Genomic DNA, 112,572 nt, shown 5'->3' on the forward strand with positions numbered 1-112,572 from the left:
CCGGTGAAATAGTCGAGATTGCCAAGCCGGAACGCGCCGTTGTGAAACCAGTCGTCGCCCATCCAGCCGTCGACCATCGGGCTTTCGGGTGCCGCGACCTTGAGCGCGGGATGCGGGTCGAGCAGTGCCATCGTCACCGTCCAGCCGTCATAGGACGATCCGATCATGCCGACACGGCCGTTCGACTGATCGACATTCTTCACCAGCCAGTCGATCGTGTCATAGGCGTCGGTGGTGTCGTCGGTCTTGGTCGGATTTAGCGGCCCGCGCGGCGGGCGCACCATCACATAATCGCCTTCCGAGCCGTATTTGCCGCGAATGTCCTGCCAGACGAGGATGTAGCTGCCATCGGCCCAGTCGGTGTCGCCCGACCACACCGCATCTTTCATGTGCGGGCTGTTGTTGGGCGCGAAACCGCTGGCATTGTAGGGCGTGCGCTCGAGCAGGATCGGCAGGTCGTGCGCGCCCTTCGGGATCATGATGACGGTATGCAGCTTCACCCCGTCGCGCATCGGGATCATCACGTCCTTCTTGACGTAATCGAAATTGTCCTCGGGCTGCTGCCAATCCGAAACGATGTCGTTGCCGGTCTGCACCATGTCGGGCGTGACCTGGCCGTGATCCTGCGGCGCCGGAGCAGCGGAGACGAGCGTGACGGCAATACCGGCAAGCAACGAAGAACGAATAAGATTTCCCACGATCACTTTCCTCAATTCGCAACGACCGGCAGGTCGATATAGCTTTCATTGTCGCCCGAGACGGTGACCTTCTGCGTCGCCTTCTGGAAGTCGTCGGGCCTGGCGAAGAAGATGTTCTTCACATATTTCTGCGGGTTGCGGTCGTAGAGCGGGAACCAGCTCGACTGGACCTGCACCATGATCCGGTGGCCCGGCCTGAACACATGGCTCGCCTGCGGCAGCGCGAAACTGTATTCCAGCGGCTTGTCAGGGGTGATCGGCTTGGGGTCGCTCAGCGACTCGCGATACCGGCCCCGGAAGATGTCCATCGCGATCGGGAATTGATAGCCGCCCATTTCCGGTTCGGTCCCGACCATGCTGGGATAGACATCGATCAGCTTGACGACCCAGTCGCTGTCGCTGCCCGATGTCGATGCGTTGAGATGCACCACCGGCCGTCCGGCGATGGTCACAGGCTTGGTCAGCACGTCGGAGGTGAAGGTCAGGACATCGGTCCGCGCCGCGGCGTGCCGCTGATCGGTGGTCAGCCAGGCCGTCCAGTGATCGTCGTCATAGCTCAGCACGCGGTCGGGCCGGGGTACATAGGGCACCGGATGCGCGGGATCGGAGATATAGTCCGCGGTCTGCTCGCCCCCGGTCGCACGATCGAACCCGGCCTTCATGCCGGGCTTCAGGTAAAGCTTCGTGTCGGACGGCGCCTGCGGCCAATGGCCCAGCCGCAGCCATTCGTTGGTGCCCGACCGGAACGCGGTGACCGGCGCGACGTCCATCGGCGCACCCTTCAGATAATGGGCGAGAAACGGCGCCAGCACGTGCATCCGCCACCATTTGGCGGTGTCCTGCCCCCATTGGATCGCACCGAGATGCGTGCCGTCGTCGATCTCCTGCCCATGATACCAGGGGCCGAGCGTCAGATAAACCTTGTCATTGTCCGTATCCTTTGGCTCAAGCGCGCGATAAACCGCGGTCGCGCCGTAGATATCCTCCTGATCCCAGAGCGAATCGACCAGCATCACCGGGACTTTCAGCGGCTGTTTCGCCAGCACCCGGTCCATCGCGACATCCTGCCAGAATTCGTCATAGGCAGGATGTTCGATCACCTTTTTCCAGAAACCGATCTGGTCGAGACCGTGCTTGCGCGCGACCTCCCCCGCCGCGCCTTCGGCGAGATACTGTTCATATTCGTCGTAATAATTGTTGGTCCACGGCAGCGAATTGTCCGGCTTCGCGATCTGTTCCCAGATATAGGACATGCCGTTCTGGCGGAACGCGCCGTTATGGAACCAGTCGTCGCCGCGCCAGCCATCGACCATCGGGTTCATCGGCACCGCGACCTTCAGCGCGGGATGCGGATCGATGAGCGGCATCAGCGAGGTAAAGCCGTCATAGGAAATGCCGAGGATGCCGACCTTCCCGTTCGACTGAGGCAGGTTCTTCACCAGCCAGTCGATCGTGTCATAGGTGTCGGTCGAATCGTCGGTCCTGGTCGGGTTCCACTTCGTATCGTGCGGCGGCGGGTTCATCATATAGATGCCTTCCGACCCGTATTTGCCGCGGACATCCTGAACCACGCGGATATAGCCGCCTTCGACAATGACATCGTCTGCATTGTCATATTCGTGGAGCGCGGTGGCGAGATCGCCGGTCTTGCCGCCCTCACCGGTCATGCTCTCCGCATCATAGGGGGTGCGGGTGAGCAGGATCGGCGCGTCCTTCGCGCCCTTGGGGATCAGGATGACGGTGTGCAGCTTCACCCCGTCGCGCATCGGGATATCGACGACGCGCCGGGTATAGTTCCAGCCATAGGTCGATTGCTGCAGCGTCGCGGGCCGCTCGTTTGCGTCCTGAGCGGTCTGCGCGGGCGCGGGTGCCTGCGCGCCCGTCAGCAGGACGGCGAGCCCCGCCAGCAGCGGCGCGCGGAGCAACTTGCCCATCTTAGCCCCGCTCACTTCGACACGACCGGCAGGTCGATATAGCTCTCGCCGTCTCCAGCGACGGTCACTTTCTGCGTCGCCTTCTGGAAATCGCCCGGCTTGGCGAAGAAGATGTTCTTCACATATTTCTGCGGGTTGCGGTCGTAGAGCGGGAACCAGCTCGACTGGACCTGCACCATGATCCGGTGGCCGGGCAGGAAGACGTGATCGGCATTGGGGAGCGCGAATGTATATTCGAGCGGCTTGTTCGGCGTGATCGGCTTCGGGTCACTGAGCGATTCCCGGTACCGCCCGCGGAAAATGTCCATCGCGATGGGGAATTCGTAACCGCCCATCTTGGGATCGTTCGGCACCTGATCGGGATAGACGTCGATCAGCTTCACCACCCAGTCGCTGTCGGTGCCGCTGGTCGACGCATTGAGATGCACCACCGGCTGACCGGCAATCGTCACCGGCTTGGTCAGCACCTCGCTGGTGAAGGTCAGGACGTCGGGACGCGAGGCGGCAAAGCGCTGATCGTCGGTCAGCCACTGGTGCCAGGTCGACCCCTCCGCATAGACCGGCGGGATCGGGCGTGGGCGATAAACGACCGGATGCGCCGGATCGGAAATGTAATCGGCCGTCTGCATCGGCCCCGCCGCCTTGTCGAAGCCGAGGCCGCCATCGGGTTTCAGATAAAGCGGATTGTTCGCCTGAGCCTTCGGCCAGTCCTGCAGCTCGTGCCATTCGTTGGTGCCCGACTGGAACACGGTGACGGGCGCGACATTCATCGGCGTGCCCTTCAGATAATGCGACAGGAACGGCGCGAGTACGTGCCAGCGCCACCATTTCGCCGTGTCCTGATCCCAGTTGATATTGCCGAGCGAGGAACCGTCGCGAACCTCCTGCCCGTGATACCATGGCCCCATGGTCATATAGACCATGTCGTTGTTCGTATCCTTGGGCTTCAGCGCGGCATAGACCGCAGGCGCACCGTAGATATCCTCCTGGTCCCACTGGCCGTCGACCAGCATCATCGGCACCTTCAGCGGATGCTTTGCGAGGATCTTGTCCATCGCCTGTTTCTGCCAGAATTCGTCATAGGCGGGATGCTCTGAAATCTTCTTCCAGAAGCCGATCTGGTTCAGATTATGCTGGTCCGCCGCCGCGCCCGCCGAACCGGCGCGCATGTAATAATCATAATCGTCATAGACGGTGGAGAACCACGGATTGGCATTCGACCGCGTCGCCTCCTGCTCCCAGATATAGGTCATGTTGGTTTCGCGAAGCGCGCCGTTATGAAACCAGTCGTCGCCGCGCCAGCCATCGACCATCGGGTTCATCGGCACCGCGACCTTCAGCGCCGGATGCGGATCGATCGTCGCGGTGAGCGAGAGATAGCCGTCATAGGAAATACCGAGAATGCCCACCTTGCGGTTCGATTCCGGCACGTTCTTCACCAGCCAGTCGATCGTGTCGTAGGTGTCGGTCGAATCGTCGGTATCGGTCGGATTGAGGTCGGTGCCGTGCGGCGGCGGGTTCATCATATAGATGCCCTCCGACCCGTATTTGCCGCGAACGTCCTGAATGACGCGGATATAGCCGCCCTTCAGGATCACATCCGCCGGCCCGTCGGAATGCTGGAGCACCTCGGCAAGGTTCGCGCTGTTGCCCGCGCCGCCCGTCATCCCCTCGGCATTATAGGGCGTGCGCGTCAGCAGTATCGGCGCGTCATGCGCGCCCTTGGGGATCAGGATGACGGTATGGAGCTTGACCCCGTCGCGCATCGGGATGTCGACGACGCGTTTTTCGTAATTCCAGCCCTGATGCGACAGATCGAGCTGGGCCGGGCGCTCGTCATACTGGCTGTTCGGATCGGGTTTGGCGGAAGCGGTCTGCGCGTAGGTCTGGGTGGCGGCAAGGGCCAGAAGAGCCGCGGTCGCGGCGAGAAGCGCAGTTCGCATCGTCGATTTTCCCCTTGGTTCGAACTCGGTCGGCGCGAAAACTGCTCCCTTCACCGCAATAAGTAAATGCCGCATGGGAAAAGGGGCCCGCACCATTCGGCGCGAGCCCCTTCGAAAGCGTCTGAAACTACGGAGCCCGAGCCCGTCAGCTCTGGCGCGTTCCCTGTAGCGGGAAGCTGCCGAACGCGCCTGCGGTGACGGTGCCCGACATCGTGTCGCCATCGACCGTGGCCTCGCAATCGAGCGTCATCGGCATCGGCACGGTGATCGAGACCTGCCAGGTCAGCTTGTCGCCATCGACCTTGCCGTTCTGGATCTCGGTCGAACCCATCTGGCCCGAATAGGTGCCGGTGAAGGTGTCACCCGAACTCGCCACGCTGAGCGTCGCCTTCTGATCGCCCATCGGGGACTTGGTTACCGTGTCCCAGGTACCGTCGACATTCGCCATGATCGTCTCTCCTTGATGCAGCCCGCGCAACGGGTCGCGGACGTGGATGCCACCCGCCACCTCGGCCACGTCCGCAGCGCCTGTCAAGCCAGTTGGCGAACGCAGTCGTACTCGCATGGCCTGTATCCCAGCATTACGCAGCGTCACGCAGGCCGATGAATTTTTTGGGATTACCGCGCCGGACGGGGCCCGATTTCCTCATCGGCATCGAGCGCGCCCGCTTCGGCCTCCGCCTCGGCATCGGGCGTGCCGGATCGCCGCTTGATCGAGGTCAGCAGGAAGAAGATCAGATTGCTCCCCTGCGTCAGCGCGCCGCCCGCAAGCAGCAGCCCCGCCATCGCCTCGCGGGGGCCTTCGATCACGTTGGACATTTCAAGACCGGCAGACAGGAACAGCAGGTCGCGGTTCGGAACGAAAGGCAGGCGCGATACGACCATCTGCGTGGTCAGAAAGATCAGCCACACGGTCCATGGTTCCTGCGGCAGCACGACCGCCCATTGCGTCGCCTGAAGCAGAACGACGAGGCAGATGCGCACGACATGGATGCCGAACACGGTGAGTGCGACGCGCGGCGCGATCGAGATGATCTGACGCCGGAGCCGGATCGCCACCGGGATCACGAAGGCGAGGATCAGTGCACCCGCGATCAGCCCGCCGGTCGCCGAATCGAGCCAGCGCGCGACGCTAGACGCGCGACCGGACAGCAGAAAGGCGACGAGCAGCGCGGAGGTGACCCCGGCCGAGGCCAGCGCAGACAGGATCGCATTGTCCTTGATGCCGAGCAGTATCTTCTTCGCCGGAACGCCGAGATGTTTCTGCGCCCAGAGGAAATAATAGACCTCTCCCGAATAGCCGAGCAGCGCCGAGTTGAAGACGCGCTTGCGGATGAAAACGGGAAATTCGCGCAATATCCTGCCGCCCAGAATGATGCGGAAAATAACCGTTTCGGAGGCCGGCAAGGCCAGAAACATGAACAGGAAGAGGATGTAGAACAGCGGATTGGTCGGCAGCGCGTCGAGCACCTGTCGCCAGCCGATCGCACGGACCTTGAGGACGAGCCATCCCAGAACCGCGACGAAGAACAGAATGCGGAACAGACGCGTCGCGAACCTGGCGGCAGGCGTTTCGAGCCATTCGCGAAGTTTCTCAATCCACTCGGTCACGCGAACAGGCCCGCCGCGCGCGAATCGGCAAGGAACATGGCAAATGCCTGCTGTTCAGCCGGGCCGAGGCGGAACCGGCTGTGGCGAAAGATGTCGCGGTTCACGTGACGGCGCCAGAAATATTCCAGCGCGCTCGACCAGTTGTTGCGAACGCGGCGCTGAAAATGTTCGGCTTCCCAGGTGTTGCTGCCGTGAAAGGCGCGGATGAACAGTTCGGGCGCCTCGATCACGCGAATGCGGTCCGCGGGCCAGTTGTCGAGAAACACCGTATCCTCCCCACGCCGGGTTTCGGGATAGCGCGCGGTCGGATTGGCGCGGTGGACGATGCTGCCGGGAACACCTGGTTTCAACGTGCCGACATAGGGGTGATCGAACCATATCGGCGCGTCGAGATGCATCAGCGTGCCGCGAAGCAGGCAGACATCGACGCTGTCGCAAAGCTCCGCGACCTGCCGCGAAAGCCTGTGCGGATGGTACCAGTCGTCATCATCCCACTGCGCCACGACCTGTCCCCGCGCGAGTTCCAGCGTCAGGTTCCGGAGCGCGCCGAGCGTGGTTTCGGGCCGCTTCTCGACCTTGCGATAGACCAATCGATCGGAAGGTATCGCTTCGAGCAACGGCGCATAGTCCTCGCTTCCGTCATCGACGATCACGAGTTCGCGGTTGCCGTGGGTCTGCGCCAGGAAACAGTCGACCGACCGGCGGGCAAGGCCCATTCGGTCGGCGGTCACCATCACACAGGAAACGAGGGGGCCGTCGTCGGACCAGTTCATTCGGGAAGCCTAGTCAGCCCTTGCGGCGCCTGATAGCGAAATTCTTGCCATGCGTATTATCTTCGTCCTGACCTATCCCAGCTATCACACGATCGCCGATCGGGCGGAATGGCTGCGCTGGGACAATCGCGATCGCCGCATGCCCGGGCTGTTAGCTGCGATGGGGGTCGATGTCGAGCTATGGGGCGTCGGACGCGAGGCGTTCGAGACGCAGTCCGACCTGCCCGGCCTGTCGCCCTACCCCATCCGCCTGTTCGAAGCATCGCGCGCCGGAGCGAAGAGCCGCGATCATGTCAGCGACGCAATGGCCGAAGCCGCGCGCGAAGATCCGGCGGACCTGTTCGTGTTGATCGGCACCAATGGCGGTGCGGGATATCATCTGTTCGACAAGGTGCTCCGCGCCGGTCGCCGACGCTTCGCGGTCATCATCGGCGGCGATTACTGGAGCCGGATCGTGCCGCACGCGACCTTCCTGTTCCCCGAATCGCAGATCCAGGTCGAAGCGCTGGCCGCCCCGCGCCGCCTGTTTCGAAAGCCCATCCCCCGCGACAGGATGGAACTGCTGCCCAAGACCATCGATACCGAGCGTTTTCGGCCGCTTGCCGACAGCCGCAAGGATTGGGACGTTGTTGCCGTGGCGCGGCTTGCGCGGTGGAAACGATTCGACGAAATCGGTGAGCTTTCGGCAACCTATCGCATCGCGGTGGCGGGCGGCGGGCCGCAGGCGAAGCAGCTTGCGAAGCGGTATCCGGCGATCGAATGGCTCGGCCATGTTGCGCATGGCGAGGTGCCCGGACTGCTCAACCGGTCGCGGTTGTATTTCCACGCCGGACGGCGCGAATATCATCCGCGTGCGATCCCCGAGGCGATGGCCTGCGGCTTGCCGGTCATCGCGTTCAACGATCATTTCGGCCCCGATGTCGTGCCGCGCTCGTGCGGTGCGCTGGTCGATATCCACAGCTATGAGGCCGCGGTTTCCGGTCTGCTCCACGACCCGAGGCGCCGCGCGCAGATGGGCGAGTCAGCCCGCGCGCATGTCGTCGCGACACACGGGCCGACCTCGTCCGAACATGCCTGCCGGACGCTGATGCGGATCGCTGCCGAATGACCGCGCCCCGCTGGACGTTCGTCATCGCCTATTACAACGAAGCGGACTATCTGGCCGATACGTTGAAATCGCTGGGCGACCAGACGCTCAAGCGCTTTCGCCTGATCCTGATCGACAATGGCTCGACCGACGGTTCGGGGGAAATCGCCCGGAATGTGGCAGCGACGCTCGACGGTGTCGAAGCGCGGCACCTGACCGAAGCCACGCCCGGCAAGATTCACGCGCTCGAAGCGGCGATGCCGCACATCGATACCGAGTTCGTCGCGTTCGGCGATGCCGACACCTTCTATCCGCCCGATTATCTCGGAGTGGCGCAGGCGACCTATGACAAGGGGCCGGACGACCTGGTCGCGGTGATGGCGGTCGACGTCCCCGCCCCGCCCGACGGTCGTGAGGCGCGGCGCAGGCGCTTCGTGCGGTCGGCGGTGGCGAGCCGGCTATGGCCGAAACAGACGCATACCGGCGGCTTCGGACAGACGTTCCGCACCGCCGCGCTGAAGGCGGCGGGCGGGTACAGCCACAAATACTGGCCCTATGTACTGATGGACCACGAGATCATGCAGCGCGTGCTGAAGCAGGGCCGCGCGGCCTATCCCTACGAGCTGTGGTGCATCCCCTCCCCGCGCCGCTCCGACCGCCGGCGCGTGCGGTGGACGATGGGCGAGCGGCTGCTCTACCATTTCACGCCGTTCGCGGCGAAGGACTGGTATTTCTACCGCTTCCTCGGGCCGAGGCTGGCGCAGAGGAAGCTGACGCACCTCAACCTGCGCGAGAAGCCGTGGGAGGGTGACGGGAAGGTTGGGTAACGGCCTCCTCATCGTCATCCTTAGCGAAAGCTGGGATGACGATTGGTGCGCAACGTTCGGGCACTACTTTGTTCACGGCCGGTATTCGCGCTCGATATGGCCCTTCAGTTCGTCGGCGGTGAAATAGACCGGCTTGAAGCGGTGCTCGGCGAACAGCTTCATCTGGTCGGTATAGTGCGGCGATTTCGGGCGCGTGGTCGCGGCGCCGAACGGCTGGATCGATTTCGACAGCACCTTCCCGTCGGGCCTCCAGGTGATGAACATGATGAAGCTGTCGCCGTGGAACACCGCGAGGCGACCATCGTCGTCGACGTCCCAGCGCGCCATCGCGCGGAGCACGTCGGGCCCGCCGTCGAGTGGCAGATCGACCTTGCCCTGCCGCAACCGCAGCACTTCGCCGAGCGGCGGATCGAGGCGACCGAAATATTTCTGCAGATGCGCCGCAGCCTTTTTCAGCGCGTCGCGCGGGCTGGTTTCCGGCTTGCGGAAATAGTGCCATTCGTTGCCCGTGCGGAGCAACATTGCCGCGAGCGCGTCGGCGGGGCCTTTGCCGTCATAATTCCAGTCCCACTTCGCCAGCACGTCATGCGCCTTTGCAAGCTGCGCATCGCCCTGCGGATCGACCGCGAGGATATCCTGGAACCAGCGATACGCCCAGCTCTGCCGGCTGATCGCGGTGTCGAACTTTATGCGCTCGAGATCCTGCTCGCTGATCGACTTGTCGGCCTCCATAAGCTCTACCGCGCGCACGGCGCGGTTGGTGGTGTCGTGCTCGATGCCGAGCAGCGGCGAATAGTCCTTCGGGTCGAGCTCCGCCCCCGCGCCCGCCGCGAGGAACGGAGTGTCGTTGGCGTTGATGACGAATCCCGAGGCGGGATCGATATTCTTCGGAACCGCCGACCACGGCACGGTGCCGGTCCACAGGTCGCGCGAGGTGTCGCCGGGGAGCACGCCCGAATAGTCGAAGCCGGGCTTTCGCGCCGGAAACATCGCATTGTAGATCATGGCGATGCGACCCGTATCGTCGGCATAGATGAAGTTGGTCGCGGGCACGCCCTGGATCGCCATCGCGCGGTTCCATTCGGCCCAGTTCCGCGCCTTGTTGAGCCGGTAATATTGCTCGACCATGCGCAGCTCGTCGATGCCGGCATAGCGGATCGCGAACGCGCCCCTGTCGTTCTCGATCACCGGTCCCTGCACCGCACGGTACACGGTCTTCGGGATCGGCAGCACGAACGGGCCGACCTTCACCCGCAGCCACACGCGCTCCTGTTCTAGCGGCATCATCTTGCCATCGAACCGGTAATGCTCGCCGCTGTCGTCGAGCGCGAGCTTGTACACGTCGATCAGGTCGGGACGGTTGACGGTGTTGGTCCAGCCCAGCGTCTTGTTGTGGCCGAGCAGTGGATAGGGCGCGCCGGGAAAAGTTGCGCCGGCAAAGTCCCAACCCTGCCCCGAATGGACGACGAGTTCGTACCAGGCGACACCCCCGCGCCAGGGCTGGTGCGAGTTGGAGACGAGCCGTGTCGCGCCGTCCGCCGAGCGTTTCGGCGCGACCGCGAAGGCGTTCGAACCCTTGGCGATTTCGGGCGGGCCGGCGGGCGTGACGTTCGGCGCCTGCTTCATCCGCCCCTTCGGCTCGCGAGGAATATGCTCGCCCTTGGTCAACGCCCCCAGGACGTTGTCGAGACCGAAGAAGAACGGCGAGCGCAGCACGAACCCGGCCGCCACGTCGCGGCCATTCACCGGAAACAGCTTGGCGAGCCGGATCTGGTCCTTATGCGTATCGGCATAATGGTTGAGCCCCGCGGCATAGCCGTCGAGCAGCGCACGGACATCGGCGGGCTGTTCGTCATAATGCCGCGCGACGGTGCCGCGGACGTCGAGCAGATGCATCACATAATCGGTCTTTGCGCCGTCGCTGCCGGTCATCGCGCCAAGGCGGCCGCGCGTCATCGCGAGTACTTCCTGCAGCGTCGAGAAATCGTCCTCCGCATGCGCATAGGCGATGCCATAGGCGACGTCGGGATCGGTCTTTCCGAAGATGTGCGGCACCCCATAATCGTCCCGCGCGATGCGAACGTCGTAATGGTGCGCGGGCGGCGGCGCGGCGCGCGTGACCGTCAGCGGTTCCCACACCGCCAGACCGATCGCCACCAGCACGAGAAGGACGAGCAGTCCTCCGCCGATCCGCCAAAACCATTTCATATCCGCATCATCCCCCGATTGCGCTCGGCCGTGCTAAGTCACACATTGCCGATAGCCAACCCCTTGTGTTGCATTTGTGCAACACTATCTTTTCGGGAACGATAGCAGGGAAAAAGCATGAATCTCGAAAAATTTACCGATCGCGCCAAGGGCTTCCTCCAGTCCGCGCAGACCGTCGCGATCCGCATGAGCCATCAGCAGATCACGCCCGAGCATCTTTTGAAGGCGCTGCTCGAAGACAATGAGGGCATGGCCGCCGGACTGATCCAGAAGGCGGGTGGCGATGCCAAGCGCGCCGCGAGCGAAGTCGATGCCGCGCTTGCCAAGGTGCCGAGCGTGTCGGGTTCGGGCGCGCAGCAAACGCCGGGGCTGACCAACGACGCGGTGCGCGTGCTCGACCAGGCCGAACAGGTCGCGCAGAAGGCGGGCGACAGCTATGTCACCGTCGAACGCCTGTTGCTCGCGCTCGTGCTCGCAAAGAACACTGCTGCGGGCAAGGCGCTCGCCGATGCAGGCGTAAAGGCGGAAGCGCTCAATTCCGCGATCAACGAGCTGCGCGGGGGGCGCACCGCCGACACCGCGAGCGCCGAGGACCGCTATGACGCGCTCAAGAAGTTCGCACGCGACCTGACCGAGGCGGCGCGCGACGGCAAGCTCGATCCCGTGATCGGCCGCGACGAGGAAATCCGCCGCACGATCCAGATCCTCGCCCGGCGCACCAAGAACAATCCCGTGCTGATCGGCGACCCCGGCGTCGGCAAAACCGCCATCGCCGAGGGCCTCGCGCTGCGTATCGCCAATGGCGACGTGCCCGACAATCTGAAGGATCGTCAGCTGATGGCGCTCGACATGGGGTCGCTGATCGCCGGCGCGAAATATCGCGGCGAGTTCGAGGAGCGGCTGAAAGGCGTACTCGACGAGGTGAAGGCGGGCGAAGGCCAGATCATCCTGTTCATCGACGAGATGCACACGCTGATCGGTGCGGGAAAGTCCGAAGGAGCGATGGACGCGGGCAACCTGCTGAAGCCCGCCCTCGCCCGCGGCGAGCTGCACTGCATCGGCGCGACGACGCTCGACGAATATCGCAAATATGTCGAGAAGGACGCGGCGCTCCAGCGGCGCTTCCAGCCCGTCTTCGTCGACGAGCCGACGGTCGAGGACACGATCTCGATCCTGCGCGGGTTGAAAGAGAAGTACGAACTCCACCACGGCGTGCGGATCACCGACGGCGCGATCGTCGCCGCCGCCGCGCTGTCGAACCGCTACATCACCGACCGCTTCCTGCCCGACAAGGCGATCGACCTGATGGACGAGGCGGCGTCGCGCATCCGCATGGAAGTCGAATCGAAGCCCGAGGAGATCGAGGCGCTCGACCGCCGCATCATCCAGCTCAAGATCGAACGCGAGGCGCTGCGCAAGGAAACCGACGAGGCTTCGCAGGACCGGTTGGCAAAGCTCGAGGACGAGCTGTCCGACCTTGAAAGCCAGTCGGCCGAGCTGACCGAGCGCTGGCAGGCGGAAAAGGTCAAGATCCAGTCCGAGGCGAAGCTGAAGGAACAGCTCGACGCCGCGCGGCTCGAGCTCGAACAGGCGCAGCGGGCGGGCGATCTCGCGCGCGCGGGCGAGCTGTCCTATGGCACCATCCCGCAGCTCGAAAAGCAGATGGCCGAGGCACAGGGCGCGACCGAGGGCGCGATGCTGCGCGAGGAAGTGACCGCCGACGACATCGCCTCGGTCGTCAGCCGCTGGACCGGTGTGCCGATCGACAAGATGCTCGAGGGCGAGCGCGAAAAGCTGCTCAACATGGAGGACGCGCTCGGCAAGCGGGTGATCGGCCAGGCCGATGCGGTAAAGGCGGTTTCGACCGCGGTGCGCCGCTCACGCGCCGGCTTGCAGGACCCGCATCGTCCGCTCGGCAGCTTCCTGTTCCTCGGCCCGACGGGCGTCGGCAAGACCGAGCTGACCAAGGCGCTTGCCGAATTCCTGTTCGACGATTCGAACGCAATGGTGCGTATCGACATGAGCGAGTTCATGGAAAAGCACGCGGTCGCGCGGCTGATCGGCGCGCCTCCGGGCTATGTCGGGTATGAGGAAGGCGGCGTCCTGACCGAGGCGGTGCGCCGCAGGCCGTATCAGGTCGTGCTGTTCGACGAGGTCGAGAAGGCGCATAACGACGTATTCAACGTGTTGTTGCAGGTACTCGACGACGGCCGGTTGACCGACGGTCAGGGACGCGTGGTCGATTTTTCGAACACGATCATCATCCTGACCTCGAACCTGGGGTCGAATTTCCTTACCAACCTGTCCGACGGGCAGAAGGTCGAGGATGTCGAGCCGCAGGTGATGGAGGTGGTGCGCAGCCATTTCCGGCCAGAGTTCCTCAACCGGCTCGACGAGATCATCCTTTTCCACCGGCTGGGCGCCGAGCATATGGCGCCGATCGTCGATATCCAGGTGAGCCGTGTCCAGAAACTGCTCGCCGATCGCAAGATCGAGATCGACATGACCGACGCCGCGCGCGACCGGCTGGGCCGTGTCGGTTACGACCCGGTCTATGGTGCCCGCCCGCTGAAACGGGCGGTGCAGAAATATTTGCAGGACCCGCTGGCCGACATGATCCTGTCGGGCAAGGTCAAGGACGGCGCGACGGTGAAGGTCGATGAAGGCGATGGGGGGGGGCTGACCTTATCGACTTGACTTAGGTCGAACACTCCGCCGATCGCGAATGTAGCCTGACCCTGTCGCGAAGCAACAGGGTCAGTTTCAGCCGCCGGAACCGGACTGAGTCTGCATTTGCATATGCTCCCGCTGAATCTGCCGTGCGCCGTCTGCTTCGCGTTTAGCGCGCTCGGCTTCGGCTTTGGCTTCAGCTGCGGTCCGACATACGACCTTCGGCATGATCGAACCTGTACTGGCCTCTCGATGGCAAACGCGCTTTTCGTGCTTGGTAGACTTTTCTGCCCCGCCTGCCGGAGGGTTCAAAGCAACCAATATTGCCGTGATTAGAAAAAAGCTCTTCATGAGCGTCATCCTACATAGAGAAACTGCAAGGTACGGCTAATCCAAAAAAAGGGGCGACCCTCCGAAGAAGACCGCCCCATAAATGGTACCTATTTCGTTCGTTTAGAAGTCAACCTTCGCGCCGAAGCGGAAGTAGCGACCCATGATGTTCGGTCCCGCCCAAGCCGGGTTGAACTGATAGATGCTGTATGCAGCGCTCGGATCGAACGGCGGAGCAATGTCGAAGACGTTCAGGACGTTGACGTAGAACGTGAAACGATCATTGACCTTGACGCTACCCGTCATGTCGACGTTCCACGTCGCTTTCGCCTTACACAGCACCGGGCTACCATCGCTGTAGGTAACAACCGACGCACCCACATTGTTGGCGCAATCACCCTTCACGCCGCCGTAGTCGGTCGAGGCCAGATCATAGCCACTGGTGTAGTACGCCGTGGCAGACAGCGAATACGGCCCGGTCTGCAAGGTGTTCTGCCAGTTAGCGCGCCATTTCGGGGCACCCGAGCATGACGTCACGTCACAGGGGCTGAGCGTACCATCATACCGCTGCACCGTGCCGTCGTCGAACACCTTCTCATACTTGATCAGATAAGATGCCGACGCGTTACTGATCAGTTTGAGGTTCGGCGTGAGATTGACATTGGCATTCATGCCAAGATCAATCCCCGATACGGTTTGGCTGTTTGCGTTTTGGAACGAATACTGAATAAATCCGAGCTGCGGCAAGGCATTCGGGAACTGAGGATCCGGAATGCCCGGAAGCACTGTCACACCCGGCACGTTCACCACGCCATTATTCGCATAATACTGGTCGGGGATCCCCGAATAGTTCACGCCGCCAATAAGGTCCTTGACCTTGATGTGCCAGTAATCAACCGTGAAGCTAACCTGCCGAACCGGCTGCACCACCACACCTGCAGTGTAGCTCGTCGACTTCTCCGGCTTCAGACTCGGATTACCCGTCGAGGTGAGGCCGTACGAGTAGTTTCCGGTCGCATACTGGTTCGCATCCGCCGGGTCACCGCTCGACGAGTGAGCCGCACAGTAATCGGGGAACTGCGAACAATCGACCTGGCTGGAGACGTATCCGGTCGTGGGAAGCCCATATGCTTCGTTGAAGCTCGGAATACGAAAGCCCTTCGAGAACGTGCCGCGAATGGCAAGCTGCTTGATGGGCGTGAACTTCGCGCCAACCTTCGGAGAGAAGTTCTTCTGACCCGACGAGTAATCATCGTATCGACCGGAAGCGTCGATCTCAAGTTGATCGAGGATCGGCGCGTTGATCTCGAAGAACGCAGATTTCACGTTACGGCTGCCGGCCGCACCTACCGAGTTTACGCCGTAATAGCGGTCATACGGATGGGCATCGTTGGCCGGGTTAGCACTCGGGTTGTCGATCGATTCATGCCGGTACGACACACCGACCGCCGCCTGCAGCGATCCCCCCGGAAGCTGCAGAAGCGCCTTACCCAACGTTCCCTGCACCTGCCAGAGATTCGACTCGGAAATGGTCGTGTTGTCCGGAGAGATATAATTCCGAACCTCCTCCGAATTCTGCGACTGGTCGATGAAGTTGTACGTACCATTCGCAATCACGTCCTGGATCCGCGAGGGGATCAGGTAGTTGCTCTGCCTGACGGTCAAACGGGTATTGGACGCGACCGCGGCGAACGAATAATTCCAGTCGTCGCCGAACGAACCGTCAATGCCAATCTGGCCGCGCAACGCACGCGACTTCGAATAAATCTGCCGCGGACGATCGTAACGGCCGATAAGGCGCGCGAGATTGCCCTGCGCCGCGTATGGGTTATTCGGGTTCAGCGTACCGTTAGTGGCGTTGCACCCATTGTCGACCGGGTTCGTCGGATCAGAGAACTGGCCTTCCGGACAGACATAAACCGGCAAGAACACCGGGCTATAGGTCACCGATCCCGGAGGAGTCGTCCGACCGGCCCAGGGGTAAGGCGACAGATTGGTCAGAGTCTTGACCTGATAGTAGTTGACGCTTGCATATGCCTGAGCATTATCACCGACATTGGCGGTAGCCCGACCAGAGAAGCCGAGGCGTTCCTGCTCCGGCTGGAGCTGGCTGTAGCGCTGACGGTAGTCGAGCTGACACTGCTTGCTAGCATATACCGGTCCGGTATACCCGTTCGTCGTCGAGCCTTGCTGAGCAGCGTTAAGCGTGACCGGATTGAGATACTGGCAGTCGTTATTCGCCACCTCATAGGGACCGAGTGCCGTCGAACCATCAGCGGTGTATGGCCGCAGTACAGAGATGGGCGTCGACGACAGACCGTTGAACGTTCCATCTGCACCAATCCCGTTGGCAACGTAGTTCGGCATACACGCGCCGCTATCGTTACAAATACGGCTCAGATCGTCGGTATTGAACGGATAGCCACGATCGCGCGCATAAAGCGGCTGGCTCTTCTGATACTCACCGGCGATGTAGACATTGAAGCCCTGATCATCGAGGCTGCCATAACCCGCCTCGCCCGAGATGCGGTATTCGCCCGCGTCGCCGCGCTGCGAAATGCCGCCCGAACCGTCCAGGTGAAAGCCCTGGATTTCCTTCTTGGTAATAACGTTGACCACGCCGGCAACCGCGTCCGCACCATAGGTGGACGAAGCACCGTCACGCAAAACTTCAATCCGGTCGATGATTCCTTCCGGAATGGTGTTCAGATCAACGAAATTGCGGTGTCCGTCATCGGCCAGCGGATAAGGCGCCATCCGCATCCCGTCGAAGATGGTCAGCGTCGACTGCACCGTCAGACCACGCAGCGAAACCGCATTCGCGCCCGTTGCGAAGTTATAACCAACGTTCCAGCCCGAGGTGATCGTACCAGCGCCATTCGAAGACAGCTTCTGCACGGCATCGGCGACCGTGTTAATGCCTCGCTGCTCCAAGGATTCGGAACTGAGGACGGTCACGGGCGACGGCGTTTCCAGGCTCGTACGCGGCAGAATCGAACCGGTAACGACAATCTCAGTCGACTGATCCTGCGACGCCGCCTGTCCTGCCGTACCTACAGCGGTCTGATCGGCCGCCTGCTGGTCCGAGGATGTCTGGTCGCTCTGAGCCGTTCCGTTGTCCGCGGTCTGCGCGGCGGCTGGCGCAGCCATCATCGCGGGCAAAGCCAATCCGGCCCCGATCAGCGCAAGCGTGCGCAACGCCGTGCTACCACGAAGCCCCTTCAATGATGATTGGTATTTACTTTTCACAAGCAGGTTCCCTCATTTAGTCCGCCGTGATCCGTTTGCACGGAGCGCAATCGGCGATTCCCTGACAGTATTCGCGCCGCCTTTTAAAAAGCGACATTCCCGCTTGATGAACAGGGTTGGTGCCGCTGTAAAGGAACCACGCAGCCAGCGGCACGGGTTTCGAGTGCAACTGTCACCATAATGTCACAACAAGATCTGCTGCGCGGGTTCAAATCCGCAATGCATCAGATTTTCGATTGGTTGAACTCATAAAGGTTGGCGGCGCACGCATGTCGTGTCAGGCTTGGCTCGACGAAGGGGCGGACAGACGACGCGGCTTTGCTGAAGCGCGAGTTTGAGCTGAGATGGTAGCGCCTGCCGGTGCGCTTCCGTGCCCCTTCCAAGGCTCCCGGTGGGGAATTCCAATGCCGGTATTCGGTAGGGGGGTGCCGAAACAGCAAGCCCGACGTTACGCGTGCGGGCTGGACGGCGTCTAGGCGTTGATCCTGGCGATGCGGAGTTCACACCGGGCTTGTCGAAAGCAACGCCCATCCTGCTTCAGCAAGCGCCTTTGCCGCTAGCGCAACCTGACCGAGCGGCTCTTCTCCAAGCTGACACACTTCCGCCGTGTCGCCACACGCTACCACAAGCTCGCCGCCAATTTCCTCGCCATGATACAGCTCGCATCAATGCGCCCGTTGCGCCGCGCTTATGAGGCTACGGGCTAGCTCGGGGCGGCGCAGTCCCTACGGCATAGGCCCGGTCATCAGTTCCGGGTCGATGCGGGCGTCGCGCCATTTCAGGCTCCAATGGACGTGCGGGCCCGTCGCGCGGCCGGTCGCGCCGGTTTCGGCGATCACCTGGCCTTTGCGGACATGGTCGCCGACCTTCACGTCGATCTTCGACAGGTGAAGGAATGCGCTGTTGAGCCCCATGCCGTGGTCGAGCATCAACAAATTTCCCTCCAGCGTGAAGGGATGATCGGCGGCGAGGATCACCACGCCGTCGGCGGGCGCGCGCAGCGGCGTGCCGGTCGGCACCGCGACATCGACGCCCGAGTGATAGGCGCCCTTTTCGCCGCCCTTGTAGATACGCTGCGACCCGAAGACGCTGGAGACGCGCCCCTCGACCGGCCAGATGAAATGCTCTCGCCAGCCATCGGCGCCTGTGCGCATCGCGCGGGCGGCGTGGATCTGCTCGAGCTCGGGCTTGCGCAGCGCGAGGAACTCCTTGGTCGGCTGCGACAGTCGCGGGAGGCTGTTCAGGCGCGAAATCTTCCATTGGCGCGGCGCGACGTTCAGCGTGTCGCGAACCGTGGTGCCGTCACCAAGCGTCGCGACCAGCGTTGCCGACGGGCCGTGGTCACGATCGAACGCGATCAGGAAACGCCCGTCATCGGCGACGGGAATTTCCTTGCCGTCGAAGGTGAGCGAGCGCGTGTCGCTGGGCGCGGTGCCGATGACCGCCCCGCCCTGCTCCATGGCGCCCTGATAGGTGAAGCCGGTCCGCTGAGGGGTTTGCGCCACACGCTGCACGGCGGCGGGAGCAGGTGTCGGCGTCGGCGCGGGCGCCGGTTGCACGCGCACCGTTTCCGCCCGCCGCGGCGTGGTATTGGCAGCCGGCGGCACGATCGCGCAGCCAGCCGTTAGCACCAGCGCAGCAATCCCTGCGCCCCAACGCTGTCCCGTCCGCATCAGGAGCGCAACGCCTGCGTCGCCAGCTCCGCGCTCGCATAGGCTTCCTGCCGCTCGGCGCTCCAATATTTGAGGTCGTCGAGCGGAATCGCCTCCCCACTCACGGCGCACAGCACATGATCGCCGGGCGACAGCACGCGAAAGCCATTCGGCAGGAAGCGCAGCTTTGCCGCGCGCGAGGTGTTGGACATCAGCATCTTCTTCAAACTCGAATACACCACATACTAGAGCAGCTTGGGCTGCTCGGCCTTGGCGGGGTCATAGGTCTTGCCGCCGCCGCGCTCAACCCGGGCATCGACCGCGCCGTCGCGGAAATGCAGCTTCAGGGCGCCCGCCGCGCGCGCAGCATCGGCCGTGGCTACCACCTGACCGCCGACCCTGTTCTCCACCCAGGCATAGCCGCGCTGGAGCGGCTTTTCGGGATGCGCCGCCTCAAGCAACCGCCCCGCCGCCGCGAGCCGGTCGCGCGCAGCCGTCAGTCGATGGGCGAGCATCGCCGGGCGCAACGCCCCCGACGCGCGGTCGAGATCGCGCCGCGCAACCGTCAGCCGTCGTTCGAGCGCGAGGCCCAGCGCGCGTGCGGCCTCGTCGGCGCGCTGACGTTGCGGCCCCAGCAACGCATCGCGCTTGGGCATCACGCGCACCAGCGCATCGAGCCGCTCGCGCCCCCGCTCATGATAGCGCCGTGCGCAGCGTTCGGTGCGCAGCGCCATGGTCGAGAGCAGGTTGCGCAACTCCGCCACCACCGGCACCGCAAGTTCGGCAGCGGCTGTCGGCGTCGGCGCGCGCAGATCGGCAGCATGATCGGACAGGCTGGTATCGGTTTCGTGGCCGACCGCCGAAATCACCGGGATCGAACAATCGGCGATGGCGCGGACGACCACCTCTTCGTTGAACGCCCACAGATCCTCGATCGAACCGCCACCGCGCGCGACGATCAGCAGGTCGGGCCGGCGCACGGGGCCGTCCACCGGCATCGCATCGAAGCCGCGCACCGCGCGCGCCACCTCTTCGGCGGCGCCATCGCCCTGCACCTTTACTGGCCAGACTACGACATGCGTCGGGCAGCGATCCTCCAGCCGGTGGAGGATGTCGCGGATTACCGCACCCGTCGGCGACGTGACGACACCGATGGTGCGCGGAAGGAAGGGCAGACGCTTCTTGCGCTCGGTCGCGAACAGCCCCTCGGCGCCGAGCTTTGCCTTGAGCTTTTCGAAGAGCGCCATCAGCGCGCCTTCGCCGGCAAGCTCCATCCGGTCGATGACGATCTGATATTTGGACCGGCCCGGATAGGTGGTCAGCTTGCCGGTCGCCACGACCTCCAGCCCGTCCTGCGGGGCAAATGGAACGGTGTTTGCGACGCCGCGCCACATGACCCCGTCGATGACCGCCTTTTCGTCCTTCAGGCACAGATAGACATGGCCGGACGCTGCCCGCTTGAACCCCGAAATCTCTCCGCGCAACTTCACATGGCCGAACTCGCCCTCGACCATCCGCTTCAGCCGCCCTGACAATTCGCTGACGGTGACAGCAGCGGCGTTGTCGCCGGGCAAGGTCTCGGCTACCAGTCGCGAATTGCCATTTTCAAAGAGGGGGTCGGGCATGAACGTCCTGCTGATAGGTTCGGGCGGGCGCGAACATGCACTTGCATGGAAGCTCGCGCAATCGCCGCTGCTCGATACGCTTTATGTCGCGCCGGGCAATCCCGGTATCGCGGCACTCGGGGAATGCGTCGACATCGCCGCGACCGACCATCGCGGCATCATCGATTTCTGCCTGCGCAACTCGATCGAGTTCGTCGTGGTGGGTCCCGAAGCGCCACTGGTCGCGGGACTTGCCGACAATCTGCGCACGATGGGCGTCGCGGTGTTCGGCCCGGACAAGGCGGCGGCGCAGCTTGAAGGGTCGAAGGGGTTCACCAAGGACCTGTGTTCGCGCGAGAAGATTCCGACCGCGGGTTACGCGCGCGCTACCTCGCTGGACGGCGCACGCGCGGCGCTCGATGATTTCGGACTGCCGGTGGTCATCAAGAACGACGGGCTTGCCGCGGGCAAGGGCGTAACGATCGCCTATTCGCGCGACGAGGCGGAGGCTGCGCTCGACGGCCTGTTCGACCGGTCGGGCGGCAATGTCGTGATCGAGGAGTTCCTCACCGGCGAGGAAGCCAGCCTGTTCGTGCTCACCGATGGCAAGACGGTGATGCCGTTCGGCTCCGCGCAGGACCATAAACGCGTCGGCGAAGGCGACACCGGGCCCAATACCGGCGGAATGGGCGCGTACAGCCCCGCGCCGGTACTGACCGCCAAGCTGGAACAGCAGGCGATCGACGAGATCATCCGTCCGACCGTCGAGGCGCTGGCGCGCGCGGGCACTCCCTATGCCGGAGTGCTCTATGCGGGGCTGATGCTGACCGAGGCGGGGCCGAAGCTGATCGAATATAATGTTCGCTTCGGCGATCCCGAGGCGCAGGTGCTGATGCCGCGCTTCGAAGGCGATCTGCTCGCACTGATGCTCGCCTGCGCGCAGGGAAAGCTTGCCGACCAACCCAGGCCGGTCTTTTCACCCCGCACCGCGCTGACCGTGGTGATGGCGGCGAAGGGCTATCCCGGCACGCCCGAAAAGGGCGGCGCGATTTCCGGAATCGACAAGGCGGAGGAAAACGGCGCGATCGTCTTTCACGCGGGCACGAGCATGGACGGCGAGACGCTGGTCGCCAGCGGTGGGCGCGTGCTCGGCGTGACCGCACTCGGCGCCAATGTGACCGAGGCGAAGGGCGCCGCCTACCGCGCCGTCGATCAGATCGATTTCGCCAGCGGCTTCTGCCGCCACGACATTGGCTGGCGAGAGGTCGAGCGCGAAGCGGGCTGAACGCTCGCGCATCGGTTGGCCCGGGCAGCAAGCGGCGCTATGCAGGCACAACAGTATCTGCGTAGCGCCGGAGAGCCGGAATGGATCAGTCGCTTCAATCGACGTCGCCACTGGGAGCAGCGGAAAGAATGTTGCCTGTCACGATCACCAACCTCGTCCTGATCGTAATCTTCGCGATCGTCGTGATCCTCGCCATCTGGTGGGGAGCGCATCTTCGCCGCAAGCGGCACGAGGCGGAGGCCGAGCTGGAAGCGCAGGACAAGGTCGAGCGCGTGTCGCATGATACGCCCGTTCCCGCACCGACGGCGCCGCCGCCGCCCGCGCCTGCCGCACCGGCAACACCGGCAACACCGGCAACACCGGCACCGACCGCTCCCAGCCCCGCACCAAGCGCTCCCAGTGTTCCGGTCAGTCCGCCACCGCCGCCGGCAACGAGCGGAGAAGCCGTCGCCACGCCGACGCCCAGTCCGGCTCCGGCTCCGGCTCCGGCTCCGGCTCCGGCTCCGGCTCCGGCTCCGGCTCCGGCTCCGGCAAGTGCCGAAGGCGATAATCTGTTGCTGCTCAAGGGGGTCGGACCGAAAGTTGCCGCGCGCCTCAACGAACTCGGCATCACCAAGTTCGAACAGATCGCCGCGCTTTCCGACGCCGAAGCGGGTGCGCTTGACGCGCAGCTCGGGAATTTCAAGGGCAGGATGGCGCGCGACCGCTGGATCGAGCAGGCCGAACTGCTCGCCAAGGGCGACCGCGAGGGGTACGAGGCGAAGTTCGGCAAGCTGGGCTGAGAGCCGCCCGTCGCTGCTGCGCAGGCAGGAGCGACGGGCGCGGGTGGCAAGCGTTCGGACCGCGCGCCGCCCGTGAGGGCTGGCCGCCGCCCGAGTGCAGCCGATCAGCCGGCCAGATTCTTCTGGAGTTGCTGATACACGCCGAGCCGGTCGACGATCTGCCAATGGCCGGTCAGCCGCCCCTGTGCATCGAAGCCGTACACAGTCGCGCCCGACATCCGGATTGTCTTGCCGGTGGCCGGAAAGCCGGGAATGTCGCCGGCATGCGTCGCTGCCCAGAACCACGTCATCGCAATGTCGCGGCCATTGGCGAACATGCCCTGGATATCGAATTTCTGATCGGGAAATGATGCGCGCGAGGTTCGGACCCTTTCCTTGAACCCGGCAAGGTCGAGCGTCATTCCGTGCCAGCGATCGCCCGGATCGTGATGGATGGTATAGGTTTCGGCGACGAACTCGTCGGCCGCATCTGCATCGCCTTCGTCCCAGATACGCCGGATGAAGTCTGCCAGCCGTTGCTTCAGCGCTTCCTCGTCCATCTTCGCCTCCCCCCTCTGCCTCGCGCCGCTGCGCGAAACTGCCTATTCGTCCGCCGGCGCTTCGCTGACCAGCAGCTTGTCGATCTTGCGCCCGTCCATATCGACGATCTCGAATCGCCAACCCTGTTCGACGAAATGCTCGCCCTCGTCGGGAAGATGCTTGAGCACCGACAGCGCCAGCCCGGCGACGGTCGCGTAATCGCGGTCTTCGGCAAGCTCTATGTCGAGCTTGTCGGCGAGCGAATCGGCGGCCATTTGCCCCGACACCAGCATCGACCCGTCATCGCGCTCGACCAGCGTCGGCGTTTCGCCCGGATCGGTGTCGGAGGCGAATTCGCCGGCGATCGCGATCAGCAGGTTTGCCGGCGTCACGATGCCTTCGAAATGGCCATATTCGTCATGGACGAAGCCCATCGGCACCTCGGCGGCGCGCAGCGCATCGAGCGCGTCCATCGCATCGACCTGATCGGGCAGCACCGGCGCGGGCCGCATCAGCGCGCGCAGGTCGAGCGCTTCGCCGCGGAAGATCGCGGCGACGATGTCGCGCGCCTGGACGACGCCAACCACCGAATCGGCCGACCCTTCGGCCACCGGCAGCCGCGTATGCGGCGTCTCGACCAGTTTTTCGCGAATCGCCGCCTCGTCGAGATCGGCGTCGATCCAGTCGACATCGGTGCGCGGCGTCATCACTTCGCGTACCGGACGGTCGGCGAGCCGCACGACCCCGGAGATGATCGAACGTTCATGCTCCTCGATCACGCCGTGGCGCGTCGCTTCCGACACGATGAGCTGCAATTCCTCCGCCGTCACCCGGTCTTCCGATTCGCGCCGCATGCCGAGCAGGCGAAAGATCAGCGCGCTCGTCCCGTCGAGAAGCCACACGATCGGCGCGGTGATCCGGGCGAGCCACAGCATCGGCACCGCGACGAGCGCAGCGATCGGTTCCGGCGAGCGCAGCGCGAACTGCTTCGGCACCAACTCGCCGATAATCAGGGAAACATAGGTCGTCACGCCGATCACGATCGCGAAGCCAAGCGTCTGCGCGGTATCGGGCGACATGCCCATCGCCTCCAGCCGGTCGGCGGTGGGATGGCCAAGGCTCGCGCCCGAATAGGCGCCCGCCAGGATACCGATCAGCGTTATCCCGATCTGCACGGTCGAAAGGAACTTGCCGGGATCGGCGGCAAGCTGCATCGCCGTTTCCGCGCCGGGCCGCCCGGTGCGCGCAAGCGCCTCCATCCGCGCCTTGCGCGCGGACACGATCGCCAGCTCCGACATGGCGAACAGGCCGTTCAGGGCGATCAGCGCAAGGATGATCACCACATCGAACCAGGGATAGGGAGAAGGCGCGTCCATCGGCGTGTTCCCTCCCATAGACATAAAATACCGCCCACGACAACATCGCGGACAGCAACCATTCAGACCGGATGCGGAACAACTGCCCGCGGCACGGCGTTTTCAACCGCACAATCGATGCCACAAACTGATTGAAAGGGGAGAATCCCGCAATGCGAACCGTACAGAAGTTGCTTGCCGCCGGCGCACTTTCTTCGCTGGTACTCACCGGCGCCTGCGTGACCGATCCGGTGACCGGCCAGCGCCACATTTCGAAGGCCGCGATCGGCGGCATTGGCGGCGCCGTCGGCGGCTATCTGCTCGGCGACCTTGTCGGCGGGCGCAACGACCGCACCGCAAAGATCGTCGGCGCTGGCATCGGCGGCCTCGCCGGCGCGGGCATCGGCGCATATATGGACAAGCAGGAGCGTGAGCTTCGCCAGCGCACGGCCGGCACCGACGTTCAGGTTGTCCGTCAGGGCGACGACCTGCTGCTGCGCATGCCGTCGGGGATCACCTTCGCCACCGACAGCTCTACCGTGCAGCCGCAGTTCAAGCCGACGCTCGATCAGGTCTCGCAGGTACTGGCGCAATATCCGAAGACCTATGTCGATGTGTACGGCCACACCGATTCGACGGGTAGCGAAGCCTATAACCAGGCGCTTTCCGAACGCCGCGCGCAATCCGTTGCCGATTATCTGTCGAGCCACGGGGTGAACCCGGCACGTATCGGCACGCGCGGTTATGGCGAGACGCAACCGATCGCGTCGAACGACACCGAGGAAGGCCGCGCCGCCAACCGCCGTGTCGAAATCAAGCTGGTGCCGATCACCAATAGCGACCTGCAACAATAACCGGCGACAACCGCTATCGTTTGAGGGCGAAGAAGTCGCGTAGCAGCGCGGCGGCTTCGCCCTCTCCGATTCCGGGAAAGATTTCGGGACGGTGATGGCACGTCGCCTGTTCGAAGAAGCGCGGCCCGTGTTCGACCGCTCCGCCCTTCGGGTCCGAGGCGCCGTAATAAAGCCGCGCGATACGGGCATGGGCGATTGCCCCGGCGCACATCGCGCATGGCTCGAGCGTCACCCACAGGTCGCAATCGATCAACCGGTCGCGGCCAAGCACCTTCGCCGCGTCGCGAATCGCCCGAATCTCGGCATGCGCTGTGGGATCGTTCAGCTTACGCGGTGCATTCGCCGCCGTGGCGACGATCCGTCCGTCACGCACCACCACCGCGCCGACGGGCACTTCACCCGTTTCGGACGCAGCGCGCGCCGCGTCGAGGGCAGCGCGCATCGGTTGCGGCAGAGGAAACATCGCCGCGCTTATGTCGCAAAGCCGAAGGCCAGGCCAGCGCGGCGAAGCCGTTAGTAGCTGTTGCCGACAAACGCCTGGTCGTTGCCTGGCTTTTCCACCTCCAGCTTGGGGACGCGAATCGTCTTGTTTTCGGTGCCCACGTCGATCTTCCCGACATCGGCCTGAAACTTGGGCGCCTGTGCCGGCTGCGTTTGCGTGATCTGAATCATGCCGAGCGAAATCAGAACGATCAGCACGACCAGCGCGAGCCCCAGCAGGACGAGTATCAGGCGCATTTCACTTTCCCCTTTCGAAACGATCGCGTAACTAACGTCTGCAATCATCAAGTGGTTGCACGGTTGTTTGGTGGCCAGCGGTTGACGCAGGATGCGAATGCCGCTATTCGCGCCACCTTTCCGGGCCAACCCGAATTCAGGATTTTAAGCGATGTCGCGCATTTGCGAGCTGACCGGCAAGGGCCGGCAGGTGGGTAACAACGTTTCCCACGCCAACAACAAGACCAAGCGGACCTTTCTGCCCAATCTGCAGAATGTGACGCTGATGTCCGAATCGCTCGAAAAGAGCATCAAGCTGCGTGTTTCGACGAGCGGCCTGCGCTCGGTCGAGCATGTCGGCGGTCTCGACAACTGGCTGATGAAGACCAGCGACGACAAGCTGTCGCTGCGTGCGCGTCGCCTGAAGCGCGATGTCGCCAAGAAGCTGAAAGGCGCCGAAGCGGCCTAATCGCCGCTCGGCTTTGCCGCTGCTTTCGCCGGCAAATCGAGCCTGAATTTCAGCAGCAGCGTTCGCTGGAAGATCGACTGATTGTCGTCCGACACCATCCATAAAATGGTGTCGGCGCCTTCGCGCGTTGCTGTTACCCCTTCGAAATTATCGTGGATAACCGGCGCGGCAAAGGTCGCGACGACCTTCCCCGATACCGTCGCGCCGGGCCGGATATCGGCCGGATCGATGATCGCCAGTTTCACACGAAATCCTTTGGCGACCGAAAAGGCGCGGTCGAGAACCGCGATGCGCCCATCGGGCAGCAACGTGGCGTCCGACGGCGAAAATCCACGCGGAACACGATAACCGAAGCGGAAGCCCTTGCGCGGCGCCTTCACCGGATCACCCGAAAAATAGAGCGCAGCGCGCGTATGCTTGCCCGGCCATTCGCCGTCTTCCGAAATGACGATATGGCCGCCACCCGGCATATGCACCACCGATTCGGCACCCAGATTGTCGGGCCAGTCGCGCATGGCCGGCGGGGAGGCATGGCCTAGCGCGCGCTTGAACCCGGCATCATAGCGCCACAGCGCATTGGCATTTTCGAATCCGACCAGAAAGCTGCCCGTCGCGGGATCGCGCGCCAGCGATTCGCTGTCCCGGTCGCGCTTTAGCCAGCCCGCGCCCGGTCCTGCCGGCAGCTCGGTCGCGCCGGGCTCGGCCACTTGGCCTGTTCGCGTCAACCGGAACCATATGACATAGCCGAGATCGCTGAGCAGCGTGAATTTGTCGCCCTGAACGTCGATCGCCGAAAAGCCGCCAAAGCCGTCGGTAGCGCTGCGCAGCTCGACGCCGCCCAGATAGGTCAGCGCCCCGAGGCGCCTGCGGGTGTGATCGCCCTCAACCAGCGAGACCGGCCGCGCCTCGATCGAGCGCAGATCGCCGATCATCGGGCGCAGCGGTTCGACCGAATAGCCGGGCACGAGCAACAGGACGAGAAGGACCGAAACCAGAATACGCACGGGTGCGCCTTAGGCGGCTTCGCCGCGGACCGGAACCCCATCACATGCTGAACAAAGGCTAACACGCGCATTCAGCACCGGCTCAACCGCCCTCCCCCATAACGCTGATTGTCGATCACGGTGATTCGCATCGCGACCGGCATGGATTTGAACAGCAAGAGGACGAGGAGACGGACGATGATGAAGAGGAAACTCACGCTCCTTGGCGCGGCCATGACGATGAGCGCCGCTGCACTGGTTCCCGCCACGCCGGCCGCCGCGCAAAGCTATCGCGGTCACCACTATAGCCGCCACTACGACCGCCGCGAATATCGCGACCATTACCGCGATCAGCGCCGGTACGAACGTCGCCACTATCGCCGCTATCAGCGCTGCAAGGACGGCGATGGCGGTACGGTAATCGGCGCTGTCGCAGGCGGCCTGGCGGGCCACGAGATTGTCGGCCGCCGCGGTGACAAGGTGCTCGGCACCGTTATCGGCGGCGTCGTAGGCGCCCTTGCCGGCCGAGCGATCGATCGCGCCGACCCGCCCGCTGGCTGCCGCCGCCGCTGACACAGGAAATTCCGGGATCCCTCGAGTGGCGTATCGAGGGTGGGGGTCGGTCCGAAAGGGCCGGCCCCCAACTTATTTTCGGGGCTACAGCGCGTGGGAGCAGACGTGTGCGCTTACCGCACAGGTATCGGCATCAATACATGTGCTGCCCGCCGTTGATCGACAGCGTCGATCCGGTGACGAACCCTGCGTCTTCCGAACATAGAAACGCAACGCCGCGCGCGATCTCGCTCGCCTGGCCGAGGCGGCCGACCGGAATCTTGGCGACGATCTTCTCGAGCACGTCTGCGGGCACCGCTGCGACCATGTCGGTGTCGATATAGCCCGGCGCGATCGCGTTCACGGTGATGCCGAACCGCGCGCCTTCCTGCGCCAGCGCCTTGGTGAAACCGTGAATACCCGACTTGGCGGCGGCATAGTTGACCTGGCCATATTGCCCGGCCTGTCCGTTGATCGAGCCGATATTGACCACACGGCCCCATTTACGCTCGCGCATCCCCGAAAAGGTTGCCTTCGCCATGTTGAAGCAGCCGCCGAGATTGGTGCGGATTACATCCTCCCACATCTCGTGTGTCATCTTCATCATCGTGCCGTCGCGCGTGATGCCGGCATTGTTGACGATGACGTCGACCGGGCCGAGGTCGCCTGCGACCTGTTCGACACCGGCATGGCAGGCGTCGTAATCGCCGACATCCCATTTATAAGCCGCGATGCCGGTCCGCTCCGTGAATGCCTTGGCGCGTTCGTCATTGCCGGCATAATTCGCCGCGACGGTCATCCCCATATCCTTGAGCGCAAGGCTGATCGCCTCGCCGATCCCACGGGTTCCTCCGGTTACGATCGCGACGCGTGCCATGCAGCTCTCCTGTAAAAAAATCGGTCCTGGGAAAGGCTAGGCGGGCGATACCCAGCCTGCAAGCTCACGGTACAAAATGCTGCGCAGCATTTCGATTCCCGGTTCGCTTGCATTGAGACAAGGCAGACAGGCGAAATCGGTTCCGCCCGCCGCGACGAAAGTCTCTCGCCCGCGGATCGCAATCTCTTCAAGCGTTTCGACGCAATCGGCGGAAAAACCGGGCGTCACGACCGCCACCTTGCGAACCCCCTCGCCCGGCAAGGCGGCGAGGACGGTATCCGTCGCCGGTTCGAGCCACTTGGCGCGACCGAAGCGCGACTGGAACGCGATACGGATTTCGCGCCCCATCGCATCCGAGAGCAGCCGCGCCGTCTTCTGGCAATGACAGTGATAGGGGTCGCCACGTTCGAGCGTGCGCTGGGGCATGCCGTGAAAGCTGGCCAGGATCAGTTCGGGGGCAAAATCGAGTTCGGCGAGCGAGGCCTCGATCGAACGCTTGAGCGCATCGATATAGGCGGCATCGTCGTAATAAGGCGGCAGCGTGCGGATCGCCGGTTGCCAGCGCATCGCGGCGAGCGCGGCGAACGCCTTGTCGTTGGCCGTCGCAGTCGTCGCCGCGCAATATTGCGGATAGAGCGGCGCGAGCAGGATACGCTCGCACCCGGCATCCTTCAGCGCGCCGAGACGGTCGGCGATCGACGGGCTACCATAGCGCATCGCCCAATCGACGATCACATCCTCGCCGAACGCCCCCTTCAGCTCACGCGCCTGCGCCTTTGTGATCGCGGCAAGCGGCGAACCGTCATCGCTCCACACCTGCGCATAGGCTTCCGCCGACTTTTTGGGGCGCGTGCGCAGGATGATGCCGCGCAGGATCGGCTGCCAGGCAATGGCGGGAAGCTCTATCACGCGCGGATCGGACAGAAACTCGGCGAGATAGCGCCGCACCGCACCCGGTTCGGGTGCGTCGGGCGTACCGAGATTCATCAGCAGCACGCCGATCCGCGACTGCGGGATCGTCGGGTGGTTTGCGGGCGTCATGCCTTGCTCTCCGGAACCAGTGGCAGGGTGCGCAGCCGGACGCCGGTCGACGACCAGATCGCGTTGGCGATTGCCGGGGCGACGGGCGGCACCGCGATTTCGCCTACCCCGCCGGGATCGGCCTCGCTCGCGATCAGTTCGACCGTGATTTCGGGGGCATCGGCAAGCGTGGGCAGGTCGAGATCGGCGAAACCCCGTGCGTCGGCGAGATTTTCGGTAAAGCCCGTGCTGCCGCCCAGTGCCGCTGCCATGCCGAATATCAGCCCGCCCTCTATCTGCTGACGCACGATATCGGGATTGACCTGGCGTCCACAATCGACCGCGGCGACGAGGCGATCGACCTTTATCCGCTGATCCTGCCCGACATGCGCCTCGGCCAGCACCGCGACATAGGAACCACGAAAGGAGTGGCAGGCAAGGCCCTGCCCGCTGCCGGGAATCCCGCCCTGCCAGCCGCCGAGCGACGCGACGGTCGACAGGCAGCGGGCGAGCCGCGCCTCGCCGCCCAGCATCGAGATTCGGAACGAAAACGCCTCGATCCCCGCGACATGCGCAAGTTCGTCGATAAAGCTTTCGGTGAAGAACGCGGTGTAGCTGTGCGCGCCAGAGCGCCATTCGCCAACGGGCACGCCGATTTTCGCCGGATGATGATCGACCGCCAGATTGGGGATGGCGTAGATCGGCATCGCACCGGCCACGGCAGACGCATCGCCCGAGGCACTGCCCGGCAGCGCCAGCGACAGCGCCACCGCGGTGTCGCCGCCCAACAGACGGTGCGCGAGTTCCCGGCCCACCGACGGCGCGGCGATCTTCGCCAGCCATCCCTGCACCTGCCCATTGGCGCCCAGCCTGGCGGTGAGCCGCCCCTTCGCCGCGGGACGATAGCGGTCGTGCAGGCAATCCTCACTGCGCGACCAGGTGAGTTGCACCGGCTTTCCGATCTTGCGGGCAAGAAGCGCAGCCTGTTCGGCAACCGCAAACTCCAGCTTCGCCCCGAACGATCCGCCGGCGAGCATCGGGTGGATAATGACGCGATCCTCCGCCACGCCCGCCGCCTTTGCCGCGGCGGCGCGGGCGAGGCCCGGCGCTTGGGTCGGCATCCACAGGCTCAGCTTGCCGTCGCGCAGCGCCGCGGTTGCCGTCATTGGCTCGAGCGGCGCGTGGAGCGCCAGCCCGACCTGATAATCGGCGGTGACGACACTGGCATCCTTGAACGCGGCGGAAAGATCGCCGACGCTTTCCATCCGCTGTCCGTCGCCGTCGAGCGCCGCCCCGAGTGCGGCGTCGATCGAATCGCTGTCGACGATCGCGCCCTTGGTCTCGAAACGCGGGGCAAGCGCATCGAGCGCGCGGTTCGCCGCCCACCAGTTTTCGCCGACAGCCGCCACCCATCGATCGGTCTGGACCACATGGCGCACGCCCGGCACCTTATCCGCCGCGTCGGTATCGACGCGGATCAGGCGCGTGTCGCCGACCGGTCCCTGGCGGACGGCGGCATAGACCATTTCGGGAAGCCGGATATCGGCGGCATAATTGGCCGATCCGTCAACCTTGGACGGCGCATCGAGCCGCGGCGCAGGGGCGCCGTAGAGGCGGTTTTCGTCGCCCGTGCGATAGGGAATGTCGCGCGGCAGCGACTCACCGGCCGCATCCTCCGCCAGTTCGCCGAAGCGCAGCCGATCCTCGCCGCGCACGACGAACCCTTCCGCCGTTCCGCACGATCGCCAGTCGGTCGACCAGCGCCGCGCCGCCGCCTTGCAGAGCAGAACGCGCGCTCCCGCGCCGGCACGGCGCAAGGGCTCCTCGAACGCACGGACAGAGGTCGATCCCCCCGTCAGCATCAGCGCGGTGCGATGCGCATGGCTGCGCTGGAAACTGTCGGGCAACTGGCCCAGCGCGTCGGTGAACAATATCCCCGCCGCCATGGGATTGGCGTAAAGCGCGTTGATCGGCGCCGCCTCCACCGCAACCGTGCGCCAGTCGGCGCCCAGCTCGTCGGCCAATATCTGCGGCAAGGCGGTATAGGCGCCCTGCCCCAGCTCGGCCTGCGGCACGACCACGGTAATTTCGCCGGTCTTCGCGATCTTCAGCCAGCCCGAAAACACGGTCTCACCGGGCGAAGCGGTCAGGTTGACCGAATATTGGCGCTGCCACAGCGCCCAGCCCACCACAAGCCCGATACCGGCACCGCCGCCGATCAGCAGGGTGCGCCGGTCGATCGTACGCCTGGGCTCGTCCTTGTCCGCCATCGCCGCCGCTCTATCGCGTCCTTTGGCGCAGCGCCAGATGGCCGCGGGCAAAACGTCTTGGGTTTGCCATGCGATGCTCCTATTGGTGCCTCGCCTATCGCTACGGAGCCCTGGCGTTGATCCTTTCCCAAGTCGCGGCCGCATCCGGCCATTACCTCCATTTCACCGATCTCGGGCTCAGCCCGGTGGCGCTGCCGATCCATCTGTTCGGCCATGAATTCGATCTGAAATGGTATTCGCTCGCCTATATCTCGGGCATCCTTGTCGGCTGGTGGTACCTGCTGAAGCTGCTCGATCAGCCGGGTGCGCCGATGGCGCGGCGCCACGCCGACGACCTCGTCTTCTATGCGACGCTGGGCATCATTCTGGGCGGGCGCATCGGCTATATCCTGTTCTACCATATCGACATGGTCACCCGCCCGCTGGAGATGTTCCGGCTGTGGGATGGCGGCATGTCGTTCCACGGCGGCGTCATCGGCACCAGCCTCGCGATCATCTATCTGGCGCGCAAGAACGGGCTCAACTGGCTGCGCATCCACGATTATGTCGCGGCCTGCGTACCGTTCGGGCTGTTCTTCGGCCGGCTCGCCAATTTCGTGAACGGCGAATTGTGGGGCAAGCCGACGACCGTGCCATGGGCAATCGTCTTTCCGCACACAGTCGCCGGCGGCATGGACCCGCCGCGTCACCCCAGCCAGCTTTACGAAGCGGGTCTGGAGGGCATCGTGCTGTTCGCTGTTCTGGCCTTCATGTTCTGGCGGACCGACGCGCGGTACCAGCCCGGCAAGCTCGTCGGCACCTTCCTGCTCGGTTACGGCCTTTCGCGCTTTTTCGTCGAATTCTTCCGCGAGGCGGATTCGCAGTTTCAGGGCACCTTCCTCTATACGACGATCCATATGGGCCAGATCCTGACGCTGCCGATGATTATCGGCGGCGTCTATCTGATCTGGACCGCCAAGGGCCGGCGCGAGCGCATCGAGCCGGTCGCCGGGACCGAGAGCGTCGCCTGAATCAGCGCGGGCGGGGTCGAACCGTGCGCCGCAACCCGGTAGAGGACGGCAGGTCATGACCGAATCGGAATCGACCTCCGCCGACCCCGCGCTTCCCGAACGGCTCGCGCGTGCCATCACGCTGGCCGGGCCGATCCCGCTGTCGCAGTTCATGGGCGCCGCGAACGCGCATTATTACGCGACGCGTGACCCGCTTGGCGCTCGCGGCGATTTCACCACCGCGCCCGAGGTCAGCCAGATGTTCGGCGAACTGATCGGGCTGGCGCTCACCGATCTGTGGCACCGCGCCGACCGACCCGATGCGCGCTATGTCGAATTCGGCCCCGGCCGGGGGACGCTCGCCGCCGATGCGCTGCGCGCGATGGGTACGGTCGGCCTCGATCCGTCGGTACATTTCATCGAAACGAGCCCGACGCTGCGCGAGAAGCAGGCCGAGGCGGTGCCCGATGCCGAATGGAATGTCGACCTTGTCGGCGTGCCCGAGGACGGCGCGCTGCTCGTCGTCGCCAACGAATTCTTCGATGCGCTGCCGATCCGCCAGTTGGTCAAGACCGGCGACGGCTGGCGCGAGCGGCTCGTCGCGTGCCAGGACACGCTGTTTCTGCCGATCGCCGGCGACCGCGGGTTCGACCAGGTGATCCCACCGCATCTGCGCGACGCACCGATTGGCTCGATCCTCGAAACCTCACCCGCCGCGGTCGCGGTGATGCGCGCACTCGCCAAGCGGATCGTCGCACAGGGCGGCGCCGCGATCATCGTCGATTACGGTTATGAAGGCCCGGCGATCGGCGACACGTTACAGGCCGTGCGCGGCCACGAATATGCCAATCCGTTCGAGAACCCGGGCGAGCAGGACCTGACCGCACATGTCGATTTCGCGACGCTCGCCGAAGCCGCGCGCGCCGAGGACGCAGTGGTGTACGGCCCCGTGACGCAAGGCGAACTGCTCGTCGCGCTCGGCATCGATGCGCGCACCGATGCCCTGTCCGCCGCTGCGCCCGAGCGCGCCGACATGATGCGCGCCGACCGCGACCGGCTGGTCGGTGCGCAGGCGATGGGTGAGCTGTTCAAGGCAATCGTGGTCACCGCGCCGGGCTGGCCCGTACCAGCGGGCTTTGCATGATCCAGTATCGCGACGCCTTGCCCGCCGACGGGCGCGAACTGGCTGAGATGGCTGCGCGCTGCTTCACCGAGACCTTCGGATCGCTCTACCGCGCGTCCGACCTGCGCGCGTTTCTCGACCAGGCGTTTGGCGACGAGGGACTGCCGTCGCAAATCACCGACCCCGCCTACCGCGTCCGCATCGCTACCGAAAATGAGCGCATCATCGGCTTCGCCAAGACCGGTCCGGTCGATTTCCCCGGCGACTGGGGCGATAACACAATCGAACTATACCAGCTCTATGTGCTCGGCGGCTGGCACGGCGAAGGCGTCGGGCCCGAGCTGATGGACTGGGTACTCGCCACGGCACGGACGGCAGGGTACGAACGCATCGTCCTGAGCGTCTATGTCGACAATCACCGCGCGCGCCGCTTCTACGAGCGTTACGGGTTCGAGGAAGTCGGCAGGTATGAATTCATGGTCGGCGAAAAGGTCGATGACGACCGCATCATGGCGCTGACGCTGTGAGCGAGGTCGAAGTCATCCAGGCCAAGGCGCTGGCGGGCGTTCGCCACGGCTTTCTCGGGCGGCGCGGCGGCGTGTCGGGCAGTGTGCATGCCGGGCTGAACGTCGGCCCGGGATCGGACGATGATGCCGAGGCCGTCGCCGAGAATCGCAGGCGCGCGACCGAGGCGGTGCTGCCGGGCGGGCAGCTCGTCACGCTCTATCAGGTCCATTCGGCCGATGCCGTCACCGTCATCACACGGTTCGAGGAGCGGCTGCGCCCGCGCGCCGATGCGCTCGTCACCGACCGGCCCGGTTTCGCGCTCGGCATCCTGACGGCCGATTGCGCGCCGGTGCTGCTCGCCGACCGACAGGCGGGAGTCATCGGCGCGGCCCATGCCGGGTGGAAGGGCGCGCTGGGCGGCGTTACCGACTCGACGATCCTCGCAATGGAAACGCTCGGTGCCGACCGCGACCGCATCGCCGCCGCGATCGGCCCATGCATCGCGCGCGCAAGCTATGAGGTCGACAGCGGCTTTGTCGAACGCTTCTGCGCCGACGATCCCGCCAATGAGCGCTTCTTCGTCGACGGCAAGCCCGGTCACGCGCAATTCGACCTGGAAGCCTATGTCGCGCACCGGCTCGCCACCGCCGGCATCCGCACGGTCGAGGCGCTGGGACTGGATACCTATGCCGATCCGGACCGTTTCTTCAGCTACAGGCGCGCGACGCATCGCGGCGAACCCGATTACGGGCGGCAGATTTCGATCATCGGCCTCTGACGCCGGGTGGGCCGCACTGGCGGCAACTGGTTTCATTTGATACCAAAGCGCCAATCGCCCACGCACGATGGGCAGAAACCATTGAACGAGCAGGAGCAGCATGACAGACGAAACCGAAGCCGACATGACCGGCATCAGCCCACGCCGCCGCCCGAAGCCCAATATCGAGGAAATCGGCGGTCGCAAGCTCAAGGCATCGACGCTGATGATGGGCCACGGATTCGATCCGTCGCTGTCCGAAGGGTCGCTGAAACAGCCGATCTTCGCCACCTCGACCTTCGTCTTTCCCAATGCCGCGGCGGGCAAGCGCCACTTCGAAGGCATCACCGGCAAGCGCCCGGGCGGGGCCGAAGGCCTCGTCTATTCGCGCTTCAACGGGCCGAACCAGGAAATCCTCGAAGACCGTCTCGGCGTCTGGGAAGAGGCGGAGGAGGCGCTGGCCTTCTCGTCCGGCATGTCGGCGATCGCGACGCTGTTCCTCGCCATGTGCAATCCCGGCGACACGATCATCCATTCGGGCCCGCTCTATGCCGCGACCGAGACGCTGATCGCGCGCATCCTCGGCAAGTTCGGCGTGAAGTTCCTCGACTTCCCCGCCGATGCCAGCCCCGAGGAGATCGAGAAGGTCATGGAGCAGGCCGGCGACAGCCGCGTCGCGCTGATCTATCTCGAGAGCCCGGCCAACCCGACCAACGCGCTCGTCGATATCGAGGCGGTGTCGAAGCTGCGTGACAAGGTCTTCGCCGACAAGGCAGAAAAGCCGCCGATCGCAATCGACAACACCTTCCTCGGCCCGTTGTGGCAGAAGCCGCTCCACCACGGCGCCGACATCGTCGTCTATTCGCTGACCAAATATGCCGGCGGCCATTCGGACCTCGTCGCGGGCGGTGTGCTCGGCACCAAGAAGGCGCTCGATCCGATCCGCGCGATGCGCAACACCATCGGCACGATCTGCGATCCCAATACCGCGTGGATGCTGTGCCGCAGCCTCGAAACGCTCGAACTGCGCATGAGCCGCGCGGGCGAGAATGCGGCGAAGGTCTGCGAATTCCTGAAGGACCATCCGAAGGTCGAAAAGGTCGGCTATCTCGGCTTCCTGAAAGACGATGCGCAGTACGACATCTTCAAGCGGCATTGTTCGGGCGCGGGTTCGACCTTCTCGCTCTATCTGAAGGGTGGCGAGCGCGAGAGCTTCGCCTTTCTCGACGAACTCAAGATCGCCAAGCTGGCAGTCAGCCTTGGCGGCACCGAGACGCTGGCGAGCTGCCCGGCGGCGATGACGCACATCTCGGTTCCCGACGAGCGCAAGAAGGCGCTTCGCATCACCGACAATCTGGTGCGGATCTCGATCGGCGTCGAGGATGCCGACGACCTGATCGCCGATTTCGACGCGGCGCTGAAGGCGATCTAAGCCGACATTTCGCGCGGGGCCGCAAGCCCCGCCTGAAATCAGACCGAATCGGAAAGGCCCCCGGAAGCGGTTCCGGGGGCCTTTTGCTTTACATGCCGTCGTCGAGGCTGAGCAGCGAGGCGTTACCGCCTGCGCTCGTCGTGTCGATCGACACCGCGCGTTCGGCGCAGAAGCGCGGCAGATAGTGCGGGCCGCCCGCCTTCGGTCCGGTACCCGACAGCCCCTCGCCGCCAAATGGCTGCGATCCGACAACCGCACCGATCATCGACCGGTTGACATAGGCATTGCCGACCCGCGCCTGCGACCGAAGGATATCTGCGTTGCGCGCGATACGGCTGTGGAGCCCCATCGTCAGGCCGAACCGCTTCGCGTTGATACGCGCGATCGTGTCTTCAAGTTGCCCGGCCTTCCACGTCGCGACATGGACGATCGGCCCGAACCATTCGGTATTGAGGTCCTCGATCTCGTCGATCGAGATCATCGTCGGCGGGACGAACAGGCCCTCATCCTCGGGCACCTCGACCGTTTTGATCCAGCGCGGGCGCATCGTCTCACGATACGCCATCAGCTTGTCATAGGCCGCGCGGTCGATGACCGGACCGACATCGGTCGCGGGATCGCCCGGATCGCCGATCTGGAGCATGTCCATCGCGCCCGAAAGCATGTGGATCATCTCGTCGGCATTGTCTTCCTGAAGCACGAGCAGACGCAGCGCCGAGCAGCGCTGACCCGCAGAACGGAACGCCGAGTTGAGAACATCGGTCGCGACCTGTTCGGGCAGCGCAGTCGAATCGACGATCATCGCGTTGACGCCGCCGGTTTCGGCGATGAACGGAATGATCGGGCGATCCTCACCGACGAGCAGCGTCTGCGCGATCTTTTTCGCCGTAGCGGTCGAACCGGTAAAGGCGACGCCGGCGATACGCTGATCCGACATCATCTCCGCACCGACATCGGCGCCGCCGGTGACGAGCGCCAGCGCGTCTTCGGGCACACCCGCCTGATGCGCGAGATCGACGACACGCCGCGCGATGGCAGGCGTCTGCGGCGCAGGCTTGGCGACGACGGTATTGCCGCAAACGAGCGCCGCGGCATTCTGGCCGGTGAAGATCGCCAGCGGGAAGTTCCACGGCGAAACGGTCGCCCAGGTGCCGCGCCCCTCCATCTTCAGCGCATTATATTCGCCGGTCGGACCGGGCAGTTCCTTCAGCGACAGGTCCTTGCGCGCGCGAACCGCATAATAGCGGCAGAAATCGGCCGCCTCGCGCACTTCGCTGAGCGCGTCGGGGATCGAGCGGAAGGCTTCCTTGACCACCAGCCCCATCAGCTCGATGCGGTTCTCCTCGAGCAGATCGGCCCAGCGTTCGAGGATGATCGCCCGCTCTTCGATCGAGCGCGAATCCCATTCGGGATAGGCGGCCTGTGCGCGCGTGACCGCGTCATGGACATCGGCATCGGGCGTGCGGCTCGCCTCGATGGCGGCACGGCTGCGGCCCGATGGATGATGCGGATCGGCATGGACCGCATCGCCGCCCTCGGGCGTGAACTCGATCGAATTCACGCCATGCGCGGTCTCGAGCAGGATCTTGCGATCGTTGAGGTCGATGCCCTGGCTGTTCTGCCATTCGCCGAAGATGTTCTGCGGCAGCGCAATCCCCGGCAGGCGCGTGCAGTTGACCGCTTCGACCTTCTCGACCGGGTCCTTGAGCAGATCGTCATCGTCATAAGCGTCGTTCGACAACTGGTTGACGAAGCTCGAATTCGCGCCGTTTTCGAGCAAGCGTCGCACCAGATAGGCAAGCAGTTCGCGGTGCCCGCCGACCGGCGCGTAGATGCGGCAATGATACCCCTCGTCGCGAACCAACCGTTCGTACAGGCCCTCGCCCATGCCGTGGAGGCGCTGAAACTCGAAATCGCGGCGGTCGCCCGCCCAGTCGAGGATCGTCGCAACGGTCAGCGCATTGTGCGTCGCAAACCCGCAACCGATATTTTCCGCCTTCAGCATGTCGCTGACACAGGCGAGATAGCAGACATCGGTCGCCGCCTTGCGAGTGAAGACTGGGAAATCCGACAGCCCCTCGACCTGCGCATGCTTGATCTCGGTATCCCAATAGGCGCCCTTCACCAGCCGGACGTTCATGTGCCGGTCGAGCGAATTGGCCCATTGGATCACCGCGCGGGCGCGCTTGCTGTACGCCTGAATGGCGAGGCCGAAGCGGTTCCAGTCCCTGAATTCGGGTCGTTTGGCGATATTGCCGATGATGTCGAGGCTCATCTCGAGCCGATCCGCTTCCTCGGCATCGACGGTTACCGCGACATTCTGGTGCATCGCCTCGGCGCAGAGTTGCGCCAGCCGGTCGGTGATCTCCGGCACGCAGCGTTCATATTGCGGCACTTCGTAGCGCGGATGGAGCGCCGACAGCTTGATCGAGATCGTGTGGTCGGTGCCTTCGTCGCGGCCGATCTTCTGGATCGCATCCCAATAGGAATCGTAGAAGGCGTCGGCATCGGCCTGGGTCTGCGCTGCCTCTCCCAACATGTCGAAGCTGGCGGTGAAGCCGCGGTGGACGGGCTTGCGCATCCGCTTCAGCGCTTCTTCGATGGTGCGACCCATGACGAAGACTTCGCCCATGACCTTCATCGCCGCGCCGACGGCCTGGCGAACAAAGGGTTCGCTGGTCCGCGCGAGCAGCCGCTTGAGCGGCGTGCCCGGCCCCTCGACGGTAAGCGCCCGACCGAGAACGAGGCCCCAGGTCGCCGAATTGACGATCCGCGATTTGGAACGCCCTTCATGCGTGCGCCATTTGCCGTCGCCCAGCTTGTCGGCGATCAGCCGGTCGGCGGTTCTGGCATCGGGGACGCGCAGATAGGCCTCGGCCAGGCTCATCAGCGCGATGCCTTCGGCCGAACTGAGCTGATATTCCTGCAGGAACTGGTTGATCCAGCTCTCCGACTCCGCGGTGCGGATATCCTCGATCAGGTCGCGCGCCATGCGCTCGATTCGCGGGCGCGATTCGGGAAGGATTCGCGCATCGTTCAACATCGGTTTTAGAACATCGGGTTCGGCCATCCGGTGAAGCCGGCGCATGGAATTTCGGGCCGCGGACGTTACGTCTGTGGTCATTTTCGTACCTTCGGTCGGGGCGAGGCTTGCGACAAGGCCGCAGCAAAGCCTATGAACTGCCGACGCTAAGCATAGATAGGTCGGCAAAGGAAACGTTTGTGGACGCGATCAGCATCACAGAATTGGCCCAACGCGCGGGAAGCGAGCGTGTTTCCGACTGGGTCGAAGTTACGCAAGAAATGATCGACAAATTCGCCGATGCGACCGGCGATCACCAGTTCATTCACGTCGATCCGGAACGCGCCAAGCAAACCCCGTTCGGCGGAACGATCGCGCACGGGTTTCTGACGCTGTCGCTGATGCCGCTGCTCGCATCGAAGACGGATCAACCGCCGATCAAAGACGTTAAGATGGGCGTGAACTATGGCGGAAACAAAGTCCGTTTCCTCCAGCCCGTCCGGTCCGGCAAGCGGGTTCGCGGGCGCTTCAAGCTGCTGTCGCTCGACGAAAAGCGGCCCGGCCAGTGGCAACAGGTGACCGAGTTCACCGTCGAGATCGAAGGCGAGGAAAAGCCTGCCATGATCGCCGAATGGATAAGCCAGATTTTCGTATAGATCCCCTTCCCGCAGGCGGAAGGGCAGAGCAAGAGAGGAAGCCCCAATGCGTTCAGCCGTAATCGTCTCCACCGCACGCACGCCGATCGGCCGCGCCTATCGCGGCGCGTTCAATGCGCTGCCCGCGCAGACACTTGCCAGCCACTCGATCAAGGCAGCGGTCGAACGCGCCGGGATCGACGGCGACGAAGTGCAGGACGTCGTGTTCGGCGCCGCGCTCCAGCAGGGTCATCAGGCCGGCAATATCGCGCGTCAGGCCCTGCTGCGCGCAGGGCTGCCGGTATCGGTCGCGGGCATGTCGGTCGATCGTCAATGTGCGAGCGGCCTGATGGCGATTGCGACCGCCGCCAAGGAAATCATGGTCGATAACATGGACGTCGCGATCGGTGGCGGCGTCGAATCGATCAGCCTGGTCCAGACCCCGCAGATGCGCGTCGCCCCCGACCCCGAGCTGCTGGCGATGCACAACGACATGTATATGCCGATGCTGCAGACCGCCGAGGTCGTCGCCAAGCGCTATGGCATTTCGCGCGAGCGGATGGACGAATATGCGCTCCAATCGCAGCAGCGCACGGCGGCCGCGCAGGAGGCTGGCAAGTTCGACGACGAGATCATCCCCGTCACCGCGACGATGAACGTGACCAACAAGGAGACCAAGGAGGTCAGCCAGAAGGAAGTCACGCTGTCGAAGGACGAAGGCAACCGTCCCGGCACCAACATCGAAGGTTTGCAGGCCCTGCAGCCCGTCGTCGGACCGGAGGGCACGATTACCGCGGGCAACGCCAGCCAGCTTTCCGACGGATCTTCGGCGAGCGTGCTGATGGAAGAAAAGGTCGCCGAGCAGAAGGGGCTGACGCCGCTCGGCCGCTATGTCGGCATGGCGGTCGCGGGGACCAAGCCCGACGAGATGGGCATCGGCCCGATCTACGCGATCCCCAAGCTGCTCGACCGGTTCAACCTGAAAATGGACGATATCGGCCTGTGGGAGCTGAACGAGGCGTTCGCGGTTCAGGTGCTTTACTGTCAGGACAAGCTGGGCATTCCCAACGAGCTGATGAACGTCAACGGCGGCGCGATCTCGGTCGGACATCCCTATGGCATGTCGGGCGCGCGCATGACCGGCCATGCGCTGATCGAGGGTAAGCGCCGCGGCGCGAAATATGTCGTCGTCACCATGTGCGTCGGCGGCGGCATGGGCGCTGCCGGCCTGTTCGAGGTGCTGTAACCAAGCTGCCCGAATCCCCGACCGGAGGTACGCTTTCGCACCGCCGGTCGGGATATTCGCACGAACTCGGTCGTTTCCTTTTCGAACCCCGATAAGGAGAGACGACATGACCGATGCCGCCGACATCCGCAAACATATGTGGAAGCACCTTGCCGACAGCCCGTTCCTGATGGTCGGACTGACCGGCAATGACGAGCATTCGGAACCGATGACGGCGCAGCTCGACAAGGATGCCGACAGCGCATTCTGGTTCTACACCAAGAAGGGCAACCGCATCGCCAAGGGCGGCAAGGCGATGGCCCAGTTCGCCGCCAAGGGGCACGATCTGTTCGCCTGCATCAAGGGAACATTGGTCGAGGAAATCGATCCGAAGGTCATCGACCGTTATTGGTCGAAAACGGTCGAAGCCTGGTATGAAGGCGGTCGAAACGATCCCGACCTTCTGATGATGCGGTTCGACCTCGACAATGCCGAAATCTGGGAGGCAGACGCTTCCGCCACGGGCATGTTCAAGATGATCACCGGCAAGACCATCAAGGCGGGCGAAGTCGGCGATCATACCGAGGTCGCCGTTTAAACCCGGTTTTTGGCGCTTGACCGGTCCCGTGCGCGCGGCGATGCGTGGCGCATGGGACCGTCGCTCGCACATCGCATCCGCGTCGAAGCGCATGCCGTCTGGCTGGCGGTGCGCGACCCGCGGACGCCGTTCGCAGCGCGGGTCGTCGGGCTGCTTGTCGCAGCCTATGCGTTGTCGCCGCTCGACCTCATCCCCGATTTCATCCCCGTTATCGGCCTGCTCGACGACGCGATACTGATTCCCGCCGGGATATGGTTGTTCGAGCGGCTGATTCCGCGTGCGCAGCTTGCCGAACACCGCGCCAGGGCCGAAGCCGCGTCGGAACAGCCCGTGTCGATGTTGGGAATCGTGATCGTCGTCGCGCTATGGGCGGCGATCGCCTGGTTCACATGGAGCGTGATCGCCACCTGGTGGGACTGACCCCGCCGACCGAAACGCGCGTCAGCCGCTGTGCGCGGTGATCCATTCTTCCATCACCGGTGCGATCTTCGTGCGCCACTTGGAGCCGTGGAAGATGCCGTAATGGCCGACGCCCTCGGCCATGTAATATTTCTTGAGCTTGACCGGCAGCTTGTTGGCCAGCGTCAGCGCGGCCCTGGTCTGACCGAGGCCCGAAATATCGTCGCGTTCCCCCTCGATCGCCAGCAGCGCGGTATCGGTGATGCCCTCCAGATCGACGAGCTTGCCGCGGTGGCGCATCTCGCCATTGGGAAGCGCGTGCGTCTGGAACACCAGCTCGACGGTCTGAAGATAGAATTCGGCGGTCATGTCGCAGACCGAGCGATATTCGTCGTAAAAGGCCTGGGTTGCGGCGGCACTTTCCTCATCGCCCTGCACGAGATGCTTGAACATCTCCCAATGGCTGACGAGGTGGTTGCCGAGGTTCATCGACATGAATCCGGCAAGCTGCAGAAAGCCCGGATACACCTTCCGTCCCGCGCCGGCATAGAGCATCGGCACGGTAGCGATTACGTTCTGTTCGAACCAGGCGAGCGGACGCTCGGTCGCGAGCGTGTTGACCGCGGTCGGCGCTTCGCGCGTGTCGATCGGCCCGCCCATCATGGTCAGCGTGCGCGGACGGTTCGGATGCTTTTCCGCGCCCATGATCGCAGCAGCGGCATAGCAGGGCACCGACGGCTGGCAGACCGCCAGAACATGCGGGCAGGGATCGCCCTCCTCGCCGATTTTCGCAAGAAATTCGATGACATAATCGATATAATCGTCGAGGTCGAAGCTGCCGTCGGCAAGCGGTACGAGCTTCGCATCGCGCCAGTCGGTGATGTACACATCGGCGAAAGGCAGCATCCGTTCCACCGTACCGCGCAGCAGTGTCGCGAAATGCCCCGACATCGGCGCCACGATCAGAAGCTTGGGGCCGCCCTCGACACCCTCGCGCACGAAATGCTTCAACTGGCCGAACGGCTTTCGCAGCACGATTTCCTCGTGCACCGCCACGGTTTTTCCGTCGATTTCGGTGCTGTCGAGCCCAAATGCCGGCTTGCCGCGCGGGGCGGAGGCATGGGCGAACACTTCAAGTGCCGACGCCATCACCGGCCCGCCGCCGAAATAGGCGAAGGGATTGGCCGGGTTCTGCAACAGACCCGCGCCGAAATTGGCGAGGGCGCTGGCCCCTGCCAGCATCGAGCGTTGCATTTCGTAAGCGTCGTACAGCATTGAATTTCCTTATCCGCCGCGCACGCAGGGTTCGCGGCCTGCGGAGCGGTATAGCGCGGTTATGGTGCAGTGCAATGATGGCATGAAACGGTTTACAATCGGACAAGCGGCACAGAGGTTCCGGCCGTAACACGCAAGCGGAGGTTTCCCCGCGCCGCAGATCGCGCTAACGGGACGGCATGGCCGAACCTGCCCCGACTTCCGAACCCGCCGCCCCCACCCAAGCACAACCGCAACAGCGAAAGCTCAGCAACCTGCTGATCGTCTGGCGCTTTACCTCGCGGTACAAGCTGCAGATCGCGGGCGCGCTGATTTCGCTCATCACCGCAGCGCTCGCGACACTCTGGATTCCGCACACCTTTCAGAAGGTTATCGATCACGGCTTTGTCGCCGGAGCAGGCACCGCGCATATCGCACCCTATTTCGAGGAGCTTTTCCTCGTCGTCGTCGTGCTCGCAATCTCGTCGGCTTCGCGCTTCTATTTCGTGTCGTGGCTGGGCGAGCGGACCGTTGCCGACATGCGCGTGGCGGTACAGCGCAACCTGCTGCGCCTCGCGCCGCGCTGGTTCGAGGAGAACCGCCCGTCCGAGATCGCGTCGCGGCTGACCGCCGATACTGCGGTGGTCGAGGTCGTCGTCGGCACCACGCTGTCGGTCGCGCTCCGCAACCTGCTGCTCGCGGTGCTGGGCGTCGGCTATCTGTTCAGCCTCGCACCGCGGCTTACGCTGTGGCTCATCATCGGCATTCCGCTGATCCTGCTGCCGATCATCGTGTTGGGACGCCGGGTGCGCCGCTATTCGCGCAGCAGCCAGGACCGGATCGCGGATATCGGCGCAATCGCCGTCGAAACACTTGGCGCGATGCGCATCGTCCAGGCATTCGGCCAGGAAAAGCGCGAGGCGGGACGCTTCGAAGGCGCGGTCCGCGCCGGGTTCGCCGCCGCACAACAGCGTTTCCGCGTTCGCGCGATCCTGACCGCGCTCGTCATCACGATCGTGTTCGGCGCGATCACACTCATCCTTTGGGATGCCGTGCACCTTGTCGCCAGCGGCGCGCTGTCGGGTGGCTCGCTGACTGCCTTCGTCTTCGTTGCCGCCATCGTCACCGGTGCATTCCAGGCGCTGAGCGACGTGTTCGGCGAACTGCTCCGCGGATCGGGCGCCGCGGCGCGCCTGTCCGAACTGCTCGCCGCCGAACCCGAGATCACGGCACCGGCGCAACCTGTCGCCCTGCCCGACCCCTTTCGCGGCGCGGTCCATTTCGACCATGTCACCTTCCACTATCCGACGCGGCCCGAATTTGCCGCGCTGCATGATTTCAGCCTCGACATCGCACCGGGCGAAACGGTGGCCGTGGTCGGTCCCTCGGGCGCTGGCAAATCGACGCTGTTCGCGCTGATCGAGCGTTTTTACGACGTGGGCAGCGGATCGGTTCGCATCGACGATGTGAACGTGCAGGACCTCGATCCCGCGGCACTCCGCGCAAAGATCGCGCTCGTACCGCAGGAAACGGTGATTTTCGGTGCATCGGCGCGCGACAATCTTCGCTACGGCAAGTGGGACGCGGGCGACGACGAGCTGTGGCGCGCAGCAGAGGCCGCCAACGCCGCCCAGTTCCTGCGCGAACTGCCTGACGGGCTCGACACCTTCCTCGGCGAAGGCGGCGCGCGGCTGTCGGGCGGCCAGCGGCAGCGCATCGCGATCGCCCGCGCGCTGCTGCGCGACTCGCCGATCCTGCTGCTCGACGAGGCCACCTCCGCGCTCGACGCCGAAAGCGAACGGCTGGTGCAGGAGGCACTCGAGGGGCTGATGGCGAACCGCACGACGCTCGTCATCGCGCACCGCCTCGCCACCGTTCGCGCCGCAAAGCGCATCGTGGTGATGGACGAAGGCCGGATCGTCGAAACCGGCACCCATGCCGAGCTGACCGCGCAGGGCGGGCTGTATGCCCGGCTCGCCAGCCTGCAATTCAACGAGGCCGCCTGAACCGCACGATCTACGATCTTTCCCGGCGCCGCGCTTTCGGGCACGCTTGGCATAACAGGCTGGTCAGGGAGACAGGATCATGGCGACACGCGATTTCGACATCATCGTTTATGGCGCAACCGGCTATACCGGGCGCCTCGTCGCCGAATATCTGGCGCAGAGCTATGCCGGCGGCGATGTTCGCTGGGCGATGGCGGGGCGATCGCTGTCGAAGCTGCAAGCGGTACGCGATGAAATCGGCGCCCCTGCCGATACGCCGCTGATTACCGCCAATGCCGACGATCCCGCATCGCTGAACGCGATGGCGAGCCGGACCAAGGTCGTGCTGACGACGGTCGGCCCCTATCAGCTATATGGTTCCGACCTCGTCGCGGCGTGCGTCGCGACAGGCACCGGCTATGTCGATCTTTGCGGCGAACCCAACTGGATGCGCGACATGATCGACCGGCATTCGGACGAGGCGAAGAACACCGGGGCGCGCATCGTGTTTTCGTGCGGGTTCGATTCGATCCCCTTCGACCTTGGCGTGTGGACGGTCGAGCAGGAAGCGATCCGGCGCTTCGGCAAGCCCGCCCCCCGCGTCAAAGGTCGGGTCAAGGCGATGAAGGGGACCTTTTCCGGCGGCACCGCGGCGAGCATGAAGGCGACGATGGCCGCCGCCGCCCGCCACCCGTCGCTCGTCAAGCTGCTGACCGATCCGTTCGCGCTGACCCCGGGATTCGAAGGGCCGTCCCAGCCCAAGGGCATGATGCCCGAATATGACCATGCGGTCGAAGCCTGGGTCGCGCCGTTCGTGATGGCGACCATCAACACCAAGAACGTCCACCGTTCGAACCTGCTGGCGGGACACCCCTATGGCGAGAATTTCGTCTATGACGAGATGATGATCGCACCGGGACTTGGCGACATGGGCAAGGCCGCTGCCGAGGCGCTGGCAAAGCTCAACCCGATCGGCGGCGATGGCGGACCGAAGCCCGGCGAAGGCCCGACGAAGGAAGAGCGCGAGAGCGGCTATTACGAACTGCTGTTCATCGGCGAGATGCCCGACGGCACGAGCATTACCGCCACCGTGACCGGCGACCGCGATCCGGGCTATGGTTCGACATCGAAGATGATCGCCGAAACCGCGATCTGCCTGGCGCGGGACGTGCCGGCGGACAAGGGCGGCATCTGGACCGCGGGCGGGCTGATGGCCGAGCCGCTGAAAAAGCGGCTGGAGGAAAAGGCTGGCCTCAGCTTTTCCGTCGCCTGAGCAACGCCGCCCCGCCGCCGATCGCCGCCAGCGCCACCGTGGCCAGCGCGCTGGTGCGAACACGCCAGCGGATGTCGGCGTCGCGCTGATAGGCCTTCATATCGACATAGAAGCCGCCGCGATTGTCCTGCTTTACGACTCCGCGCTCGCGCAGGTCCTCGAACAGCTTGCGGTCGGCCTCGTCCTCGGCCTCCCACGCGATCGCATCCGCGCGAGAGCTTGCGCCCTGCGACAGGAAATGCGCGATGATCTTGCGCCAGCGCTTGGTACGAATTGCCGGAAGTGTTGCCATATGCTCGCTCTTGGTTGGTGTTGCGAAATGTCGGTAATCCAACTGCGGGGCCGCTCAGGCGTTCCCGCGAACGCGATCGACACGCGTACCGATTACCGTTTCTTGCCCTGATGCCGGATATTCTTGGGCCGTCCGCGCCGCTTGATGACGCGCTTGGGTTTGCCCTTGTGCCTGAAACTGCCGCTCGACGCCGATCCCTTGCCATCGGGAAGCTCGAAGCGCAGCGCGCCCGACACCGGATTGGCCTCAACGAGCTTTAGCGGCAGGCGCTGGCCGAGATAGAATTCCTCGCCCGAATCCTCGCCGACCAGCTTCTGCGCCGCCTCGTCATAGCGGAAATATTCGGTTCCCAGATCACGCGCGGGCACCAAGCCATCGCCGCCGATCCCGTCGACCGTCGCGAAAAAGCCGAAATTGAGCACGCCGGTGATCCGCGTCTCCATCACCTGCCCGACCTTTTCGGACAGATAGGCGGCAACATAGCGGTCGGTCGTGTCGCGTTCGGCCTCCATCGCGCGGCGTTCGAGCTGGCTGATGCTTTCGCCGATCCGTTCCATGTTCGCGGCGTCCTCGCTCGTCAGGCCGCCGGGGCCGAGACCATATGCTTCGACCAGCGAACGGTGAACGACCAGATCGGCATAGCGGCGGATCGGCGAGGTGAAATGTGCGTAGCTGCCGAGCGACAGCCCGAAATGGCCGTGATTGGCAGGGCCGTAATAGGCCTGGGTCTGCGTGCGGAGAATCTGTTCCATCACCTGCGGCCGGAAATCGGCATCGCCGACACGGTCGAGGACGCGGTTGAACGTCGCCGGCTTGATGACCTGGCCGAGCGTGAAGCTGATGTCGAAGGTGTCGAGATAGTCCTTGAGCGCGACGAGCTTTTCGCGCCCCGGCGTCTCGTGGATGCGATACATGACCGGCGCCTTCTTGCGCTCGAGTGCCTTCGCCGCGGCGACATTGGCGGCGATCATGTAATCCTCGATCAGCTTGTGCGCGTCGAGCCGTTCGCGCGGGGCGACCGAGAGGATGCGGCCGAGCTCGTCGAGTTCGATGCGCCGTTCGGGCAGGTCGAGGTCGAGCGGCTCGCGCTTGCTGCGCGCCTTGCTCAATGCTTCCCAGCAACCCCAGAGCGGTTTGAGGACGGTGTTCGCCATCTCGGCGGAAACGTTGCCGTTCGTGTCCTCTCCGTCGATCGCCGCCTGCGCGTCCTCATAGGCGATATTGGCAGCGATCCGCACCACGGCGCGGGTGAAGTGCCACGATTTGAGCGTGCCGTCGCGGGCGATGCGCAGGTGGCAGACCATCGCCGCGCGGTCCTCGCCTTCCTTCAGCGAGCAGATATCGGCCGACAGCGTCTCGGGCAGCATCGGCACGACACGGTCAGGGAAATAGACAGAGTTGCCGCGCCGCCGCGCCTCGCGGTCGAGCGCCGAGCCCGGACGGACATAGAAGCTGACATCGGCGATGGCGACGATCGCCTTCCACCCGCCCTTGTTGTCGGGATCGTCATCGGGCGCAGCCCAGACGGCATCGTCGTGATCGCGCGCATCGGCGGGATCGATCGCCACGATCGGCACATCCCGCAGATCCTCGCGCTCGCCGAGCTTCTGCTTCGCGACGCGGTCGGCCTCGCCCAGCACCTCGTCGGAAAAGGTGTCGGGAATACCCAGCTTGTGAATCGCGATCAGCGAGAAGCTGCGCGGCGCGAACGGATCGCCCAGCCGCTGGACGATGCGCGCGGTCATGCGCGGCGGGCGGCCGGCCTTTTCGGCGAGCACGAGGTCGCCCGGTTGGGCATCGCCGACGTCAGAGACGCGGAATTCGCGGCGCTCCTTCTTCTCCACGCCTTTCAGGAACAGCGCGCCGTTTTCCTCGTGCAGCACGCCGAGCATCTGCTCCTCGGACGATTTGAGCTTCTTCATCGGGTGGGCGATCCAGCCCTTTCCCGCTTCCTCGGTCCGCGCGAGGATGCGGTCGCCGACGCCCAGTGCGGCGCGCTTCGAACGCTCCCGCACGCGCAGGCGCGGTTCGGGAACGCCCTCGGCATCCCAGCGCTCGGGTTGCGCCCAGACGGTCCCCGAATCGTCGACATCGACGATCCGCAGCACGGTGACCTTGGGAAGTCCGCCCATCTTGTGAAAGGCGCGGCCCGGCGCCGAATCGATCAGCCCCTCGTCGCCCATGTCGCGGAGCAGCTTCTTGAGACCGATCTTGTCCTGCCCCTTCAGCCCAAATGCGCGCGCGATCTCGCGCTTGCCGGCGGGTTGGTCGGAAGTTTCTATGAAATCGAGGATCTGCTCCCTGGTGGGGAGGCCCGGTTGCTGGTTCGGTTTTGTTTTAGCCATTGGCGGCAAAGATAGGGAGTTTGCGCGTGCACGCCAGCCAAGGGGCAAATTCCGGCTTCCGTCGAAGCGAGCGATAACGCTAAGGCTGTCCGGGTGACCTACGACCTCCTCATCATCGGCGGCGGGATCAATGGCTGCGCGATCGCGCGCGAGGCCGCGCTGAACGGCCTGAAGGTGCTGCTGGTCGAAAAGGACGACCTTGCCAGCCACACCTCATCGGCCTCGACCAAGCTGATCCATGGCGGGCTGCGCTATCTCGAATATTACGAGTTCAAGCTGGTGCGCGAGGCGCTGGCCGAGCGCGAACGGCTGCTGAAGGCGGCGCCGCATCTGATCCACCCGCTCGAATTCGTGCTGCCGCACGAAAATGCGGTGCGTCCCTGGTGGATGGTGCGGGCGGGACTGTGGCTATACGATCTGCTCGCGGGAAAATCGTCGCTGCCGCGGTCGCGTTCGCTGACGAAAAAGGATTCGTTCATCACGCGCGACCTGCGGACGGGCAACAAGGGCTTCGTCTATTGGGATGCATGGGTCGATGATGCGCGGCTGACGCTGCACAATGCGATCGACGCGGCCGAACACGGCGCGGAAATCGTCACCCGAACCGCGGTCGAATCGGCTGAACGCAGCGCGACGGGGTGGGCCGCCAAGCTGTCCGACAATCGCACGGTCGAAGCACGCGCCGTCGTCAACGCCACCGGCCCGTGGGTGGTCGAGACCCTGCAAATGCTGAACGTCGCGTCCGACAGCCGCGTGCGGCTGGTCAAAGGCAGCCATATCGTCGTGCCCCGGCTGATCGCGGGCAAGCAGGCCTATATCCTCCAGCAGCCCGATGGGCGCATCGTCTTCGCCATCAACTATCAGGGCGACCATACGATGATCGGCACCACCGACGTCCCCGTCGAGCGACCCGAGGATGCCGAGATAGAAGCCGGCGAGATCGAATATCTGTGCGATGCCGTGAGCCGGCATTTCCGCTTCACGCTGACGCCCGACAAGGTCGTCGACAATTGGTCGGGCGTGCGCCCGCTCTATGACGACGGCGCGGCGGATGCGAAGGCCGTCACGCGCGAATATGTCCTTGAACTCGACACCGACGCCGCACCGATCCTGTCGGTGTTCGGCGGCAAGATCACGACCGGGCGGGCGCTGGCCGAAGACGCGCTGGCGAAGCTTGGTCCTGTGCTTGATATCAAGGTTCACCACCCCACCCGCGGCCGCGTTCTGCCCGGCGGCGCGATTGCCGATTTCGACCATTTCGTCGAACAGGTTCGCGTGCGCTGGCCGTTTCTTGGCGACTCGCGCTCGCTGCGCATGGCCGAAGCCTATGGCACGCGGCTGGCGGAGATGCTGGACGGTGTCGACAGCGAAGCGGCGATGGGCAAGGAGCTTGGCGCCGGGCTGACCGAGATCGAGGCGCGCTGGATGCGGACGCGCGAATGGGCGAAGACACCGCGCGACATTCTCTTGCGACGCAGCAAGCTGGGTATGCACATGACCGATGAGCAGGTCAGCGCGTTCGTCAAATGGTGGACCGAGTTCGTCCACGCATCCGCGGCGGCGTGATACCGGTCTGGCGTTACCCTGAAATCGTTTCAGGCTCCACGCTTCAGCTTGCGCTATGGCACGTCCGGCTCGGCGGCTGCTGACACGAGTTCAGCATGACGGTCGGGTGCCACTCGCTCAATATGCGCGCGCCACCAGAATACGTTCGACCGCAGGCTCGCCCGTGAAGATGCACGTCCCATCGGCAGGCTTGGCGTCGCTGGGTACGTTGCGGAAGGTCAGCTTGTGCGCCTTCAGCCGCTCGACCACCTTGTCGAGTTCGGCGCCGGTCGGCCGCGACCACTGCACCTCGACCCAGCCGGGATATTTGCCGTTGCTGGCGAAATAATCGGCGAGCTTGTCGAAATCGGTGATCGAACGCGTGATGCTCGCTTCGAGCCGCTCCTTGGCGCGCAGGAACAAACGCTTCTGCACGCTTTCAAGGATCGCCTGCGCCGCGCCGAGGAGTTCGCCCTTGGCCATCACGACGCTGTCGAGCTTGCCGTCCTCGCGGTAGAGCTTGTCGCGCCGAATGACCGACACGTTGCCGCCGGCGACATCGCGTCCGCCGACCTCGATGACGATCGGGGCGCCCTTCTTGACCCAGCCCCAGCGCTTGGTGACGGGCTTGGTCTCACGCGTGTCGAGCCAGACGCGCATCGGCTCTCCGAACGCCGTCTGCTTGCGCAGCTCGTACCACAGCTCGTTGCAATAGCGCTTGATCTGCTCGTCCTCGGGCCCGCCGCGCAGCAACGGGACGATAACGATCTGGTGCGGTGCGATCCGCGGCGGCACGCGCAGCCCGTCATCGTCGCCATGGACCATGATCATGCCGCCGATCATCCGCGTCGACATGCCCCAGCTCGTCGTCCAGGCATGTTCGAACTCGCCTTCCGAATTCTGGAAGCGGACATTCTGCGCCTTGGCGAAGGTCGTGCCGAGAAAGTGCGAGGTACCGGCCTGAAGCGCCTTGCCGTCCTGCATCATCGCCTCGATCGACCAGGTCGCATCTGCGCCGGGGAAGCGCTCATTCTCCGGCTTCTCGCCCGCGATCACCGGCATCGCGACGCATTCCTCGGCAAAGCTCCGATAAACCTCGAGCATGCGCAGCGTCTCTTCGCGCGCTTCCTCTTCGGTGGCGTGCGCGGTGTGGCCCTCCTGCCAGAGGAATTCGCTGGTGCGCAGGAACATGCGCGTTCGCATTTCCCAGCGCACGACGTTCGCCCATTGATTGATGAGTACCGGCAGGTCGCGCCAGCTCTGGATCCACCGCGAAAAAGCGCCGCCGATGACGGTTTCCGAGGTCGGTCGGACGACAAGCGGTTCCTCAAGCTTCGATTCGGGATCGGGGACAAGCTTGCCGTCATCATTCTGGATCAGGCGGTGATGCGTGACGACCGCCATTTCCTTGGCGAAGCCATCGACATGCTCGGCCTCCTTCTCGAAATTGCCGAGTGGAATGAAAACCGGGAAATAGCAGTTCTCGTGGCCCGTATCCTTGATCCGGTCGTCGAGCAGCCGCTGGATGCGCTCCCAGATGCCATATCCCCAGGGCCGGATGACCATGCAGCCGCGCACGCCCGATTCCTCGGCCAGGTCGGCCTCGGAGATCACCTGCTGGTACCACTGTGCGAAATCTTCATCGCGGGTTACGGACAATGCGTGCTTCGGCATGACGGCTTTCGAAAAATTAGCGCTTCCAATCGGCTGTAACGCCAACCTAAAGCGGGTCAATGGCAAGGAACGAACCTACAGGGGACCGGGTCCTCAAGGGACTGGGCCTTCGCCTGTTCGCGATTCTGTGCCTTGCATCTATGGCAGCGCTTATCAAGCTCAGTGAAGCGCATGGCGCGCGACTTGGCGAGATCATGTTCTTCCGCCAGTTCTGCGCGATCCCGCTGGTGCTGACGTTCGTCGCGGCAACTGCCGGTCTGTCTTCGCTCAGAACCCAGCGTATCGGCGCGCATGCCACGCGCACGATCGTCGGGCTGATGGGCATGGTGTGCAATTTCGGGTCGCTGACACTCCTGCCGCTGGCAGAGGCGACGACGCTGCAGTTCACCGCACCGATCTTTGCCACGATCCTGAGCGCGATATTGCTGCACGAACGCACGGGCTGGCACCGCTGGGGCGCGGTCGCGGCGGGGTTCGTCGGCGTGCTGATCGTCGCGCAACCCGGCGGCGGCGACATTCCGCTGTTCGGCGCCATGGTCGGGCTGGGCGCGGCGTTCTTCGTCGCGCTGATCGCGATCCTGTTGCGCCAGATCGGCAAGACGGAAGGCGCCGGCACGACCGTGTTCTGGTTCTCGACGCTGTCGATACCGCCGCTGGGGGCGGTCTATGCCTTTCAGGCGCAGCCGCACGACCTGACGACATGGGCGATGCTGGTCGCCATCGGCATCGCCGGCGGAGCAGGCCAGATCAGCCTTACCGCCGCGCTGCGCTTCGCGCCCGTATCGGCGGCGGTCCCGATGGACTATTCGTCGCTTATCTGGGCAACCGTTTACGGCTTTCTGCTGTTCGGCGTGCTGCCGACGACCGCCACGCTGATCGGCGCGCCGATCATCATCGCCAGTGGTCTCTATATCGTCTGGCGCGAGCATCGGCTGGCCCGGAACCGCGCTGCGCGAGCGGCCTAGCGTCGGTAGATGACGGCGAGGTTGTTCGCCGGCATCTCGATTACCTCATCCAGCGCGAAACCCTGTTCGTTCGCGGCGGCTGTCACCGCCCCCAGGTCGCGCAGCCCCCAGCGCGGGTCGCGCGAGCGCAGCGATGCGTCGAACGCCTCGTTCGACGGCGCGGTTTCCACGCCTTCACGCCGATAGGGCCCATACAGGATCAGCGGCGCGCCCGGCGAAAGCACCTGCGCCGCGCCTTCCATAAGGCCCAGCGTCGCCTGCCACGGACTGATATGCACCATGTTGATGCACAGGACCGCATCGGCGCGATCGACCGGCCAGTCTTTCGAACTGGCGTCGAGTGCGAGCGGCTGCGCGACATTGGCGAGCCCTGCGCACCACGACGCGATCGAGATTCGCGCCGAGGGTTCGGGATCGCTTGGCTGCCAGTTCAACGCCGGGAAACGCTCGGCGAAGAACGCGCAATGCTCGCCGCTCCCGCTCGCGATTTCGAGCACGGTTCCGCGATCGGGCAAATGCGTGGTCAGGACGTCGGCGATCGCCTCGCGGTTGCGCAGGGTCGCCGGCGCGTGCTTGCGCGCCTCACCGCCTTGTTCGGCGGCGATCCAGGGTTTGGGCTCGCTCAGTCGTGAATCTCCCTGCTGACCTGTGCGTGGGCGAGAAAGGCGAACAGGCCCGTACCGCCGATCACATTGCCGATAAAGGCCGGCAGCAGGAACCCGCCAAGCACCCAGCCGATACTGGCGCTGCCGTCGAGGAGCAGCACCCACGCCTCGGCCGATCCGGCGATGACATGCGCAAAGCCGCCAAGCGCGATCAGCCATGTGATGAGCATGATGATCCAGATACGCTGCCCCGACGAACTCGGCATGATCCAGACGATGGTCGCGATCAGAAAGCCGCTTGGTATGCCGCCGAGCAACGTCGCCAACGGATCGTGTTTCAGCACCGCATGGCTGACCTCGACGATCGCACCGGTCAGCTCGTTCGATGCGAACCCGCCCAGCACGGCGTAAAGCGCGAAGGCGAAAGTGCCGACGAGATTTGCGCCCAGCACAATCGCCCACAACCGGGCGGTGCGCCAGAAACTCGGCCAACTCGGCTTCGTCGTGAGCGGCAGAACCGCGGTCACCGTACTTTCGGTAAAAAGCTGCAACCGGCCCATGATGACGATGAGGAATCCGACCGTATATCCGAACGAACTCAGCACCGGTTTCGCCGGACTTTCGGGAAGGCTGTGCCGCAGCACCGCTTCCGCCAGCACCGACATGCCCATCGCCATGCCCGCCACCACGCCCGACCACAGGAGCGAGGTCGCTGGACGTTCGAGTTCCTCGATTCCCTGTCGTCGGATCGCTTCGTGGACGATCTTCGCGGCGGGCGCGCGACGCTCCTCGACGTCGACCTCTTCCTCATGGCTGAGGTCGGCTGCCTTTTCCTCCTCTTCCTGCGACAGGGCCGCGTCGCGCTCCTCGCGCTCGCGGTTACTCATCACGGGATTTTCGTGTCGGCGTCATTTCGGCAAGACGCCGGGCGCGGGCGAAGGTTCCCTTATTCGGCCGCCTGAACCAGATTCGGATCTTCCCAGACCAGCACCGGCTTGCGCGCGGCCTGTGTCTCGTCGAGGCGGCGGCGCGGCGCGTACCAGGGCGCGCCCTTCAGCGTCTCATCGCCCGCCTTGGCGCGCTCGACCACCGATCGCACCGCGCCGATGAACTGGTCGAGCCCCGCCTTCGACTCGGTCTCGGTCGGTTCGATCAGCATCGCGCCGTGAACGACAAGCGGGAAATACATCGTCATCGGATGATAGCCCTCGTCAATCAGCGCCTTGGCGATGTCGAGCGTCGAGAAACCCTCGGCCAGTCCCTTGTCGGAAAACAGCGCCTCGTGCATGCACGGCCCGCTGTCGCCGAACGGCGCCTGCAGCACGTCGGAAAGGCTGCGCAGCACGTAGTTGGCGTTGAGGACCGCATCCTCGGCCACCTGCTTCAGCCCGTCGGCGCCGTGGCTCAGCATGTACGACAATGCGCGGGTGAACATCCCCATCTGGCCGTGAAACGCGACCATCCGGCCGAACGACCTGGCGTGATGCTCTTCGGCCGTTTCTTCCTCGACGAGCTGGAAACCGTCGGCGGTCTTTTCCACGAAGGGCAGCGGCGCATAGGGCGTCAGCGCCTGCGAAAACACCACCGGTCCCGACCCTGGACCACCACCGCCATGCGGGGTGGAGAAGGTCTTGTGCAGGTTGATGTGCATCGCATCGACGCCGAGATCGCCCGGGCGCACCCGGCCGACGATCGCGTTGAAATTGGCGCCGTCGCAATAGACGAAACCGCCCGCCGCATGCACCGCGTCGGAGATCGCCTTCATGTCGGGCTCGAACAGGCCGCACGTATTGGGGTTGGTGATCATCACCGCCGCCACATCGGGGCCGAGCCGCTGCTTGAGCGCCTCGAGATCGACGCGCCCCGCGCCGTTCGCGGGGATGCCTTCGACCTTGTAGCCGGCAAAGGCCGCGGTCGCGGGGTTCGTGCCGTGCGCACTTTCGGGAACGAGGATCACCTCGCGCGTGTCTCCGCGCGCCTCGAGCGCGGCGCGGATCGCGAGGATGCCGCACAACTCGCCGTGCGCGCCCGCCTTGGGGCTCATCGCCACCGAGTGCATGCCGGTCAGCGTCACCAGCCAGTTGCTGAGCTGGTGAATGACCTCGAGCGCACCCTGCACGGTGTCGACCGGCTGGAGCGGATGGATGTCGGCAAAGCCGGGCATCCGCGCGACGCGCTCGTTGAGCCGCGGATTGTGCTTCATCGTGCACGATCCCAGCGGGAAGATGCCGGTGTCGATCGCATAGTTCTGACGGCTGAGGCGCGTATAGTGCCGCACCGTCTCCGGCTCGGACAGGCCGGGCAGACCGATGTCGCGGTTGCGCGCAAGGCCGCCGAGGCGATCGCTCGCCGGCGCTTCGACCTCGCCGAAATCGACGCCGGTCGTGTCAGTCGAACCGATCTCGAAGATCAGCGCTTCGTCGCGCATCAATGCGCGCGCGCCGGTGAAGGTCTCGGTCGGACCCTGCTGATCGCCGCTCGTCATTTCGGGCTTCCAGCCGCTCTGGTTGATGGTCATGCCAGCACCTCCTTCAGCGCTGCCGCAAGCTGTTCGATATCGTCCTCGGTCGTGGTCTCGGTCACCGCCACGACCAGCCCGCCCGCCAGCGCATCCTCCGCCGGATAGAGCCGGCCGAGCGACACGCCCGCGAGCATGCCCTTGTCGGCGAGCGCGCGAACGACAGGGCGCGCTTCGGCAGGAAGCTTCACCGTGAATTCGTTGAAGAACGCGCCGTTGACCAGCTCGACGCCCGGTACCTGCGTCAGCCGGTCGGCAGCCTTGCAGGCGAGCGCATGGTTGATCTCAGCCAGTTGCCGCAGCCCCTTCTCGCCCAACAGCGTCATGTGAATCGAGAAGGCGAGCGCGCACAGCCCCGAATTGGTGCAGATGTTCGACGTCGCCTTTTCGCGGCGGATATGCTGCTCACGCGTCGACAGCGTCAGCACGTAACCGCGCTTGCCCTCGGCATCGACCGTCTCGCCGCACAGCCGCCCCGGCATCTGCCGCACGAGTTTCTGCGAACAGGCGAACAGCCCGACATAGGGTCCGCCGAACTGCAGCCCGACGCCCAGCGACTGGCCTTCGCCGACGACGATATCGGCACCCATCTCGCCCGGTGCCTTGATCGCGCCCAGCGCGACCGGCTCGGTGACGACCGCGATCAGCAGCGCCTTTTTCGCATGCGCCGCCTCGGCCAGTTTCGACAGGTCGCCGATACGGCCGAGAATGTCGGGATACTGGACCACGACGCACGATGTCTCATCGTCGATCTGGTCGATCAGCGCGTCGGTGTCCGGCTCGGCGGTCAGTTCGGGCGTGGCGGTGACCAGCGTGTCGCCGGTGAACTTCGCCATCGTGTTGGCGACCGAGACGTAATGCGGATGCAGCCCCGAAGAGAGCACCGCGCGGCTGCGCTTCGTCACGCGGCCGGCCATGGTGATCGCTTCCCAGCACGCGGTCGAACCGTCGTACATCGACGCGTTCGCGACATCGCAGCCGAACAGCCGCGCGACCTGCGTCTGAAATTCGAACAGCATCTGCAGCGTGCCCTGCGCAATCTCGGGCTGATAGGGCGTGTAGGCGGTCAGATACTCGCCGCGCTGGATGATGTGGTCGACCGTCGCCGGGACGTGATGCTTGTATGCGCCGCAGCCGAGGAAGAACGGGCCGTCGCCCGCGGTCAGGTTCCTGCGCGCAAGCTTCGCCATATGCCGTTCGACCGCCATCTCGCTGGCATGCGCGGGCAGATCGTGGATCGGGCCGTCGAGCCGTGCGAGTTCGGGCACGTCGGCGAACAGCTCGTCAACCGAGCCGGCACCGATCTTGGCAAGCATCGCCGTCCGGTCGTCCGGCGTAAGCGGCAGATAACGCATCAATATCTCCTAGCCCCCTGAGACAGGGACGGTTGGGATCAAAGCTTGTCGACGAACGCCTTGTACTTGGCCTCGTCCATCAGTCCTTCGAACTCGCCCGTGTCGGCGAGGTTGAGCTTGAAGAACCAACCCTCTCCCTCCGGGTCGTCGTTGACGAGCGCCGGATTGTCTTCCAGCTCGCCATTCGCCTCGGTCACCGTACCCGAAACGGGCGAATAGACGTCGGAAGCGGCCTTTACCGATTCGACGACCGCAGCCTCGTCGCCCTTCGAAAACTGCTTTCCGGTTTCGGGCGTCTCGACGAACACGATGTCGCCGAGCTGGCTCTGTGCATATTCGGTGATGCCGACGGTCGCGGTGTCGCCGTCCACATCGATCCATTCATGGTCTTCGGTGAAATAACGGGGCATCACTCAGGCTCCTGCACGAACGTAATTGTGGGGGACGAAGGGCATCGCGACGACCTCCGCCTGGTGGATCTTGCCGCGCTGCGACAGATGGATGACGGTGCCGGGCGTGGCGTTCGCCCAGGGCACATATGCCATGGCGATCGGCTTGCCGAGCGTCGGTGCGAAACCGCCCGAGGTAACACGGCCGACCATCGTGCCGTCGGCCTCGACGACATCGGCGCCTTCGCGCACCGGCTGGCGACCATCGACGATCAGCCCGACGCGCTTCTGGATCGCGCCGTCCTCGCGCTCCGTCAGAATGCGCTCGGCGCCGGGAAAGCCGCCCTCCTCGCGCCGGCGCTTCGACAACGCAAAGCCCAGATCGGCCGCGATCGGCGTCGTGTCGGGATCGAGGTCATGGCCATAGAGCGGCAATCCCGCCTCGAGCCGCAGCGAATCGCGCGCGCCGAGGCCGATCGGCTTGACCTCGGGCTCTGCGCAGATCGCATCGGCAAACGCCTCGACCGCGTCCGCCGGCAACGAAATCTCGAACCCGTCCTCGCCGGTATAGCCCGAGCGGCTGATCCACAGCGCATGACCCTGCCAGTCGAAAGCAGCGCCGCGCATGAAGACCAGCTCGGCAACACCCGTCACGAGCCGGTTCAGCGCATCGACCGCCTTCGGCCCCTGGAGCGCCAACAGCGCACGGTCCTCCATATGGTTGATCGTGATCGCATCGGGCAGATGCTCGCGCAGATGGCCGATATCCTCGAACTTCACCGCGCCGTTGACGACGATGTAGAATCCTTCGCTGCCGAACGGGTTCTCCGCCGGAAGCCGTGCCGCCATCAGGTCGTCAAGAATTCCGCCATTGTCGGCGAGCAGCAGCGAATAACGCATCCGGCCTTCGCGCAATATTTTGAAGTCACCTGGCATCAGCGCCTCGATCGCGGTATCGACATCGGCCCCGCTGACGACGAGCTGGCCCATATGGCTGACATCGAACAGCCCCGCCGATTCGCGCGTCCAGTTATGCTCGGCCATCACGCCTTCGTACTGAACGGGCATGTGATACCCGGCGAACGGCACCATCCGGCCACCGCGCGCGCGGTGCCATCCGTCGAGCGGCAGCGTTTTCAGCGTCTCGGTATCGTCGTTCGATTCCACGTCAGGCCTTTCCAGAGAGATCACGCGACAAAGCAAACGCCGAACTGCGCCGCTGCCTTGTCACCCCCTCTGTCATCGACCTGAGAGTTTCACGGGGCCGGCCATGACCGCCCGTTTACCCCTTCGGTGGGACGGGGCGGCTGCCCTGCCCGCTTTCCAGAGTGTCACAGCTCGCGCGGTCCCATAAGCCTGAGAGATTCCGGGGCGGTTGCTCCTTCGGCGGTCCGGAACGCAAATTCCGATACACTCTCCCGCGCGCGCCTATGCCGGTTGCCCGTCATCGACACGCGCAGCCTTGAACAAGCCGCGCGCCCGAGTCAATCGGCCTTGCGTACCGACGCGCCTCAGCGCGTCAGATTATATTTCAGCTGGTCGCTCGTAAGCTGGAAACCGACGAGCGTCTCGAACGTCGCGGCAGCCACCGCCTGGCGTACCGCCGGATCGCTGAGCGGATCGATCGCGGCGCTCTGTTCGCCCGCCTTGCGCTTCTTGGTGATGCGGTCGCGAACATCCTCGGGCAGCGTGGCCGCGGCATGGTTGATGACGCTCGTTCCCTGCGCGGAAACCTGCGCACGCGCCTGACCGGCGTCGAAATGCACCGTCGCCTGCTTGATGCGTTTCGCGATGACGGCCGTCCCGCCGCGGACCACGGTGATGAAATAGGGAAGCGTCACGTCGCGTGCCGCGCTGGTGTCGTTGCGCCGCGCCTCGATATCGAAATTGACCGTCGTGACGACATCGGTGCCGTTATCGCCGCAATCGGAACGGACATTGGTCACGGTCGCGACGACATCGATGGCGTTCGCGGTGCGCGCATCGGCCGGATTGAACAACGTTATGTCGCCCGTTCCTGCCGGCACCGCCACGGTCGGGCAGGTCGTGCGCACGGCGGTGATGCCGCCCGTCGGATCGATTTCTCCGCTCCGCTTGCAGCCAGCGAGTAGCGGGAGGGTCGCCAGGGCGACGACGATTCCGGTCTTGCGCAAATTCACGGTCAAACACACCTTTCAAAACGAACGGGCCGCGCTGGGAAAGCACCGGCCCGGGGCGGCGCGCACCATAGGAACCGGCTTTGCCCCACGCAAGCAATCGCGTACAGGCATCCACGACATGACCGACCAGAAACCCGTTATCGAACTCCTTATCGCCGCGCCGCGCGGATTCTGCGCCGGCGTGGACCGCGCGATCCGCATCGTCGAGGTCGCGCTCGAACGCTATGGCGCGCCAGTCTATGTCCGGCACGAGATCGTCCATAACCGGTTCGTCGTCGACTCGCTGCGCGAAAAGGGCGCGATCTTCGTCGACGAACTGGATGAGGTCCCCGACGACGCCCCTGTGGTCTTTTCCGCGCACGGCGTACCCAAGGCGGTCCCGAACAAGGCCGCCGAGCGCGGGCTGACCTATGTCGATGCGACCTGTCCGCTCGTGTCGAAGGTCCACCGCCAGGCCGAGCGTCTGGTGGGTGGCGGCTATCACATTTTCTTCATCGGCCATTCGGGCCACCCCGAGGTGATCGGCACCTTCGGGCAGGTGCCGCAAGGCAACATGACGCTGATCGAGACGGTCGAAGATGCCGAAAAGGTTGCCCCCGCCGATCCGGACAATGTCGCCTTCCTGACCCAGACGACGCTTTCGGTGGACGATACCGCGGCGACCGTTGCAGTCCTCAAGCGCCGCTTTCCCAAGATCATCGCGCCCAAGGCCGACGACATCTGCTACGCCACGTCCAACCGGCAAGCGGCGGTGAAGGCGATCGCATCCTCGTGCGACTTCGTGCTCATCATCGGCGCGCCCAATTCCTCCAATTCGCTGCGCCTTGTCGAAGTCGCCGAACGCGAAGGCAAGGATGCCAAGCTGATCCAGCGCGCCGACGATCTCGATTTCGAATGGCTGCGCGGTGTTGGTTCGCTAGGCCTTAGCGCGGGCGCATCGGCCCCGGAACTTCTCGTCCGCGAGGTTGTCGACCGGATCGCCACGCGCTTCGAGGTAATCGAACGCGAGGTCGAAACCGCGCGGGAGGACATCGCCTTCAAACTGCCGCGCGGCCTCGAAGCCGCCTGATCGCATGGCGGTTTATACGCAGGTGTCCGCCGAAGCGCTGGGCGACTTTCTGACCCGTTTCGATGTCGGCGAACTCGTGTCCTTCAAGGGGATCGCCGAGGGTGTCGAGAACAGCAACTATCTGGTCGAAACGACACGCGACCGCTTCATCCTGACACTGTATGAAAAGCGCGTCGCGGCCGCCGACCTGCCTTTCTTCATGGCGCTGCTCGACCATCTTGCCGAGCGCGGCCAGCCGGTTCCGCCCGCAATTGCCGACCGCGAGGGTCGCGAGATCCACGAACTTTGCGGGCGTCCGGCATGCCTTATCCGGTTTCTGCCCGGCGTATCGCTGAGCGAACCGACGGCGGAGCAGGCACGCGCGGCGGGCACGGCGATGGGCAAGATGCACGCGGCGTTGACCGATTTCGACCTTGCCCGCGAGAACACGATGGGCGTCGAGCACTGGCAGCCGCTGTTCGACAAATGCGGCAAGAGCCTGAACGAGATTTCGCAGGGGCTATATGACGATCTGGGCTTTCAACTGGACGAGGTGCTGAGCGCTTGGCCAGCCGAAACCCAAATGCCTCGTTCGGTTATTCATGCGGACCTGTTTCCGGACAATGTCCTGATGCTTGGCGACGACGTAACGGGGCTGATCGACTTCTATTTCGCCTGCACCGATTTTCGTGCCTACGACATTGCGGTGATGCACAGCGCATGGTCGTTCGACAACGAAGGTCGTCGCTTTGACCGCGAAATCGGTAATGCTCTGCTCGACGGCTATCAGAAAATCGTTCCCTTCGAGGCCGCCGAGCGGGCGGCGCTGGTCGATCTGGCGCGCGGGGCGTGCATCCGGTTTCTTCTGTCCCGCGCCTGGGACTGGCTGAACACCCCCGCTGACGCGATGGTCACGCGCAAGGACCCGATGGCCTATTGGCGGCGGCTGGAGACCTATGACGCCATGGACGGTCTGTTCGCATGACCGACCTCCCTCATGTCGAGATCGCGACCGACGGCGCGTGCAAGGGCAATCCCGGCCCCGGCGGTTGGGGCGTATTGCTGCGTTCGGGCGACACCGAAAAGGAACTGTCGGGCGGAGAGGCGAACACCACCAATAACCGCATGGAACTGACCGCGGCGATCGAAGGGCTGCGCGCGCTGAAGCGCCCGTGCCGCGTCACGCTATCGACCGACAGCCGCTACGTCATGGACGGCCTGACCAAATGGATTCACGGCTGGCGCCGCAACGGCTGGAAGACCGCGGCCAAGAAACCGGTCAAGAATGCCGAGCTATGGCAGGAACTGCTCGCCGCCGCCAAGCCGCACGAGGTCGAGTGGGTCTGGGTAAAGGGCCATGCCGGGCATCCCGACAACGAGCGCGCAGACAAGCTGGCGAGCGACGCCGCGCTCGCCAGCTAGCAGGGTTCAGCGCTCCGGAAGGTCGGTCACTTCCGACGATATCTTCCACTTGTCGATATCGCCTTCGCGCGCATGTTCGTCGATCGCGCGCAGTTCCTCGTCGCTGAAATCGAGGCTCTTCACCGCGTCGAGCGAGTCGTCGAGCTGTTCGACCGTCCGCGCGCCGATCAGCGCAGAGGTGACGCGCGGATCGCGCAGCACCCATGCAATCGCCATCTGGGCCAGCGTCTGGCCGCGCTTTTCGGCTATCGCGTTCAGCTTGCGCAGCCGTTCGATATTGTCGTCGCTGAGCATGCCGCGGTCGAGCGAGCCTTCTTTCGCCGCGCGCGAATCCTTCGGCACCCCGTTCAGATATTTGTCGGTCAGCATGCCCTGCGCCAGCGCGGAAAAGGCAATGCAGCCGATGCCGAGATCGTCGAGCGTATCCAGCAGTTCGTCCTCGATCCAGCGGTTGAGCATCGAATAGCTCGGCTGATGGATCAGCACCGGCACCTTGTATTCGGCGAGGATAGCCGAGGCCTTGCGCGTCAGTTCGGGCGAATAGCTGGAAATGCCGACATACAGCGCCTTGCCTTGCTGGTGGATGGTCGCGAGCGCGCCCATCGTTTCCTCAAGCGGCGTCTTCGGATCGACGCGGTGCGAATAGAAGATGTCGACATAGTCGAGTCCCATCCGCTTCAGGCTCTGGTCGCAGCTCGCGATCAGATATTTGCGGCTGCCGCCGATATCGCCATACGGCCCCGGCCACATGTCCCAGCCGGCCTTGGTCGAGATAATCAGCTCGTCGCGATGCGAAGCAAAATCCGACGCCATGACGCGACCGAAATTCTCCTCGGCCGACCCGTAGGGCGGGCCGTAATTGTTCGCGAGGTCGAAATGCGTGACACCGCGGTCGAACGCGCGGCGCAGCATCGCGCGGCCGGTCTCGAACACATCCTCTCCGCCGAAATTCTGCCACAGGCCGAGCGTGATCGCCGGCAGATCAAGTCCCGACCGCCCACAGCGGCGATAGGGCATGCGGCCGTCATAGCGGTTGGAGTCTGCAACATAGGGCTGTGGAAAGGACATTGGTTCTCCTCGATCGATGGAAACGAACTCTAGCGACGAAAGCGCGAGGGCGAATAACGATCCATGTCGATCGCAGCCACCATCGCCGCGGGCTCCTGTCCCAGCAGCAGCGCCGCACCGATCTCGGCCGCCGCCGGCGCTGTCTGGATGCCGAAGCCACCCTGACCCGCGAACCAGAAAAAGCCCGGCGTATCGGGCGCGAAGCCGTACACCGGCAGCCGGTCTGGCGCGAAGCTGCGCAGCCCCGCCCATTTGCGTTCGACCGCCTCGATCCGCCAATCGACTGCCGATTGCAGCCGCTCGATGGCGAGCGCGACATCGATTTCGTCGGGCGCTGCGTCGCATGGGTCGCTTGGGATTTCGTCGTGCGGGGACAGCCACAAGCGCCCGCCCGGTTCGGGCTTGAAATAGAATTCGCCGCGAATGTCGCTGACCAGCGGCAGGTCGGCGGGCGCGGGCGGATCGATGCGGAGCTGGACCATCGTGCGGCGATAGGGCTGGATGCCGAGCGGCGCTGCGCCCGCCAGCCTGGCAACCGAATCGGCCCAGGCCCCGGCCGCATCGACCACCACCGCCGTTTGCAGTGTCGTGCCGTCGGCAAGCGTCAGCGACCAGCCGTCATCCTCGCGCTTCGCCGCGACAAGCCCTGCGCGGGTCCTGAGCTCGACACCGTGGCGGCGCGCGTCGGACAGATATGCCGCGTGCAGGCGCGCAACATCGATATCGGTGCAGCTCGGCCCCCACAGCGCGGCGTCCCAGCCCGCCTTCATTCCGGTCACGAAGCGGTGCGCCGAGGTCGCTTCGATGGACACGCCACTACCGGCAAAGTCCGCCTGAAAACGGTCGAGCAGCGGCTCGTCGCCCGGTCTCGCGATCAGCAGTTCGCCGCGGCGGGTCAGGAATCCTTCTCCGCCATGGCTGGCGGGCGGATTGCGCAGAAATTCGCCCGAAGCGGTGGTGAGCGGCTGGACCCCGGGACCACCATAGGTTTCCGACCAGAAAGCCGCCGACCGCCCGGTTGCGTGATAGCCCGGCAGGTCCTCGGCCTCGAGCAGGACGACGCGCGCGCGGCCGCGAATTGCGGACGCCAGACTCGCTCCGGCCATGCCGGCGCCGACAATGGCAATATCGGTACGCATCAGAGCGGCGGTGCCCGTTCCGTCAGAAATGCATCGATCGCGGCGATGGCGCGGTCGCGAACCGGATCGACCTCGCGCAGGATCTCATGCGCCGATTCGTCGCCGAATCGCACGGTCCGGGCATTGGGCAATTTGCCGACGATCGCAGCGGCAGCCTTCGGATCGACCAGTCGGTCGGCATCGGCGATCACCGCGAGCAGCGGCACCTTCATCAACGGCAGCGCGGGATTTTCGCGCAAGCCCCGTGTCGACCGGAACGCCTCGATCAACCAGCGCCAGCTCGGCGGACCGAGCAGGAGCTCGGGCTTTTCGGTCTGCCAGTAAATTTCGTCGAGATAGCGTTCATGGTCATGCGTCAAAAGCGCTTCGCGGGTAGCCGTGGTGTGCGGCTTTTCGTTCGCCTTCCACGCGAGCCGCGTCGGCTTTCCGATGCTTCCCATCAGCCGCGCAAGCCATTCGCCGAACCCCGCGTTGATCGGCGCCTTCAGCCCCAGCATCGGCGCGATCAGGACCGCTGCGTCGGGTGAAATCGCGCCCTCGACCAGACCGCGCAGGATCAGGTGCCCGCCCATCGAATGGCCCATCACCACCTTCGGGCCCGTCGCCGATTCGGCCCAGTCGCGCCAAAAGGCGCGCAGGTCGCCGATATAATCGGCGAAATCCTCGATATCGCCGCAATGCGGATTGTCGGTGATTCGACCCGATCCGCCCTGCCCGCGCCAATCGAACCAGGTCAGCGACCAGCCCTGGGCGTGCCAATGGTGAAATGTTTCGAAATATTTTTCGACGATATCGCCGCGCCCGCCCTGGAAGAGAATGCTTCCGCGCTGCGCGCCCGCTTCGGCAGGCCAGTCGAATCGCCGCAGCGGCCAGCCATCGGGCGCGCGCCATTCGCTGATCCGAGCACCGGAGGGAATCGTTCGGCGAAGGGAGGAAGGCGTAGTCATCGGCGTCATGGTTACGTTTTGGAAAGCCATCGCGTCTAGGGATTTGGTGCGATGGTGGGGGAATATCTCTTTGCAGCGACGCTCGGCGCGCTCGTGCTCCTGCTGGTTTCGGCCGGCATCGAGGACGCACGCACGCGCGAAATCGCCAATTGGAAGAACCTGGCCATTGCGGTGCTCGCGCCGGCCTGGTGGGTTGCGAACGGCCTCGATCCATGGCCCGACATGGCGCTTCAGCTCTCACTTGGCGCCGGTGTCCTGGCGCTGTTCGCCTGCGCTTTTGCGCTCGGCCAGATGGGCGGCGGCGATGTGAAGCTGCTCGCGGCGCTGGCGCTCTGGCTGCCCTTCCAGCCGCTCATATGGATGCTGGTGCTGATGTCGGTGCTCGGCGGCGTGCTGACGCTGCTGATGCTGATCGACAAATGGGTGCGCCGTTCGCGCGCCGTTCCAGAGATTCCCTACGGCGTCGCGATCGCGATCGCGACGCTGCTCGTTTTTCGTGAACCGATATTTAACCAGTTCGGGTGAAATTAACGCCGGAGCAACCGGACCATTTTCCGAAAGGCCTCGTACGTCATGGATGGAAAGAAGATCATCCTTCTGGTTGGCGCCCTTGTCGTGGCAGCCCTCACCGCCTTCATGGCGCGCAGCCTGATGGTCGGCACGCCCGCACCGACGGCGACCGCCGAACAGAAGGTCCGCACCGTTCCCGGCAAGGAAGTGCTGGTGGCGACGAAGGCGCTGCCCGTCGGCACCATCCTCGATCCTTCGGCGATGAAATTTCAGCCCTGGCCCGAAGAACTCGTCACCGACGCCTATTATCTGCGCGACAAGACCGACCTGAAGTCGCTTCAGGGAACGGTCGTGCGTTTCCCCATCCCCGCCGGCCAGCCGCTCACGCAAGGCTCGCTCGTCAAGCCGGGTGACCGGGGCTTCCTGGCGGCCGCTCTGACGCCCGGCATGCGCGCGGTGACGGTACCGGTTTCGTCGCAAAGCGCGGTTGCGGGCTTCGTCTTTCCGGGCGACCGGGTCGACCTCGTCCTGACCCAGTCGGTCGAAGGCGGCGGCGACGGTCCGCCGCTCAAGGTTTCCGAAACGGTGCTGCGCAACCTGCGCGTGCTGGCCACCGACCAGCGTACATCGAACGCGGTCGATGATGAGGGCAAGCCCGTCGTCGATCCCTATTCGACGATCACGGTCGAGGCGACGCCCAAGATCGCGGAACAGATCGCGGTTGCGCAAACGCTCGGTTCGCTTTCGCTGTCGCTGCGTCCGCTGGCGGACAGCTCGACCGATCTCGAACAGGCGATCGCCTCTGGCAAGGTGACCGTGCCCGACGGCGACGATCCTGCCGCCGAGGACAAGATGATCGAAACCGCCGATGCGCGCCCGGTAACGGGCGGCGGTTATCAGACCGGCGCGGACGTTTCCCGGTTCCAGCGCCGCACTGTGCCCGGCAAGGCGCAGCAAAGCTCCGGTTTCAACGGGCCTGCAGCACCGTCTGCCGGTGCGCCGTTCCCGGGTTCGAATTCAGCAAATGTGACGGGACCCAGCGTCCGTGTTGCGCGAGGCAACAGCGTGACCGTGGTTCCGGTCGGGGGGAAGAACTAGGATGCGTATCAAGGGCAATCTGCTGAGCGTTCCGATGGCAGCCGCCGTCGCGATCGCCACCGCGACGACGCCTTCCGCGCCGACTAGCGCGCAGACCGTGCGTCCCGAACCGACGAGCGTCGTTCAGCTCGACATCGGTCGTGGCCGGCTGGTTACGCTGTCGGCTCCGATGTCCGACCTCTTCGTCGCCGACGACAAGGTCGCCGATGTTCAGGTCCGCTCGCCCACCCAGCTCTATATCTTTGCCAAGGGCGCGGGCGAAACCAACGTCTACGCCACGTCCAAATCGGGCGCGGTCGTATATGCGACCACGGTTCGCGTCGGCCAGAATTTCAACTCGCTGCAATCGATGCTGTCGCTCGCGATGCCCGATGCGAAGATCGCAACGCACACGATGAACGGCGTCATTCTCCTGACCGGCACCGTCGCCAACCCCGACGATGCCGCCGAGGCGGAACAGCTCGTCCAGGCGTTTGTGGGCGACAAGACCAAGGTCATCACCCGGCTGAAGACCGCAGTGCCGCTCCAGGTCAATCTGCAGGTCAAATTTGCCGAGGTCAGCCGCAGCTTTGCCAAGACCATCGGCAATAACCTCCAGACTCGCGACACCACCGGCGGCTTCCAGTTCGGCGTTGCTTCGGGCCGCTCGGTCGGAACGATCGGGTCGGTCGACACCTCGTCGCTGCCGCAGCTCGACGCATCGTCGCGCTTCGGTTTTCCGGCAGGCACCATCTCGCTGCCCTATGATCCGAAGATCGGCGACTTCGTCTATCCGAACACGGGCACGAAGTTCGACTTCTCGAACCTTGGCAAGGGTGGCACGCGGACGGCGCTCGGCTATGCCGGCAAGCTTCTGGGTCTCGATATCCTCGGCGCACTCGACCTTGGCGAGAAGCTCGGTCAGGTGACGACGCTCAACACGACGAACCTGTCGGCGCTGTCGGGTGAGACGGGCTCGTTCCTCGCCGGCGGCGAAATTCCGATCCCGATCAGCCAGGGGCTGGGTGCGGTATCGGTGCAGTACAAGCAATATGGCGTCAGCCTTTCCTACACGCCGACGGTGCTTTCGGACGGCCGCATCTCGCTGCGTGTCCGCCCGGAGGTTTCGCAGCTTTCGGCAGCGGGCGCGGTGACGCTGCAGAACGGCGTCCAGATCCCAGCGCTGACGACACGCCGCGCCGAAACGACGATCGAGGTCGGATCGGGGCAGAGCTTCATGATCGCCGGACTGTTGTCGAACAACCATCAGAACTCGATCGACAAGACGCCGGGCATCGGCGACATGCCGATCCTCGGCGCGCTGTTCCGCTCGAACGAGTTCCAGCGCAACGAAACCGAGCTGATGATCGTCATCACGCCGTATCTGGTGAAGCCGGTCAATCCGGATCAGATCGTCCTGCCGACCGACGGCTACAAGGCGCCGACCGATCTGGAGCGTGTGTTCCTCGGCAAGATGGAAAGCGGCAAATCGGGCACCAAACGGCCGATGCCGACCATGGCGCCGCAGGGCGATCCGGCACCGTCGCTGGGCGCCTCGACGCCGCTGCCGACGGGGCCCAAGCTGCCTGAAAAGAACGACAAGCCCGCAGCGGTCGCACCGCGCAAGATGGCCGGAGACGACGGCCACAGCCCCGCCCCCGGCTTCAGCAACCAGTAACCCGAAGGTCCAGGAGATCATCATGGTTTCGCGTCTATCGATCCTCGCACCGGTCGCCTCGGCGCTGTTGCTCGCGGGCTGTTCGGGTAACGGCTATCGCGGTCTCGAATCGCAGCATCAGCCGGTCGTCAGCCGCAGCGAATATGCCATCGATCTGGCAACGCAGGGCAACAGCCTTGCGCCGGGCGAGGCACAGCGCCTTGCCGGCTGGATGGGTTCGATGCGGCTTGGCTACGGCGACCGCGTCTATGTCGATGATCCCACCGGCTATGCCCCGGCGGCGCGCGACGTGGTCGCGACCGAGGCATCGCGCTACGGCCTGCTGCTCAGCGATACCGCGCCGGTGACGCCCGGCCCGATCGCCGACGGCACGGTGCGCGTCGTTGTCACGCGCATGCGCGCAAGCGTGCCCGACTGCCCGAAATATGACGGCGCCGAAGAATTCAACTTCAACGGCCATACCAGCGCCAATTACGGCTGCGCGACCAATTCCAATCTCGCGGCAATGGTCGCGCGGCCGGAGGATCTGGTCCGCGGCCAGGCCGGCGCGGACACCAGCGACACCGATTCGGCTATCAAGGCGATCACCACCTATCGCGAGGCCAAGCCGACCGGGGCCGATGGCCTGAAGACCGAAAGCACGCAGAGCGGAGGCAGCAACTGATGAATGCTCCCTGGACAGCGGGCCGCGCAACGCAGCGTGATCCCTTCGTCGCCTTTGCATGCGACGAAACCACCGCCGAGGCGCTCCGCCCGATCGCGGTCGAACAGGGCTGGTCGCCCGAAAAGGTGCACAAGGGCGGACTGCGCAATGCCGTGCAGACGCTTTCGGTATCGGCGAGTCCCAATATCCTGTTCGTCGATCTTTCCGAATCCGGCGATCCGCTGAACGACATCAATGCGCTGGCAGAGGTGTGCGAACCGGGAACGATCGTGATCGCCGCGGGGCAGGTTAACGATGTCCGGCTGTACCGCGATCTCGTTGCGAGCGGCATTCAGGACTATCTCCTCAAACCGCTCAACCCCGACGTGGTTCGCGAAGCCTTTGTCCAGGCGCAGGCGGCGCTGACCGCGCCGAAGCTTGCCGAAGAGACCGTCGACCGGCCGCACTGCGCGATGGCGGTGATCGGCACGCGCGGCGGCGTCGGCGCTTCGACGATCGCGACGTCGCTCGCATGGTTGCTCAGCAACAAGGGCGGGCGCACGACCGGTTTCCTCGACCTCGACGTCCATTTCGGCACCGGGGCACTCGCGCTCGACCTCGAACCAGGCCGCGGCCTGACCGACGCGATCGAGAATCCCAGCCGTATCGACGGCCTGTTCATCGAACGCGCGATGGTCCGCGCGTCGGACAAGCTGGCGGTGCTGTCGGCCGAGGCGCCGATCAACTCGCCGGTGATGACCGACGGTTCGGCATTCTTCCAGTTGCAGGAAGAGCTGCGTCACGCGTTCGAATGCACGGTGATCGACCTGCCGCGCGCGATGCTGGTGCAACATCCCGCGCTCATCAGCGACGTGCAGACCGCCGTGATCGTCACCGAATTCACGCTGGCCGCAGCACGCGACGCGATCCGCATTCTGTCATGGTTCAAATCGAACGCGCCGCAAACCCGGCTGTTCATCGTCGCCAATCGCGTCCATCCGGCCAGCCAGCTGGAGATTTCGCGCAAGGACTTTGAAGGGTCGATCGAGCGCAAGGTCGATTTCGTCGTACCCTTCGACCAGAAGCTGACCGCGCAGGCCGCCAAACTCGGCAAGCCCGTCGCAGAGGCCGGCAAGAATTCGAAAACTGTCGCCCCGCTCATCCAGCTCGCCGAAAGCGTCGTCGAGGTAAGCGAGACCGGCGACGCCGGCGCCGGCAAGAATGACAGGAAGGGCAAGGGCGGATCGCTGCTCGGCAAGCTGACCGCGCTGCGGCCCAAGCCCGAAAAGGCGGCGAAGAAGAAGTAACCGACGCCCGCGCGGCGTCGCGGGCAGCGTGCAAGTGGAGGCAGGATCGGCGTGAACATATTGCCGCTCATGATGATGAGCATCGGCGCGTTCGTCGTACTCGCCATGCTGGTATTCGCCTTTTCAGGCCCGTCGGCATCGCGCGCGAGCGCGCGCCGGCTGACATCGCTGCGCACGCGCCATGCCGAAACCGCGTCGGCGAAGATGGAAGCGCAGATGCGCCGCATCACCGCCAGCCGCGCGACCAAATGGGATGTCGCAACGGCGCGCTTCCTGCCCAACCCCGCGCTCCTCAAACAACGCCTCGGCATGACGGGCAAGACGTGGACGGTCGGCCAGTACGGCATGGCGACCGTCGGCATCGTCGCCGTTTCGGCGATCATGCTCTGGACACAGGGGGCGCCCTTCCTGCTCGCGTTGCTGCTCGGGATGTTCCTTGGCATCGGCCTGCCGCATTTCGCGGTCGGCTTTCTCATCAAGCGCCGGGTGACCAAGTTCACGATCAAGTTTCCCGATGCGATCGAACTGCTCGTCCGCGGGCTTCGCTCCGGTCTTCCGATCACCGAGACGATGGGCGTCGTCGGTGCCGAAATCGAAGGTCCGGTGGGCGAGGAATTTCGCGCCATCGCGGACAAGATGAAGATCGGACGGACGCTCGATGTGGCGCTTCAGGAAACTGCGGACCGGCTCGGCACGCCCGAATTCCAGTTCTTCGTCATCACCATCGCCATCCAGCGCGAAACGGGCGGCAACCTGGCCGAAACGCTGGCGAACCTTGCCGATGTGCTGCGCAAGCGCATGCAGATGAAACTGAAGATCAAGGCGATGTCGTCCGAATCCAAGGCGTCGGCCTATATCGTCGGATCGCTGCCGTTCATCGTGTTCGGCCTGATCTGGATGATCAACAATTCGTACATGCAGAATTTCTTCGTCGACGAGCGATTGATGGTCGCCGGCATCGGCGGGCTGGTGTGGATGGGCATCGGTGCATTCATCATGGCCAAGATGGTCAATTTCGAGATCTGAGGGAGGCGCGGAGATGACTGTCGAAACTGCCGGCCCGACGATCCTTGGCGTCGATGTCCTCTGGGTGGCGACGATGCTGTCGGGCATCGCGACGTTCATGGTGCTCGTCGCGATCTATACCGTCACCACAGCACGCGACCCGATGGCGAAGCGCGTCAAGGCGCTCAACGATCGCCGCGAGCAACTGAAGGCGGGCATTACCGCCTCGACCTCCAAGCGCCGCGCGAAACTGGTCAAGAAGAACGACACGACCGATTCGATCCGCAAGCTCCTCCAGTCGATGAAGGTGCTGCAGGACGAGCAGGTCCAGGCGGCCCAGATCAAGCTGCTGCAGGCCGGTATCCGGTCGAAGGAATATGCGGTCGCAGTCATTTTCGGCCGCATGGTGACGCCGATCGTGCTCGGCGGACTGGTCGCCTATCTGGTCTATGGTACCGAGATGTTCGCCGACTGGAGCGCGATCAAGGCCTATGGTCTGGTCGCCGGCACGCTGGTGCTCAGTTACAAGGCGCCGGACATCTATCTGAAGAACAGGATCACCAAGCGCAGCCATGCTATCCGCAAGGGGCTGCCCGATGCGCTCGATCTGCTCGTGATCTGTGCCGAGGCCGGCCTGACGGTCGATGCGGCCTTCCACCGCGTCGCGAAGGAACTGGGCCGTGCCTATCCCGAACTGGGCGACGAATTTTCGCTGACCGCGATCGAGCTGGGCTTTCTGACCGACCGCCGCCAGGCATTCGAAAACCTGGCGATGCGTATCGACCTCGATGCGGTAAAGGGCGTCGTCACGACGATGATCCAGACCGAGAAATACGGCACTCCGCTGGCGTCCGCGCTGCGTGTCCTGTCGGCCGAATTTCGTAACGAACGGATGATGCGCGCCGAGGAAAAGGCCGCCCGCCTGCCCGCGATCATGACGGTGCCGCTGATCCTGTTCATCCTGCCGACGCTGTTCGTCGTCATCCTTGGCCCGGCGGCCTGCTCGATCAACGACGCGCTGCTCAAATAAGGCTGTCGAGGGTCGCCGCCAGGCGGCGGGAACGCTCTTTCCTCCCCGGTCGTTAATCCCCCGTAACATCGGAGGAGTGCGACATGCTGTTCACGACCACCGCGCAGTTCGTGGTGCTGGGCCTGGCCCTTGTTGCAGGCTGGTTTTTCGGGCTGGCGAGCCATCCCGGCGGCCGGAAATGGAAGGAGCGCTATCGCACGCTCGAAGCCGAGCACAAGGCGTATCGCGAAGAGCAGGAGCGTGCGCTGAAGGAACGCGACGAGCGTATCCGGGAGGTCGAGGCCGAGCGCGATCGTATTGCCAAGGCTTCCCCTGTCGCCGCCAATGCGGTAACGGGCAACACCGTGACCGAAGACCGGCCATCGGGCCATCGTGGATGGTTCGGCTGGGGGCGCGACAATCTGTCGCGGATTCGCGGTATCGACGAACGGATGGAGGCACACCTCAACGCGGAAGGGGTCAAGACCTATGCCGCGATAGAGGGACTGTCCGCCGAAGAGGAAACCGCGCTGGAGGACAAGCTCGACATGGAGCGCGGCCGGATCGCACGAGAAAACTGGCGCGAGCAGGCCACCATGCTGCGCGAGGGAAAAGAAGAGGAGCACTCACGAGATTATGCCTGATAAAGCCACCTGGTCGCTCGACGCGGTCGTCCACAAATCGGAAGGCTCAGCGTTCGGCGCCGCATTCCCGCAGATCAAATCGACTTCGGTCATGGTGGCGGCCGACACGCTCGAGGATTGCCGCGAGCGTATGGCGATCATGCTGCGCAACATCTTTTCCGCCGACAGTGAACCCGTCGTCGGAAAGTCGCTGCTGGGCGACAATGCCGCCAGCGACTTTTACGGCATCATCCCTTGCACCGTAACGCGCGATGCCGATGGCGGCGTCGACGTGGAAATCGGCGAGCTCAAGACCGGCTGATAACGGCACGGCGCGGCCTCGGTGCTCCTGCATCACAGGAGCACCGGCGCGTCTTATCGTTCATCCCGCAACGCCGCCTGCGCCGCCGCCAGCCGGGCGATCGGCACGCGGTAGGGTGACGCGGAGACGTAATCGAGCCCGACCTTTTCGCAGAAGGCGATCGAGGCCGGATCGCCGCCATGTTCGCCGCAGATGCCGAGCTTTATGTCGGGCCGCGTCGCCCTGCCGCGCTCGGCGGCGATTTCGATCAGTTCGCCCACGCCCTCGATATCGAGGCTGACGAACGGATCGCGGGCATAGATGCCCTTGTCGACATAGGTGCCGAGGAAACGTCCCGCATCGTCGCGGCTGACGCCCAGCGTCGTCTGCGTCAGGTCATTGGTGCCAAAGCTGAAGAATTCGCCGCATTCGGCGATCTCGCCCGCCTTGAGCGCCGCACGCGGCAGCTCGATCATCGTGCCGATCAGATAGCTGAGCGTGCGCCCCTTTTCCTCGAACACGGTCTTGGCGGTCTTCTCGACCACCGCGCGCATCAGCTCGAGTTCCTTGCGGGTGGCCACAAGCGGGATCATCACTTCGGGGGTCGGTGCATCGCCCGATTTCTCGGCAACGTCGCACGCCGCCTCGAAGATCGCGCGCGCCTGCATCTCGTAGATTTCGGGATAGGTCACACCCAGCCGGCAACCGCGATGGCCGAGCATCGGGTTGAATTCGTGGAGCTCGGCCGCGCGGCGCTTGAGCTTTTCGACATCCATGCCGATCGCGTCGGCAACCTCCTGAAATTCCTCTTCCTCGTGCGGCAGGAATTCGTGAAGCGGCGGGTCAAGCAGGCGGATCGTGCACGGAAGCCCAGCCATCACCTCGAAAATCTCGGTGAAGTCCTTGCGCTGGTGCGGAAGCAGCTTGTCGAGCGCAGCGCGCCGTCCCTTCTCGTCCGAAGCGAGGATCATCTCGCGCACCGCGTTGATGCGACCGGAATCGAAGAACATGTGCTCGGTACGGCAAAGGCCGATGCCTTCGGCGCCGAATTCGCGTGCGGTGCGGCAGTCGTTGGGTGTTTCGGCGTTGGTACGCACCGTCAGGCGCCGCCCCTTGTCCGCCCATTCCATCAGCGTGGCGAAGTCGCCGGCAAGTTCTGGCTTTACCGTCGGCACCTCGCCCACCATCACCTCGCCGGTCGCGCCGTCGATGGTGATGATATCGCCTTCCTTCACCTCGCGGCTGCCGACGCGCATCACGCCTTCCTTGGCCTTTACCGACAGCGTGCCCGCGCCCGAGACGCAGGGGCGGCCCATGCCGCGCGCGACCACGGCGGCGTGGCTGGTCATGCCGCCGCGCGCGGTCAGGATGCCCTTCGCCGCGTGCATGCCGTGAATGTCCTCGGGGCTGGTTTCGACGCGCACGAGGATGACGTCTTCGCCGCCATTGGCCTTTTTCTCGGCGCTGTCGGCGTCGAACACGACCTTTCCGCTCGCGGCGCCCGGCGAGGCGGGCAGCCCCTTGGTCAGCACGTCGCGCTCCGCCTCGGGATCGAGCGTCGGGTGGAGAAGCTGGTCGAGCGCCGCCGGATCGACGCGGATGACAGCTTCGTCCTGCGAAATCAGCCCCTCGCCCGCCATCTCGACCGCAATCTTGAGCGCGGCCTTGGCGGTGCGCTTGCCGGTGCGCGTCTGGAGCATCCACAGCTTGCCGCGTTCGACGGTGAACTCGATGTCCTGCATGTCGCGATAATGGTTTTCGAGGCGTTCGAAGACCTCGACCAGTTCGGCATAGGTGTCGGGCAGCGCCTCTTCGAGGCTGAGCGGCTTGGCTCCCGCATTTTCTCGCGCGCGTTTCGTCAGATATTGCGGCGTGCGGATGCCAGCGACGACGTCCTCGCCCTGCGCGTTGATCAGAAATTCGCCGTAATAGGCCTTTTCGCCCGTCGAGGGATCGCGGGTGAAGGCGACGCCGGTGGCCGAGGTGTCGCCCATATTGCCGAACACCATCGCCTGGACATTGACCGCGGTGCCCCATTCGGACGGGATCGAGTGGAGCCGGCGATAGACCTTCGCGCGCTCGACATTCCACGATCCGAACACCGCGCCGATCGCGGTCCATAGCTGATCGTTCACGTCCTGCGGGAAGGGCTTGTCCCACATTTCCCTGACCAGCGCCTTGTACTCGTCGACCAGCGCGCGCCAGTCCTTCGCCGTCATCTCGGTATCGAGATTGTAGCCGCGATCTTCCTTGGCGATCTCCAGCGCTTCCTCGAACCGGCCATGATCGAGGCCCAGGACGACGTCGCAATACATCTGCATGAAGCGGCGATAGCTGTCCCAGGCGAAACGCTCGTCATCGGCCTTTTTCGCCAGCCCCTCGACCGTCTCGTCGTTCAGCCCCAGGTTGAGGACCGTGTCCATCATTCCCGGCATCGAGACGCGCGCGCCCGAGCGGACCGAAACGAGCAGCGGGTCGGACGCGTCGCCGAATTTCTTGCCCGTAATTCCTTCGATATGCGCGATGCCGTTCGCCACTTCCTCGCGCAGCGAATCGGGGAAGGCCTCACCCTCCTCGTAATAGCGCGTGCACATCTCGGTCGAGATCGTGAAGCCCGGGGGCACCGGCAGGCCGATCGACGCCATTTCCGCCAGGTTCGCGCCCTTGCCGCCAAGGAGGTTCTTGTCCCCCTGGCCGCCGTCCGAAATCCCGCCGCCGAAGCGGTACACATAATGCGTCATCGTGTTCGTCCTGCCCTTTCCTTTGGCCAACCATTCCTGGGGAAGAAACACGCCGGCTGTGGCTTAGGTTCACACTATTCCCGCTGATCGGGACAGAAAATATCCCTTTCGGGTTCGATCGTTACCCCTCGATCTTCGAGAAGTCGGCGACGCGGTGCACCGCATCGCGCATCCGCGCGAGCAGGTCGAGCCGCGCGGCGCGCTTGTCCGCATCGGTGTCGTTCACCGTCACCGTGTCAAAGAACGCATCGATCGGCGCGCGCAGGCTGGCAAGCGCCGCCATTGCGCCTTCGAAATCCTCGTCCTCGATCGCGGCCGCCGCCTTGGGTTCGGCCGCATCGAGCGCGCGGATAAGGGCATCTTCGGCAGGTTCGGGCGTGTAGGAAAGCGTTTTCTTGTTGCTCCCCTCGTCATGCCGGTCGGAAGCGGTATCGCCCCAGCCTTCCTTCTTGAGGATATTTGCCGCGCGCTTGTAGCCGGCGAGCAGGTTCGCGCCGTCCTGCGATCCGACGAACGCCTGAAGCGCCTTCACCCGCGCGAGCAGGCGGACGAGATCGTCCTCGCCGCCGAGCGCGAACACCGCGTCGATCAAGTCGTGCCGGACACCCGCCTCGCGTTGCTGGACCTTGAGGCGGTCGGCGAAGAAATTCAAAACTTCGCTTTGAAAAAGCTCGTAATTATTCAGCGTGTCTTTTTGCCAATTTTCGGCGTCGGCCCCTTGAATCCCGGACCTTGCGAGAAACGCTTCTATAAAATCAAATACGCCCCCGCCTTGCTTTGCAATCGCAGTCGCCCAGTCAGCTTCAACGCGGCTAATTTCATTGGACCAGACAAACATCGTTGATCTTGCTGCCAACCAAGCACGATCAAGCGGTTCAGTCACGGCAATACGAAGCGCGTTGGCCATCGTGATTGCCAAAACGCCGAACGCTGCTCTTCGCACCGCGAATGGATCTTTTGAGCCAGTCGGGGGCTCCTTTGCCGCGAAGAATGCCGCCACAGTATCCAGCTTATCCGCCAAACTCACCGCAACCGTCACCGGCGCGGTGGGAACGTCGTCGCCCTGCCCAACCGGCTTGTAGTGGTCGCGGATCGCTTCCGCCACGCGCGGGTCTTCGCCCTGCGCGGCGGCATAATAGCCGCCCATCAGGCCCTGCAGCTCGGGGAATTCGCCGACCATGCCGGTGACGAGATCGGCCTTTGCCAGCCGCGCCGCGCGTTCGGCCATGTCGGCCAATTCTCCCCTCCCGCCTGCGGGAGGGGTCGGGGGAGGGCTTGCCGGAGAGGCGGCGGTCGCGGCTGACACGCCCTCCCCTAGCCCCTCCCGCGACCGGGAGGAGGAATCGACCACGATGCCCTCTTCGACCAGCCATCTGGCCAGCTTGGCGACGCGGTCGACCTTGTCGGCGACGGTGCCGAGCTTTTCGTGGAAGACGATCTTTTCGAGCCGCGGTGTCAGATCCTCGAGCTTCGTCTTGAGGTCGGTCTCGTAGAAGAAGCGCGCGTCGGACAGGCGGGCGGCGAGGACCTTTTCGTTGCCAGCGACGATCCGGTCACCGCCATCGGCCGCGTCGATATTGGCGACGCAGACGAAGGCGTTGGTGAGCTTGCCATCCTGCTCGCACACGAAATATTTCTGGTTCACGCGCGCGGTGAGCTGGATCACCTCGGGCGGCACGTCGAGGAACGCCTCGTCGAAGCGGCCGAGCAGCGGCACCGGCCATTCGGTGAGCCCGGCATTTTCGAACAGCAGCCCGTCATCCTCGACGAGCGACAGATTGGCCTGGTTCGCCGCCATCTTCGCGCCGAGCGCGATGATGCCGCGGCGTTCGGCGCCGTCGACGATGACGTGGCACGCGCGCAGCTTTTCGACATAGTCGGCGGCCGAGCCGATGGTGATTTCGCCGGGATGGTGGAAGCGATGGCCGAGCGTGGTCGCGCCCGACCGGATGCCGGCGAATTCGAAATCGACCACATCGTCACCGAACAGCGCGACGATGCCGTGGAGCGGGCGCACCCAGCGCAGGCTCTCGGTCGAGGTCGAGGCGTCGCCCCAGCGCATCGACTTGGGCCAGGGAAAGGCGCGGATGACGGCGGGGATCGCCTCGGCAATGACCGCCGCAGTCTCGCGTCCCGGCGTGTCGATGACGGCGAAGTATGTGGCGCGTCCCTTGACCTCACGCACCTCGAGCTGGTCGCGCGTCAGACCGGCCTTGCGGCAGAAACCCTCGACCGCCTGATCGGGCGCGCCTTGCGGAGGCCCCTTCAGTTCCTCGGACACCGCCTCGGTCGCCTGCGGCAGCCCCTTCGCGATCAGCGCGAGGCGGCGCGGCGTGGCGTAGGTGGTGATGGCGTCCGCCTTCAGCCCCGCCTTGCCGAGCTCGGCGACGAACAGCTTTTCGAGGTCGGCGCGCGCCCGCTCCTGCATGCGCGCAGGGATTTCCTCGGAGCGGAGTTCGAGCAGGAAATCGGTCATTAGTTATTCCTCCCCTGCAAGGGGAGGTGGCGACCCGCAGGGTCGACGGAGGGGGGCGTGCGATCCGGCGACGCCCTTCCACCATGCTGCGCGCGGCCCCTTTCCCCGTTCCAGGTAGGATGTTGTGCGGCTACGATCATTTCCATTTTGGATCGCCATCACAGCACCCACCCCGGAAAGTTCGCTTCCCATTCGGGCGTCTTCTTGTCGATCCATGCCTGGCAGCTGCCCTTCGCGAGATCGCGGACGCGGCCCATATAGGCCTGGCGCTCGGCGACCGAGATCACCCCGCGCGCCTGCAGCAGGTTGAAGGTGTGGCTGGCCTTGATCGCCTGTTCATAGGCCGGGATCGGCAGCTTCGCGTCGATGCAGCGTTCGCATTCGGCGGTCGCCTTTTTGAACAGGTCGAACAGCGACTCCGTGTCGGCGACCTCGAAATTCCAGGTCGACATCTGCTTTTCGTTTTCGAGGAACACGTCGCCATAGCTGACGCCCGCGTCGTTGAATTTCAGGTCGTACACGCTGTCGACATTCTGGATGTACATGGCGAGGCGTTCGAGCCCGTAGGTCAGCTCGCCCGCGACGGGCTTGCAGTCGAATCCGCCCATCTGCTGGAAATAGGTGAACTGCGTCACCTCCATCCCGTCGCACCAGACTTCCCAGCCAAGCCCCCAGGCGCCGAGCGTCGGGCTTTCCCAGTCGTCCTCGACGAAGCGGATATCGTGCTGCGTGAAGTCGATGCCGATCGCCGCAAGGCTGCCGAGATAGAGGTCCTGCAGGTCCGCCGGGCTGGGCTTCAGGATCACCTGATACTGGTAATAATGCTGCAGCCGGTTGGGATTTTCGCCGTAGCGGCCATCGGTCGGGCGACGGCACGGCTGGACGAAGGCGGCGTTCCACGACTCCGGCCCCAGCGCCTTCAGCGTGGTGGCGGTGTGAAAGGTGCCCGCGCCCATTTCCATGTCATAGGGCTGCAGGATCAGGCAGCCGCGATCGCTCCAGTAATCGTGGAGCGTCAGGATCATGCGCTGAAAACTTAAGGGTTCGGTCACGAGGGCCCCTTGTGGCGGTGCAATATGGCGATGGCGGTGCCTTGCCGGATCGCCAGCGGGGAATCAAGCAAGCCGGTATTTGTCAGGATATAGCGACCTTTTGTCAGGTCTTGTTGACATCGTCGCGACTCGCTGACATAAAGTCAGGGAAACCTGACAACGATTCGGGAGCAAGCGAATGAAAAGACGGGCAAGGGTCCGATGCTGGCGGACATGAAGAACCGATTGAAGGTGCTGCGCGCCGAACGCGACTGGAGCCAGGCCGAACTGGCCGGGCGGCTCGATGTGTCGCGACAGGCTGTAAACGCGATCGAAACGGGGAAATATGATCCTTCCCTGCCGCTCGCATTCAAGATCGCGCGGCTGTTCGAACAGCCGATCGAGGAGATTTTCGATGACGGAGTTGATGATGAACGCTGAACGGTCGGGAGCCGAACGCCTGAAGGCGCGCGAGCGGCGGCGGTGGATGATCGGGCTTGCGGCACTGGTAGTGCTGGCGCTCGACGCGATCTTCCTGTGGCGCCAGGGCGGCGCGTCGTTCGACCTTGGCGACATGTCGCCCGATCTGGCGAACGGCATCGCCACGGGCATCCTGGTCGGCTGCCTTGTCTTCATCCCGCTGGCGCGCAGAATGAAGCATTGCGACGAACACGAGCTTCGCGCGCGCCGCCTCGCATCGCAGGCGGGGTTCTTCACCTTCCTGATCGCGCTGCCGGTCTGGGCGCTGTTCGCCGCGGGGAACACGCTGCCGCCGGTCAACGCGATCGCGGTCTGCCTGGCCGCGCTGGCGGTCTATCTCGCGGTGTTCGCGTGGAACAAATACCGCTGAAAAGCGGCCACAACCCTCTTTCAAGTCAAAGGATATTGCATGATCAGGAAATTTGCAGCGCCGCTGCTGAGTATCGCGCTGTTCGCCTCACCGGCGCTCGCTCAGGATACGGCGCCCGCCGCATCCGCGGCCGCCACCGCCTCGACCACGGTCGATGCCGATCCCGCCTTGTGGGTGGTGAAGGACGATGACACGACCATCTATCTGTTCGGGACCTTCCACGCGCTGCGACCCAATATCGACTGGTTCGACGATGCGGTGAAGACCGCCTTCGACAAGTCGGACAAGGTCGTGTTCGAAACCGATATCAGCAACCCGGCCAAGATTCAGGCGGGACTGATGAAGCTGGGCGTATCGACCGACGGCAAGCCCTTCACCGACAAGATGACCGCCGATCAGAAGGCACGCTATGTCGGCCTGTTGAAGGATTACGGCATGCCGGCCACGTCGCTCGACATGTTCAAGCCCTGGGCCGCGGGCATGGTGCTGTCGGTGGTCGGTATCCAGAAGGCCGGGTTCGACCCGAACAAGGGTGCCGAACGCACGTTGCTGGCGGCAGCGCAAGAAGCGGGCAAGACGCTCGGCAAGTTCGAGACGGTGGAAGAACAGCTCGGTTTTTTCGCATCGCTGCCCGAGGACCAGCAGCTCGAGTTCCTCAACTCGGTGACCGAGGATCAGGAAGCGGGCGTCAAGATGCTCAACGAGATGCTGAAGGACTGGTCGGCCGGCGATCCCGACGCGCTCGGCAAGCTGATGAACGATTCGATGACCGAAACGCCCGAGCTCGCCAACATCCTGCTCTATAATCGCAACGAGCGCTGGGCGACCAAGATCAAGACGATGCTCGACACGCCGGGCACGGTGTTCATCGCGGTCGGCAGCGGGCACCTTGCCGGGCCGAAAAGCGTCCAGGCCGATCTCGCCAAGCTGGGCGTGAAGACGGTGCGCATCAATTACGAATAGGCTAAGCGCGCATGCGATGCGCATGCTTATCCAACTGATCGCAGCGCTGGCGATCGCCCTTGCCGCAACCGGCTGTCAGCAGCAGGAAACGGCGAAGGCGACCCCGGCGCTGTGGCGTGTTTCGGACGGCGACACGGTGGTGTGGCTGTTCGGATCGATCCACCTGCTGCCGCCCGAGCTGCGGTGGCGGACACCCGCGCTGGCCCGCGCGATCGACCGCGCCGACCTGCTGGTGCTGGAAATCCCGCCCGGCGACCCGGCGCGGCAATCGGCCACGTTCCTGCGAATGGCGCGGGCGGACGACCTGCCGCCCATCGCCGAGCGCCTGCCCGAGGCGCAGCGCCCGCTGCTCGCAAAGGCGGCGCACCAGGCGGGCGTCGATACCGCCACGCTCGACGGGCTGAAAAGCTGGGGCGCGGCGCTGATGCTCGCATCCGGTGCGGGGCGCGAGGACGGCGCGACCCGCGATGCCGGCGTCGAAGCGGCACTGACGCGCGATTTTTCGGACAAGGGCAAGCATATCGCCGCATTCGAAACGCTGACCGGACAGCTCGGCCTGTTCGATGCGCTGGACGAGCGCGCGCAGCGCCATCTGCTCGCCCGCGCCGTCGCCGACGCCGCCTCGCCCGGCGGCGGCTATGCCGAAACGCTGGCGGCGTGGCGCGCGGGCGATGCAAAGCGGCTGGAGGCGAGCTTCAATCCGCTGTTCGCGGGAGAGCCGGCGCTGGAGACGGCGTTGCTGACCGGGCGCAATGCACGCTGGAGCGACTGGATCGCCCGGCGGATGCGCAATCCCGGCCGCGTCCTCGTCGCCGTCGGCGCGGGGCATCTGGTCGGCCCGAAATCGGTCGTGGCGATGCTGCGCAAGCGCGGCTTCACCGTCGAGCGCGTCGAATAATCACCCCTCGCCCACCGGCAGCGCCGCGGTCGAATAAGACGACACGGTCTCCCAACCCAGCGCCGTGTAGAGCGCATGGCCGTCGGGGCTGGCGACCAGCACCGGCAACGCGTCCGCACTGCGCCGTTCCGCGCCGAGCATGGCCATGACCGCGCGCCCAAGCCCGCGCCTCCGGTGCGCAGCGTCGGTCACGATCCGGTCATAGGCGAACACGCCCGCCGCTTCCGCCGCATATCCGCTCGCGGCGAGCGACCCGTCGGCCGCCAGGATGCGGACATGGCTGACCGGGCCATCGCTCGACAGCCCGGCGGAATATCCCGCGCGCAGCGATGCCGCGCCCACACCCGCCCCTGCCCCGGTCATGAAGAACCCCGTGGCGGTCACGTCCCAGCGATCGGGCAGAAGCGCCGCGAGCGTATCGCGGCCGGCGCACAGCTTCAGGAAAATCCGCGGCCGGTCGATCATCGTACCCAGTGCCTCCAGCCCCGGCTCGGGCGCGGCGAAGAGATAGCGGCAGATTTCGGCATCGCTCGCCGTGTCCACGCGCCAGCCGCCATGATCGGCAACCGGCGCCGGCACCTTGCGGGCGAGCGAACGCGCGGCGATCCATGCGTGAAACAGCTCGCGTTCGACGCCGTCCGTTGCGATTCGACGATTCATGGCGCCTCCCTTATGACGCGCTGTGGCGCGCGACAATCGGCACGCTTGCGCGCCGCTGCCAGCCGCTTGCCTTTCGCGCGCGGCGCGCCTATACGCGCGCACTTCCGGCCATGGTCATCCCTGGAGGCGTGGCCGGTGTACCATATATCCAGCGCTTAAAAAGGAAACTGGCATGAGCGATCAGCTTAAGCTTATGGCCGAGACGCGCGACCGGGTTGGCAAGGGAGCCTCCCGTGCGCTTCGTCGCGAAGGCCGCGTCCCCGCCGTTCTCTACGGCAACAAGAAAGACCCCCTTGGCATCCATGTCGAGGAACGCGAACTGATGAAGATGCTCAACACCGGGCACTTCATGAACTCGATCATCATGATCGACACCAATGACGGCAAGCCGGTTCGCACGCTGCCGAAGGACGTGGCGCTTGACCCGGTCACCGATCGCCCCGTGCACGTCGATTTCCTGCGCATCGACGAACATGCCAAGGTCCATGTGAACATCCCCGTCGTCTTCACCGACGAAGAGGAATCGCCGGGCGTGAAGCGCGGCGGCGTGCTCAACATCGTTCGCCACGAGCTTGAGCTGGTGGTCGATGCGGCGAGCATCCCCGACGAGATCGCCATTTCGCTCAAGGGCCTCGACATCGGCGATTCGATCCATATCAGCCATGTCGATCTGCCCAAGGGCGCCGAATCGGCCGTGACCGATCGCGACTTCACCATCGCCACCGTCGTCGCACCGTCGGCGCTCAAGTCGAGCGAAGACGAGGCCGCCGCCGAGGAAGGCGAGGAAGCAGAGACCGAGGTTACCGAGCAGGAAGCCGACACGGTCATGGGCGAGGACGAGGGCGACAAGGAGGCGTAAGATCGCCTCTTCCACCCTCTCCTATCGTATGCGCAGCGGCATGGCGGCGCTGGCCATGGCGGGGCTCATCGCCCTGCCCGCCGGCTCCGCCGCCCGCGCCGACGTTCCGGCACAGGCCGGCAAGGTGGACCATGATGCGGTCTGCTTTGCCGGCCTGAGCTATGTAAACACCGTGTTCGCGCGGCGCGGCGACAAGCTGAAGCCCGCCCAGCGGCAGCAGATGGCGCTGTTCCGCTATGCCATCCCCTTCTACGCAGCCCGGCTGACGGCGAGCTTTGATGACGATCAGCTTGCGGCGCAGATGGCCGCGGGACAGGCCGCATTCGCCGCGATCCACGACAAGGGCGCGGCCACGGTCGCCTGTTACGGCATCTACAAGGACGCGATGAAACGCGTCACCGCCGCGTTGGAAGCGGCCCCAGCGCCCGAAGCCGACGCCAAGCAGGACGAGGACGCCGCGACCGACGACAAGGCGGCCGCCCCGGCGAGCGACGAACCTTCCGAGGAGCAGGCCGTTTCCGAAGGCGAGAGCAACGCCGCCGCCGACGCACCGTCCGACGACGAAACCGGCGAGCGCTGATCCGATGCAGATCTGGGCAGGTCTCGGCAATCCCGGTCCGCGCTATGCGATGCATCGGCACAATGTCGGCTTCATGGCGATCGACGCGATCGCCGAAGTCTATGGCTTTGCCGCGCCGAAGAAACAGTTTCAGGGCTGGGTCCAGGAAGGCCGCGTCGGCAACGAAAAGATCGTGCTGCTGAAGCCCGGAACCTTCATGAACGAAAGCGGCCGTTCGATCCGCGCGGCGATGGACTTTTATAAACTGTCGCCCGGCGATGTGACGGTCTTTCACGACGAGCTGGATCTCGAACCGTTTCGCGTGAAGGTAAAGACCGGCGGCGGAAATGCGGGGCATAACGGCTTGCGTTCGACCGATGCGCATATCGGCGCCGATTTCCGCCGCGTGCGGCTGGGCATCGGCCATCCCGGCCACAGGGACCGCGTGACCGGATATGTTCTCGGCAACTATGCCAAGAACGAGATCGAGGACCTGACCGACATGCTGGGCGCGGTTGCCGCCGAAGCCGAATGGCTGGCCGCAGGCGACGACGCGCGCTTCATGAACGAGGTCGCGATGCGGATGCAGCCGCAAGCATAGGACGACCGACGGGCCGCCCGCTCGATCCCGCCGGTTTTCAGCCAGTTGCGAGCAAGCGCGGTACGTAGAATTCCGACGCCCGTCCTTACGAAGGTTTAAGCAGGGCGTACTATCCTGCCGTTTCTGATTCTGGTGACATCCGAACCAGGTCAACCGTCTCGATCATTCTATGCGGAATACAGCGATGAATTCTGTTCCCGGCACATCGGCTGATGCACATGCGATATCGGTCATGGGCTCGGTGGGACTCGATGGAAACGATCTGGTGATCGCTCTGCTCGAGCAGAGCGACGATTGCATCAAGATATTGAGCATCGACGGCCACCTGGATTTCATGAACTGCAATGGCCTGAAAGCCATGGAAATCGATTTTCCCGAACTGGTACTCGGCAAGCTGTGGTGGAAACTCTGGCCGAGCCAGTCGCAGGATTTCGTGAAACAATGTTTCCTGAAAGCGGCCCGGGGCGAAGAGGCAAGATTTGAAGCCGATTGCCCTACGGCAAAAGGCACGCCCCATCGATGGAATGTGCATCTGAAGCCGCTTACCGCCCGAGAGGGAACAGTGGTGTCGGTTCTGTCAACTTCCCGCATGGTGACAGGTGCGTCCGACACGAAGGGAAATGAACTCGTTCCCGAACGAGCCTAGTCCCCGCCAGATCTGCTGGCGGAGCAGCTCTCCCCTCGCAGTCGATTGACACCTTCGCCGCTTTCCTCAATCGTCTGGGCAAAGGCGTCGCGCCGTCCGGCGGGGCGTTCCGAACGGGGAAAATCAAGGGGGCATCATGAAGGCGGGAAGGATCAGGCCGCGCACGGCACTGGCGCGGATCGTGACGGGGGCCGCGGTCGCACTGTCGCTCGTCGCGTGCAGCAGCAACGGCGACAGCCATCCGCAAACCGCGTCGTCGCAACAGGCACCGCAAAGCTATAGCCGCGATCCGTATCCATCGACCTATCATGCCTATCCGGGCGTGCCGACGCTCGTCACCAACGTCACCATCTTCGACGGTGAGGGCGGACGGATCGACGGCGGATCGGTGCTGTTCGCGGGCGGCAAGATCGTCGCGGTCGGCCAGTCGGTCGATGCGCCGGCCGGCGCCACGGTGATCGACGGCAGCGGCAAGGTGCTGACGCCGGGCATTATCGATGTCCACAGCCATCTGGGCGACTATCCCTCACCCTCTGTCCAGGCCCTGTCGGACGGAAACGAGGCGACCGATCCGGTCACCCCCGATGTCTGGGCCGAACACAGCGTCTGGCCGCAGGACCCCGGCTTCAGCCGCGCGCTCGCCAATGGCGGCGTGACGACGCTCCAGATCCTGCCCGGCTCTGCCAATCTGTTCGGCGGGCGATCGGTCGTGGTGAAGAATGTCTATGCCCGCACGGTACAGGGCATGAAATTTCCCGGCGCGCCCTACGGCCTGAAAATGGCCTGCGGCGAGAACCCCAAGCGCGTATATGGCAGCCAGCACCGCAAACCTTCGACGCGGATGGGCAATATTGCGGTCGATCGCCAGACCTGGGCGAAGGCGCAGGCCTATGACCGCAAATGGACGAAGTACGAACAGGACGGCGGCGACATGCCCGACCGCGACATCGCGATGGATACGCTGCGCGGCGTTCTGCACGGCGACATCCTGGTCCAGAACCATTGCTACCGCGCCGACGAGATGGCGGTCGTCATGGATATGGCGAAGGAGTTCGGATACCATGTCACGGCGTTCCACCACGCGGTCGAGGCGTACAAGATCGCCGACCTGCTGAAGGCCAACGACACCTGCGCGGTGGTGTGGGCCGACTGGTACGGCTTCAAGATGGAAGCCTATGACGCGATCGAGGAAAACCTCCCGCTTCTCGAAAAGAACGGCGCCTGCGCGTCGATCCATTCGGACGATGAGAACGGCATCCAGCGCCTGAACCAGGAAGTCGCCAAGACACTTGCCGCCGGGCGGCGCGCAGGCATCGACATTTCGGATGCGACCGCATGGAAATGGCTGACCTACAATCCCGCGAAGATTCTGGGAATTGCCGACAGGACCGGCAGCCTGAGGCCGGGCAAGATGGCTGATGTCGTATTGTGGAACGGCGATCCGTTCAGCGTCTATACGCGGCCCGAAAAGGTCTGGATCGACGGCGCGCTAATGTACGACATGGACGACCCGTCTCGCCGACCGGTTTCCGATTTCGAACTTGGCCAGCCCGGTGCGGGAGACGTGAAATGAAGCGCATTGCCCTGACCCTCGCCGCGCTGCCCGCCATGGCGCTCGCGGCGGCCGCGCCCGCTGCTGCGCAGAATGTCGCGATCACCAATGCAAGGCTCGTCATCGGCGACGGCTCGGCACCGATCGAGGGCGGAACCGTCGTCGTGCGGGGCGGCCGCGTCGTCGCCGCCGGCAAGAGCGTTGCCGTACCCGCCGGCGTCCATACTATCGATGCCAAGGGACGCTGGGTGACGCCGGGTATCGTGGCGGGCTTCACCCGCCTCGGCGTGGTCGAAATCGACGGCGTGTCGCAGACCAACGACGCGGGCGCCGGCGACAGCCCGTTCCACGCGGCGATCGACGTGGCACCTGCGGTCAACCCGCTGGCGATGCCGGTCGCGATCAACCGCGCGGCGGGGATCACCCGCGCCATCGTCGCGCCCGAAAGCGAAGGGTCGATCTTCGCCGGTCAGGGCGCGGTCATAGACCTTGGTCGCGACCACGATCCGATCACCAGGCGCCGTGCCTTCCAGTTCATGGAATATGGCGAGGACGGCGCCCGCGAAGCCGGTGGCAGCCGCCCCGCCGCCTTTGCGATGTTTCGCAACGCGCTGATGCTCGCGCGCGATTATGCGCGCGATCCCGGCAGCCATCCCGATCAGGGCAAGGACGCGCTTCTCAACCGCTATGATGCACAGGCGCTGATGCCCGTCGCGAAGGGCGAGGTGCCGCTGCTCGTCCATGTCGAGCGCGCGTCCGACATTCTGACGCTGCTCGACCTGAAGCGCGAGATGCCGGCGCTGAAGCTCGTGCTGGTCGGTGCGTCCGAAGGCTGGACGGTGGCGAAGGATATCGCGGCGGCCGGGGTTCCGGTGATCGCCAGCGCGCTCAACGACCTGCCCTCGGGCTTCGACCGGCTCGCCGCCACCCAGTCGAACGTCGGGCGGATGATCGCCGCGGGGGTTACCGTCGGGCTGGGTACGATCAACGACAACGACGCGCGTCAGGCACGACACGAAAAACAATATGCCGGCAATCTGGTCGCGCTGACGAAGGTGCCCGGAGCCACGGGGCTGAGCTGGGACCAGGCATTCGCCGCCATCACCTCGGGCGCGGCGAAGGCGGTCGGCATGGACGGCGAGATCGGATCGCTGAAACCGGGCCGTCACGGCGACGTGGTGATCTGGAGCGGCGACCCGCTCGAACTTTCGACCACGGCCGAAAAGGTGTTCGTCGACGGTGTCGATCAACCGCTACAGACGCGGCAGGACCTTTTGCGCGAACGCTATATGAACCCGGCAGAGGGCAATCTTCCGGGCGCATACCGGCGCTGAAGCCAATCGGGGTATTGGCGGCGAAAGCGTCTTCAGCCGCCGCCGATGCCTTCGGTCACCTTGCCGCTGCCGCCGCATTCGGGACAGGTCTTTCCATCGATCCTGCCGCTGCCGTTGCAGCGCGGGCAGATGTCTTCGCCGGTTCCCAGTGTGCCGGGTTCGGCCTCGTCGCCGGGATTGGTCGCCTGGGTCATGGTCGTTCCTCCTTGTCGAAAGAGCCAACGGACCGCGCCGCAATCTGCTCCGTGAACGGAGCGGCATGAGTGGACAGGCGCGTCGCCGCGCGGCATGGGCGACCGCATGAATCCGCGTTTCGAATTTTCCATCCAGGCAACCGACGGCGCCGCGCGCACCGGTACGATCGCGATGCGCCGCGGCGAAATCCGCACGCCGGCCTTCATGCCCGTCGGCACCGCCGCGACGGTGAAGGCGGTGAAGCCCGCGGATGTTCGCGCAGCGGGCGCCGACATCATCCTTGGCAACACCTATCACCTGATGCTGCGCCCCAGCGCCGAGCGCGTCGCCCGACTGGGCGGGCTGCACGGATTCATGGGCTGGGAACGGCCGATCCTGACCGATTCGGGCGGGTATCAGGTGATGAGCCTGTCCGACCTGACCAAGGTCACCGAAGAGGGCGTGGCGTTCAAAAGCCATCTCGACGGGTCACGCCACATGCTCAGCCCCGAACGTTCGATGGAGATTCAACGGCTGCTCGGCTCCGACATCGTGATGGCGTTCGACGAACTGGTGCCCGCCACCTCGACACGCGACGTGCAGGCGGCGGCGATGGAGCGGTCGATGCGCTGGGCCAGACGGTCGCGCGACGGCTTCGACGCGGGCGGCGACCATGCCGAAGGCGCCGCATTGTTCGGCATTCAGCAGGGCGCGCTCGACGAGGGGCTTCGCAAGGCGTCGGCCGACGCGCTGACGGATATCGGCTTCGACGGATATGCGATCGGCGGGCTGGCCGTGGGCGAAGGGCAGGAAGCGATGTTCGGCGTGCTCGATTACGCCCCCGGCCAGTTGCCGGCGGATCGCCCGCGCTATCTGATGGGCGTGGGTAAGCCCGACGATATCGTCGGCGCGGTCGAACGCGGCGTCGACATGTTCGATTGCGTGCTGCCCACGCGGTCCGGCCGCACGGGACAGGCGTTCACGCGGACCGGGCCGATCAACATCCGCAACGCGAAGTTCGCAGAGGATAGCGGGCCGATCGACCCGACCTGTCCCTGCCCCACCTGTTCGGGCTGGAGCCGCGCCTATATCCATCACCTCGTCCGTTCGGGCGAAATTCTGGGCGCGATGCTGATGACCGAGCATAATCTGTGGTTCTATCAGGGGCTGATGGCCGATCTGCGCACCGCGATCGCCGATGGCAGGCTGCGCGACTTCGCCGAGGCGTTCCGCCGCGATTATTATCGGCCCAAGGACTAGAAACACGCGCCGCATCCATTTTGCGGGTTGCAAGTTGGTACCGGAAATGGTCGGCCTAAGCAGTTGTGCCTGCCGGGAACCGGAGAAGATTGGTGAGCGACGAGAACGAGATCACGACCGCCGTGCGCGAGAGCAACACGACGCGCGATAACGCATCGCGTACCGAGGATCCGGGCAAGCGCCGCCGCTGGCCCATCGCATCGATCGGACTGGGCGTCGGCTCGGCAGCGCTCGCCGCCGCCGCCATCTATGCGAGCAAGCAGCGCCGCGAAAACTGACCGGCGCGCGGTACGGCCTCGTCCGGCGATGAAAGCCCATCGCGCTGTATCGCCGCGTTGACACACCCGCGCTTGCGAGCGCATGGTTGCAATTCCTGATTGATTTCCCGGAGTTGCAACGAATGCGCCTCACCCGTGCCGCCCTCATGCTGGGCGCCGCCCTGCTGCCGCTGACCGCCGCCGCGCGTACCCTGACCGCCGAACCGGCCGCAGCAACGGCACAGGCCGGCGCGGACGCGGTGAAGCCGCTGAATTTCACCGAGCGCACGCTGGCGAACGGCATGCAGGTCTATGCGATCCGCGACACCTCCACCTCCAACGTGTCGGTGCAGGTCTGGTACAAGGTCGGGTCGGTCAACGATCCCAAGGGCCGTTCCGGCTTTGCCCACATGTTCGAACATCTGATGTTCAAGGGCACGCGCAATCTGGCGCCCGAACAGATGGACCGGCTGACCGAGGATGTCGGTGGTTTCAACAACGCATCGACCAATGACGACTACACCAATTATTACGAGGTCGTCCCCGCAAACCATCTCCAGCGGCTGCTGTTCGCCGAAGCCGACCGCATGTCGGGGCTGGTCGTCGATCAGAAGAATTTCGATTCAGAGCGCCATGTCGTCGAAGAGGAACTGCGCAGCCGCGTGCTCGCGCAGCCCTATGGCAAGCTCTTCTATCTCTATTTCCCCGAAATGTCGTTCCGGACCTCGCCCTATGGCCGGCCGGGGATCGGCAGCATCGAGGACCTCGATTCGGCGACGCTGACCGATCTGCGCGCCTTCCACGCGACCTATTACCGCCCCGACAATGCGATCCTCGTCGTGTCGGGCAATTTCGATCCCGCGCAGCTCAACAAATGGGTCGATAAATATTTCGGCGACCTGAAGAATCCCGACCGGCCGATTCCCGGCGTGAACCTGCAAGAGCCCGAGCGGACCAAGCCGGTCGATTACACCGTATATGAACCCAACACGCCGCTGCCCGCGGTCGCGATCAGCTATCCGCTGCCGCCCGACAACAGTCCAGACATGCCCGCGCTGGAAGTGCTCGACGCGATCCTGTCGGGCGGTCACCATTCGCGGCTCTACGACAATGTCGTTTACAAGGATCAGCTCGCCGCGCAGGCGAACACCTATCTCGATACCAAGCGCGGTCCGGGCGCGCTTGCCGTCTATGCGATCATGGCGGGCGGCAAGACCGCCGATCAGGGCGTGGCGGCGCTGCGCCAGCAGATCGCGGCGCTGCGCGATGCACCGGTAACGCCCGAAGAGCTTTCCGAGGCCAAGAACGAGATCGTGACCAATGCGCTGCACGGCCGAGAAACCGCGCAGGGCAAGGCTTCGACGCTGGCGCAGTCGGTCATTATCGACGGCGACCCGCACGCCGCCGACAAGCAGCTCGCCGAAATCCAGAAGGTGACCGCCGCCGATGTGCAGCGCGTGGCGCGCAAATATCTGGCGGAAGATCGTTCGGCGACGCTGCGCTATCTGCCCGAAAGCGCCAAGCCCGCCGATGCCAAGAGCGACACGCTGGGGGTATCCGACACGATCGCGGTCAAGCCGCTGACCCCGCCCGCGAACATTCCCGTAGTGACCGCGGCGACCGGCGCCGACCGCATACCGCTGCCCAAGCCCGGCGCCCCGGTAAAGGCGAACATCCCGACGCCGCATGTCTCCACGCTGCCCAATGGCGTGAAACTGGTGGTGGTCGAACGCCACGACCTGCCGCTCGTCAGCGCGCTGGTAAGCGTGAACGGCGGATCGGTGCTCGACCCCAAGGGCAAGGCCGGCCTTGCTTCGATCACCGACGAATTGCTCACCAAGGGCACCGCGACCCGCTCGGCGACCGAAATCGCCGAACAGATCGAATCGCTGGGCGGCTCGATCGGCAGCGGCTCCAGCTGGGACAGCGGCACCGCGAGCGTCGATGTCCGCTCGAACGAGATCGAACCGGCGATGCGTATCCTCGCCGATGTCGCGCAGAACCCCGCTTTCGCGCAGGGCGAGATCGACCGCGAGCGCAAGCAGACGATCGACGGCATCAACGTTCAGCTGAAAAATCCGGCCGCGCTCGCCGCGATGGCCGCCAATCGCGCGGTGTTCGGCGATGCTCCCTATGGCCATCTCGATTCGGGAACGCCGAAGTCGCTGGGCGCGATCGGGCGCGACGATATCGCCGCCGCCTATGACGCCACCTGGCGGCCCGACCGCGCCACCATCGTCATGGTCGGCGACGTGACGCAGGCACAGGCGCAGCAGCTTGCGACCCGGTATTTCGGTAGCTGGAAAGCACCCGCCGGTGCCGCCGCGGCCCCGGTTCCCGCGACCACATCCTATCCGGCGCCGCGCGTGATCGTGGTCGACATGCCCGATGCCGGCCAGGCCGGCGTCGTGGTTGCGCGCCCCGGCATCGCGCGCAACAATCCCGAATATTATGCCGGTCAGGTCGCCAATTCGGTGCTTGGCGGCGGATATTCCTCGCGGTTGAACGAAGAGGTTCGCGTCAAGCGCGGGCTTGCTTACGGCGCCGGCAGCTCGCTCGACGCCCGTCGCCGCGGCGGTGTCGTTTCGGCGCGGACCCAGACCAAGAACCCGTCGGCGGCAGAGGTCGTCTCGATCATGGTCGACCAGATGAAGAAGATGGGCACCGAGCCGGTTAAGAGCGACGAGCTCGAACCGCGCAAGGCGACGCTGATCGGCGGATTCGGCCGTGCGGCGGAAACCAACTCCTCCGTCGCGAGCATCCTTGCCAGCTATGTCAGCGAAGACGTGCCGGTGAGCGAGATCGACAAGTTCATCCCCGAGGTGCAGGGCGTCAATGCCGCACAGGTACAGAGTGCGGCCGCCAGGCTGCTCGACCCGTCAAAGGCGAGCATCGTCGTGGTCGGCGACGCCAAGCAGTTTGTCGGCGATCTGCGCAAGACCTATCCGGACCTCGAGGTGATCGAGGCCAAGGATCTCGACCTCGACAGCGCGACGCTGAAATAAGGCGCGAAAGGCACGGTGCGTCCGGGCGCGCCGTGCCGCTATCGACGTGCGCGCCGGGCTAGGCTTGCTTGTCCTCGCGGCCCGACAGTCGTGCGTCGAGCGTTGCCATGCGCGTTCCGAGCCGGTCGAGGATAGCCTGCCGCTCGGCATCGCCGACTGCGGACCAGCGCGCGATTTCGTCGCCGGTGCGTCCGCAACCGAGGCACCAGCCGGTTTCGGTATCGAGCGTGCAGACAAGGACGCAGGGACTCATCACCTGCGCGGGGGCAACGCTTTCGATGAAGTCGTCGTCCATGCGCCTCAGGCGCCGAGCTTGACGTCCAGAAAGGCCGGGACCGGACCGTTCCAGTCCAGTTCGCCTTCGCCCTGCGCCGGCTGTTCGACCTCGGGCTCTGCCTTTGTCGCAGCGCGCTTGCGCTTCGGCGCTTCCTTCGGCGCGGAAGACGGCGCAGGCGCGGATACAGGTTCCGCTTCTGCCGATTTCTTGCGGCCACCGCGCGAACGCTTTTTCGGCTTTTCCTCGGCCTTGGCCTCTTCGCCGCCGGTCTTGTCGACCGCTTCGTCGGCGCTGCCCAGCCGTTCGATCTTCTGACCGATCAGCTTTTCGATATTCTCGATATTCTCGACATCTTCGCCGGTGACGAAGGTGTAGGCGACACCGCTTGCTCCCGCCCGGCCCGTCCGGCCGATGCGGTGGACATAATCGTCGGGGTGCCACGGCGCGTCGAAGTTGAAGACGTGGCTGACGCCCTTGATATCGAGCCCGCGCGCCGCGACGTCGGATGCGGCGAGGATGTTGACCTCACCCTTTTTGAACAGGTCGAGTTCGGCGAGCCGCGCCGACTGGTCCATGTCGCCGTGAATCTCGCCCGACTTGAACCCGCTGCGCTTCAGGCTCTTGTTGAGCTCGCGCACCGTCGTCTTGCGATTGGCGAAGATGATCGCGGTACGGACATCGTCCTGACGCAGCAGCGTGCGCAGCGTCGCGCGCTTCTTGTCGCTGCGCACCGGCACGAGATACTGCTTGATATTGGTCGCCGTCGTTGCCGGGCGCGCAACCTCTATCGTCTTGGGATTTTCGAGGAACTTGTCGGCCAGCTTCTTGATCGGCGGCGGCATCGTCGCCGAGAACAACAGCGTCTGCCGCTGCTTGGGAAGTTTGGTGCAGATATTTTCGATATCGGGGATGAAGCCCATATCGAGCATGCGGTCGGCCTCATCGATCACCAGCAGCGAACAGCCGGTGAGCAGGATGTTCCCGCGCTCGAACAGGTCCATCAGCCGGCCCGGCGTCGCGATCAGCACATCGACGCCCTTTTCCAGCGCCTTTACCTGATCGCCCATCGACACGCCGCCGATCAGCAGCGCCATCTCCAGATTGTGGTGCTTGCCATATTTCTCGAAATTCTCGGCAACCTGCGCGGCGAGTTCGCGCGTCGGTTCGAGAATCAGCGAACGCGGCATCCGCGCCCGCCTGCGGCCATGCGCGAGGATGTCGATCATCGGCAGCACGAACGAGGCGGTCTTGCCGGTGCCCGTCTGCGCGACACCGATGACATCCTTCATCATCAGAACGGACGGAATCGCGTTCGCCTGGATCGGAGTCGGCTCGGTATAGCCGGCCTCCGAAACCGCGTGCAAAAGTTCGTCTGAGAGGCCGAGATCGGCGAAATTCATACCATGTCCGGAAAAGGGGCGCGCAATGCGCAGAACAGCAGCGCTGCGCTCGCGGATTTGGCCCGTGATGTCAAGTTTTACGGCGCGTCAGCGGCTCGCGACCAGGCGCTTGAAGGCAGCGATCTGGCATTGGCCGCCCGCGCGAGAGCGAACCGAGTCGCGATTCGCACAAATCTTTCCGTCTTTGCCGGGGCGCACATAGACCATCGAATAATAGTCGAGCGCGGGACACGCATCCTCCAGCTTCGCGCGCAGCCGCTGGCCATCGCGGGTCAGGAAATCGATGCTGCGCTCGCTGCTGATACCGGCGCCGACGAAGCGCCCGGGATCGACGCAATCGTCGCTGTCTTCCTCGTGCCAGGTGACGGAGCGCGAGCGCGAATAGCCGCGCGCGGCGGCACGATCGTCGCTGACGCGCGGCACGCGGATGATGATGCGTTCGTGGAAGGTGAAGGTCTGCGTCTGCACCATGCCCCCGCCGAACACGCCCGCAACGGGCGCGGCTCCGCCAAGCAGGGCGAGCAGAGGAAGGGCGAACACGGAAGCTTGCACGACCGCGAGTTGATAGCGCCGAACGTTTGAACAGTCGATGAATTGGCGCAAATCATCGACCGGTGATAGCAGCACTCGCATGACCACGACCGCGCAGAACCAGCTGATCGCCTTCGTCCGCGACCGTTTCGGCGACAAGGCGGTGACGACCGATACGCGCGACATCGCGCCATGGACGACCGATTGGCGCGACCGTTTTCACGGCAGCGCGCCGGCGATCCTGTCGCCGGCAAGCACCGGGGAAGCAGCCGCCATCGTCGCAAAGGCGCGCGAGCTGGGCGTTCCCATCGTGCCGCAGGGGGGCAACACCTCGATGGTCGGTGGCGCCACACCGCCCGCCGATGGCAGCGCGCTGATCCTGTCGCTGAGGCGCATGAACCGCATCCGGTCGCTTTCGGCCGATGACAATCTGGCGGTCGCGGAAGCGGGCGTGGTGCTGGAAGTGCTGCACAATGCCGCGATCGAGGCCGGACGGCGCTTTCCGCTGACCTTGGGCGCGAAGGGCAGCGCGACGGTCGGCGGGCTGGTGTCGACCAATGCCGGCGGCACGCAGGTCTTGCGCCATGGCACGATGCGCGCGCTGGTTGCGGGGGTCGAGGCGGTGCTGCCCGACGGATCGGTGCATGACGGACTGTCGGCGCTGAAAAAAGATAATCGCGGCTATGACCTCAACCAGCTCCTGATCGGCGCGGAGGGCACGATCGGCGTGGTGACGGCGGCGAGCCTGAAGCTGGTGCCGGCAGTCGCGAGACATGCCGTGGCCTGGGTCGGGCTCGACGACCCGCAGGCGGCGCTCGGGCTGCTGCGCACGCTGCAGGGCGCGAGCGATTCGATCGAAAGTTTCGAGATCATTCCCGGCGATTCGCTGGCGCTGGTCCTCGAACATATTCCCGACACCCGGTCGCCACTGGCGGGCACGCATCGCTGGCACGCGCTGATCGAAGCGGTGACGACCGATGCCGATGCGCCAGCACCGCAGGACCTGCTCGAAACCCGGATCGCCGAAGCAATCGAAAGCGGTACCGTGGCAGACGCCGTCATCGCCGCGAGCGAGGCACAGGCAGAGGCGTTCTGGCGCATCCGCCACTCGCTGTCCGAGGCGGAGCGCGCCGCCGGTCCCGCCGTGCAGCACGACATATCGGTGCCGGTCGCCGATATGCCGCGCTTCATGGTCGAAGCGGCGGCTGCCGCGGAGAAACGCTATCCCGGTACGCACGCGACGGCGTTCGGCCACCTTGGCGACGGCAACGTCCATTTCCATGTCCGCGCACCGGCCGATGCCGATCCCGATCGCTGGTACGAGAAAGAAGCGCCGGGCGTCTCTCGTTTCGTCAACGATCTTGTTGTCGCGGCGGGCGGATCGATCTCGGCCGAGCACGGCATCGGCCAGATGAAACTGCACGAACTCGAACGGCTCGCATCACCCGCGCGGCTCGCGGCGCTGCGCGCGATCAAGCACGCGCTCGACCCCGCGGGAATTTGCAACCCCGGCAAGCTCGTGGCGCTTGCACCGAACGGCAACGCGCCATAGACCCCCGCAAAACGATTCCTCAGGAGATTTTTTAATGGCCAGTGCGCCGCAGACTCAGTCGCTTCCGCTTTTCTACAAGGAACTGATCCCGCTTTCGCGGCAGGACCACGCCAAGTACAAGATGCGTCCGCCCGAAACCGCGCCCTTCCTGGCCAATGTTCATGCGGTTCCCGTCACCGTCGAGGAATTCCCGATGGTGCAGCGGCGCATGCCGATCGTCTTCTCGGTCGGCGACGACGCGGTTCCGCTGGCGCTGATGGGGCTGAACGAAGGCGTCAACCTGTTCGTCGATGACGAGGGCAAGCTGACCGACAACACGGTCTATCTGCCGGCCTATATCCGCCGCTATCCGTTCCTGCTCGCGCGGCTTCAGCCCGAGAGCGAAGAGCTGTCGCTGTGCTTCGACCCCAGCGTCGACTGGATCGGCGAATTCGACGATGGCGAAGCGCTGTTCACCGACGGCGAGCCGAGCGAATTCACCAAGCAGATCATGCAGTTCAACGAACAGTTCGAACAGGCCGGACAGCGCACCGCGCAGTTCGTCAAGGACCTGCGCGAAATGGACCTGCTGATGGACGGCGAGGTTTCGATCCAGCCCGAAGGCGCGCCGCAGCCCTTCATCTATCGCGGTTTCCAGATGATCAACGAAGACAAGCTGCGCGAAATGCGCGGCGATCAGCTTCGCAAGATCGTCCAGAACGGCATGCTGCCGCTGATCTATGCGCACCTCATGTCGCTCAGCCTGATGCGGGACCTGTTCGGCGAGCAGATGCGTTCGGGCAAGATGCCGCAACCCGACGCAGGAGTATAAGATATATGAGCAGCGCGACCGACCGCACCGACCGCTACAATCGCGGAGCCATCGCCTTCCACTGGACGATCGCGCTGCTCGTTATCGTCAACATCATCATCGGCCTGTTCCACGAATCGCTGTTCGATCCGCGACAGGTGATGCCACTCCACAAGTCGATCGGAATGCTCGTCCTGGTGCTGAGCGTGGGGCGCCTTGTCTGGCGGCTGATCCATCCGGCGCCGCCGCTGCCCAGCCATGTGTCCAAGTGGGAAGGAAAAACCTCCCGGACCGTCCAGGTGATCTTTTACGTCCTGATGATCGGCATGCCGCTCAGCGGATGGTTCATGGCGAGCGGTGCGCGCAATCCTCAGCCGATCAACTGGTTCGGACTGTTCGACATCCCGCTGCTGCCGGTCGGCAAGAGCATCGCGGGTGCGTCGCACGAGTTTCACGAGCTGGCTGGCTACCTATTCGCCGCGCTGGTGGTTCTCCACATTGCGGGCGCGCTCCGGCACCATTTCATCCTGCGCGACAGGGTTCTCGACCGGATGCTGGGACGCACCGCTACCGGCAACTGATCGCCGTCCGGGCACGTCTCCTCCGAATTGCCGCAAGGCGTCTTGAAGCGGCGCGGACAGCGGCCTATATAATTTCTGTACGGTCGCGTGTTCCCCCTTTCGCGGGACCGTATGGCACGCAACTGCGCGTGTCTCCTCCCTGAACCTTGGCCACCTCGTGCCCCGTGCGCGAGGTGGTTTTTTTATGCTTATTCGGCAGCCAGCGGCGCCGGCACGGCTTCCTCGCAAAGCGCGTCGATCAGCGCACGGAGCATCGCCGCCGCCCTGCCCAACCCCGGTCCGGGAACGAGCAACCGGTCATCGAGATAGAGCGACCGGTCGAACTCGATCTGGATCGCATGGATATGGTCCTTGGGCGCCCCATGGCGGTCGAGCACATATCCCCCCGCATAGGGGCTGTTGAGCGCGGTACGGAACCCCCACGCATTCGCGACCGCATCGGCGCGCGACACCAGCCGCGCTCCCGCCGATTTGCCGAACCGGTCGCCGAGAACGATCCGCGGCGTATCCTGCGCCGAACCAAGCGGCGGCATCGAGTGGATATCGAGCAGCACCGCGACCCCGAACCGCTCGCGCGCCGCAGCCAGCGCCTGACCGACCGCCTGGTGATAGGGCCGATGATCCGCCTCGATCCGCTGCCGGATCTCTGCATCCGAAAGCATGCGCCGCCAGATGTCCCCGCGAGCACCGGCACGCCGCGGTACCAGCCCGAGACCGCTGCGCAGCTTGAGCGACAGCGGTTCGTCGTGGCCCCGGCTGGGTGCGCCGCGGTCGATCAGCGGGTCGCGCGCATCCTCTGCGCGGTTGAGGTCGATCCACGCCCGCGCGCGCCGCGCGACGATCGTCGTTTCGAAGCGGCGCGCCGCCATCGCAACGGCATCGACATGGCGGTCCTCGAGCTGGATCAGCCCCGATACCGGCAGCGCCAGCGCCTCGCGCATCGCATCCGGATATTCGCGGCCGGCATGCGGCACCGACAACAAGACCGGGCTGACCGGGTTCAGCGGTCCATGAACCTCGAACGACGGGGTGATAGCGAGCGTCACCCGCCGGAATCTATGCCGCGAACCGAAGGCTGACAACGCGCAACGCTGGAAATTGTTAACGGGTTGGCGCATATAGGGATGACGTCGAACTGGGGTGGTGATGTTCAGGATTCTACTGGCCGAAGACGATCGCGTGATGCGTGAATATCTGACGCGCGCGCTGGAACGTTCGGGCTATCTGGTGACCGCCGTCGACCGCGGAACGGCTGCATTGCCCCTGCTCGAACAGGAACCGTTCGACCTGCTGCTGACCGACATCGTCATGCCTGAAATGGACGGCATCGAGCTTGCCCAGCGCGCAGGCGATATCAGCCCCGATATCCGAATCATGTTCATCACGGGATTCGCCGCCGTCACGCTGAAGGCCGGGAAGGAAGTCCCCAAGGCGAGCATCCTGTCGAAGCCGTTCCATCTGCGCGAGCTGGTGATCGAAATCGACCGGCTTTTCGAGCGCGAATTCGTGCCCAATCGCAACGAACCCTGACCGACGAATAAAAAAGCGCGAAAGGCGGCTTGCCAGAACGGCAAAGCCCGGCTAGAGCGCGCCACCTCGGGCGTGTAGCTCAGTGGTAGAGCACTGTGTTGACATCGCAGGGGTCGCAAGTTCAATCCTTGCCACGCCCACCATCTTTAAAAGGCCCGCCTTCCTTTGGACGGCGGGCCTTTTTGCGTCCGGCAGCGGGCGAAATCGCGCGAATGGGAACCGCAGACGCGAATCCTCGGTTGGGGTCGTATCGTATTCACAACGAACGGCGGGCCGATGGACACGCTCAACATCCTTCTGAAACAGCTCCAGTCGATGTGGGTCGGGCTCGTTTCCGCGCTGCCCAATTTCGTGATCGCGCTCGTCGTTCTGCTGATTACGTGGATCGTCGCGAAATTCGCGCGCAACATCGCCGACCGGCTTACCAGCCATACCGGCATGCGCCCCAGCCTGCAGGGGCTGATCGAAACGCTGATCGGAATCGCGATCTGGGTGCTCGGCATCCTGATAGCGGCGACGATCATCCTGCCGGGGCTGACGCCGGCCAGCCTGGTCGCCGGGCTGGGCATCGGCACCGTCGCGATCGGCTTTGCCTTTCAGGATATTTTCGAGAATTTCCTCGCCGGCATCCTCATCATGCTGCGCAAGAAGATGCGCATCGGCGACATGATTTCGTGCGAGGGGATAGAGGGCCGCGTCGAACATATCGCGCTGCGCGAAACCTATGTCCGCAAGCTGTCGAACGAATTGTCGGTCGTGCCCAATTCGGTGCTGTTCAAGAACCCGGTCGAAATCATCACCGACGAGGATGAGCGGCGGCACGAGATCGTCGCCGGCGTCTCTTACGACACCGATCTGGAGGTTGCGCGCGATGTGATCCGCAAGGCTGTCGGAACCGCGGAGGGCGTCAATACCGACAAACGCATCGACGTGTTCGCACGCGAGTTCAATTCGAGCTCGATCGATTTCACCGTGCGCTGGTGGGCGGGATCGAAACCGCTCGCCATGCACCAGACGCGCGACACGGTGATCCGCAACATCAACCGCATGCTGAACGAGGCGGGGATCGAAATTCCGTTCCCCTATGTCACCAACACGTTCAAGGAACCGCTGCGGCTAGTGCGCGACGACGAACCCGAAGGCGCACGGCAGAGCTGACGAAAAAGGCCCCGGCCGATTACCGGACGGGGCCTTTTCCCTGCGTCGGCGAGCGCGCCTCAGCCGCCGATATTGTCGGTGCGGCCGATGAACGAAGCGACATCGTCATGGAGCTTCTTCAGGTCTTCCTCGCGCGCATAAACCATGTGGCCCGACGGGTAGTAATGATAGCTGATATTGTTCTGCAGGCTGTCGGGGATCGGCAGGTGGTGCATTTCGTACCAGCCTTCGTAGAAGGGCGTTGCGAGGTCGTAATAGCCGCCGGCGAGCATGATCTTGAGATTGGGATTGTATTTCATCGCCATGGCGAGATCGGGCATCACATTGGTGGCGCCGCGGATCGCGAACGGCATCCCCGGCTGCTTGTGCGAGAAATCCCAGTCGCGGAACACGTTGATGCCCGGCTTGTAAACCTGATGCTGGCCGTAGTTCAGGTCCTTGCGAACATAGTTGTTGAATGCCGCGATATAGGCCGAACTGATCGACGCCGATTGCGGATCATAGTCCGAATCCTTGCTGAGCGGGTCCATCGCGGGGCCCGAAAAGCGGCTGTCGAGACGGCCGGTGGTCAGGTCCGAATTGATCTGGAGTTGCTTGGCGAACTGCCCACCGCTCAAGCGCAGGTCCGATTTGTAGATATAGCTTGCCGGGATACCGATGTATTTCGAGAGCTGTTCGGCGACCTGCCGCTTGCGCGCCGGGTCGAGTTCGGAACCCTGCTGCAACGCCGCTGCGTAATCGGTGGTCGCGAAATGCTCTACCTGCTTCAGGAACGGCTCGAGCTCGGCCGGGCGCCCGCCGGGCAGCTTGTTGTGGTACCACGCGGTCGCGGCATAGGTCGGCAGGCCGACGATATAGGCCTGATCGCTGCCCGGATTGAACTGCGGCGTATCGATCGAGAGGTCGAAGTTGAGGATCTGCGAGAGCAGGATCACGCCGTTGAAATCGATATCGTCGCTGGTCTCGAGTTCGTTGACGACGACCGCCGAGCGCGGCGTGCCATAGCTTTCGCCGAACAGATATTTGGGCGAGTTCCAGCGGCCATATTTGGACAGGAACCCCTTGATGAACTGGGCAAAGGCATGCGCATCGGCATCGACGCCGAAAAACGCCTTTTCCTTGTCCTTGCCGGCGACGCGGCTGAACCCCGTGCCCGGCGCGTCGATGAAGACGAGATCGGACGCGTCGAGCAGGCTGTAGGCGTTGTTGACGACCTTATACGGCGCGGCGGCCATGTGCTTGTCACCCGGCGTCAGCACGCGGCGCGGGCCGAACGCGCCCATGTGCAGCCACACCGTCGCCGATCCCGGCCCGCCATTGTAGAGAAAGGTGATCGGACGATCGGCCGACGGCACGCCCTTCTTGAAATAGGCCGTGTAGAACATCGAGGCTTCGGCCTTGGGCTCGCCCTTCTTGTCGCCCAGGTCGCTATGCGCCTGTTCACGCCAGGCGGCATCGTCCCATCCTTCGGGATGCACGATCAGCGTACCCGCCACCGCCTTGTAATCGACGCGGCGCCCTTCGACCGAAACCGACCCGTCGGTGGTCGAGCTTTGCGGCTGGAACAGCACGCCGAATTCGGGCGAGCTGTTTTCGGGGCCGGGCTTGTTCGCGGATCGGGACGATTGCGGGCTATCTGTTTCCTGCGCCGACGCTGCCGTCATCGCAACCATGGCGCAGCCCAGCGCCGTTCCCATGAGGATCCGCTTCAACATTCCGACTCCCTTTTTGCTGTCGTTACCGACGCTTTGTGCACCGCGGCACAGCGGCGCGCAAGGAAGGGAGCCGGATTCCGTACCGTCAATCGCAGCTGTTGCCCTCACCCGCGTCGAGGTCGAGGCAGCGGCCATCGACATCGCCGGGCTTCAGCGGCAGCTTCACCAGCGCGGCGAGGCTGGGCATGATATCGACGGTTTCGACCGACAGCGGCTGTTCAAAGCCCGCCATGCCCTTGCGCCAGAACAGGATCGGCACGCGCCGGTCATAATCCCAGAAACTGCCATGCGTGGCGACATAGCCCCTGGTCGGATCGGGAATCGGCGTGATCCGCGGCTTCAGCGCCACGACCAGATCGCCCGACCGCGCAGGGTAGTAGGATGCCCGGGCACGCTCGAGCAGCGTCCACGTCTCGGGCGGGGTGTGGACGACCGGCGTCGCCATGATCTGATCGCGGGTGAACGCGCCCGCGACCTGCGGATTGGCGCGGTAACGCGCCGCCGCCTCGGCCAGAACGGCGTCGTGCTGCGCCTTGCCGAGCTTCGGGTCGATCCAGATGTCGCCCACCCCGCTGCCATGGAGCGGGTTTTCGGACAGGCCGAGCTTCTTGGCGATCGCGTCACCGACCAGCTTCGCCGAAATCGACGGATCAACGCGCTTGGCGCCGGGGATCGCATGCATATTCTCGCGCTCGGGCAGGTCGTTGCCGCCATGATCGGCGGTCAGCGCGACGACATAATCGACGCCGGTCGCATCGAGCACCTTGAAGAACTGGCCGAGGTCACGGTCGAGCGACAGCAGTTGCAGGCACATCTCGCTGCCTTCGGTGCCGTAGCTGTGGCCGACATAGTCGGTCGCCGACGCGCCGATATCGATGATGTCGGTCGCCGGCCCCTGCCCCAGCTTCATGTCCTGAATCATCGCCGCGGCGAGCGCGAGCGTGGCGCCATCGAATTCGGGCGACGCGCGAAACGCCTTGTAGTCGCCGGCGGCGCGGGCGAAGCGCCCGGTACCGACGCTCTTGCCATCGCCGATCGGGATAGCGCGGTAATGCGCCTGACAGACGGGCGGCATTTTAAGCGGCGGCTGCGCCTGTTCGATCTCCGCGGTCACCGCCTTGTTGGTGCGGGTGACCGCGGCGGGTTCGGTGCGGCCGGCATAGCTGCGATATTTCTTGCCGTCCCACCACCACAGCTCGTCAACGTCGTGGCCGCCCATCATTACCGCCGCGCGGTCCTTCCCCGCGACCGAGACGACGCGCGTGCGCGGATCGGCGGCCTTCATCCGCTCGCCGAGCGTCGGCACCTTCAGATGCTTGTCGGAAACGGTGTAATCGTCCGAATTGCTGCCCGGCACGCTCTCGTCCTCGGCACAATAGACCGTCTTGTCCGCGCGCGGCGTATTGAGGTCGATCCAGTCATTGGCGATGATGCCGGTGCGCGACGGGTGGTCGCCGGTCAGGATCGTCGAATGGCCCGGGCACGTCTCGGTGGCGGCATGGCTCTGATAGCCCGAGGGAAACACCGCGCCTTGCAGCAGCCGCGCGAACCCGCCCGAGAAATAGGTGCGGTATTCGGCGAACAGATCGGCGGAAAACTGATCGACCGAAATCACGACGACCAACTTGGGCTTCGCTTCCGGCGAAGGAGCAGGCGTCGCTTGCGCCGGGGCAGCCGCCGGAACACCGGCAGGGTTCGCCATCGCCGCCGAACCGGCGAGAAGTGCGGAAAGGACAATCGCTGAACGGGCGAAACGCATGGCAAGCTGCTCCGGTGACGGCTAGGAATGATCGTGGTTGGTATGGGCGATCGTCCCCCACGGCAAGGATGGTGATGCAGACGCTTCGTTTCGCAATTGTGACGCTGCTGGCGACAGTGTTCGTTACCTTCGCCGCGCCGGTTTCCGCCCAGGCGGTCGGCAAGAGCAACCATATCGCCATGCGCATGGTCGCCGAAACCGACACGCCCGCCCCCGGCAGCACGGTGACGCTGGGAATCGCGGCCGATCCCGAACCGGGCTGGCACGGCTATTGGGTCAATCCGGGCGGCGCCGGCATTCCCATGCGCGCCGACTGGACCTTGCCCGACGGCGCGCGCGCGGGCGATTTCCGCTGGCCGGTCCCGCAGACGCTGAAGATCGGCGGGATTATGAACTATGTCTATGAGGGGCCGTACACGCCGCTCGTTGACCTGACCGTCCCGGCGAACGCAACGCCGGGTACGAAGCTTCCGGTGGCGGTAAAGCTCGACTATCTCGTCTGCACGCGCGAAATCTGCGTTCCCGAAAGCAAGCAGCTTTCGACGAGCCTGACGGTCGGCGACGGCGCCGTACCGCCCGAACGCCGCGCCGAGTTCGACCGCTGGCGGCGCGCACTGCCCAGGCCGCTTGGATCGCCGGCACGCTATCAGATCGCGAACGGCAAATTTCGCGTCGCGATACCCTTTCCCGCGAGCGCCGATGCCGCCGGTGCCTATTTCTTTCCGCTGACCGACGGCGCGGTCGATTACGACGCGCCGCAATCCGTGGCCCGCGACGGCGACCGGCTGGTCGTCGAGACGGCGGCGGCCGGCTCCTTCGCCAAGCCGGTCGAGGGCGTGCTGAAAATCGCCGGCGGGCAGGGCTTCATGGTTTCGGCAACACCGGGAACGGTACCGCCTGCCATCAAGACCGGGAACCCGGACGGCGACTCCATTTGGACGAAGGTCGCATTCGCCTTTGCCGCTGCGGTCCTCGGTGGGCTGATCCTCAACATCATGCCGTGCGTCTTTCCGATCCTGAGCCTGAAGGCGCTGAGCCTTGCGCGCGCGAACGAGACCGAAAGCGATGCAAGGGGCGAAGCGCTTGCCTACACCGCCGGCGTGGTGATCGTGTGCGTGGCGCTGGGGGCCACGCTGCTGGCACTGCGCGCGGCGGGATCGAGCGTGGGCTGGGCATTCCAGCTACAGGACCCGCGCGTGATCCTGTTCCTGCTGCTGCTCGTCACGGGAATCGCGCTCAACCTTGCCGGGCTGTTCGAGCTGGCAGCGCCGGGCTTCGTGAACCGTTCCGCCGCGAAAGGGCCGAGCGGAGCGTTCGCCACCGGCGCGCTCGCCGCGTTCGTGGCGACCCCCTGCACCGGGCCGTTCATGGGCGTCGCGCTCGGCGCGGCGCTGGTGCTGCCGACTGCCGCCGCGCTCGCGATATTCGCCGGGCTGGGGCTTGGCCTTGCGCTGCCGTTCCTGCTGATCGGATTCGTCCCTGGACTGCGCGCGATGCTGCCAAGGCCGGGGCCGTGGATGGCGACGCTGCGCCACATATTGTCGGTACCGATGTTCCTGACCGCGCTGGCGCTCGCGTGGGTGCTGGGGCGGCAGTCGGGCGTCGGCGGTATGACGCTGGGCCTTGGCGCGGCGCTGCTGCTCGCGCTCGGCCTGTGGTGGACGGGCGCGCGCCAGCGGCGGTCGAGCGGCCTGCAATGGGCGCCGGCGGTCGTGGCGGGCGTGATCGCGCTCAGCGCGCTCGCCATCGTCACCCGCACGCCCGTACAAGCCGCGACCGAGCAGGCCGGCCTGCTGAACGCGCAACCGTTCAGCGAGCAGCGGCTCGCCGATCTGCGCGCCGAAGGACGTCCGGTCTTTGCCTATTTCACCGCCGACTGGTGCCTGACCTGCAAGGTCAACGAAAAGGCCGCGATAGAGACCGATGCGGTGGCCAAGGCGTTCAAGGACGCCGATGTCGCGGTTCTGGTCGGCGACTGGACCGATGGCGACCCGGCGCTGGGCCGCTTCATCGAGCGACATAATCGTGCGGGCGTGCCGCTCTATCTGTGGTATGCTGCGGGCAGCGACGCGCCCGACGTGCTGCCGCAGATACTGACCAAACAGCAATTGACCGCGTTGCCGGGGGGCTGAACAGCCACGGAGACGACGTGATGAGAGAATATCTTTTCGCCGCCGGAGCCGCGATCGCGGCGGTCGCGGCCATGCCCATCGCCGCGCAGCAGGTGACCGGCCAGCAGGCGCAGGATTTCGCGCTCACCGACATGTATGGAAAGACCGTCAAGCTGTCCGATTATCGCGGCAAGACGGTGGTGCTCGAATGGAACAACCCGGGCTGCCCCTTCGTGCAGAAACATTACACTAGCGGCAACATGCAGAAAACGCAGGCTGCGGCGCGCGCCGACGGCGCGGTCTGGCTGACGATCAATTCGGGCGCGCCCGGCAAGCAGGGGCATATGACCGGCACCGAGGCGCAGAGCTTCGTCAGGAAAACGGATGCGAAGCCGACCGACTATCTGCTCGATCCCAGGGGCGTGGTCGGAAAGGCCTATGACGCGCGCACCACGCCGCACATGTATATCGTCGATGCGAGCGGAACGCTCGTCTATCAGGGCGGGATCGACGACAGGCCGACCGCCGATGTCGCCGACATCAAGGGTGCGCGCAACCATGTGCTCGCAGCCCTCGACGAACTGAAGGCGGGTAAGGCGGTCTCGGTCGCCGAGACGCGGCCCTATGGTTGCTCGGTGAAATACGCGAGCTGATCGCTCAGGCGGCGGCGTACCACCAGACGCCGTCGCGTACCGTCCTGATCGCCCGGCCCTCGACCTCGAGCCGGCGGAGATGCGCCAGCGTCTCGCCGGTGGCAAGCCCGATCACATCCTCACCGATCGTGCGGCGGAACATCCGCCCGAAACAGTCGACCGCACGGCGCGGTTCACTCAGATGCGCCTCGAGCATGTCGAGCCGCTTGCGATGTTCGTCGCGCAGCGCGTCGAGGCGCTTGTGGAGGCCGTGGAACGGACTGCCATGGCCGGGACAGACGAGGATATCGGGCGGCAGCGCGCGCAGCTTCTCGATCGAGGCGAGCCATTCACCGAGCGGGTCGGATTCGGGTTCGGTGACGCCCAGCGAGACGTTCGAGCTGATCCGCGGGAGTACCTGATCGCCCGCCAGCAGCACACCTTCGGCCGGGTCGTAGAGGCAGGCATGTTCGGGGCTGTGGCCGCTCCCGACGATCACCTGCCAGGTGCGCGATCCGATCGCGATCGTCTCTCCGTCGCCGATACGGCGATAGCCGAGCGGCAGCGGCGTGATGATCTGCGCGATGCGGCCCCAGCCCTTTGCTGCGGCGGTCTCGATCTGTTCGTCCGTCCAGCCCGCGCCTTGCCAGAAGGCGATCATCTCGGCCGGGGTTTCGTCGCGCGCATCGGCGGCAAGCATCCGGATCGTCAGCCATTCGCCGCGCGTCATCCATAGCCGGCAGTCGAACCGTTCGCACAACCAGCCCGCTAGCCCGACATGATCGGGGTGCATGTGCGTGCCGATCACGCGCAGCACTTCGCGCCCCGCGAGCGGGCCGTCGAAGATGGCCTTCCAGTGCTTCTTGCAGCGGCCGAGATTCATACCGCTATCGACCAGCGTCACCGCATCGCCGCCCGCACCGTCGTCGAGCGCATAGACGTTGACATGCCCCAGCGACCCGCGCAGCGGAAGCCGGCCCCAGCCGATGCCGGGTGCAACCGGGATCAGGTCGCCAAGCTCGGGCGCGCGATCGCCGAACGGATAGGTCAGTCCGCGATGGCTGGTCGCGACGAAATTGTCGTCGCGCGTATCGTCGGACGAACGGTCGGGGACTGTCGTGGCCATGCCACGTTCCTATCGCCCTGCGTCCGACAATGTCGAGGAACTACTGTCGATCGTCATGCCGGACGTGATCCGGCATCCATCGAACCTCGCAGCAACGAACCTTCGCGGCAGATGTCGCAGCATGAACCCCGGATCAAGTCCGGGGTGACGCGGTGGAATCAGCGCTTGAACGGATCCTCGAACGCAGGCTTTTCCTCGCCCTCGTTCAGTTCCGCGGCGGCGGCTTGCTCGGCGTCGCGCGCGGCCTGTTCACGCTCGGCGCGCAGCTCGCTGATCAGCGCTTCGCGGTCGCCCTCGAGCCGCGTATCGACCGGCGCCTCGATGCCCGCAGCCTTGGCCGACTTGGCGACCACCGCGTCGAGTTCGCGCTGCGAACACAGGCCCAGCGTCACCGGGTCCTTGGGAACGATATTGGCAATGTTCCAGTGGCTGCGCTCGCGGATCGCCTGGATCGTCGTGCGCGTCGTGCCGATCAGCTTGCCGATCTGCGCGTCGGAGATTTCGGGGTGGTTGCGGATGATCCACGCAATGCCGTCGGGCTTGTCCTGCCGCTTGGAAACCGGCGTGTAACGCGGCCCCTTGGTCCGGCGAACCTGCTCGGGCCCCTTCGACATCTTGAGACGGTAATCGGGATCGTCCTGACCCTTTTCGATCTCGTCCATCGTCAGTTCGTGCGCGCGCACCGGATCGCGCCCGGTCAGCTTGGTCGCGGCGGTATCGTCGGCGATCGCCTGCACCTCGAGAATGTGCAGGCCGCAAAAGTCGGCGATCTGCTCGAACGAAAGCGCGGTATTGTCGACCAGCCAGGAAGCGGTCGCGTGCGGCATCAGCGGCTGGGCCACGATAACATCTCCGTAAACAAAACGGGCCGCCCCTCGCGGAGCGGCCGGTATAGTGCCGCCTACTTAGTCGCGACGGCGCCGGAGGGCAAGGGAGCGCTGATCTTCGCAGGACAGGAAGAACACGCTATCAGTCATGCATATCGAAAAGGGGAGGAAAGACGATGCAAACCGAGGACGTCGCACCGCAAGACCCGGCGCTGAAAAATTCCGACAAAGCTGCTCAAAAGGACGAAGGCGTCGCCAAGGCGGCGATGTCGGGCGCCATCTGCTATTGGAACGACAAGAAATATTCCGATGGCGCGACCGTGTGCGACAACAAGCGCCGCTACGAATGCTGGAACGGCAAATGGGTCGATATCGGCGACTGCTGAGCGTTTACGACAGCATCACGCCGCAGCGCGTGCTGCTTCGACCGGCACCAGCGCGTCGAGGAACTGGGCTGCGCTCGCTTCCCAAGTGAATGTCCGGCCATGCGCGGCGCACGCCGCGCGGTCCCTGGTCAGCGCTTCGGCGATCGCATCGTCGAGCAGTTCCGCCGTCGCGCCGGTTTCAGGCGTCAACACGTCGACCGGCCCTGTGACGGGATAGCCCGCGACGGGCGTACCGCAGGCCAGCGCCTCGATCATCACCAGGCCGAACGTGTCGGTACGGCTGGGAAAGACGAACACATCGGCGGCGGCATAGATGCTCGCCAGTTCGTCGCCGAAACGCGCGCCCATGAAGATTGCTTCCGGGTGCGCAGCCTCCAGCGCGGCGCGGGCGGGTCCGTCACCGACGACGATCCTGGTGCCGGGATGGCGCGAGCCGAGAAACGCATCGATATTCTTTTCGACCGCGACCCGCCCGACATAGAGCTGGATCGGGCGCGGCAGATGGGCGAGCGCCGGATACGACTTCACATCGGCGCGGAAATTGGAAAGATCGACGCCGCGCCCCCAGTGCCGGACATGGTGCAGGCCGTGGTCGACCAACGTGCGCCGGATCGACGGCGTCGATGCCAGGATCGCTTGCGACGGCCCGTGAAACCAGCGGATATAGCGCCAGATCCATTCGGCGGGCACGCCCGAGCGCGCCGATACATAGTCGGGAAACTGCGTGTGATAGGCGGTCGTGAACGGAAAGCGGCGCCGGCGGCACCAGCGCCGCGCGGCAACGCAGACCGGGCCTTCGGTCGCCAGATGAACCGCATCGGGCGCGAACGCTTCGAGAAGCGCACCGACCATGCCCGTGCTCGCCATCGCCAGCCGAATTTCGGGATAGGTCGGGCACGGCACCGAATAGAAGCGCTCGGGCGAGACCACGAAGATTTCGTGGCCCTGCAGCTCAAGCAGCGCGCGAACCGCCTGCAACGTGCGCACGACGCCGTTGACCTGCGGTTCCCACGCATCGGTGACGATCGCGATACGCATGGATCAGGCCGCCCGCCGTTCGGACGCATCGGCCGGCGTCTCCTCGTCGCGCGCGGCGATTTCGTCGGCCCAGTGGAGGATTTCCATCCGCCCGTCGAAATGCTCGACCAGCGCGGTGCAGCCTTCGACCCAGTCGCCGTCGTTATAATAGTCGATGCCGTCGATCCTGCGATAATCGGCGGTATGGATATGCCCGGCAAC

104 protein-coding genes, 1 tRNA gene, 1 pseudogene and 1 riboswitch (2 of these 107 running past the window's edge) are annotated in these 112,572 nt (G+C 64.5%); of the genes and pseudogenes, 56 read left to right on the forward strand and 50 right to left on the reverse strand.

Going from position 1 to position 112,572, the window contains the following annotated elements; all coding sequences use genetic code 11:
- From J7S20_RS07315 to J7S20_RS07340, 6 genes are all read right to left on the reverse strand, one after another.
- Positions 1–698, reverse strand: the start of a protein-coding gene (locus J7S20_RS07315) for a CocE/NonD family hydrolase (RefSeq protein ID WP_284053591.1). 1,222 nt of this gene lie to the left of the window's left edge; only the first 698 of its 1,920 coding nucleotides appear in the window; its start codon is at positions 696–698; the stop codon falls past the left edge of the window.
- A gap of 11 nt (positions 699–709) precedes the next feature.
- Positions 710–2,632, reverse strand: coding sequence for a CocE/NonD family hydrolase (locus tag J7S20_RS07320; RefSeq protein ID WP_284053592.1), 1,923 nt, complete (start codon positions 2,630–2,632; stop codon positions 710–712).
- 11 nt (positions 2,633–2,643) lie between these two features.
- Entirely contained in the window at positions 2,644–4,575 is a 1,932-nt protein-coding gene (locus tag J7S20_RS07325) for a CocE/NonD family hydrolase (RefSeq protein ID WP_284053593.1), read from the reverse strand.
- 145 nt (positions 4,576–4,720) lie between these two features.
- Positions 4,721–5,023, reverse strand: coding sequence for a hypothetical protein (locus tag J7S20_RS07330; protein ID WP_284054033.1), 303 nt, complete (start codon positions 5,021–5,023; stop codon positions 4,721–4,723).
- Positions 5,024–5,193: 170 nt separating this feature from the next.
- On the reverse strand, positions 5,194–6,186 hold the full coding sequence (locus J7S20_RS07335; RefSeq protein ID WP_284053594.1) for a hypothetical protein: 993 nt from the start codon (positions 6,184–6,186) through the stop codon (positions 5,194–5,196).
- A complete protein-coding gene (locus J7S20_RS07340) occupies positions 6,183–6,959 on the reverse strand; it encodes a glycosyltransferase family A protein (protein WP_284053595.1) in 777 nt (258 codons plus the stop codon). The genes J7S20_RS07335 and J7S20_RS07340 overlap by 4 nt, the downstream gene beginning before the upstream one ends.
- A 49-nt stretch (positions 6,960–7,008) precedes the next feature.
- Here J7S20_RS07340 and J7S20_RS07345 point away from each other — a divergent pair, with 49 nt between their 5' ends.
- Both J7S20_RS07345 and J7S20_RS07350 read left to right on the forward strand, forming a co-directional pair.
- Positions 7,009–8,067: a glycosyltransferase gene (locus J7S20_RS07345; RefSeq protein WP_284053596.1), complete on the forward strand. Its 1,059-nt coding sequence runs from the start codon at positions 7,009–7,011 to the stop codon at positions 8,065–8,067.
- The gene (locus tag J7S20_RS07350) at positions 8,064–8,873 is read left to right on the forward strand and encodes a glycosyltransferase family 2 protein (RefSeq protein ID WP_284053597.1); all 810 of its coding nucleotides are present in this window, start codon (positions 8,064–8,066) and stop codon (positions 8,871–8,873) included. The genes J7S20_RS07345 and J7S20_RS07350 overlap by 4 nt, the downstream gene beginning before the upstream one ends.
- A 72-nt stretch (positions 8,874–8,945) precedes the next feature.
- Here the strand turns inward: J7S20_RS07350 and J7S20_RS07355 are convergent, their stop codons facing one another.
- Entirely contained in the window at positions 8,946–11,081 is a 2,136-nt protein-coding gene (locus tag J7S20_RS07355; RefSeq protein ID WP_284053598.1) for a penicillin acylase family protein, read from the reverse strand.
- A 117-nt stretch (positions 11,082–11,198) separates the two neighbouring features.
- Between J7S20_RS07355 and clpB the strand changes: the two genes are divergently transcribed.
- Positions 11,199–13,778 carry an ATP-dependent chaperone ClpB gene (gene clpB / locus J7S20_RS07360; protein WP_284053599.1) on the forward strand — a complete coding sequence of 860 codons (2,580 nt, stop codon included), beginning with the start codon at positions 11,199–11,201 and terminating at the stop codon, positions 13,776–13,778.
- A 66-nt stretch (positions 13,779–13,844) separates the two neighbouring features.
- Here clpB and J7S20_RS07365 read toward each other — a convergent pair whose 3' ends face one another.
- Positions 13,845–14,111, reverse strand: coding sequence for a hypothetical protein (locus J7S20_RS07365; RefSeq protein ID WP_284053600.1), 267 nt, complete (start codon positions 14,109–14,111; stop codon positions 13,845–13,847).
- 93 nt (positions 14,112–14,204) lie between these two features.
- Positions 14,205–17,330: a TonB-dependent receptor plug domain-containing protein gene (locus tag J7S20_RS07370; RefSeq protein ID WP_284053601.1), complete on the reverse strand. Its 3,126-nt coding sequence runs from the start codon at positions 17,328–17,330 to the stop codon at positions 14,205–14,207.
- Between the two features lie 560 nt (positions 17,331–17,890).
- Here J7S20_RS07370 and J7S20_RS07375 point away from each other — a divergent pair.
- A pseudogene (locus tag J7S20_RS07375) lies at positions 17,891–18,037 on the forward strand (IS5/IS1182 family transposase); the annotation flags it as partial.
- Positions 18,038–18,055: 18 nt separating this feature from the next.
- Here J7S20_RS07375 and J7S20_RS07380 read toward each other — a convergent pair.
- The 3 genes from J7S20_RS07380 to xseA are packed head-to-tail and all read right to left on the reverse strand — an operon-like array spanning position 18,056 to position 20,607.
- Complete coding sequence (locus J7S20_RS07380) at positions 18,056–19,003, reverse strand: M23 family metallopeptidase (RefSeq protein WP_430980916.1); 948 nt, start codon at positions 19,001–19,003, stop codon at positions 18,056–18,058.
- On the reverse strand, positions 19,003–19,200 hold the full coding sequence (locus tag J7S20_RS07385; RefSeq protein ID WP_284054034.1) for a DUF2093 domain-containing protein: 198 nt from the start codon (positions 19,198–19,200) through the stop codon (positions 19,003–19,005). The genes J7S20_RS07380 and J7S20_RS07385 overlap by 1 nt, the downstream gene beginning before the upstream one ends.
- 27 nt (positions 19,201–19,227) lie before the next feature.
- The gene (gene xseA, locus J7S20_RS07390; protein WP_284053603.1) at positions 19,228–20,607 is read right to left on the reverse strand and encodes an exodeoxyribonuclease VII large subunit; all 1,380 of its coding nucleotides are present in this window, start codon (positions 20,605–20,607) and stop codon (positions 19,228–19,230) included.
- Here xseA and purD point away from each other — a divergent pair.
- Positions 20,606–21,871, forward strand: a complete 1,266-nt coding sequence (purD, locus tag J7S20_RS07395; RefSeq protein WP_284053604.1) for a phosphoribosylamine--glycine ligase — start codon at positions 20,606–20,608, stop codon at positions 21,869–21,871. The genes xseA and purD overlap by 2 nt on opposite strands.
- Before the next feature lie 128 nt (positions 21,872–21,999).
- Positions 22,000–22,653, forward strand: coding sequence for a hypothetical protein (locus J7S20_RS07400; RefSeq protein WP_284053605.1), 654 nt, complete (start codon positions 22,000–22,002; stop codon positions 22,651–22,653).
- Between the two features lie 104 nt (positions 22,654–22,757).
- Here the strand turns inward: J7S20_RS07400 and J7S20_RS07405 are convergent, their stop codons facing one another.
- Both J7S20_RS07405 and J7S20_RS07410 read right to left on the reverse strand, forming a co-directional pair.
- Complete coding sequence (locus tag J7S20_RS07405) at positions 22,758–23,192, reverse strand: ester cyclase (protein ID WP_284053606.1); 435 nt, start codon at positions 23,190–23,192, stop codon at positions 22,758–22,760.
- Positions 23,193–23,234: 42 nt separating this feature from the next.
- The gene (locus tag J7S20_RS07410; RefSeq protein WP_284053607.1) at positions 23,235–24,548 is read right to left on the reverse strand and encodes a hemolysin family protein; all 1,314 of its coding nucleotides are present in this window, start codon (positions 24,546–24,548) and stop codon (positions 23,235–23,237) included.
- A 152-nt stretch (positions 24,549–24,700) separates the two neighbouring features.
- Here J7S20_RS07410 and J7S20_RS07415 point away from each other — a divergent pair, with 152 nt between their 5' ends.
- Positions 24,701–25,381, forward strand: a complete 681-nt coding sequence (locus J7S20_RS07415; protein WP_284053608.1) for a YiaD family glycine zipper/OmpA-like lipoprotein — start codon at positions 24,701–24,703, stop codon at positions 25,379–25,381.
- A 13-nt stretch (positions 25,382–25,394) separates the two neighbouring features.
- Here the strand turns inward: J7S20_RS07415 and J7S20_RS07420 are convergent, their stop codons facing one another.
- Positions 25,395–25,823, reverse strand: coding sequence for a nucleoside deaminase (locus tag J7S20_RS07420; RefSeq protein WP_284054035.1), 429 nt, complete (start codon positions 25,821–25,823; stop codon positions 25,395–25,397).
- 71 nt (positions 25,824–25,894) lie between these two features.
- On the reverse strand, positions 25,895–26,119 hold the full coding sequence (locus J7S20_RS07425; protein ID WP_284053609.1) for a hypothetical protein: 225 nt from the start codon (positions 26,117–26,119) through the stop codon (positions 25,895–25,897).
- Positions 26,120–26,270: 151 nt separating this feature from the next.
- Here J7S20_RS07425 and rpmB point away from each other — a divergent pair, with 151 nt between their 5' ends.
- Positions 26,271–26,567, forward strand: coding sequence for a 50S ribosomal protein L28 (gene rpmB, locus J7S20_RS07430; RefSeq protein WP_284053610.1), 297 nt, complete (start codon positions 26,271–26,273; stop codon positions 26,565–26,567).
- Here the strand turns inward: rpmB and J7S20_RS07435 are convergent.
- On the reverse strand, positions 26,564–27,571 hold the full coding sequence (locus J7S20_RS07435; protein WP_284053611.1) for an esterase-like activity of phytase family protein: 1,008 nt from the start codon (positions 27,569–27,571) through the stop codon (positions 26,564–26,566). The genes rpmB and J7S20_RS07435 overlap by 4 nt on opposite strands.
- Before the next feature lie 177 nt (positions 27,572–27,748).
- Between J7S20_RS07435 and J7S20_RS07440 the strand changes: the two genes are divergently transcribed.
- Positions 27,749–28,123 (forward strand): glycine zipper 2TM domain-containing protein, encoded by a 375-nt coding sequence (locus J7S20_RS07440; protein ID WP_430980917.1) that lies wholly within the window; start codon positions 27,749–27,751, stop codon positions 28,121–28,123.
- Positions 28,124–28,256: 133 nt separating this feature from the next.
- On the opposite strand, the gene phbB is transcribed toward J7S20_RS07440, so the two are convergent.
- From phbB to J7S20_RS07455, 3 genes are read right to left on the reverse strand one after another with little or no spacing between them, the layout of a single operon-like run.
- Positions 28,257–28,979 carry an acetoacetyl-CoA reductase gene (gene phbB / locus J7S20_RS07445; protein WP_284053612.1) on the reverse strand — a complete coding sequence of 241 codons (723 nt, stop codon included), beginning with the start codon at positions 28,977–28,979 and terminating at the stop codon, positions 28,257–28,259.
- Positions 28,980–29,015: 36 nt separating this feature from the next.
- Positions 29,016–30,020 (reverse strand): ferrochelatase, encoded by a 1,005-nt coding sequence (hemH, locus tag J7S20_RS07450; protein ID WP_284053613.1) that lies wholly within the window; start codon positions 30,018–30,020, stop codon positions 29,016–29,018.
- Positions 30,017–32,269 carry a xanthine dehydrogenase family protein molybdopterin-binding subunit gene (locus tag J7S20_RS07455; protein ID WP_347709224.1) on the reverse strand — a complete coding sequence of 751 codons (2,253 nt, stop codon included), beginning with the start codon at positions 32,267–32,269 and terminating at the stop codon, positions 30,017–30,019. The genes hemH and J7S20_RS07455 overlap by 4 nt, the downstream gene beginning before the upstream one ends.
- A 116-nt stretch (positions 32,270–32,385) precedes the next feature.
- Between J7S20_RS07455 and lgt the strand changes: the two genes are divergently transcribed.
- From lgt to J7S20_RS07480, 5 genes are all read left to right on the forward strand, one after another.
- On the forward strand, positions 32,386–33,279 hold the full coding sequence (lgt, locus tag J7S20_RS07460; RefSeq protein ID WP_284053615.1) for a prolipoprotein diacylglyceryl transferase: 894 nt from the start codon (positions 32,386–32,388) through the stop codon (positions 33,277–33,279).
- A 55-nt stretch (positions 33,280–33,334) separates the two neighbouring features.
- Positions 33,335–34,402 (forward strand): class I SAM-dependent methyltransferase, encoded by a 1,068-nt coding sequence (locus J7S20_RS07465; protein ID WP_284053616.1) that lies wholly within the window; start codon positions 33,335–33,337, stop codon positions 34,400–34,402.
- A complete protein-coding gene (locus tag J7S20_RS07470) occupies positions 34,399–34,908 on the forward strand; it encodes a GNAT family N-acetyltransferase (protein WP_284053617.1) in 510 nt (169 codons plus the stop codon). Before J7S20_RS07465 ends, J7S20_RS07470 begins: the two co-directional genes overlap by 4 nt.
- Positions 34,905–35,666, forward strand: a complete 762-nt coding sequence (gene pgeF, locus J7S20_RS07475; protein ID WP_284053618.1) for a peptidoglycan editing factor PgeF — start codon at positions 34,905–34,907, stop codon at positions 35,664–35,666. Before J7S20_RS07470 ends, pgeF begins: the two co-directional genes overlap by 4 nt.
- 100 nt (positions 35,667–35,766) lie before the next feature.
- Complete coding sequence (locus J7S20_RS07480) at positions 35,767–37,077, forward strand: cystathionine gamma-synthase family protein (protein ID WP_284053619.1); 1,311 nt, start codon at positions 35,767–35,769, stop codon at positions 37,075–37,077.
- Positions 37,078–37,165: 88 nt separating this feature from the next.
- Here J7S20_RS07480 and putA read toward each other — a convergent pair whose 3' ends face one another.
- Positions 37,166–40,201 carry a bifunctional proline dehydrogenase/L-glutamate gamma-semialdehyde dehydrogenase PutA gene (gene putA / locus J7S20_RS07485; RefSeq protein ID WP_284053620.1) on the reverse strand — a complete coding sequence of 1,012 codons (3,036 nt, stop codon included), beginning with the start codon at positions 40,199–40,201 and terminating at the stop codon, positions 37,166–37,168.
- A 98-nt stretch (positions 40,202–40,299) separates the two neighbouring features.
- Here putA and J7S20_RS07490 point away from each other — a divergent pair, with 98 nt between their 5' ends.
- The 4 genes from J7S20_RS07490 to J7S20_RS07505 all read left to right on the forward strand — a co-directional run bounded on the left by J7S20_RS07490 (position 40,300) and on the right by J7S20_RS07505 (position 42,977).
- Positions 40,300–40,755 (forward strand): MaoC family dehydratase, encoded by a 456-nt coding sequence (locus J7S20_RS07490; RefSeq protein ID WP_284053621.1) that lies wholly within the window; start codon positions 40,300–40,302, stop codon positions 40,753–40,755.
- 46 nt (positions 40,756–40,801) lie between these two features.
- Positions 40,802–41,980, forward strand: coding sequence for an acetyl-CoA C-acyltransferase (locus tag J7S20_RS07495; protein WP_284053622.1), 1,179 nt, complete (start codon positions 40,802–40,804; stop codon positions 41,978–41,980).
- Positions 41,981–42,086: 106 nt separating this feature from the next.
- Positions 42,087–42,557, forward strand: coding sequence for a pyridoxamine 5'-phosphate oxidase family protein (locus tag J7S20_RS07500; RefSeq protein ID WP_284053623.1), 471 nt, complete (start codon positions 42,087–42,089; stop codon positions 42,555–42,557).
- 51 nt (positions 42,558–42,608) lie between these two features.
- Positions 42,609–42,977, forward strand: coding sequence for a YkvA family protein (locus tag J7S20_RS07505; RefSeq protein WP_284053624.1), 369 nt, complete (start codon positions 42,609–42,611; stop codon positions 42,975–42,977).
- Between the two features lie 21 nt (positions 42,978–42,998).
- Here the strand turns inward: J7S20_RS07505 and J7S20_RS07510 are convergent, their stop codons facing one another.
- Positions 42,999–44,231, reverse strand: coding sequence for a polyhydroxyalkanoate depolymerase (locus J7S20_RS07510; RefSeq protein ID WP_284053625.1), 1,233 nt, complete (start codon positions 44,229–44,231; stop codon positions 42,999–43,001).
- Between the two features lie 179 nt (positions 44,232–44,410).
- Here J7S20_RS07510 and J7S20_RS07515 point away from each other — a divergent pair, with 179 nt between their 5' ends.
- Positions 44,411–46,216, forward strand: a complete 1,806-nt coding sequence (locus tag J7S20_RS07515) for an ABC transporter transmembrane domain-containing protein (protein ID WP_284053626.1) — start codon at positions 44,411–44,413, stop codon at positions 46,214–46,216.
- A gap of 79 nt (positions 46,217–46,295) precedes the next feature.
- Positions 46,296–47,468, forward strand: coding sequence for a saccharopine dehydrogenase family protein (locus tag J7S20_RS07520; protein ID WP_284053627.1), 1,173 nt, complete (start codon positions 46,296–46,298; stop codon positions 47,466–47,468).
- On the opposite strand, the gene J7S20_RS07525 is transcribed toward J7S20_RS07520, so the two are convergent.
- On the reverse strand, positions 47,449–47,760 hold the full coding sequence (locus J7S20_RS07525; RefSeq protein ID WP_284053628.1) for a hypothetical protein: 312 nt from the start codon (positions 47,758–47,760) through the stop codon (positions 47,449–47,451). The genes J7S20_RS07520 and J7S20_RS07525 overlap by 20 nt on opposite strands.
- A 92-nt stretch (positions 47,761–47,852) precedes the next feature.
- Positions 47,853–50,105, reverse strand: coding sequence for a ribonuclease R (gene rnr / locus J7S20_RS07530; protein WP_284053629.1), 2,253 nt, complete (start codon positions 50,103–50,105; stop codon positions 47,853–47,855).
- Positions 50,106–50,198: 93 nt separating this feature from the next.
- On the opposite strand from rnr, the gene glpD reads away from it, so the two are divergent.
- On the forward strand, positions 50,199–51,671 hold the full coding sequence (gene glpD, locus J7S20_RS07535) for a glycerol-3-phosphate dehydrogenase (RefSeq protein WP_284053630.1): 1,473 nt from the start codon (positions 50,199–50,201) through the stop codon (positions 51,669–51,671).
- A 117-nt stretch (positions 51,672–51,788) separates the two neighbouring features.
- On the opposite strand, the gene proS is transcribed toward glpD, so the two are convergent.
- Positions 51,789–53,324, reverse strand: a complete 1,536-nt coding sequence (gene proS, locus J7S20_RS07540) for a proline--tRNA ligase (protein ID WP_284053631.1) — start codon at positions 53,322–53,324, stop codon at positions 51,789–51,791.
- 59 nt (positions 53,325–53,383) lie between these two features.
- On the opposite strand from proS, the gene J7S20_RS07545 reads away from it, so the two are divergent.
- Positions 53,384–54,289 carry a DMT family transporter gene (locus J7S20_RS07545; RefSeq protein ID WP_284053632.1) on the forward strand — a complete coding sequence of 302 codons (906 nt, stop codon included), beginning with the start codon at positions 53,384–53,386 and terminating at the stop codon, positions 54,287–54,289.
- Here the strand turns inward: J7S20_RS07545 and J7S20_RS07550 are convergent.
- The 7 genes from J7S20_RS07550 to J7S20_RS07580 form a co-directional block, all read right to left on the reverse strand.
- The gene (locus J7S20_RS07550; RefSeq protein WP_284054037.1) at positions 54,286–54,915 is read right to left on the reverse strand and encodes a DUF938 domain-containing protein; all 630 of its coding nucleotides are present in this window, start codon (positions 54,913–54,915) and stop codon (positions 54,286–54,288) included. The genes J7S20_RS07545 and J7S20_RS07550 overlap by 4 nt on opposite strands.
- Complete coding sequence (locus tag J7S20_RS07555) at positions 54,912–55,781, reverse strand: formate/nitrite transporter family protein (RefSeq protein ID WP_284053633.1); 870 nt, start codon at positions 55,779–55,781, stop codon at positions 54,912–54,914. The genes J7S20_RS07550 and J7S20_RS07555 overlap by 4 nt, the downstream gene beginning before the upstream one ends.
- 59 nt (positions 55,782–55,840) lie before the next feature.
- Positions 55,841–57,379, reverse strand: coding sequence for an aminomethyl-transferring glycine dehydrogenase subunit GcvPB (gene gcvPB, locus J7S20_RS07560; RefSeq protein WP_430980927.1), 1,539 nt, complete (start codon positions 57,377–57,379; stop codon positions 55,841–55,843).
- 29 nt (positions 57,380–57,408) lie between these two features.
- Positions 57,409–58,767: an aminomethyl-transferring glycine dehydrogenase subunit GcvPA gene (gene gcvPA, locus J7S20_RS07565; protein ID WP_284053635.1), complete on the reverse strand. Its 1,359-nt coding sequence runs from the start codon at positions 58,765–58,767 to the stop codon at positions 57,409–57,411.
- A 38-nt stretch (positions 58,768–58,805) separates the two neighbouring features.
- The gene (gene gcvH / locus J7S20_RS07570; RefSeq protein ID WP_284053636.1) at positions 58,806–59,177 is read right to left on the reverse strand and encodes a glycine cleavage system protein GcvH; all 372 of its coding nucleotides are present in this window, start codon (positions 59,175–59,177) and stop codon (positions 58,806–58,808) included.
- 3 nt (positions 59,178–59,180) lie between these two features.
- The gene (gcvT, locus tag J7S20_RS07575; RefSeq protein WP_284053637.1) at positions 59,181–60,323 is read right to left on the reverse strand and encodes a glycine cleavage system aminomethyltransferase GcvT; all 1,143 of its coding nucleotides are present in this window, start codon (positions 60,321–60,323) and stop codon (positions 59,181–59,183) included.
- Positions 60,324–60,489: 166 nt separating this feature from the next.
- Positions 60,490–60,587, reverse strand: a riboswitch (glycine riboswitch).
- A gap of 80 nt (positions 60,588–60,667) precedes the next feature.
- Positions 60,668–61,315 carry a hypothetical protein gene (locus J7S20_RS07580; RefSeq protein WP_284054038.1) on the reverse strand — a complete coding sequence of 216 codons (648 nt, stop codon included), beginning with the start codon at positions 61,313–61,315 and terminating at the stop codon, positions 60,668–60,670.
- Positions 61,316–61,433: 118 nt separating this feature from the next.
- On the opposite strand from J7S20_RS07580, the gene ispH reads away from it, so the two are divergent.
- Genes ispH through rnhA form a run of 3 tightly spaced genes read left to right on the forward strand, consistent with a single transcriptional unit; the run spans position 61,434 to position 63,785 of the window.
- A complete protein-coding gene (gene ispH / locus J7S20_RS07585) occupies positions 61,434–62,384 on the forward strand; it encodes a 4-hydroxy-3-methylbut-2-enyl diphosphate reductase (protein WP_284053638.1) in 951 nt (316 codons plus the stop codon).
- 4 nt (positions 62,385–62,388) lie between these two features.
- Entirely contained in the window at positions 62,389–63,348 is a 960-nt protein-coding gene (thrB, locus tag J7S20_RS07590; protein WP_284053639.1) for a homoserine kinase, read from the forward strand.
- Positions 63,345–63,785 carry a ribonuclease HI gene (gene rnhA, locus J7S20_RS07595; protein WP_284053640.1) on the forward strand — a complete coding sequence of 147 codons (441 nt, stop codon included), beginning with the start codon at positions 63,345–63,347 and terminating at the stop codon, positions 63,783–63,785. The genes thrB and rnhA overlap by 4 nt, the downstream gene beginning before the upstream one ends.
- 6 nt (positions 63,786–63,791) lie before the next feature.
- Here rnhA and mgrA read toward each other — a convergent pair whose 3' ends face one another.
- Genes mgrA through J7S20_RS07610 form a run of 3 tightly spaced genes read right to left on the reverse strand, consistent with a single transcriptional unit; the run spans position 63,792 to position 66,939 of the window.
- The gene (gene mgrA, locus J7S20_RS07600; protein ID WP_284053641.1) at positions 63,792–64,853 is read right to left on the reverse strand and encodes an L-glyceraldehyde 3-phosphate reductase; all 1,062 of its coding nucleotides are present in this window, start codon (positions 64,851–64,853) and stop codon (positions 63,792–63,794) included.
- 29 nt (positions 64,854–64,882) lie between these two features.
- A complete protein-coding gene (locus J7S20_RS07605) occupies positions 64,883–65,992 on the reverse strand; it encodes an NAD(P)/FAD-dependent oxidoreductase (protein ID WP_284053642.1) in 1,110 nt (369 codons plus the stop codon).
- Complete coding sequence (locus J7S20_RS07610; RefSeq protein ID WP_284054039.1) at positions 65,992–66,939, reverse strand: alpha/beta hydrolase; 948 nt, start codon at positions 66,937–66,939, stop codon at positions 65,992–65,994. The genes J7S20_RS07605 and J7S20_RS07610 overlap by 1 nt, the downstream gene beginning before the upstream one ends.
- Positions 66,940–66,990: 51 nt before the next feature.
- On the opposite strand from J7S20_RS07610, the gene J7S20_RS07615 reads away from it, so the two are divergent.
- From J7S20_RS07615 to J7S20_RS07655, 9 genes are all read left to right on the forward strand, one after another.
- A complete protein-coding gene (locus J7S20_RS07615; protein WP_284053643.1) occupies positions 66,991–67,464 on the forward strand; it encodes an A24 family peptidase in 474 nt (157 codons plus the stop codon).
- 48 nt (positions 67,465–67,512) lie between these two features.
- Positions 67,513–68,547: a Flp pilus assembly protein CpaB gene (gene cpaB / locus J7S20_RS07620; RefSeq protein ID WP_284053644.1), complete on the forward strand. Its 1,035-nt coding sequence runs from the start codon at positions 67,513–67,515 to the stop codon at positions 68,545–68,547.
- A gap of 1 nt (position 68,548) precedes the next feature.
- Positions 68,549–70,204 (forward strand): type II and III secretion system protein family protein, encoded by a 1,656-nt coding sequence (locus tag J7S20_RS07625; RefSeq protein ID WP_284053645.1) that lies wholly within the window; start codon positions 68,549–68,551, stop codon positions 70,202–70,204.
- 22 nt (positions 70,205–70,226) lie between these two features.
- Positions 70,227–70,868: a CpaD family pilus assembly protein gene (locus J7S20_RS07630; RefSeq protein ID WP_284053646.1), complete on the forward strand. Its 642-nt coding sequence runs from the start codon at positions 70,227–70,229 to the stop codon at positions 70,866–70,868.
- Positions 70,868–72,154, forward strand: a complete 1,287-nt coding sequence (locus J7S20_RS07635) for a CpaE/TadZ family protein (RefSeq protein ID WP_284053647.1) — start codon at positions 70,868–70,870, stop codon at positions 72,152–72,154. The genes J7S20_RS07630 and J7S20_RS07635 overlap by 1 nt, the downstream gene beginning before the upstream one ends.
- A gap of 51 nt (positions 72,155–72,205) precedes the next feature.
- Positions 72,206–73,180: a type II secretion system F family protein gene (locus J7S20_RS07640; protein ID WP_284053648.1), complete on the forward strand. Its 975-nt coding sequence runs from the start codon at positions 72,206–72,208 to the stop codon at positions 73,178–73,180.
- Positions 73,181–73,193: 13 nt separating this feature from the next.
- Positions 73,194–74,189: a type II secretion system F family protein gene (locus J7S20_RS07645; protein ID WP_284053649.1), complete on the forward strand. Its 996-nt coding sequence runs from the start codon at positions 73,194–73,196 to the stop codon at positions 74,187–74,189.
- Positions 74,190–74,272: 83 nt separating this feature from the next.
- Entirely contained in the window at positions 74,273–74,812 is a 540-nt protein-coding gene (locus tag J7S20_RS07650) for a hypothetical protein (protein ID WP_284053650.1), read from the forward strand.
- Positions 74,805–75,113, forward strand: coding sequence for a hypothetical protein (locus J7S20_RS07655; RefSeq protein ID WP_284053651.1), 309 nt, complete (start codon positions 74,805–74,807; stop codon positions 75,111–75,113). The genes J7S20_RS07650 and J7S20_RS07655 overlap by 8 nt, the downstream gene beginning before the upstream one ends.
- 53 nt (positions 75,114–75,166) lie before the next feature.
- Here J7S20_RS07655 and ppdK read toward each other — a convergent pair whose 3' ends face one another.
- From ppdK to J7S20_RS07670, 3 genes are all read right to left on the reverse strand, one after another.
- On the reverse strand, positions 75,167–77,833 hold the full coding sequence (gene ppdK / locus J7S20_RS07660; protein WP_284053652.1) for a pyruvate, phosphate dikinase: 2,667 nt from the start codon (positions 77,831–77,833) through the stop codon (positions 75,167–75,169).
- A gap of 121 nt (positions 77,834–77,954) precedes the next feature.
- A complete protein-coding gene (gene glyS / locus J7S20_RS07665; RefSeq protein WP_284053653.1) occupies positions 77,955–80,309 on the reverse strand; it encodes a glycine--tRNA ligase subunit beta in 2,355 nt (784 codons plus the stop codon).
- 158 nt (positions 80,310–80,467) lie between these two features.
- On the reverse strand, positions 80,468–81,334 hold the full coding sequence (locus J7S20_RS07670) for a glycine--tRNA ligase subunit alpha (protein ID WP_284054040.1): 867 nt from the start codon (positions 81,332–81,334) through the stop codon (positions 80,468–80,470).
- A 240-nt stretch (positions 81,335–81,574) separates the two neighbouring features.
- On the opposite strand from J7S20_RS07670, the gene J7S20_RS07675 reads away from it, so the two are divergent.
- The 4 genes from J7S20_RS07675 to J7S20_RS07690 are packed head-to-tail and all read left to right on the forward strand — an operon-like array spanning position 81,575 to position 84,051.
- On the forward strand, positions 81,575–81,781 hold the full coding sequence (locus tag J7S20_RS07675) for a helix-turn-helix transcriptional regulator (protein WP_284053654.1): 207 nt from the start codon (positions 81,575–81,577) through the stop codon (positions 81,779–81,781).
- Positions 81,756–82,190 (forward strand): hypothetical protein, encoded by a 435-nt coding sequence (locus J7S20_RS07680; protein ID WP_284053655.1) that lies wholly within the window; start codon positions 81,756–81,758, stop codon positions 82,188–82,190. The genes J7S20_RS07675 and J7S20_RS07680 overlap by 26 nt, the downstream gene beginning before the upstream one ends.
- A gap of 39 nt (positions 82,191–82,229) precedes the next feature.
- Positions 82,230–83,153 carry a TraB/GumN family protein gene (locus J7S20_RS07685; RefSeq protein WP_284053656.1) on the forward strand — a complete coding sequence of 308 codons (924 nt, stop codon included), beginning with the start codon at positions 82,230–82,232 and terminating at the stop codon, positions 83,151–83,153.
- A gap of 22 nt (positions 83,154–83,175) precedes the next feature.
- Positions 83,176–84,051: a TraB/GumN family protein gene (locus tag J7S20_RS07690; protein WP_284053657.1), complete on the forward strand. Its 876-nt coding sequence runs from the start codon at positions 83,176–83,178 to the stop codon at positions 84,049–84,051.
- Here the strand turns inward: J7S20_RS07690 and J7S20_RS07695 are convergent, their stop codons facing one another.
- Positions 84,052–84,711, reverse strand: a complete 660-nt coding sequence (locus J7S20_RS07695) for a GNAT family N-acetyltransferase (RefSeq protein ID WP_284053658.1) — start codon at positions 84,709–84,711, stop codon at positions 84,052–84,054.
- A 172-nt stretch (positions 84,712–84,883) separates the two neighbouring features.
- Between J7S20_RS07695 and J7S20_RS07700 the strand changes: the two genes are divergently transcribed.
- The 6 genes from J7S20_RS07700 (at position 84,884) to J7S20_RS07725 (ending at position 90,262) form a co-directional block, all read left to right on the forward strand.
- The gene (locus tag J7S20_RS07700; RefSeq protein ID WP_284053659.1) at positions 84,884–85,570 is read left to right on the forward strand and encodes a 50S ribosomal protein L25/general stress protein Ctc; all 687 of its coding nucleotides are present in this window, start codon (positions 84,884–84,886) and stop codon (positions 85,568–85,570) included.
- 40 nt (positions 85,571–85,610) lie between these two features.
- Complete coding sequence (locus J7S20_RS07705) at positions 85,611–86,150, forward strand: hypothetical protein (protein ID WP_284053660.1); 540 nt, start codon at positions 85,611–85,613, stop codon at positions 86,148–86,150.
- 4 nt (positions 86,151–86,154) lie between these two features.
- Entirely contained in the window at positions 86,155–86,730 is a 576-nt protein-coding gene (gene pth / locus J7S20_RS07710) for an aminoacyl-tRNA hydrolase (RefSeq protein WP_284053661.1), read from the forward strand.
- 184 nt (positions 86,731–86,914) lie between these two features.
- Positions 86,915–87,376 carry a PAS domain-containing protein gene (locus tag J7S20_RS07715; RefSeq protein WP_284053662.1) on the forward strand — a complete coding sequence of 154 codons (462 nt, stop codon included), beginning with the start codon at positions 86,915–86,917 and terminating at the stop codon, positions 87,374–87,376.
- A 136-nt stretch (positions 87,377–87,512) separates the two neighbouring features.
- Entirely contained in the window at positions 87,513–88,949 is a 1,437-nt protein-coding gene (locus tag J7S20_RS07720) for an amidohydrolase (RefSeq protein WP_284053663.1), read from the forward strand.
- Positions 88,946–90,262: an amidohydrolase family protein gene (locus tag J7S20_RS07725; RefSeq protein WP_284053664.1), complete on the forward strand. Its 1,317-nt coding sequence runs from the start codon at positions 88,946–88,948 to the stop codon at positions 90,260–90,262. The genes J7S20_RS07720 and J7S20_RS07725 overlap by 4 nt, the downstream gene beginning before the upstream one ends.
- Positions 90,263–90,294: 32 nt before the next feature.
- Here the strand turns inward: J7S20_RS07725 and J7S20_RS07730 are convergent, their stop codons facing one another.
- Positions 90,295–90,456 (reverse strand): hypothetical protein, encoded by a 162-nt coding sequence (locus J7S20_RS07730; RefSeq protein ID WP_284053665.1) that lies wholly within the window; start codon positions 90,454–90,456, stop codon positions 90,295–90,297.
- Between the two features lie 106 nt (positions 90,457–90,562).
- On the opposite strand from J7S20_RS07730, the gene tgt reads away from it, so the two are divergent.
- From tgt to J7S20_RS07745, 3 genes are all read left to right on the forward strand, one after another.
- On the forward strand, positions 90,563–91,696 hold the full coding sequence (tgt, locus tag J7S20_RS07735; protein ID WP_284053666.1) for a tRNA guanosine(34) transglycosylase Tgt: 1,134 nt from the start codon (positions 90,563–90,565) through the stop codon (positions 91,694–91,696).
- A 92-nt stretch (positions 91,697–91,788) separates the two neighbouring features.
- Positions 91,789–91,974, forward strand: a complete 186-nt coding sequence (locus J7S20_RS07740) for a hypothetical protein (protein WP_284053667.1) — start codon at positions 91,789–91,791, stop codon at positions 91,972–91,974.
- A 122-nt stretch (positions 91,975–92,096) separates the two neighbouring features.
- The gene (locus J7S20_RS07745) at positions 92,097–94,958 is read left to right on the forward strand and encodes a M16 family metallopeptidase (protein ID WP_284053668.1); all 2,862 of its coding nucleotides are present in this window, start codon (positions 92,097–92,099) and stop codon (positions 94,956–94,958) included.
- 58 nt (positions 94,959–95,016) lie between these two features.
- Here J7S20_RS07745 and J7S20_RS07750 read toward each other — a convergent pair whose 3' ends face one another.
- The 3 genes from J7S20_RS07750 to J7S20_RS07760 form a co-directional block, all read right to left on the reverse strand.
- Complete coding sequence (locus J7S20_RS07750; protein WP_284053669.1) at positions 95,017–95,253, reverse strand: DUF1289 domain-containing protein; 237 nt, start codon at positions 95,251–95,253, stop codon at positions 95,017–95,019.
- Between the two features lie 5 nt (positions 95,254–95,258).
- Positions 95,259–96,635, reverse strand: a complete 1,377-nt coding sequence (locus J7S20_RS07755) for a DEAD/DEAH box helicase (protein ID WP_284053670.1) — start codon at positions 96,633–96,635, stop codon at positions 95,259–95,261.
- A gap of 87 nt (positions 96,636–96,722) precedes the next feature.
- Positions 96,723–97,175 (reverse strand): hypothetical protein, encoded by a 453-nt coding sequence (locus J7S20_RS07760; RefSeq protein ID WP_284053671.1) that lies wholly within the window; start codon positions 97,173–97,175, stop codon positions 96,723–96,725.
- 91 nt (positions 97,176–97,266) lie between these two features.
- Between J7S20_RS07760 and J7S20_RS07765 the strand changes: the two genes are divergently transcribed.
- From J7S20_RS07765 to J7S20_RS07775, 3 genes are read left to right on the forward strand one after another with little or no spacing between them, the layout of a single operon-like run.
- Positions 97,267–98,718, forward strand: coding sequence for an FAD-binding oxidoreductase (locus tag J7S20_RS07765; protein ID WP_284053672.1), 1,452 nt, complete (start codon positions 97,267–97,269; stop codon positions 98,716–98,718).
- A 34-nt stretch (positions 98,719–98,752) separates the two neighbouring features.
- Positions 98,753–99,529, forward strand: a complete 777-nt coding sequence (locus J7S20_RS07770) for a SapC family protein (protein WP_284053673.1) — start codon at positions 98,753–98,755, stop codon at positions 99,527–99,529.
- A gap of 5 nt (positions 99,530–99,534) precedes the next feature.
- On the forward strand, positions 99,535–100,089 hold the full coding sequence (locus tag J7S20_RS07775; RefSeq protein ID WP_284053674.1) for a cytochrome b: 555 nt from the start codon (positions 99,535–99,537) through the stop codon (positions 100,087–100,089).
- Between the two features lie 188 nt (positions 100,090–100,277).
- Here J7S20_RS07775 and J7S20_RS07780 read toward each other — a convergent pair whose 3' ends face one another.
- Positions 100,278–101,135, reverse strand: coding sequence for an N-formylglutamate amidohydrolase (locus J7S20_RS07780; RefSeq protein ID WP_284053675.1), 858 nt, complete (start codon positions 101,133–101,135; stop codon positions 100,278–100,280).
- Between the two features lie 100 nt (positions 101,136–101,235).
- Here J7S20_RS07780 and cpdR point away from each other — a divergent pair, with 100 nt between their 5' ends.
- The 3 genes from cpdR (at position 101,236) to J7S20_RS07795 (ending at position 102,777) form a co-directional block, all read left to right on the forward strand.
- Positions 101,236–101,619 carry a cell cycle two-component system response regulator CpdR gene (gene cpdR / locus J7S20_RS07785; protein WP_284053676.1) on the forward strand — a complete coding sequence of 128 codons (384 nt, stop codon included), beginning with the start codon at positions 101,236–101,238 and terminating at the stop codon, positions 101,617–101,619.
- A 68-nt stretch (positions 101,620–101,687) separates the two neighbouring features.
- Positions 101,688–101,762, forward strand: a tRNA-Val gene (locus J7S20_RS07790).
- A 133-nt stretch (positions 101,763–101,895) separates the two neighbouring features.
- On the forward strand, positions 101,896–102,777 hold the full coding sequence (locus J7S20_RS07795; protein WP_284053677.1) for a mechanosensitive ion channel family protein: 882 nt from the start codon (positions 101,896–101,898) through the stop codon (positions 102,775–102,777).
- A gap of 59 nt (positions 102,778–102,836) precedes the next feature.
- Here J7S20_RS07795 and J7S20_RS07800 read toward each other — a convergent pair whose 3' ends face one another.
- Positions 102,837–104,492: a S10 family peptidase gene (locus J7S20_RS07800; RefSeq protein ID WP_284053678.1), complete on the reverse strand. Its 1,656-nt coding sequence runs from the start codon at positions 104,490–104,492 to the stop codon at positions 102,837–102,839.
- Positions 104,493–104,577: 85 nt separating this feature from the next.
- Positions 104,578–106,251, reverse strand: coding sequence for an alkaline phosphatase family protein (locus tag J7S20_RS07805; protein ID WP_284053679.1), 1,674 nt, complete (start codon positions 106,249–106,251; stop codon positions 104,578–104,580).
- 74 nt (positions 106,252–106,325) lie between these two features.
- Between J7S20_RS07805 and J7S20_RS07810 the strand changes: the two genes are divergently transcribed.
- On the forward strand, positions 106,326–108,383 hold the full coding sequence (locus J7S20_RS07810; RefSeq protein ID WP_284053680.1) for a protein-disulfide reductase DsbD family protein: 2,058 nt from the start codon (positions 106,326–106,328) through the stop codon (positions 108,381–108,383).
- 20 nt (positions 108,384–108,403) lie between these two features.
- Positions 108,404–109,015: a redoxin domain-containing protein gene (locus tag J7S20_RS07815; RefSeq protein ID WP_284053681.1), complete on the forward strand. Its 612-nt coding sequence runs from the start codon at positions 108,404–108,406 to the stop codon at positions 109,013–109,015.
- A gap of 4 nt (positions 109,016–109,019) precedes the next feature.
- Here J7S20_RS07815 and J7S20_RS07820 read toward each other — a convergent pair whose 3' ends face one another.
- Both J7S20_RS07820 and J7S20_RS07825 read right to left on the reverse strand, forming a co-directional pair.
- Positions 109,020–110,120 carry an MBL fold metallo-hydrolase gene (locus tag J7S20_RS07820; protein WP_284053682.1) on the reverse strand — a complete coding sequence of 367 codons (1,101 nt, stop codon included), beginning with the start codon at positions 110,118–110,120 and terminating at the stop codon, positions 109,020–109,022.
- A gap of 158 nt (positions 110,121–110,278) precedes the next feature.
- The gene (locus tag J7S20_RS07825) at positions 110,279–110,962 is read right to left on the reverse strand and encodes a DUF1013 domain-containing protein (protein WP_284053683.1); all 684 of its coding nucleotides are present in this window, start codon (positions 110,960–110,962) and stop codon (positions 110,279–110,281) included.
- A 161-nt stretch (positions 110,963–111,123) separates the two neighbouring features.
- Here J7S20_RS07825 and J7S20_RS07830 point away from each other — a divergent pair, with 161 nt between their 5' ends.
- On the forward strand, positions 111,124–111,333 hold the full coding sequence (locus J7S20_RS07830) for a DUF1496 domain-containing protein (RefSeq protein ID WP_284053684.1): 210 nt from the start codon (positions 111,124–111,126) through the stop codon (positions 111,331–111,333).
- A gap of 15 nt (positions 111,334–111,348) precedes the next feature.
- Here the strand turns inward: J7S20_RS07830 and J7S20_RS07835 are convergent, their stop codons facing one another.
- Together J7S20_RS07835 and J7S20_RS07840 are read right to left on the reverse strand one after the other, a co-directional pair.
- Positions 111,349–112,371, reverse strand: coding sequence for a glycosyltransferase family 4 protein (locus J7S20_RS07835; protein ID WP_284053685.1), 1,023 nt, complete (start codon positions 112,369–112,371; stop codon positions 111,349–111,351).
- 3 nt (positions 112,372–112,374) lie between these two features.
- Positions 112,375–112,572 carry the final stretch of a UDP-2,3-diacylglucosamine diphosphatase gene (locus tag J7S20_RS07840; protein WP_284053686.1) on the reverse strand. It continues 681 nt past the right edge of the window, so 198 of the gene's 879 nt are visible here — the last part of the coding sequence; its start codon lies off the right edge, out of view; its stop codon occupies positions 112,375–112,377.

The sequence above is a fragment of the Stakelama marina genome, from assembly GCF_018122655.1.
In the GTDB taxonomy this organism is placed as follows: domain Bacteria; phylum Pseudomonadota; class Alphaproteobacteria; order Sphingomonadales; family Sphingomonadaceae; genus Sphingomonas; species Sphingomonas marina.

Excerpts from the sequence above, each read along its gene's own strand:
- J7S20_RS07320 (WP_284053592.1), bottom strand. The coding sequence starts at position 2,632 with ATGGGCAAGTTGCTCCGCGCGCCGCTGCTGGCGGGGCTCGCCGTCCTG.
- J7S20_RS07325 (WP_284053593.1), bottom strand. The coding sequence starts at position 4,575 with ATGCGAACTGCGCTTCTCGCCGCGACCGCGGCTCTTCTGGCCCTTGCC.
- J7S20_RS07330 (WP_284054033.1), bottom strand. The coding sequence starts at position 5,023 with ATGGCGAATGTCGACGGTACCTGGGACACGGTAACCAAGTCCCCGATG.
- J7S20_RS07340 (WP_284053595.1), bottom strand. The coding sequence starts at position 6,959 with ATGAACTGGTCCGACGACGGCCCCCTCGTTTCCTGTGTGATGGTGACC.
- J7S20_RS07345 (WP_284053596.1), top strand. The coding sequence starts at position 7,009 with ATGCGTATTATCTTCGTCCTGACCTATCCCAGCTATCACACGATCGCC.
- J7S20_RS07350 (WP_284053597.1), top strand. The coding sequence starts at position 8,064 with ATGACCGCGCCCCGCTGGACGTTCGTCATCGCCTATTACAACGAAGCG.
- J7S20_RS07355 (WP_284053598.1), bottom strand. The coding sequence starts at position 11,081 with ATGAAATGGTTTTGGCGGATCGGCGGAGGACTGCTCGTCCTTCTCGTG.
- clpB (WP_284053599.1), top strand. The coding sequence starts at position 11,199 with ATGAATCTCGAAAAATTTACCGATCGCGCCAAGGGCTTCCTCCAGTCC.
- J7S20_RS07365 (WP_284053600.1), bottom strand. The coding sequence starts at position 14,111 with ATGACGCTCATGAAGAGCTTTTTTCTAATCACGGCAATATTGGTTGCT.
- J7S20_RS07380 (WP_430980916.1), bottom strand. The coding sequence starts at position 19,003 with ATGCGGACGGGACAGCGTTGGGGCGCAGGGATTGCTGCGCTGGTGCTA.
- J7S20_RS07385 (WP_284054034.1), bottom strand. The coding sequence starts at position 19,200 with ATGCTGATGTCCAACACCTCGCGCGCGGCAAAGCTGCGCTTCCTGCCG.
- purD (WP_284053604.1), top strand. The coding sequence starts at position 20,606 with ATGAACGTCCTGCTGATAGGTTCGGGCGGGCGCGAACATGCACTTGCA.
- xseA (WP_284053603.1), bottom strand. The coding sequence starts at position 20,607 with ATGCCCGACCCCCTCTTTGAAAATGGCAATTCGCGACTGGTAGCCGAG.
- J7S20_RS07400 (WP_284053605.1), top strand. The coding sequence starts at position 22,000 with ATGTTGCCTGTCACGATCACCAACCTCGTCCTGATCGTAATCTTCGCG.
- J7S20_RS07405 (WP_284053606.1), bottom strand. The coding sequence starts at position 23,192 with ATGGACGAGGAAGCGCTGAAGCAACGGCTGGCAGACTTCATCCGGCGT.
- J7S20_RS07410 (WP_284053607.1), bottom strand. The coding sequence starts at position 24,548 with ATGGACGCGCCTTCTCCCTATCCCTGGTTCGATGTGGTGATCATCCTT.
- J7S20_RS07415 (WP_284053608.1), top strand. The coding sequence starts at position 24,701 with ATGCGAACCGTACAGAAGTTGCTTGCCGCCGGCGCACTTTCTTCGCTG.
- J7S20_RS07420 (WP_284054035.1), bottom strand. The coding sequence starts at position 25,823 with ATGCGCGCTGCCCTCGACGCGGCGCGCGCTGCGTCCGAAACGGGTGAA.
- J7S20_RS07425 (WP_284053609.1), bottom strand. The coding sequence starts at position 26,119 with ATGCGCCTGATACTCGTCCTGCTGGGGCTCGCGCTGGTCGTGCTGATC.
- rpmB (WP_284053610.1), top strand. The coding sequence starts at position 26,271 with ATGTCGCGCATTTGCGAGCTGACCGGCAAGGGCCGGCAGGTGGGTAAC.
- J7S20_RS07440 (WP_430980917.1), top strand. The coding sequence starts at position 27,749 with ATGATGAAGAGGAAACTCACGCTCCTTGGCGCGGCCATGACGATGAGC.
- phbB (WP_284053612.1), bottom strand. The coding sequence starts at position 28,979 with ATGGCACGCGTCGCGATCGTAACCGGAGGAACCCGTGGGATCGGCGAG.
- hemH (WP_284053613.1), bottom strand. The coding sequence starts at position 30,020 with ATGACGCCCGCAAACCACCCGACGATCCCGCAGTCGCGGATCGGCGTG.
- J7S20_RS07455 (WP_347709224.1), bottom strand. The coding sequence starts at position 32,269 with ATGGCGGACAAGGACGAGCCCAGGCGTACGATCGACCGGCGCACCCTG.
- J7S20_RS07465 (WP_284053616.1), top strand. The coding sequence starts at position 33,335 with ATGACCGAATCGGAATCGACCTCCGCCGACCCCGCGCTTCCCGAACGG.
- J7S20_RS07470 (WP_284053617.1), top strand. The coding sequence starts at position 34,399 with ATGATCCAGTATCGCGACGCCTTGCCCGCCGACGGGCGCGAACTGGCT.
- J7S20_RS07480 (WP_284053619.1), top strand. The coding sequence starts at position 35,767 with ATGACAGACGAAACCGAAGCCGACATGACCGGCATCAGCCCACGCCGC.
- putA (WP_284053620.1), bottom strand. The coding sequence starts at position 40,201 with ATGACCACAGACGTAACGTCCGCGGCCCGAAATTCCATGCGCCGGCTT.
- J7S20_RS07495 (WP_284053622.1), top strand. The coding sequence starts at position 40,802 with ATGCGTTCAGCCGTAATCGTCTCCACCGCACGCACGCCGATCGGCCGC.
- J7S20_RS07500 (WP_284053623.1), top strand. The coding sequence starts at position 42,087 with ATGACCGATGCCGCCGACATCCGCAAACATATGTGGAAGCACCTTGCC.
- J7S20_RS07505 (WP_284053624.1), top strand. The coding sequence starts at position 42,609 with ATGGGACCGTCGCTCGCACATCGCATCCGCGTCGAAGCGCATGCCGTC.
- J7S20_RS07510 (WP_284053625.1), bottom strand. The coding sequence starts at position 44,231 with ATGCTGTACGACGCTTACGAAATGCAACGCTCGATGCTGGCAGGGGCC.
- J7S20_RS07515 (WP_284053626.1), top strand. The coding sequence starts at position 44,411 with ATGGCCGAACCTGCCCCGACTTCCGAACCCGCCGCCCCCACCCAAGCA.
- J7S20_RS07520 (WP_284053627.1), top strand. The coding sequence starts at position 46,296 with ATGGCGACACGCGATTTCGACATCATCGTTTATGGCGCAACCGGCTAT.
- J7S20_RS07525 (WP_284053628.1), bottom strand. The coding sequence starts at position 47,760 with ATGGCAACACTTCCGGCAATTCGTACCAAGCGCTGGCGCAAGATCATC.
- rnr (WP_284053629.1), bottom strand. The coding sequence starts at position 50,105 with ATGGCTAAAACAAAACCGAACCAGCAACCGGGCCTCCCCACCAGGGAG.
- proS (WP_284053631.1), bottom strand. The coding sequence starts at position 53,324 with ATGCCGAAGCACGCATTGTCCGTAACCCGCGATGAAGATTTCGCACAG.
- J7S20_RS07545 (WP_284053632.1), top strand. The coding sequence starts at position 53,384 with ATGGCAAGGAACGAACCTACAGGGGACCGGGTCCTCAAGGGACTGGGC.
- J7S20_RS07555 (WP_284053633.1), bottom strand. The coding sequence starts at position 55,781 with ATGAGTAACCGCGAGCGCGAGGAGCGCGACGCGGCCCTGTCGCAGGAA.
- gcvPB (WP_430980927.1), bottom strand. The coding sequence starts at position 57,379 with ATGACGAGCGGCGATCAGCAGGGTCCGACCGAGACCTTCACCGGCGCG.
- gcvPA (WP_284053635.1), bottom strand. The coding sequence starts at position 58,767 with ATGCGTTATCTGCCGCTTACGCCGGACGACCGGACGGCGATGCTTGCC.
- gcvH (WP_284053636.1), bottom strand. The coding sequence starts at position 59,177 with ATGCCCCGTTATTTCACCGAAGACCATGAATGGATCGATGTGGACGGC.
- ispH (WP_284053638.1), top strand. The coding sequence starts at position 61,434 with ATGACCGACCAGAAACCCGTTATCGAACTCCTTATCGCCGCGCCGCGC.
- thrB (WP_284053639.1), top strand. The coding sequence starts at position 62,389 with ATGGCGGTTTATACGCAGGTGTCCGCCGAAGCGCTGGGCGACTTTCTG.
- rnhA (WP_284053640.1), top strand. The coding sequence starts at position 63,345 with ATGACCGACCTCCCTCATGTCGAGATCGCGACCGACGGCGCGTGCAAG.
- mgrA (WP_284053641.1), bottom strand. The coding sequence starts at position 64,853 with ATGTCCTTTCCACAGCCCTATGTTGCAGACTCCAACCGCTATGACGGC.
- J7S20_RS07605 (WP_284053642.1), bottom strand. The coding sequence starts at position 65,992 with ATGCGTACCGATATTGCCATTGTCGGCGCCGGCATGGCCGGAGCGAGT.
- J7S20_RS07610 (WP_284054039.1), bottom strand. The coding sequence starts at position 66,939 with ATGACTACGCCTTCCTCCCTTCGCCGAACGATTCCCTCCGGTGCTCGG.
- J7S20_RS07615 (WP_284053643.1), top strand. The coding sequence starts at position 66,991 with ATGGTGGGGGAATATCTCTTTGCAGCGACGCTCGGCGCGCTCGTGCTC.
- cpaB (WP_284053644.1), top strand. The coding sequence starts at position 67,513 with ATGGATGGAAAGAAGATCATCCTTCTGGTTGGCGCCCTTGTCGTGGCA.
- J7S20_RS07625 (WP_284053645.1), top strand. The coding sequence starts at position 68,549 with ATGCGTATCAAGGGCAATCTGCTGAGCGTTCCGATGGCAGCCGCCGTC.
- J7S20_RS07630 (WP_284053646.1), top strand. The coding sequence starts at position 70,227 with ATGGTTTCGCGTCTATCGATCCTCGCACCGGTCGCCTCGGCGCTGTTG.
- J7S20_RS07635 (WP_284053647.1), top strand. The coding sequence starts at position 70,868 with ATGAATGCTCCCTGGACAGCGGGCCGCGCAACGCAGCGTGATCCCTTC.
- J7S20_RS07645 (WP_284053649.1), top strand. The coding sequence starts at position 73,194 with ATGACTGTCGAAACTGCCGGCCCGACGATCCTTGGCGTCGATGTCCTC.
- J7S20_RS07650 (WP_284053650.1), top strand. The coding sequence starts at position 74,273 with ATGCTGTTCACGACCACCGCGCAGTTCGTGGTGCTGGGCCTGGCCCTT.
- J7S20_RS07655 (WP_284053651.1), top strand. The coding sequence starts at position 74,805 with ATGCCTGATAAAGCCACCTGGTCGCTCGACGCGGTCGTCCACAAATCG.
- ppdK (WP_284053652.1), bottom strand. The coding sequence starts at position 77,833 with ATGACGCATTATGTGTACCGCTTCGGCGGCGGGATTTCGGACGGCGGC.
- glyS (WP_284053653.1), bottom strand. The coding sequence starts at position 80,309 with ATGACCGATTTCCTGCTCGAACTCCGCTCCGAGGAAATCCCTGCGCGC.
- J7S20_RS07670 (WP_284054040.1), bottom strand. The coding sequence starts at position 81,334 with ATGATCCTGACGCTCCACGATTACTGGAGCGATCGCGGCTGCCTGATC.
- J7S20_RS07675 (WP_284053654.1), top strand. The coding sequence starts at position 81,575 with ATGAAGAACCGATTGAAGGTGCTGCGCGCCGAACGCGACTGGAGCCAG.
- J7S20_RS07680 (WP_284053655.1), top strand. The coding sequence starts at position 81,756 with ATGACGGAGTTGATGATGAACGCTGAACGGTCGGGAGCCGAACGCCTG.
- J7S20_RS07685 (WP_284053656.1), top strand. The coding sequence starts at position 82,230 with ATGATCAGGAAATTTGCAGCGCCGCTGCTGAGTATCGCGCTGTTCGCC.
- J7S20_RS07690 (WP_284053657.1), top strand. The coding sequence starts at position 83,176 with ATGCTTATCCAACTGATCGCAGCGCTGGCGATCGCCCTTGCCGCAACC.
- J7S20_RS07695 (WP_284053658.1), bottom strand. The coding sequence starts at position 84,711 with ATGAATCGTCGAATCGCAACGGACGGCGTCGAACGCGAGCTGTTTCAC.
- J7S20_RS07700 (WP_284053659.1), top strand. The coding sequence starts at position 84,884 with ATGAGCGATCAGCTTAAGCTTATGGCCGAGACGCGCGACCGGGTTGGC.
- J7S20_RS07705 (WP_284053660.1), top strand. The coding sequence starts at position 85,611 with ATGGCGGCGCTGGCCATGGCGGGGCTCATCGCCCTGCCCGCCGGCTCC.
- pth (WP_284053661.1), top strand. The coding sequence starts at position 86,155 with ATGCAGATCTGGGCAGGTCTCGGCAATCCCGGTCCGCGCTATGCGATG.
- J7S20_RS07715 (WP_284053662.1), top strand. The coding sequence starts at position 86,915 with ATGAATTCTGTTCCCGGCACATCGGCTGATGCACATGCGATATCGGTC.
- J7S20_RS07720 (WP_284053663.1), top strand. The coding sequence starts at position 87,513 with ATGAAGGCGGGAAGGATCAGGCCGCGCACGGCACTGGCGCGGATCGTG.
- J7S20_RS07725 (WP_284053664.1), top strand. The coding sequence starts at position 88,946 with ATGAAGCGCATTGCCCTGACCCTCGCCGCGCTGCCCGCCATGGCGCTC.
- J7S20_RS07730 (WP_284053665.1), bottom strand. The coding sequence starts at position 90,456 with ATGACCCAGGCGACCAATCCCGGCGACGAGGCCGAACCCGGCACACTG.
- tgt (WP_284053666.1), top strand. The coding sequence starts at position 90,563 with ATGAATCCGCGTTTCGAATTTTCCATCCAGGCAACCGACGGCGCCGCG.
- J7S20_RS07745 (WP_284053668.1), top strand. The coding sequence starts at position 92,097 with ATGCGCCTCACCCGTGCCGCCCTCATGCTGGGCGCCGCCCTGCTGCCG.
- J7S20_RS07750 (WP_284053669.1), bottom strand. The coding sequence starts at position 95,253 with ATGGACGACGACTTCATCGAAAGCGTTGCCCCCGCGCAGGTGATGAGT.
- J7S20_RS07755 (WP_284053670.1), bottom strand. The coding sequence starts at position 96,635 with ATGAATTTCGCCGATCTCGGCCTCTCAGACGAACTTTTGCACGCGGTT.
- J7S20_RS07765 (WP_284053672.1), top strand. The coding sequence starts at position 97,267 with ATGACCACGACCGCGCAGAACCAGCTGATCGCCTTCGTCCGCGACCGT.
- J7S20_RS07770 (WP_284053673.1), top strand. The coding sequence starts at position 98,753 with ATGGCCAGTGCGCCGCAGACTCAGTCGCTTCCGCTTTTCTACAAGGAA.
- J7S20_RS07775 (WP_284053674.1), top strand. The coding sequence starts at position 99,535 with ATGAGCAGCGCGACCGACCGCACCGACCGCTACAATCGCGGAGCCATC.
- cpdR (WP_284053676.1), top strand. The coding sequence starts at position 101,236 with ATGTTCAGGATTCTACTGGCCGAAGACGATCGCGTGATGCGTGAATAT.
- J7S20_RS07795 (WP_284053677.1), top strand. The coding sequence starts at position 101,896 with ATGGACACGCTCAACATCCTTCTGAAACAGCTCCAGTCGATGTGGGTC.
- J7S20_RS07800 (WP_284053678.1), bottom strand. The coding sequence starts at position 104,492 with ATGTTGAAGCGGATCCTCATGGGAACGGCGCTGGGCTGCGCCATGGTT.
- J7S20_RS07805 (WP_284053679.1), bottom strand. The coding sequence starts at position 106,251 with ATGCGTTTCGCCCGTTCAGCGATTGTCCTTTCCGCACTTCTCGCCGGT.
- J7S20_RS07810 (WP_284053680.1), top strand. The coding sequence starts at position 106,326 with ATGCAGACGCTTCGTTTCGCAATTGTGACGCTGCTGGCGACAGTGTTC.
- J7S20_RS07815 (WP_284053681.1), top strand. The coding sequence starts at position 108,404 with ATGAGAGAATATCTTTTCGCCGCCGGAGCCGCGATCGCGGCGGTCGCG.
- J7S20_RS07820 (WP_284053682.1), bottom strand. The coding sequence starts at position 110,120 with ATGGCCACGACAGTCCCCGACCGTTCGTCCGACGATACGCGCGACGAC.
- J7S20_RS07830 (WP_284053684.1), top strand. The coding sequence starts at position 111,124 with ATGCAAACCGAGGACGTCGCACCGCAAGACCCGGCGCTGAAAAATTCC.
- J7S20_RS07835 (WP_284053685.1), bottom strand. The coding sequence starts at position 112,371 with ATGCGTATCGCGATCGTCACCGATGCGTGGGAACCGCAGGTCAACGGC.